The organism is Xanthobacter cornucopiae, assembly GCF_043195065.2.
In the GTDB taxonomy this organism is placed as follows: domain Bacteria; phylum Pseudomonadota; class Alphaproteobacteria; order Rhizobiales; family Xanthobacteraceae; genus Xanthobacter.
The window spans coordinates 2,397,974-2,513,316 of sequence record NZ_CM195531.1; the positions used below are offsets into that span (position 1 = coordinate 2,397,974).

The window sequence follows — 115,343 nt, forward strand, 5'->3', positions numbered from 1 at the left end:
ACCGGCCTCCACTGGGCCTATGGCATCGACGGGCCGGGCCAGGGCCATTTCTATGTCGACCACAAGAGCGGCACCGCGCAGGCCTCCACCTCGGCCTATGAGCATCCCCAGCCCCACGCCTGCTTCATCCAGTCGGTGGCCGACGACCTCGTGAACGAGGGCGGCATCATGGACCTGTGGGTGCGCGAGGCGCGCCTGTTCAAGTACGGCTCCGGCACCGGCACCAATTTCTCGTCGCTGCGGGGCGAGGGCGAGCGGCTGTCCGGCGGCGGCCGGTCCTCCGGCCTCATGAGCTTCCTCAAGATCGGCGACCGCGCGGCGGGCGCCATCAAGTCCGGCGGCACCACCCGGCGCGCCGCCAAGATGGTGGTGGTGGACGCCGACCATCCGGATATCGAAGGCTATGTGGACTGGAAGGTGATCGAGGAGCAGAAGGTGGCGGCGCTCGTCACCGGCTCCAAGCTCAACGCCCGGCACCTCAAGGCCATCCTCAAGGCCTGCGTGAACTGCGAGGGCCAGGGCGATTCGTGCTTCGACCCGGAGAAGAACCCAGCCCTCAAGCGCGAGATCAAGGCCGCCCGCAAGGCCGCCGTCGCCGACGCCGCCATCCGCCGGGTGATCCAATATGCCCGCCAGGGCTATAAGGACATCGACCTGGCCATCTACGACACCGATTGGGACGGCGAGGCCTATATCTCGGTGGCCGGCCAGAACTCCAACAATTCGGTGCGCGTCACCGACGCCTTCCTGCGCGCGGTGGAGGCCGACGCCGACTGGAACCTCATCCGCCGCACCGACGGCAAGGTGGCCAAGACCCTCAAGGCCCGCGATCTGTGGGAGAAAATCGGCGCCGCCGCCTGGCACTGCGCCGACCCCGGCATCCAGTTTCACACCACCATCAACGACTGGCACACCTGCCCGGCCGGTGGCGACATCCGCGCCTCCAACCCGTGCTCGGAATACATGTTCCTGGACGACACGGCCTGCAACCTCGCCTCGCTGAACCTGTTGCAGTTCCGCGATGCCGCCAGGCAGTTCGACGTTGCGAGCTACGAGCACGCGGTGCGGCTGTGGACCATCGTGCTCGAAATCTCGGTGCTGATGGCGCAGTTCCCCTCGCGCCGCATCGCCGAGCTCTCCTATGAGTATCGCACCCTGGGCCTGGGCTACGCCAATATCGGCGGCCTGCTCATGTCGAGCGGCATTCCCTATGATTCGGCCCAGGGCCGGGCCATTTGCGGCGCGCTTTCCGCCATCATGACCGGCGTGTGCTACGCCACCTCCGCCGAGATGGCGCGGGAACTCGGCCCGTTCCCGGCCTATGGCGCCAATGCGGACGCCATGCTGCGGGTGATCCGCAACCACCGCCGCGCCGCCTATGGCGAGGCGGCCGGCTATGAAGGCCTCGCCGTCGCGCCGGTGCCGCTCGATCGCGCCTCCTGCCCGGAGGCGCGGCTGGTGGTGCACGCCGCCGCGGCCTGGGACAGGGCCCTGGAACTGGGCGAGCGCCACGGCTATCGCAACGCCCAGGTGTCCGTCATCGCCCCCACCGGCACCATCGGCCTGGTGATGGATTGCGACACCACCGGCATCGAGCCCGACTTCGCTCTGGTGAAGTTCAAGAAGCTGGCCGGCGGCGGCTATTTCAAGATCATCAACCGCGCCGTGCCAGAGGCGCTGCGCGCGCTCGGCTATGGCGAGGCCGAGATCGCCGAGATCGAGGCCTATGCGGTGGGCCACGGCTCGCTGGCTCAGGCCCCGGCCATCAACCATTCGACCCTGCGCGCCCGGGGCTTCACCGACGCCGCCCTGCAGAAGGCGGAGGCGGCGGTCAAGACCGCCTTCGACATCAAGTTCGCGTTCAACCGCTGGACCTTCGGCGAGGAGTTCCTGAGGGACGCGCTCAAGGTGCCCGCCGCGCAGCTGGCCGACCCCAAGTTCGACCTTCTGGCCTTCCTTGGCTTCTCCAAGGCCGACATCGACGCCGCCAACATCCATGTGTGCGGCGCCATGACCCTGGAGGGCGCGCCGCACCTCAAGGTGCAGCACCTGCCGGTGTTCGACTGCGCCTCCCCCTGCGGGCGGCTCGGCAAGCGCTACCTGTCGGTGGAAAGCCACATCCGCATGATGGCGGCGGCCCAGCCCTTCATCTCGGGCGCCATCTCCAAGACCATCAACATGCCCAACGACGCCAGCGTCGAGGACTGCAAGGCCGCCTATCTCCTGTCGTGGCGGCTGGCGCTGAAGGCCAACGCCCTCTATCGCGACGGCTCCAAGCTGTCGCAGCCGCTGAACGCCCAGCTGGTGGCGGACGACGAGGACGAGGACGACGCCGTGGACGCCGTGCTGGCCCAGCCGGCCGCGACCCGCAGCGCCGTCGTCGCCGAGAAGATCGTCGAGCGGGTGGTGGAACGCATTGTCGAGCACCGCGTGCGCGAACGCGAGAAGATGCCCGACCGCCGCAAGGGCTACACCCAGAAGGCGCTGGTGGGTGGCCACAAGGTCTACCTGCGCACCGGCGAATATGACGACGGGCGGCTCGGCGAGATCTTCATCGACATGCACAAGGAGGGCGCGGCCCTTCGCTCGCTCCTCAACAACTTCGCCATCGCCATCTCGCTCGGCCTGCAATACGGCGTGCCGCTGGACGAATACGTGGACGCCTTCACCTTCACCCGGTTCGAGCCGGCCGGCCCGGTGCAGGGCAACGACACCATCAAGTACGCCACCTCGATGCTGGACTATGTGTTCCGCGAGCTGGCGGTGTCCTATCTCGGCCGCAACGACCTCGGCCATGTGGACCCCCACGACACCGGCTTCGACGCTCTGGGCAAGGGCGCCGACGAGGGCAAGGCGCCCACCAGCCCGGCGGCGCGCATCGTCTCCAAGGGCCTGGTGCGCGGCAAGACCGTGAACCTGATGCCCACCGCCGCCCCGGTGGCCGCCGCCGAGCCCCGCCCGAGCGGCGACAACGTGACGGTGCTGCGCGCCCGCAGCGAGGGCGTCACCGCGCTGAAGACCGAGGTGGCCGAGCTGAAGGTTCCCGAGGCCGAGCCCCAGCCGGAGCCGCCGGCGGTCGATCTTGGCCTGGAAACCACCCTCTCCTGGAGCCCCTCCGCCCGCAAGGCGGAGGCCCGGGCGGAAGCCCGCGCCAGGGGCTATGAGGGCGAGGCCTGCCCGGAGTGCATGAACTTCACCATGGTGCGCAATGGCACCTGCCTGAAGTGCGAGACCTGCGGCGGAACCACCGGCTGCAGCTGAGCCCGCCGCGCATGGTTGTCGTGGCTCCCAAAGGATGAGCCGTTGACGCCGGAGTTCGGCTCATCGGCGGCCGAATACCAAAGGCCCATGAGCGTGACTCATGGGCCTTTGGTCAAGCCCGCGCGGCGCTTGAGCGGACCCACTTGGCACCGGTCGAAGACCGGGGCCGATGGTAGAAGATTGGCGCAGGCGGCCAAGAAGAGGTGTTCAAGAACCGCGAGGGCCTGCCGCAAGCTGCGGCAGGCCCTTTGCGTTGCGGTCGGCTCGTGTGCATTGCTCACCCCGACGCGACGGCGGTGACGCAGGACAGACAACTGGCCGAGACAGACATCCGGCCGACAGGGCACGCTGACGCAGAGCCGCCGCGCGCCCGCCCCGTGTGGCGCCCCCTGCCTGCCCGGCGCGGCGGACCAGAGCCGCAGCCGAGGGAGCGCCCGGCCGATCAGACGCCCGGGGGCGCCCCGGCGGTAACGCTCATTTCAAACACCGATCACGGCTCCCAGACGGGGGGAGTCCCGATGGATGCCCGCAGGGCCTCAGTGAAGACTCTAACCTTTGCGCTCGGCTGCGGCAGGGCGCGCAGGAGGTAGATGCCGGCCGGCGCCTCGTTCCAGGTCTCGCCGGCGAGCGGCAACCGCACCAGCCGCCCGGCCCTGACATCGGGGCCAACCACCCAGCTCGACAGGAACGCCACCCCCAGGCCGGCCTCGGCCGCCGCGCGCAGGGCCTCGAAATCATCCGAACGAAACGTCACCGTGCCGTTCCCGCCATGGCCGGCCGGACAACCGAGCACATCGCGCCAGCCGAGAAGATCGGCGCCATGCAGCTTGTCCAGCAGGCGATGCGATGACAGATCGACCACGCTGTCGGGCGCGCGCACCCTGGCCAGATAGGCCGGGCTCGCCACCAACAACCGCGTCAGGGGCGCAAGCTTCGTCGCGATCAGCGTGCTGTCGACCAGCGTCCCCATGCGGATGACGACGTCGAGACGCTCGATCACCGGGTCGGCCAGACGCTCCGTCAGGTCGAGTTCCACGTGCAGGGCCGAATGCGCGGCCTGCAACGCCGCGACCACCGGCAGCACATAGCGCTTGCCGAAGGTCGGCAGGCAGGCGATCCGCAGCGTGCCCGACATCGAACCGTCGAAGGCGGCGACCTCCGCGTGGGTGTCGGCCAGTTCTTCGAGATGCCGCAGCGCTCTTTCATGCAGCCGCTGACCGGCATCGGTGAGTGTGAGCGCACGCGTCGAGCGCACGAGCAGGGCAACGCCGAGGTCCTCCTCCAGCGCGTCGATCTGGCGCACGATCGCCGAGGGCGTGACCGCGCGTCGACGGGCCGCGCCGGAAAAGCTCCCCGCCCGCACGACGTCCACAAAGGTGCCGAGGAATTCGGCGAAATGGGGTCTCATCTTTGCGATCCAGGCAAAGCCGTTTCCAGGAGGCTCCGGCTTATCGCCGATCGCAGCCCCACGCATAGTCGCGCCATTCACACCGCGGCGACACGGCATCGCCGGACCACGATGGGCCGGGCGGAGCGAGGCAGCCCGAAGGGGCTGCGCGTACCACAGCTGAGTGCCGTTCCTCAACACATCGCCGCTCCGCTGCCGGCAGGGCGATCCCCCGTGTCCGACACACGCGTTTATTCATGAGGCAATGCCATGAAAATCCTGACCGACAAGCTCCTCTCGCAATCCGCTTATACCGCGGAGATCGACGTGCCACTGGAAACGGTCGACATCGCCGACTGGCTGTTCAACCTCCCGGAGGCGGAATATCTGCGCTGCTGCCCGCCCGACCATATCGGCTCCGGCGTGACGACAACGGATGACGGCCGCCGCATGGTCATCAATGTCGAGATGATCGGCACCGGGCTGGTCATCCAGCACTATGTCGCCGAGGAGGCCACCCCCAGCTACTGCCGGATGAAGTCCATTTCCGACGTGTTCACGGCGGTCGGGCGGACCCAGGTCAACGTGATCTGGGAATTGATCGCCGAGGCCATCGAAGGCGGACGCACCCGCTACACCAACCGCGTCACCTCCCACCCCACCGACGTGTTCATGGAGTTCCTCGCCGCCCACGGCCAGACCTTCGCGCAGGCCGCAGCGGCCCGGCAGGAGGCCGGCGGCGACCACAACCGCCGCGAGACTCCCCTCTTTGCCGCCAGCATCGCCCGCCGCGCGGTCGCCAGGGCGGCCTTGAAATGAAGGCGAGCCTGTACGACACCTTCGGCGCGGCGGACGTCCTCCGCCTTGCCAAGGCGCCGATACCGGAACCGCGCGCCGGTGATCTGCTGGTCAAGATGCACGCGGCCGGCGTCAACCGCGCCGATCTGCTGCGGCGACAGGGCTATTACGGCCGTCAAAGCTATGGCGACGGCACCCTGCTCGGGCCGGACGTCGCCGGCGAGATCGTGGCTGTCGGCAACGCGGTCACCGATGTCCGGCCGGGGGAGCGGGTGATGGCCGTCGTCGGCGGCGGTGGCTATGCCGCGTTTGCCCGTGTCGACCGCGGCATGGCGGTGCGCATTCCCGACACCCTCGACGCGATCGGCGCGGCGGCGGGGATGGACGCCTTTGTCACCGCATGGGAAGCCGTCGTGCATCTGGGCGGGGCGGCCAGCGGCGGGGCGGAGCTGGTCCACGTGGCGGCCGGCGGTGTGGACTCCGCCGGCGTCGAGATCGCCCACGCCCTCCGGACACGCGTCTTCGCGACGGCAAGTCTGCGTGGCGCCCCAATGTTCTCGCCCTCGCCGCGCCGGCCGTGTTCGACTATCGCACCGAAGATTTCGCGCAGAGCGTGCGTGAGGCCACCGGCGGGCGCGAAGTCGATGTGATCGTCGACTTCGTCGGCGCGGACTATCTCGCGCGCACCCTGCGCAGCCTCGCTCCCGGCGGGCGCCTCGTCCAGGTCGGCCTATTGGGCGGGCAGGACGAGGCCAGCGTTCCACTTTCGCTCGTGCTGCATGACCACCTGCGCCTCATCGGCACGGTGATGAAATCGCGGGCCGCGCAAGAGAAGCGCGTCATGGTCCGGCGCTTCGCGGAAGGCGCGCTGCCGATGTTCGCCGATGGCCGGCTGAAGCACTGGTCGGCGCGGTGTTCCCGCGCGCGCAAGCGGCCGAGGCGCATCGCCGGATGGAGACCGGCGGCCGATTCGGGAAGATCGTGCTCGATGTGGCCCAGTGAGGCGGCCGTGGCACGGCCCTTCGCCCGCGCCCTGGGCATTTATGCCGGATCACGCCAGCCTTCGCGCCATATCGCGCGCGGAGCTTGGCGCGGCGGCGGGACCCGGCCGCTGCGCCAAAGCCTTCTTGAACGCGGGGCCGGCTTATTCCGGGGACGGGGCCTGAAGCAGGACTCCGGCCTGCGTCATCAATCCACCCGCTGAAACGATCTCGTCCACCTGTGCCTGGATCACGGAGCGAACCGCCGCACTTGTCGATCTGATGCCGAACATCCGGGAAACAGCCTGGACCAGTTGATCGGGAGTGGCACCGAAATTGGTGCGCACGACCTCGAGGATGGCCTCGCGGATCTCGCTGGGCGGGAGCATCTCCGCCCGGCGCAAGGTGGAGGAGCGGGCCAGGCTTCGGTCCCGGACACGAACAGGTGCGCCGGGAACCGAAAGGAAATCAGCGGATCGCTCGATCCGTCGCGTCTCGACGGCAACGGCGACCGCCGCCTCCACGGCCTGCCGAATGCGGGGGCCGCTGCGTTTCAGGCCCCAGGAGTCGCGAACGCGATCGACAACCTCATTGAGATGGACCGGCCCCTCCACCCGCGCGACCTCTTCGACCAGAGCGACGAGAACGCCTGTTGGCGTTTCATGGAGTTCGCCTGTCCGATCCACGGGCGGGTTCAGGACCGCCTCGACATAGAGACGCTCGCTGACGGTCTCTTCTTCGCCGGAAGGGACGAGACCGATCTGCGTCGCGTCCGCGCGCTCGATGGTGACGATTTCCAAGGGCACGGCCCGCGCCGCCCGGCGGCTGGCTCCCGCGTCATGGTCCGCCTTGGCGGTTTCGATCCGATCTATGAGGAGCGCCAGTTGCTCCGCGGGACGCTGGAACCAATCCGTGCTCCAGACACGCTGGATGGCCCAGCCATGACTTTCGAGAACCGATTGGCGCAACCTGTCACGCTCCCGGGCAGAGCGCGCGCCGTGGTAGGAGGCGCCGTCGCACTCGATCCCCAGCAGGTAGCACCCCGGCCGTTCGGCATCGGCGACGGCAAGGTCGATGAAGAAACCCGCAAGCCCGACCTGCCGGTGAACCTGGTAGCCACGGTCTTGCAAGGCTTTGGCGACCTGTTCCTCGAACACGCTGTCATGCTCCCGGCCGGTGCTCTCGGCCATGGTCAGGCGGCCGGTGCGGGCGAAGTGCAGGAACAGGCGGAAGGCGAACACACCCTTGCGGGTCTGGGCGAAATCCGGATCGATGTCCTCGTCGGTCATCGACGAGAAGACCTCGCATCTCTGCTTGGCGCGGGAGATGAGCACGTTGAGGCGCCGCTCTCCACCTGCGGAGCCAAGCGGCCCGAAACGCATGGGCGGTCGGGCACCCGGGGTCGTGGGTCCGTAGCCAACGGAGATGAAGATCACATCGCGCTCGTCGCCCTGAACGTTCTCCAGGTTCTTGACGAAAAAGGGCTCCGCGGGATGCTGCTGAAAGAAGGCTTCCGTTTCGGGCGGCAGGCTGCGCCGCAACAGCTCCAGCTGGTCGAGGATCGCACGGCTCTGCGCCGCGGAGAAGGCAGCAACCCCGAGCGACAACTCGGGATAATGACGTGCATGGTCGATAATCGCACGCGCCACGATCCTGGCCTCGACCTGATTGGTCCGCGTGCCGCCGGCATCGAACAAGCCGTCGGGAATGTGGTGGAAGCGCAGTCCCATGCCCGCCTCCGCGGTGTAGGGGCTGGGAACGATGAACAGCTTGCTTTCATAGAACTGGCGATTGCTGACGGCGATGAGCGATTGATGCCGGCTCCGGTAGTGCCAGCGCAGCATCCGCGTCGGCAGCCCCCTTGCGGTGAACAGGCCGAGAATGCTTTCGATGTCCGTGACGCGACCTTGGCCGTCCTCCTCCTCGTCGTCGGTGTTGCCTGTCATCTTCGCGAAGAAGGCCGTGGGGGGCAGCTGCTTGGGATCGCCGACAACCACGACCTGATTCGCGCGCGCGATGGCGCCAAGCGCATCCACGGGCTGGATCTGGCTCGCTTCGTCCATGACCAGCAGATCGAAGTCGAAGACGCCCGGGGTAAGGAACTGTGCCACCGACAACGGGCTCATCATGAGGACGGGCTTGATCGCCTGCACCGCGGGACCCGCGCGTTCCATGAGCTTGCGGATCGGCATGTGGCCGCGCTTCTTCTGCATCTCCGAGCGCAGCACGCCGAGCGGGCCGACCGCGCCCCCGTCCCGCGAGGGGACACGACCATGGTGGGCCTGCACGACCTCCGCGCTCGCAAGGGCAATCCGTTGCCGGTCGAGATCGGCGAATTCGCGCGCGAGACGCCCATGCAGCGTTCCGTCGAACCGACCGAGATCCGGGTTGAGCCGGACCTGATCCGAATGAACGGCCTCGTAATAGGCCATCGCGAAAGCCGGCATCACCTCGCCGGGTTTCAGCCGGCCATCTTCCAGCCTGTCGACCACATCCCGGCAGCCAAGCCGGCAGCCGCGATCCGCGCGATCACGGTAGGCCACCCATTTGGAGAGCTGCTCGCCGGTCCTTGCCCAGTCGCTCAGGCGCGCGCCCAGACGAGCGATCGGGATGGCACCCATGTCCTGAATGCCAAAGCCCTGCGCAACATCGAAGCGCAGGTCGGACAGAAGGTGTCCAATGTCGCCCGCCAGTTCGGCACGGCTCTTCCCGATCCTGGACGCCTGATCCGCGAGAGCGGGACGCTCCGCGATCCGGCTCGCGAGCAGGCGGATGTCTGCGTTGGCGTCGATCCATTGGGCGGCACGCTGCAGGGCACCCCAATCGCTGTTCTGCCCCTGCCATGCGCGATCGAAGGCGCGCGCGCCCAGCGCATCCGCGTCTTGCAGCGCCCGGGCACAGGCTTGTCCCTCGATCAGCGTGTCGAACGACGCGATGCGCTCGCTCAACGACGCTGGCCTGGTGATCGCGATGGCCGCCGTGACCTGATCGGCGCGATGGAAATGGGAAACCGACGCGAACAAGACGCCCAGCTCCGCTCTTTCAGAGGACAGGGCGTCCCCGAACAGGAGATTCGGGCTTGGCAGCTCGTTCCAGAGCAGCTCGATGAGCGGGATCAGTTCAGCCAGAAGCCTCTCGGTGCGCTGAACACGGGAGGCGATCAGCACCGGATCGGGCTGTCGTGCGGCAACGACACGCGGTTCGGCGCCGAGCCCCGTCAGCGTGCGCATCCAGTCGACAAGGGCCAAAAGCGGGGCCGATGCCGAGCGATCCCCGCGCCATGCGGAGGCGAAAGCACGTCGCCCCAAATCGTCTTCAGTCGCGATCATCCGCGCGGCAGACTGGCCACGCGCCAACGCATCAAGCTGTTTCAGGGTGTCCGCCAGAGGCTGATCGGGGGTCGACAGCAGGGAGCGAACGAGGCGGTTGGCGCGGCGCCATGCGCCGCTGAGGAGCCTGAAGACGCTCTCCCCATGGGCCGCAAGGGTGGTTCGGGCTTCAGACAGATCGGTCGCCCAGGCCGCGTCCAACAGGCTTGCGCCCACATCGACACGGGCTTGCTCCAGCGCGCGGACGGCCCCGGCCAGATCGGCGATGGGGTCGATGGGGTCGTTCCAGGCTTCGGCGGCAAACGCCTCGGCTGGCGCCTGCGGCGCAACCGCGACGCGCTCGCCAACCTTTGCCAGGCGTTGGACGTCCGCCAGCGTGAGCGGGAGAGGACGTCCCATGGCGTCAGCCAGGGCGTCGGCTGCCTCCTTCAGGCGGGGCAGGCCGTCCACGAGACGTGCCAGACGCGCGAAGGCCTCTGACGCAAACGATGCGGGCAGGCGCGCCAGCGTGTTCCTGTCCGCCTGTAGATCCGTCGTCCATGCGACCTCGGTGAATGCGCTGCCAAGGTCCGCCCGCAGCTGCCCATGGCGCTCGCCGCTGGCCAGCAGGGACGCGATCGCCTCGCGTTCCGCGATCCAGGTGGTGGAGGCAAGCGCCTGGGGTGTCAGATCAGGGGCGTCGGCGATCCGCCGCGCCAGATCCAGCGAGGCGGAGACCGCATCGAAGGTCGGCGCCTTTTCCAGTTCCAGCCGCTGCGACAGGGCACCCAGATCCGCATCGAACGCCGCCAACCGGTCACCGAGCGCGGCACACCGCGCCGCCAGCCGCTCCACCTCCATGGGAGAGACCGTGACGAGACCGACGCCATTCCAGACGTGGTCCGACGGTGTGCCGATGACATCGACGCGTTCAACCAGCTCCGACAAGACCGCATGCCGTTCGCGGAACTCGTCGCGTGTCCAGTTCTCGGGATTTTCCAGCGTGATGTCGTTGGGCGCCTCATCAGCGAGCCTGAGACGAACGAGCTGTCCGATGACCTGATAGGGGGTGAGGCCCGCCCTGGGATGCGCTCCGTGCAGCCGCGCGGCATGGGCATTCAGTCGGTCGCGCGCCTCGGTGAGGCGGGCGTAGAGCGATCCGGCATTGGGCACGCGCGGAACGCCGAGCTCCCAGGTTCGGCGGATCTCGTCGAGCAGGGCGCGCTTATTGGCCTTGTTGCTGTGCAACTCCAGGCAGGCGGCGCCGACGCCGGTGGCGTCGAGCCGCCGCTTCACCACCTCCAGGGCCGCCATTTTCTCAGCGACGAAGAGCACGGTCTTGCCATCTGCAACGGCGGAGGCGATCACATTGGCAATGGTCTGGCTCTTGCCGGTCCCGGGCGGGCCCTGGATCACCATGTTGCGGCCACGCCGAACCTCGTGGATGGCGAGGGCCTGGCTGCTGTCGCTGTCGACGATATGAACCATGTCGGCCGGCGAAATGAACGGATCGATGTTGGCGTCCTCGGGGATCATCCCGTCGGCGCCATCGAATCCGTCCGAGAGCAGGCCTTTGATCAGCGGCCGCTCGCTGATCCGTGCATGGACGGGCCAGGTCTGCGGGTCGAGATCGCGATACATCAGGAACTTCGCGAAGGAGAAGAAACCGAGCGCGATCTCATCGTGCTGAACGCTCCAGCCGGTCTTGGCCGCGACCGCCTCCGCGACGCCCTCCATGTAGGAGATGGGGTCGAAAATGTCCGATGCCTCGAAATCCGGCAGGCGAATGCCGTGGACCCGGTCGAGATAGGTCTCCAGCGACAGGTTGGAGGCGAAATCCTCGGGCCGCGCGTACAGCTTGAACTTTTCTCCCGCATTGCCGCGCTGAAGCGAGACCGGCACGAGCAGCAGCGGCGCAAACCGGATGTTTCCGGCGTTTGCAGGGTCAAGCCACTTCAGTGTCCCAAGCGTCAGATACAGGATGTTGACACCCTGCTCCTCCTCCAGGGTGCGGGCATCGAAATAAAGTTCCAGCAGCCGCTTTTGGAGCCCCTTCGGCGTCAGGCGCGTCTGAAGCCGGGTGTCTGCATGTCGGCTGAAAACGCCACGTTCGTCAGCGACATCGTCTTCGGGTTGCGCGAGATCGGTGATCTCGTCGGCCTGCGCACCTGCGCCCTCGTCCTCAGATCGAGCCGACTTTCCAGCGACGAATGTAAAGACTTTGTTCTCACGGACAAGAAGCCGAAAAATCTCGGCGCTTTTCTCGTCGACGATCTCGATGGAGCGTGCGCTCTTTGCGGAACGCGGCATGTTGAGGAGTCGGTTGCGGGCTGAAAGGTCGAGCAGCTCCATTCGTGCCCGATCGAGCTTCTCGGCAATCGGCAACTGGCCCTGAAATACGCCCTCGTCCCCGCCCTCGTCCCCGCCCTCGTCCCCGCCCTCGTCCCCGCCCTCGTCCCCTGGCTCGACCGACGAATCGACTGACATGCACGCCCCCATTGCATGCAGAATTTGTATGAACCTAAAGTGAGGCGATCAAGGGCAATCGCAGTCGGCCCCGGGCCACCACGGCGCCCCTCCTCGCGCCGGACGGCACCCGGCCCGCTGCCTCCAATACTTACCACCCCCGATAAATTAATATTTAGTTCCATAATTTTTTGAACTAAAATACAAAATAAAATATTATATATAAATATAAAACCATTGAACGCAAAACTCATCAGTTTTTTGGAACACCGGGAATCCCGCACGACCGGCTCATTTCGCGACCGAAGACATCGAACGTCCGCAGCGGTAATCACTCACTCACAGAAGAGCGAGAATGGACTGGTCCAAGGTCGGGCTCATCAACCGATCGCCCCTTGGCCGGTGACGAGCACGACGCCAGAGGACGTGATCCGGCCCGGTGCCCCGGCAGCCCGATCGCGCGGGGTGAGCCTCACTCCCTCGGTCCGCCAGCGGCTCCTCGTCCGGCATAAGGCGGATGCCTGTCGAAGGCCAAAGCGCGCATGCTGCCGGCCATCCCCCTTCGCACCGCGCCCAACCGGGCCGCCGTCGGCCTCGCGTGGGGCCGCGCCCCGGACGCGGCCTCCCGCAGGCCCGCCAACCGGTCGAGGGAACCGTCCGAAGGGTCACCGCCGACCGCGAGCCAACGCCGAGCCGAAGACGGCACCCGTTCCAGGCTCCGAAGCGCGGCGGGGCCCGTGTGCACCATCCTGCCGTGCCCGCCGCCGCGCCACCGGCCATGCGCACCAAGGCGGGCGCGACGATCAAGGCCATGATGCGAGGTGCCCTCGTGCCTGCGCTCATCCTTGGCCGCACTGTTGGGCCGCATTGTTGGGCCGCACTGTTGGTCGCCCCCTTGGCCACATGCAACCGGCGTCGCCGCGGCGTCGCCAGCGCGCACTGCCCGTCGCGGCCTCCCGGGCACCGAAACGACACCGGCGCCGGCCCGTCGTATCGGTGCGCGTTTGCCGCGCACCGATACCTGCCCCCCGGGACGCTACACCGCGTCCACCGGGCAATAGAGCGGCCACCATTGCGCGGCGCGCACGGCCTCGACCACGTCTTCCGGCTTCTCCCGCGACAGGCCCTGCGCGATGGCGGTGCGCGCGACCTCGATGGCAACCACGCTGGAGGTGATGCGCAGGTCGGCGTTCGAGGGCAGGAGCGAGGCGCCCGGCGCCGGTTCCGGGGCCTGGCCGGCCACCGCCCGCGCGGCGGCGAAGACCATCTCGTCGGACACCCTGGTGGCGCGCGACACGATGACCCCGAAGCCGAGCCCGGGATAGAGCGCGGCATTGTTGGCCTGGCCGATCCGATGGGTCACGCCGTCCAGCACCACATCGTCGAACGGCGCGCCGGTGGCGACGAAGGCCTTGCCTGCGGTCCAGGTGAGGATCTGGGTCGGCGTGGCCTCGTGCAGCACGGTCGGGTTGGAGAGCGGGAACACGATCGGGTGCTCCACATGCGCCGCCATGGTGCGCACGATGTTCTCGGTGAACTGCTGGGGCGTGGTGGAGGTGCCGATGAGAATGGTGGGCTTCACGGCGGCCACCACCGTCGCGAGATCGATGAGGCCGCCCTTCGCCGCCGCGGCGGCGCGCAAGGCCGACATTTCGGGCCAGCGGGTCTCGGCCGCGGGAATCGGCTCGCAGCCGGTGCGGGCGAGGCCGGCCACCTCCGCCTCCGGGCGCGCATAGGGTCGCTGGAAGTCGAGCAGGCCGTCCGCCATGCCCTGCGTGAGCAGGCCCGGCAGGTCCACCAGCCACACCCGCCGGATGGCCTCCTCCTGCGGCACGTCGTGACGCACCATCAGGTCACGGATCTGGTCGGCGATGCCGACGCCCGCCGTGCCGGCACCGAACACCACCACGCGCTGTTCGCTCCAGGGCGTGCCGGTGCGGGCGACCGCGTTGAGCAGGCCGGCGATGACGATCGAGCCGGTGCCCTGCATGTCGTCGTTGAAGGTGGCGACCTTGTCCCGGTAGCGGCCGAGAATGCGGCGGGCGTTGGTGGAGCCGAAATCCTCCCAGTGCAGCATCGCCTTGGGGAACAGCTTCTTCACCGCGCTCACATAGGCCTCGATGAAGTCGTCATAGGCCGGGCCGCGCACGCGGGCATGGCGATAGCCGACATAGCGGGGGTCGTTGAGCAGCTTCTCATTGTTGGTGCCCACGTCGAGCACCACCGGGATGACGCGGTGCGGATCGACGCCGGCGGCGGCGGTGTAGACGGCAAGCTTGCCGATGGAAATATCGATGCCATTGGAGCCCCAGTCGCCGATGCCGAGAATCTCCTCGGCATCGCTGGCCACCAGCAGGTCGATGTCGTCGGCGCCGGCCCCGAACGCGGCCAGCTTCGCCTCGACGCCGTGCGGATCGTCGATGCTCAGGAAGACGCCGCGGGGGCGGGTCATCACCTCGCTATAGGCCTCGATCGCCTCGCCGACCACGGGGTCGTAGACCACCGGCAGCATTTCCAGCATATGGCGCTGCAGCAGCGCATAGAACAGCGTGACGTTGTTGTCGTGCAGGCGCCACATGTAGATATGCTTCGCCAGGTCGGTCGGGGCGGCATGGTAGGCCCGGTAGGCGACATCGAGCTGGGGCTCGAGCTCGGTGGTCACCAGCGGCGGCAACAGGCCCTCCAGGCCCAGCGCCCGGCGCTCCGCCGGGGAAAAGGCGGTGCCCTTGTTGAGCGCCGGGTCGCGCAGCACATCATAGCCTCGCGCGGGGGTGGCGAGGCGACGGATGCCGCCATCGACAATAACCTTGGCTTGTCTGCTGAACATGGGTTCTCCCTTTGCGAAGTGGCGCGCGGTGAACGTGAAATCCCATTGCTGCGCCGCGCGGGCGCACGGCTTGCGGGCGGCGACGGCACGAGCCATCGCGATCGGATGCGCCTCCCCTGCTGCCGCGCGCCGCCCGGGCGCAGGACGGCGCACGCCGTCCGCTCCGACGTGAGACGCCGCGAAAGACTTGCCATCGCCTCGACGCCGATTTGGCGCACAGAAAACGACATGCCAACCGGAGAAAATCACTTATACCGGAATATCAATCGAACAACACATCGCGGTAAATATCGAATCCCAACCTTGCGAAACAAAAACAGCTACGTCGATATATGAAAGCACCGTCGCAATGTCGATATATTTTCAGATTTTTTATTTATTTCATTTGAACGAGGAATTTATATCTAAACTCAATAAATGAGATCAAGACAGCATGTTGCTGGCGCGTCATCGAAAGCGTGCTATCAATATTCACATCGAAGGGACGGGCAGCACGGACAGGGCATGGCTGGGCAAGACGGACTGATCGACACGGACGAACTCAGGGCATTTGATGCGGTGGCGACGAGCCGCAGTTTCAGCCGGGCGGCAGCGACGCTCGGCTGTTCCCAATCGGCCATCAGCCAGCGCATCGCACGGCTGGAGAAGCGCATCGGGCGGCGGATCATCCGGCGCACGACGCGCCGGGTCGAGCTGACCGCCGATGGCGAGGCCATGCTGATCTACGCCCGCTCCATCCTCGCGCTGACCGAGGATGCGCGCCAGGTGTTGGCCCGGCCTGCCCTGCAGGGCCTGTTGAAGGTTGGCATCGAGGACGAGTTCGCCACCACCCGCCTGCCCCTGGCACTGAGCATCTTCCGCCAGGAATTCCCGAACTTCGGCATGAAATTCGTCACCGGCCGCAACGAGCACCTGCATGATGCCCTGCGCGCCGAGGAAGTGGACCTGATCCTGGGCAAAGGCCACCAGGACGACCGGGGGGACGTGCTCTGGCATGAGCACCTGGCATGGGTCGGCCATCCGGGCACGCAGGTCGCGCCCGGCGCACCGCTGAAGCTCATCACCTACACCGCCCCCAGCATCACGCGGGCCATCGTCGAGACCGCGCTGACCGCGGCCCGCCGCGACTGGACCATTGTGGTGGAGGGCAGCAATCTGCTTGGCCTGCTGGCGGCGGCGGAAGCCGGGCTCGGTGTCATGGCCATCGGCCGCAGCTTCAGGACACCGGGCATCGCCGCGCTGGCCGCCGACGCGGGCCTGCCCTCGCTGGGCACGCTGAGCTATGTGCTGGAGGGCCATTCGGGACCGGCCGGCGCGGCCGGCGACGCCTTCTGCGCGGTGTTGCGCAGCGCCGCGCAGCAAGTTGCCCGGCCCGAGGTGGCCAGCCCGGAGGTGGCCCGCCCCGCGCCGCCGCCCGCGGCCACGGACACCTGAACCGACCCGAATTCGACATGGCCGCGCCCCGCGCAGATGTCATGATGCCCGCGAACCGCAGCCCCCTGATCGAGCCCCCCGATGCGCGGACCGCACGCCGAAACCTCATGCGGCCATCGACCCGCCCCCCGGCACCATATGCCACACGCCGGAGCCCGCGCGCGGTTGTGTGCCGGGACCTGGAAATCAATAGTCTCGGCCCCGTTCGGCAGCATCAGGCGGCCGGGACCGGCACAGACCCACCCACGTTCACTCTGCTCGGAGTTCTGACCATGCCCGCGCTCCCCGACGACACCAAGACCCTGCTCGACCTGCCGATCGGTATTGATGCGACCGGCGTGCGGCGCGAATTCGATTCCATGGGCGACGTCGAGGTTCCCGCCGACCGCTACTGGGGCGCGCAGACCGAACGGTCGCTGCACCATTTCAACATCGGCGACGACCGGATGCCGAAGCCGGTGTACCACGCCTATGGCTACGTCAAGAAGGCCTGCGCCATCGTCAATGCCGCGGCCGGGCGCCTGCCGGACGAGAAGCGCGACGCCATCATCCGCGCCGCGAACGAGGCGATCGCCGGCCGGCTGGACGACCATTTCCCGCTCTACGTCTGGCAGACCGGCTCGGGCACGCAGTCCAACATGAACGTCAACGAGGTGCTGTCGAACCGGGCGATCCAGCTGCTGGGCGGGGTGCTGGGCTCCCAGCACCCGGTCGGCCCCAACGACGACGTCAACATGGGCCAGTCGTCCAACGACACCTTCCCCACCGCCATGCACATCGCCTCGGTGTTCGCCATCGACGACCTGCTGGTGCCGGAAGTTACCCGGCTCGCCGCCACCATCGAGCAGAAGGCGGACGGGTGGATGGACGTGGTCAAGATCGGCCGCACCCATCTGGAAGACGCGGTGCCCCTGACCGTCGGCCAGGAATGGTACGGCTGGGCGGGGCAGATCCGCGCCGCCATCGCCGACATCGAGGCGAGCCGCGCCGGCCTCTACCAGCTTGCGGTCGGCGGCACGGCGGTGGGCACCGGCCTCAACGCGCCGAAGGGCTTCGCGCAGGATGTCGCCACCAAGATCGCCGAGCTGACCGGACGCCCGTTCGTCACCGCGCCGAACAAGTTTGCCGCGCAAGGCTCCCTCGACGCCATGGTTCGCGCCCATGCCGCGCTGCGCGGGCTCGCCGTGGCGCTGATGAAGGTGGCCAACGACATGCGCTGGCTGGCCTCCGGCCCGCGCTGCGGCTTCGCCGAACTGCTGCTGCCCTCGAACGAGCCCGGCTCCTCCATCATGCCGGGCAAGGTCAACCCCACGCAGTGCGAAGCCATGGTCATGATCGCCATCCAGGTCATGGGCAACGACACCGCGGTGTCGGTGGCCGGCAGCCAGGGCAATTTCGAGCTCAACGCCATGCGGCCGGTCATCATCAACAACTTCCTGCATTCGGCGCGCATCCTCGCCGACGGCTGCGCCCGGTTCCGGGAATTCTCCGTCGAGGGAACGCAGCTGAACCGCAAGAAGATCGAGGACTATGTGAACGGCTCCGTGATGCTGGTGACCGCGTTGTCGCCGGTCATCGGCTATCAGAACGCCGCGCACATCGCCGAGAAGGCGATCGCCGACGGCACCACGCTGCGCGAGGCGGCGCTGGCCTCCGGCAAGGTGGACGCGGAGCTGTTCGACAAGACCATCCGGCCGCTCGACATGGTCGGCAGCGGACTGGCGGGCGCGTGAAGCAAGGGGGGGACATACGATGATCAGGTGCGTCAGGATGTGGACCGGAGCCGACGGCAACTCCCTGTTCGAGGAGGGCACCATCGCCCTCGCCGAGGGTGAGCGCGGCGATTTCATCGGCAAGGCCGCGGCGGCGAAGAGCATCTCCTTCCGCGAGACCGCAAGCGGCGGCTCTTTCGCGTGGCACCAGGACCCCGAGCCGCGCTACGTCATCACCCTGTCGGGAACCCTGGAGTTCGAGACCAAGTCCGGCGCCACCTTCACCCTCCGGCCCGGCGACATTCTCATCGCCCAGGACAATTCCGGCTCCGGCCACAAGTGGCGGCTGATCGGCGACGAGCCCTGGCGCCGGGCCTATGTGGTCTATGAGGAGGGGACCGATCTCGGCTTCGTTCCCCTGGTGGCCAACAGCTGAGCCCGTGGAGGTCCGTCGTGTCGCAGCCGTCCGTTGAAAATCCCGATATCGTCCTCATTGGCGCCGGCATCATGGGGGCCACCCTCGGCACCGTGCTGAAGGAGCTGGAGCCCTCGCTTTCCGTCGTCATGTTCGAGCGCCTGGGCGATTGCGGCCAGGAAAGCTCCAACTCCTGGAACAATGCCGGCACCGGCCATGCCGCCAATTGCGAATTGAACTACACCCCCCAGCGCCCGGATGGCTCGATTGACATCTCCGAGGCGCTGACCGTCAACACCGAATTCGACATCTCGCGCCAGCTCTGGACCCATCTGGTGCGCAAGGGCGCGATCCCCGATCCGCGCGCCTTCATCCATCCCTGCCCGCACATGAGCTTCGTGTGGGGCGAGGAAAACGTGGCCTTCCTCAAGGCCCGCTTCAAGGAGATGTCCGCCCACCACTGCTATCACGGCATGGAGTTCAGCGAGGACCCGGCGCAGATCGCCGAATGGGCGCCGCTGATCATGGAGGACCGCGCGCCGGACCAGAAGGTGGCGGCCACGCGCATCATCACCGGAACCGACGTGGACTATGGCGCGCTCACCCATCTGCTGGTGGCGCAGCTCAGCGCCCAGGCGGGGTTCGAGCTGCATGTCAACCGCCAGGTGGTGGGGCTGGAGCGCGAGGGCGACGGGCGTTGGCGCGTGACGGTGGAAAACCACGCCGACAAGTCGCGCCAGAGCGTCTCGGCCAAGTTCGTCTTCATCGGCGCCGGCGGCGATTCCCTCGACCTGCTGCAGATGTCCAAGATCCCCGAAGGCCGGGGCTATGGCGGCTTCCCGGTGAGCGGCATCTGGCTGCGCTGCGACGTCGATGCGGTGAGCCAGCGCCATCACGCCAAGGTCTACGGCAAGGCTGCCAGCGGCTCCCCGCCCATGTCGGTGCCGCACCTCGACACCCGCATCATCGGCGGCAAGAAATCGCTGCTGTTCGGCCCCTATGCCGGCTTCTCGACCAAGTTCCTGAAGCAGGGCTCGCTGCTGGACCTGTTCGAAGCCATCACCCCGTCCAACATCATTCCGCTGCTGGACGTCGCCAAGAACAACGTCGCCCTGACCGAGTACCTGATCGGCCAGGTGCTGCAGAGCTCCTCCCACCAGTTCTCCATTCTGCAACAGTTCTTCCCCACCGCCGCCCGCGCCGACTGGAAGGAGGCGGTCGCCGGCCAGCGGGTGCAGATCATCAAGCCCTATCCCCACGGCGGCGGCTATCTCGAATTCGGGACCGAGCTGGTGCCGGCGGCGGACAAGTCGCTGGTGGCGCTGCTCGGCGCCTCCCCCGGGGCCTCGACCGCGGCCTTCATCGCCCTGGAAGTGCTCCAGACCTGCTTCGCCGATCGACTGACGGACGAGGGATGGCTGCCGGCGCTGAAGCGCATCATTCCCACCTACGGCATCGACCTGAAAGTCGACGCGGAGGCGTGCGCGCGCACCCGCGCGGACACCGCGCCGGTGTTGAAGATCGACAACATCTGACCCAAGCGCGGCGGCCGGCGCAGGGCCCGGCCGCCGCACCGGCCAGGGCCTGGGGAGACGATCAAAAATCCTTCTCGATCAGCGGCACGGTGCCGTTCATCTGGGTGATGACGAGCTGGAGCTTCGACGTCGCCGTGCGGAAAAACATGCCGCTCTGCTGGCACTTCTTGAAAGCATCCGCGGAGCGTTGCTTCAGGGCCTCCCCGGCCGCCTGGCCGATGGGGCTCATTTCGAGCCAGGCCCGATCCACATCGACCCCGACCGAGCGGGCGGAGGCATCCGCCGCCTTCAGCACCCTTTGCGCCTCCGCCAGGCTGACGGTGGGCCGGAAGGCGGGCTCGAACTGCTCCTGAGCGGCCTCGGTGCAGGCGCGGATGGCGAAATACATCGTGTAGAGGAACTTCAGGTGACCCGTGGCCTGCGCCCGCAATTCGCCCGGCGGCGCCTGAACGGTCTCCCGCCCGGCCGCCCGGGCCGTGTCCGCGGCCGCGCCCCCCGCCAGCAGTGCGACGAGCAGGGCGCGACCGAGCCACTGACCCGGCTGGCGCCCCAGGGCGACGGCCGGAACCCGGGTGGAGCGACGGCGCAAAACGATCCTCATGGTCTGATCTCTCCGGAGCTGGACGGGCGGGCGTGAGAAGAGGGGCGGAGCGCCCGCCCCTCCCCTTTTCAGGCCCGCGGCGTCACTGCTGGACGCCCGGGGTCCTCTCCCGGGGCTGGCCCACACCTTGGCCCGCGCCGATGCTGCCAGGGCCCGTCGGCCGCGGGGTCGCACCAGACGGGTCCTCGATCCTGCCGCTTGGATAATTGTCCTTCTGCACATCGGCGAACTCGTGCCGCTCCTGCTCCTCCGCGCTGAGCGTTGGCGCATACGGCTCGGCGGAGGCCATGAACGGCAGGAGGGAGAAGCCGAGAATGAAGATGTAACGCGTCATGATTGAAGCTCGAATGTTGAATGGACTCTGGACTGTTTCAGCTCATCTCAACACGCGGACTTCGTGGCGGGGGGTCCTCCACTTCAGGACCGGCGCCCCAGGCGGTGCGCGCCTCTGGCGGCCACCGCCTGCCCCGCTGGAGCGGCAGGGCCCAGCGGAACAGGCGTGGCGCAGCCAGGTGCGGGCAGCCGTCGCACTCGCAGCGGCTGCGCGCACAGGCGCCATGCCCGGTGCCGCCGTCCTGAGGACCATGGTGCGCGCCATCCACCAGGCTCGCGGCGGCGGCAGGCAGGCTGAAGCCGCCGCCGCCAAGCCCGGCCAGGCACAGGCCGATCGCCAGCAGCAGACGAAGGAGAAGCCTCCTCACGCGGCCGCTCCCCTCGCCTTACAGCACCCGTTGGGCGTCACCGCGCCACACCTTGCGCCGCCGTCGCAGACGGGGTCGCCGCGAGCTGGGTGGACGTCGCCGGCGCATCGGCCGGCAGCGCGGAGCGGCGGCGCGCGGTTGACGCCGTGCCACCCGCCTCCCCCGTCTTCGCCGCCGCGCTGCTGCGCGCGGACCCTTCGTCCGCCGACGCACCGGCGGCGGGATGGGTGACCCCCAGTTGCACATCGCGGAAGGCATGCTTCTGCTTGTCGCGATAGGTGGTCGGCTGCGGATCGAGGGCCAGGGCCGGCGCGGCGGCGCCGAGCGCCAGCAGCGCCACCGCCCCACGGGCCAGGAATGTCATCGCGCTCCTGTTCATCCGTTCCTCCTCAATGAGTCGTGAATTTGGCCTGGCCGGACGTACCGGCAGCCGTCTTGAGCACCAGCGTGACCGCGGTGCCGGCGGCGATGGGCGCGCCCGCCTCGCCGACCAGGGTTTCGCCGGCTGGCTTCAACGCCAGGGTCTGGCGCGCGCCGCCGAGGACCAGCAGCGCCGAGCCGCTGAAGCCGGTGGTGTCCACGCCCTTGCCGGCACCATCCAGCACGTGCACGGTGAGGGTCTTGCCCGACACCTCGATTTCGGCATGGACGCCGGCGATGTCCTCCAGGGCGCCGCCATGGGGGCCCTTCTGCGCGCCGTGGCCATGGCCGCTTTCGGCCGGCGATTGGGCGAGCGCGGGGGTGGCGGCCAGCAGGCATGCCGCGGCAATCAGATGTTTCAACACGGGAAAGTCTCCGTTCTTTTCGGGGCTTAGGGAGCTGGGCTCGCGGTTGCCGCACCCATTGGCGCGGCCGCCTTGGTCTCGCGCCGGAACAGCACGTAGAGCGCCGGCAGCACGAGCAAAGTGAGGATGGTGGATGAGACGATGCCGCCGATGACCACGGTGGCGAGGGGCCTTTGCACTTCCGCGCCCGGCCCGGTGGCGATTGCCATGGGCACGAAGCCGAGGGAGGCCACCAGCGCCGTCATCAGCACCGGCCTAAGGCGGGTCAGGGCGCCTTCGCGCACGGCGGCGACGATCTCCCGCCCGTCCGCCCGCAGCTTCTGGATGAAGGCGATGATGACGAGCCCGTTCAGCACCGCCACGCCCGAGAGCGCGATGAAGCCGATGCCGGCGCTGATGGACAAAGGCAGGTCCCGCAGCAGCAGCGCCGCGATGCCGCCCGTGAGCGCCAGCGGCACGCCGGAGAACACCAGCGCCGCATCCGCCAGCGAGCCGAAGCTCATGAACAGCAGCAGGAAGATGAGCGCGAGCGCGATGGGCACCACGATGGCGAGGCGCTCGGTGGCGGAGACGAGCTGCTCGAACTGCCCGCCCCAGCCGATCCAATAGCCTTCCGGAAGCTTCACCTTCTCCGCCACCTGGCGCTGGGCCTCCGTCACGAACGAACCGAGGTCGCGCTCGCGCACATTGGCGCTCACCACGATGCGGCGCTTGCCGTTCTCCCGGCTGATCTGGTTGGGGCCGGGGGAGATGGAGAGGCTGGCGATGGAGGCGAGCGGCACATAGCGGATCTGGGCATTGGCGCCCGAGGCCCACACCGCGGCGCGCGGCTTGTCCGGGTCCGCTGCCGGCGGGGGCAGGGGCACGGGCAGGGCCCGCAGGGCCTCGATGTCGGTGCGCAGTTCCTCCGGCAGGCGCACCATGATGTCGAAGCGGCGGTCGCCCTCGAACAGCACGCCGGCGGAGCGGCCGCCCACGGCGATCTCGATCAGCTCCTGCACCTCCGCCACGCTCACGCCATAGCGCGCCATGGCCGGGCGATTGAGGGCGACGGTGAGCATGGGCAGGCCGGAGACCTGCTCGCTCTTCACATCGGCCGCGCCGGGAATGGCACGCACCACCGCTTCCACCTGGCCCGCCACCAGCAGCAAGGTGTCGAGATCGTCGCCGAAGATCTTCACGCCCACATCCGAGCGAATGCCCGAGATGAGTTCGTTGAAGCGCAGCTGAATGGGCTGGGACAGCTCATAATTGCTGCCGGCCACGTCCTCGGAGGCCTCCTCGATATCCGCCATCACCTGCGCCTTGCTCTTGCGCGGGTCCGGCCACTCGGCGCGGGGCTTCAGGATGATGTAGCCGTCGGAGATGGAGGGCGGCATGGGGTCGGTGGCCACCTCCGCCGTGCCGGTGCGGGCGAACACCTCCTTCACCTCGGGCACCTGGAGCAGGCGCTTTTCCAACGCCTCCTGCATCTCCACCGATTGGGTGAGGCTGGTGCCGGGCACGCGCAGCGCCTGGATGGCGGCATCCCCCTCGTCGAGGCTGGGGATGAACTCGCCGCCCATGCGCGAGGCCGCAACGCCGGTGGCCAGGATGAGCCCCATCGCCAGGAGCGCCACCACCGCGCGATAGTTGATGGCGGCATCCAGCAGCGGCGTGTAGATGCGCCGCGCCGTGCGCATGATGATGTTCTCGTGTTCGGAGACCTTGCCGGTGACAAGCAGCGCCACCGCCGCCGGAACGAACGTCATGGAGAACACCGCCGCCGCCGCCAGCGCCATCAGCACCGTGACCGCCATGGGCGTGAACATCTTGCCCTCCACCCCGGTCAGGGTGAGCACGGGCAGATACACCACGGCGATGATGAGGGTGCCGAACAGGCTCGGGCGGATGACTTCCTTCGAGCCGGCGAGGATGGTCTGGAACCGTTCCGCGCGCGTCAGCAGCCGGCCGCGCTTGTGCTGCTCCTCCGCCAGCAGGCGCAGGCAGTTTTCCACGATGATGACGGCTCCATCGATGATGATGCCGAAATCGATGGCGCCGAGGCTCATGAGATTGGCGGAAACCTTGTTCTCCACCATGCCCGTGATGGTGAGCATCATGGAGAGAGGGATCACGCAGGCGGTGACGAGCGCGGCCCGGAAATTGCCGAGCAGCACGAACAGCACCACCACCACGAACAGGGCGCCTTCCAGCAGGTTCTTTTCCACCGTGGCGATGGTGGCTTCCACCAGATGGGCGCGGTCATAAACGGCGCGGGCAATCACCCCCTCCGGCAGGGAGCGGGAGATGTCCTCCAGGCGCGCAGCCACCCTCTGGGCCACGGTGCGGCTGTTCTCGCCAATGAGCAGCATGGTGGTGCCCAGCACCACTTCTCCGCCATTGAGCGTCGCCGCGCCGGTGCGCAGCTCGCGGCCCTCGCGCACCTCGCCAATGTCGCCGATGCGGATCGGCGTGCCATCGCGGCTGCCGATGACGATGTCGCGGATTTCGTCCAGGTTCGCCACCTGGCCCGGCGTGCGCACCAGGTATTGCTCGCCATTGCGCTCAATATAGCCGGCGCCCACATTGGCGTTGTTGGCGGCGAGCGCGGTCATCACGTCGCGGAACGAGATGTTGTAGGCCATCAGCCGCGCCGGGTCCGGCAGCACATGGAACTGCCGGGCGAAGCCGCCAATGGTGTTCACCTCCACCACGCCGGGCACGGTGCGCAGCTGCGGCTTGATGATCCAATCCTGGATGGTCCGAAGCTCGGTGGGGGAATAAGGCGTGCCATCCGGCTTCTTCGCGCCGGGCTTGGCCTCCACCGTGTACATGTAGATTTCGCCGAGGCCGGTGGAGATGGGGCCGGGGGCCGTCTCCACCCCTTGGGGAAGCTGGTCCTTGGCCTGTTGGATGCGCTCATTCACCAGCTGGCGGGCGAAATAGATATCGGTGCCATCGGCGAACACCACCGTGACCTGGGACAGGCCATAGCGGGAGAGGGAGCGCGTATATTGCAGCCCCGGCAGGCCGCCCATGGCGGTCTCGATGGGGAAGGTGATGCGCTGCTCCACCTCCAGCGGCGAGAAGCCGGGCGCGGACGTGTTGATCTGCACCTGGACATTGGTGATGTCCGGCACCGCATCGATGGGCAGGCGGGTGAAGTTCCACGCCCCGAACGCGCCCACCAGGAGGCACACCAGAACCACCAGCCAGCGCTGGCGGATGGAGAAGGCGAGAATGGCGTCGATCACCGCACGCCCTCCTCAGTCCCGCTCGGCGCGCCCGCCTCGCGGATGCGGGCGAAGCTCTCCACCGGGGTGATGAACACCACCCCGTCGCCGCGCCGCCCGGTCCAGCCGGCGCGGGCGATGAGGCGCGCGATGGGCCCGGCCTCGCCGGCACGGCAGACGATTTCCAGCCGCAGATGGCGCTGGTAGGCGAGGTCATACTCGCTCGCCTCATAGGCGCCGCCGACGCCACGGCCGCGGCCCTGGCCACGCACTTCGACCAGCGTGAAGCCGGGGAAGTGCGGCAGCTCCTGCAGCGCCCGCACCACCCGCTCCTCGAGCTCGGGATGGATGAGCGCGGTGAGCAGCCGCAGCTCTTCATGCGCGATGGCATCAATGCTCATGGCTGGCGCTCCCCTTGGCGAGCTCGGCCTTCACCACGAACGCATTCTTCGCGGCATAGACGTCGCCCGGCATCAGGCCGAACAGCACTTCGGCCCATTCGGCATCGCGGTCGCCGATCTCCACGTCGCGCGGCTCGAAGGCGTCGCCATTGCGCACGAACACCACCGTGCGCCCGTCGATGGCCTGCAGCGCGCCGGGACGCACGGCGACATCCACCGGCTTTTCGGCCAGGGTGATGGTGCCGCCCGCGAACAGGCCCGGTCGCAGGCGCAGGCCGTCGTTGGGGATCACCACGCGGGCGAGCGCGGTTTGCGTGTCGGCTGCGCCGATGGGCGAGACATACGCCACGGCGCCGGCGATGGGTGCGCCGCCGTCTTCGGGGTCCACCTCCACGGTGTCGCCCACCCGCACCCGCGCGAAATCCCGCCGGTACACGGAGAGGTCCACCCACAGGGTGGAGAGGTCCGCCACCACGAAGGCCGGTTTCTGTTCCGAGGCGTATTCGCCCAGCGCCACCTGGCGGTCCACCACGGTGCCGCCAATGGGGGCCTTCAGGTCGTAGGTGGTGAGGCTCTGGTTGCTCTCGATGACGGCGAGCACGTCGCCCTTGCGCACCGTGTCGCCAATGCGCACGCGGATCTCGCGGATGATGCCGGGAAAGCGCGGCGTCACCTGCACCACGGTTTCCTGGTTGGTCTGGACCAGGCCGTTGAGCCGCAGCTTCTGCCGCAGTTTCTCCGGCCCCGCGGTCTCCAGCCCGATGCCGGCGGTGGAGAGCTTGGCGTCGTTCAATTCCACGCCGCCCTCGCCATGGCTTTCGCCGCCCCCGCCATGGCCCTCTTCAGCCCCCTGCCCCGCTGCGGTGGCCACCGCGCCGGCCCCCGGCGCCGCCGGGCCCTGCAAGGCATAGATGGCACCCGCGCCGGCCACGAGGCCGACCACGAGCATCGCCAGGTCGCGTCGCGCCGTGCGGCTCATTTCGTCTTTCCCTTGCTGAGGTTCACCGGCTGGCCGATCAGGCCCTCGATGGTCGCGAGCGCGGTGTGGAAATTGACCAGGGCGTCGAGCTCCCGCAGCGACGCGTCGGTGAGCGCGGACTGGGCGTCCAGCAGCTCCAGCAGCGTGTAGCGACCCTCCCCATAGCCCCGCTCCACCCCCTCGAAGGCGCTGCGTGCGCCGGGGATGGTGCTGGTGCGCAACAGGCTCACCTCGTCATAGGAGGCCTTCAGCGTGTCATGGGCGCGCCCGAGCTGGGAGATCAGGGCGCCGCGGGCGATGGCCTCCTCCGCCTCCGCCCGGCGCAAGGATTCCTGCGCCTCGTAGATGCCGCCCTCATTGCGGTCGAACACGGGAATCGGCACCGAGAGCGTGACGCGCATGCCGCTGTCGGCGGTCTCGTTATAGTGGCGGTAACCGATGCCCAGGGTCACGTCGGGCACCGCCTTGGCCTGGGCCGCGCGCACTTCCGCGCGCCGCTGCCCCTGCAGGGCCGTGAAGCGGGTGAGCTGGGGGTTGCCCTGCGTCTGCTTGATGAGGCGTGGCAGCGGCGGCGGGCCGCTCACCTTGAAGAAGTTGCCGGTGGCGCGGCTGAACCGGGCCTCGTTCACCCCCATCAGCACGGCGAGATCGCGCCGCGCGGTGCCCAGGGCGGCCCGGGCGCGGTCCAGCTCCACCTTGGCGAAATCGGCGGCGACGCGGGCGCGGGAAATCTCCGCCGGAGAGGAAGCGCCCGCATCCACCCGCGTCTGCAGCAGCGGCGCCAGCCGGGCGATGGCCCCCGCCTGCTGATCGAGAATGGCGACGCGCTGCTGCGCGCCGAGCACCGCGGAGAAGGCGGCGGTGGTTTCCGCCAGCACCTGCAGGCGGATCGCCTCACGCTCCCAGCGCGCGACGGTGACGCCGGCGCCGGCGGCGGCCATGCGCGCCTCGCGCTTGCCGCCGAGCTCCACGAGCTGGCTGATCTGCAGCGTCTGTTCCGCCAGGTCCAGCCCCTGGTAGGAGCCGGAACCCATGGCGTTGTCCACTTCAAGGGACAGGTCCGGGTTCGGAACGGCGGCGGCCTGGGTGGAGCGGCCGGACGCCATGCCGATATCCCGTTCCGCCGCTGTGAGGCGGGGATTGGCGGCAAGCGCACGCGCCAGGGCACTGGTCAAGGACAGGGGACGCGCGGATTCGGCGCGCGTCTGCGACGCCGGCAGCAGCACGAGGGCTGCCACAAGCGCACGCGCGAGGGCACGGGGCGGCATGGTCTGATCCGATGGCTATTGGCAGAACGCCGACGCGGTGCGACGGCGCGCGAACAGGGCTCAGATCAGAGGCAGGGGCGGACGGATTTCGGTGGGAACGGTGCGGCCTGCGGCGATGAGCGGCTCGCCCGCGACACGCACGGCGACCAGATGCTCGAAGCGTGACGCCTCGACCACCGGCAGCACGAACGCCGCGCAGCCATGGCAGCCATGATCGGCGGACGACGTGTCCGCCACCGGCGTGGGCTTGTCACCGCGCTGCGCCGGGTCCATGGCGGATGCCATCACCGAGGCATCGGACACCACCCCGCCGGGATCGGAGAAACCGAGGAGCAGGCTGGAAACAGCCGCTTCCGCTTCGCCGGCATGGCGCGTGTTCAGCACATTGAGGAACGGTCCGGCCACGAGGCTCAGCACGAGCGCCACCACCACGCCCTGGCGCAGCGCCAGGGCCCGGAACGCGGTCATCATGCGGTTCACGACGCGGGACATTTCCTTCAATGGCTCTAAAGTCGCGCGCCTGTCAAGCGCGTGGCGAAGGTGCGCCGCCGGTTGGTCAACGCATTCAGGAGAGGAAGTCCCGCAGGGCGGCGAGCAGGGCGTCCGGGGCCTCCTCCGGCAGGTAATGGCCGCAGGGAAGGCTGCTGCCGCGCACGTCGCGCGCCTTCTCCCGCCACGTCGCCAGGACATCGTAAGTGGCACCCACCACGCCCTTTTCCCCCCACAGCACGAGCACCGGCGCGGCGATCATCGCGTCGGCATCCGCCGCGTCGTGGACGAGGTCGATGCCGGCCGCGGCGCGATAGTCCTCGCACACCGCGTGCAGCGTCTCGTGGGTGTAGCAGCGCCGGTATTCGGCATAGGCGGCGGGGTCGATGGCGCCCGGCGTCCGGTTCTGCTTGTCCATGTGCGCCTGGAGGTAGAAGTCGAGGTTCGCGCCGATCAGGGTCTCCGGCAGCGGCGCCGGCTGGATGAGGAAGAACCACCACATGTAGCGGGTGGCGAATTCTTTCGTGACGTGGGCGTACATCGTGGCGGTGGGCGCGATGTCGAGCAGCGCCGCCTTCGACACCGCCTCGGGATGATCGAGCAGCAGGCGATGCAGCACCCGGGCGCCCCGATCGTGGCCCACCGCGGCGAACCGCGCGAAGCCGAGGGCGCGCATCACCTCCACCTGGTCGCGGGCCATTTCGCGCTTGGAATAAGCCATGTGGTCGGGGCCGCCGTCCGGCTTGCTGCTATCGCCATAGCCCCGCAGGTCGGCGAGCACCACGGTGAAGTCCCGCGCGAGCGCCGGCGCCACTTTGTGCCAGCAGGCCAGGGTCTGCGGATGGCCGTGCAACAGCAGCAGCGGCGGCCCGTCCCCGGCCACCGCGAGGCTGATCTCGGCGCCGGAGGTGCGCACCCGCCGCCGCTGGAAGCCGGGAAGCAGCTTGCCGATGCCCGTGTCGTCCATGGTGGCGCTCGCTCCGGATGAGGCGGCTGGGAAACCCCTGAGAGGTGGCGATCGACGCGGACCGCCAGGGCCCGGCTTCCATCCGCCCCGGCGGAGTTTCACGCCCGCCGCTCCCCCACAAACGCCGTCTCGCGCGGGGGGTCAACCGCGAACGCAAGGCCTGCCCATGGCTTCCCGGCGGCGACAGCCGCGCCCACCCGGCCGCCTCCGCGTTGCCGGGCGCGTGCCGGGCCTGAAGCCCAGCCATGTCCCCCCTCTCAGGCGACTGCGTCCCGCGCCGGCCGGCCTTCGCCCGGCGGGGCGGCGCTCTCATAACGTCCCCTTCCGAACAGCGAGACGCCGCCGTCGTCCGGATGCCGGAACAGGCCGCGCCGCGTCAGGAGGGGCAGCACATGGTCGATGAAGCGCTCCAGCCCGGAGGGAAACACGTCCGGGATGATGTTGAAGCCATCGCAGGCGCCGGCGCGATACCAGTCCTCGATCAGATCGGCCACGTCCTGCGGCGTGCCGAACACGATCTGGTGCCCGAAGGCGCCAAAATGCTGCAGCAGCTGGCGCAGGCTCAGGTCACCCTCGGCGGCGAAGGCGTACACGGACTTGCGAAAGCCCATCGAACCGCCGGACGTCGGCGCGGTGACGTCGAAGCGATCGAAATAGGCCACGGCCCGGGTGTCGAGGTCTTCGGCGCCAATGCTCAGGTCCAGGAGCTTGTTGAGGTGACGCAGCAGGAAATCCGGCGCGCCCAGATGCTGAAACGCCTCGAAATTGCGGCGGGCCTCCTCCCGGGTGGAGCCCAGGCACGCGGTCAATCCCGGCAGATAGCGCGGCGGCGGCCGCCCGCATGCCGCCGCAGCGTCCCGCACCGCCTTGCGGTTGGCGATCGCCGCCTCCTTCTGCATTTCCGCGGCGAACACCGCGTGCGCGAACCGGCCGGCCAGCCCGGCGCCCTCCGCCGAGCCGCCGGCCTGCAGCAGAAACGGCTCGGCCGGCACATCCAGCGGCGGGCCGTCCGCAATGTCGTACCGGAAGAACCGACCTTTGAAGCAAAAGCCCTCACCCCGGCGGCGTGCCGTCCAATAGTCGCGAAACACCTGCACGAACTCAAAGGCCCGGGCATAGCGCACGGCCCGGTCCGGATGCCCGGCGTGGCCGAACAGGCGGGCGGCGATGGGGCTGGTGGTGGTGACCATGTTCACGCCGAAACGGCCCCCCGACACCGCGTCGAGCAACAACGCCTGTTCGGCCAGGTCGACCGGATCGTTGAAGGTGCTGGACATGGTGGCGATCAGGCCGAGGCGGCTGGTGCTGCCGGCCAGCGCCGCCTGGATCGTGCACGGCTCCAGGAAGCGGGTCGGGCGGATCTGCGGCTCCTCGTTCAGCGACGGGCTGTCGGCCAGGAACAGGGCCTGGAAGCCGCCGCGCTCCAGCAGGCCGGCGATCTCCCGCCAGTACGCGGGATCGAGGTTCGCCCGCGCGCCCAGCCGGGACGATCGCCACGCCGCCGGGTTCGCGCCGAAATCCCAGACATTGACGTTGAAAACAGGGTGCGGCACGGGCTCGCTCCGGAAGACTTAGACGGGGTCCAGCGCCGCCACCGAGGGGCGCACGCCGAGCAGGTCCCAGATGGACGCATCCGCCTCCGCCGGCTCATCGTCCGGCCGCGCCAGCTCGGCGTCGCGTTTGAGGGCCCGCACCTGCTCCGCGTGGCGGATGCCCGTCACGAAATAGAGGACGGGCTGGTCCACCAGGGGACCGATGACGGCGTTTGAGGGCGCCTCGATCGGAAACAGCGCCACATCCGCGGCGTCCGCCGCCGGGCTGCGCACCGGCTCCCGCCCCACCCGCAGGTGGCCGCGCAGCTCGGTATCGGTGTCGAACGTCAGGAACGGAATGGCGCCGTGCGGCGCGGAGGGGATGTTGAGCACGCCCTCGACAGCGAAGTTCCCCCGATGCCGGATCGTGCCGATGGCACCCTCCACATGGAACCAGCCGCGCGCGCGGTCGCCGATCAGGCTCTCGTACGGCCAGCTGCGGCTGAGCGCGGTCACCAGGGCGGCGAATTCCCGCCGGATCGATCCCGCCCCGGCGTTCGCGGGCGTGTCCGCCAGCCAGGGATTGTGCGCCCGCAGCGCCGCCTCGTCCGCCGGGCGAAGGCCCCAGCCGGCCCTGTGCCCGCTGAGATGGCTGAGGGACACCAGCGCGCGCGCCACGTTGACCGGGTGCTTGCGGGCGATGTCCACCTCGGCGATCAGGCCAGTGCGAGGCAGCCGGGCGGTCAGCGCCGACGCCCGCAGCAGCGGCTCGCGCGCGACGTCCGAGGCCGGCAGATGCACGGCGGCGAAAGCACGGCTGTCGTCCAGCAGGCGCAGCAGGTCGGCGGCGGCGCGGTCCGGCGTCAGGAGCGCGTCCTGAAGCCCGGGCTCCAGCGAGACGACGTAACGCGGATGGGCCGGAGGGTGGAGGTGAAACGTCATAGCTGTGGCAAGGCCGAGACCAGGTCCTGCGTGTAACGATGCCGGGGCGCGTGGAACACGTCATCGGCGGCGCCCGCCTCGACCACCGCGCCGTCCTTCATCACCAGCACGCGATCGGCGATGTGGTGGATGACGCCCAGGTCGTGGGAGATGAAAATGATGCTCAGGCCATAAAGGGCCTTCAGGTCACCCAGCAGATCGAGAATCTGCGCCTGGATGCTCACATCCAGCGCCGACACCGCCTCGTCCAGGATCAGGATTTCCGGCTCCACCGCCAGCGCCCGGGCGATGGCGACGCGCTGGCGCTGGCCGCCGGACAGGTTGAGCGGCAGCATCTTCAGGTGGCTGCGGTCGAGGCCCACCGTCTCCAGCAGCGCCACCACGTCGGCGGGGCCGATCCGGCGCCCGCCGGCATGCAGCCGCAGGGCGTCGTCGAGGATACGGGCGACGCTCCAGCGCGGGTCGAAGGAGCTGTAGGGGTCCTGATAGACCACCGAGATCTTGCCGCGCACCTGCCGTCGCGTCCGCGCATCGGCGCGCGGCCACTCGACGCCACGGTAGAGCACGGCACCGGCATCGTAGGGGTCCAGCGCCAGCAGCAGCCGCGCCACCGTGCTCTTGCCGGAGCCGGACGCCCCGACGATGCCCAGCACCTCGCCCTTGACGAGGTCGAAGGACACGTCGTTCACAGCCGTGTGCCGCTGCCCGTCCGGCCCGCGAAAGGTCTTGCGCAGGTTGCGCGCCCGCAGGATGACCTCGCCGGCGGTGCCGTCGGACGCGGACGCCGCCGGACGCGGGCGGATCGGCGGCGGCGGCGAGGCGCTCAGACGCCGGCCACGGGTGGCGCCGGTGGGAACCGCCCGCAGGAGCGCCTGGGTGTAGGCATGCCGGGGGTCGCGCAGCACCTGGTCGCGGCTGCCCTCCTCCACCACCACGCCCGACTTCATGACCAGGATGCGGTCGGCCAGCCGGGCCACCACCGACAGGTCATGGCTGATCAGGATCAGGCTGGTGCCGCCGGCGATGAGCTGCTCCAGCACGCCCATCACCTGGGCCTGAACCACCACGTCCAGCGCCGTGGTGGGCTCGTCGGCGATGATGACGGGCGGGCGCACGGCCAACGCCGTCGCGATCAGGGCGCGCTGGCGCAGGCCGCCGGACAACTCGCCCGGATACTGGTCCTTGCGGATCTCCGGGTGGGGCACGCCCACCTCGGCCAGCAGATCGAGAATACGACCCTGGACCTGCGCCCGCGACAGGCGGGTGTGGGTACGCAGCGGCTCGGCGATTTCGTTGCGGATCGGCTGCAGCGGGTCCAGCGACACCAGCGCGTCCTGCAGCACATAGCCCACCTGGGCGCCTCGCAGGGCGCGGAGCGCCTGTCGGCTGGCCGTGAGAAGGTCCTGCGCGCCGAAGCGCAGCACATCGGCATCCACCACCGCGGCATCGCCCGCCAGACCGATCAGCGCGCGGGTCGCCACCGTCTTGCCAGAGCCGGATTCGCCGACGATGGCGACGGTCTCCCCCCGGCGCAGGGTGAGGTTGAAGCCCTTGACCACGGGCTTGTAGCCACGCGGCGTGTGGAAGCCGACAGCGAGATTCTCCGCCTGAAGCAGCACGTCGGGCCCGGTCATCGCCATTGCTCAGGCCCCTTCCGCACGGGTCTGGATGTGGCTGAAGACGGTCGAGAAGCTCAACGCCACCAGCACCACGGCCGTTCCCGGCACCACCAGCAGCCACGGCGCCTCCAGCATCTGCCCCTTGCCGGCGGCCAGCAGCGCGCCCCATTCCGAAGACGGCGGCTTCACCCCCAGCCCGAGAAACGACAGGCTGGATGACCACACGATGGCCTTGCCGACCCCAAGCCCGGTAATGGGCACCAGCGGGCGCACCGCATTGGGGATGATGTGCCGGAACAGGATGGCGGGCCGCGTGTGTCCCAGCGCCAGCGCCGCTTCCACATAGGCGCTGCCGCGCACCAGGAAGGTCTGCCCGCGGATCAGCCGCGCGTATCCCGGCGCCGAGCCGATCCCCACGGCGATGGCGACGTTCAGCGGGCTCTGGCCGAGAATGGTCACGAACAGCAGCGCCACCAGCAAAGTGGGAAAGCCCAGCAGCACCTCGATGAAGCGATCCACCGCATGGCGCGCGAGCGGCGGCGCCAGCGCCCCCAGGAAGCCCAGCGGCAGCGCCAGCACGATGGCCACCAGGATGGCGCACAGACCGATCAGGAAGGATTCCCGCGCCCCGTAGACCACCCGCGCATACAGATCGCGGCCGATCTCGTCCGACCCCAGCCAGTGCTCGGCGCTGAAGGAGACCAGCACGTTGGACAGGTCCGTGTCCAGCGGCGCATGCACCACCAGCGTCTGCGGCGCGATCGACGCCCAGATGGTCAGGCCGATCACCAGCGCCGACAGCCAGACCAGGACCGGCGCGCGGCGCGCCTCGCCCCACGCCACGCCCGCCCAGCCGCGCAGCCGGCTTCCCCCGGCACTCAGCTCCATGAAGGACATCAGGCCTTCCCCTTGTGCTGGAGCCGGATGCGGGGATCGACCACGGTATAGAGCCAGTCCGTCACGAAGGTGAGCAGCACATAGACCATGCTCACCATGAGGATGATGCCGGAGATCAGTTCGAACTCCTTCAGCTCCACCGCCGACACCAGCAGCGCGCCGATGCCGGGGCGGGAAAACACGCTCTCCACGATCACCGCGCCCGAAACCAGCGTGCCGATGGCCCAGCCGGTGAGAGTGATGCCGGGGATCAGGGCGAGACGCAGGGCGTGCACCACGCGCACCCGCAATTCGGCGGTGCCGCGCGCCCGGGACGAGAGCACATGCGGCTGGGCCAGCGCGCGCTCATATTCGGCGCGGATCGCCTGGCCGAGGAAGCCGGCCAGCGGCAGCGCCAGGGTCAGCGCCGGCAGCCACAGCCCCTGCAGCGACGCGCCGCCGAGCACCGGGAACCAGTCCAGATGCACCGCGAACAGCAGCAGCAGCATCAGGCCGAGCCAGTAATAGGGCATGCCGGCCACCAGCGCCTCGGCGGCAGCGCCGATGCGGGAGATCCACGCGCGCCGCCCGGCGGTGGCCAGCGTCCAGGCCAGGGTGATCACCCATGCCAGGACGATGGCCGCCACCGCCAGCTCGGCGGTGGGCGCGATCTGCTCCAGGATCATGTCGGTCACCTTGCGGCGGCTCTGCAGGGCGATGCCGAGGTCGCCGCGCAGCACGCCGCCAAGGTAGCGCGCATACTGCTCCGCGATGGGGCGGTCGAAGCCGAACTCCCGGTTGATCGGGGCCAGCTCCTCCGGCGCGCGCGTGGCGCTGTAGCCTTCGTACACGTTGAGGTAGATGGTGGCCCGGTCGCCGGGCAACACCACCTGGGCGATGAACAGCAGCGTGATCGTCGCCCACAGGGTGAACAGGGCGAGCCCGGTCTTGCCGAGCACGGCGCGGCCGATGGCGAGGAGCCGGGCTCGGCTGCCGGCGCCATCCTGCTCCCGCCGCCAGGCATCGGCGGGCCGAGGCCCGGGAATGCCGGCGGCGGGTGTGTCCGCCTGATCGAGGGTGGTGTCCTGCACGCCGCGCGTCCGGATCAGTTTTTCTTCAGGTCGTAGAAGATCGGCCCGAAGATGTTGTGCGTGAGGCCGGTCAGATACGTCTGTCCCGCCAGGTTATAGGTGGAGGTGTAGAAGCCGAGCGCGAGCGCCTCGTCGCTGATCTGCTGCTGGATGGCCGCCAGCTTGTCGTGGCGGGCCTTCGGATCCTCCTCGCTGTGCGCGGCGAGGATCGCCTCCTGCAGCTTCCAGTCCCGCGAGCGCACGCGATTGTGGGGGTTGGGCGAACTGCCGGTGGTCAGGATCTGGTTGAGGTTCTGCCGGCCGAAGATGGTGCCGGTGGAGCCGTCCCCGGGACGATAGTTGATGGAGAGCACGGTGGGCGCATACCAGGTCCAGTAGCCGAGATAGACATGGTATTCGTCCGGCTTGGTGTAGCGGCCGGCGGCAAGGTCGGTGGGGGTGAGGGCGATCAGGTTGAGTTTGAAACCCACCTTCTTGACCTCCGCCTGCAGGGCCTGCAGGGCGGCATAGCCTTCCGGGCTGACGATGGTCGGGTAGACCGGGAACTCCACCTGAAGCACCTTGCCCTCGGCGTTGACGCGGTAGCCCTCGGCGTTGACGGTGGTGTAGCCCGCCTCTTCCAGCAGCTTCACCGCCTTCTGGGGATCGTAGGGATAGGCATTGTCGAGGTTGATGTATTCAGGCGTCGTCTGCGACAGGGCGCCGTTGCCCTCGTATTGGACCGAGCCGCGGAACAGGGTGTCCACGATCTTCTGGCGGTTGCTGGCATAGGCGAAGGCCTGCCGCACCCTCTTGTCGGTGAACGGGCCGAACTCGGTGTTGAGAGACAAAGACTGGGCGCGGCCGGGGGCGAAGCGCGTGGAGGTGAGGTATTTCTCCTTCGCCTCCTTCCACTTGACCGACGGGGGATCGTAGATCAGGTCCGCCTCGCCCTTCTCCAGGGCCAGCCAGCGCGCATTGGCGTCGGGCACGAACTTCCAGCGGATGGTCTTCAGCTGCGCCGGGCCGGGGCTGCCCGGAACCGGGCCCCATTTGTAGGCCTCGTTGCGCTCCAGCACGATCTCGTCGCCGCGCTTCCACGCCTTCAGCACGAACGGTCCGCTGCCGATGGGGTTCTCGCCGATCTCCTTGATGTCGCGCGCGAGCGACGGCGTGGAGTTCAGCCCGAATCCGCTGCTCGACAGCAGGTGCGCCAGCCAGGGCTGGGGAATGGTGGTGTGGATTTCCACCGTATTGTCGTCGATGACCTTCGCTTCCTTGAAGAAGGAATCCGGCACCGAGGTCGAGATCTTGAGCCAGAATTCGACATTCTTGGCCACGGTTTCCGCGTTCAGCTTCGAGCCGTCCGAGAACACCACGTCATCGCGCAGGTTGAAGGTCCAGACGGTGCCGTCCTGCTTCCAGCTCTTGGCCAGCCAGGGGCGAAGGTTGCCCTCGCCATCCAGGAACACCAGGCTGTCCTGAAGCTGGCGACGCGGATACTCGGCCTGCGTCCACCACTGGTAGAGGGTCTTGGGCTCGATGGAGTGGAGATAGATCAGCGTGTCTTTCTCATCCCGGGCGGCGGCCGCCTGCCCGGGCCCTGGCCCCATCACCGCCAATGCCAGCAGCGCGATCGCGCCGGCCCTCCAACGCCCCAAACGGCCCATGTCTCACCCCCGGAACAGGAATTCCGATCAATCGGCGGCGAAGATAGGTCGCTTGGCGTCTTATTGTCAATATAATGCACCGAATTAGTTTAATTTCATCCGCCCGGGCAGGCCATGCCCCGGCCTCGCCGGCCTCTCCCCGCAATCACGCCGGGGACGGTGAGCGGCGGCGGCGCCTTGGCAGCGGCGGAGGCACTCCGGTAAAGTGGTGTCCGGTGGGTCAGGCGCTACCCGCGAGCCAGCGGGCGCGCGGATAGCCCTGCGCCTCAGGATCGAGGGACAAGGCCGGTGTTTGAACTCCTGTTCTTGCTCGTGGGCGGGCCGACGCTGCGGCGGAAATGGTGGGTGGTGGCGGTCGTCGGCGCGATCTGGCTGGCGATCGGCATCCTGCTCATGGTCGATGCCCTGCTGGAGACGCTGCGGTTTCCAGCGCGTTACTTCGCCATTCCGCTGGCCATCATGGCGGCGGTATCCTTCGGGGCGGCGTTCGCCAGCGCATCCGCGACTCATCGGGCCCTGCGCTTCATCAAGGCGGGAATGTGCGTCGTCATGGTGCTGCTCATTGTCGACGCGCCCTGGCACAGCGACATCCTGGTGGGCCTGCTGGTGGGCAGCGTGCTGATCATCGACGCCACCTGGCGCGCCGGCAGCGCCTATGTGGTGCGCTTTCCCCGCTGGCGGACCTCCATGGCGCTCGCCGGCCTGGAATTCCTGCTCGGCCTGTGGTCCTTCGTGCCCTGGCCCACCCATTGGCGCGGCGAAGTGGGCACGGACGTGGCGCAGCTCATCATCGTCGCCGCGCTCGGCGTCTGCGCCATGGCGCTGCGCATCCGGCGCCTGCCGCACGGCGCCTCGCTCGCCGCCATCCTGGCCCAGACCCGCCCGGATCGCGACGGGACGGCCGCCCAGCCCCTCCCGCCCGGGGCCGTGGACGGTGACTATCGCGACACGCTCACGGTGCATGTCTGGACGCCCACCGGCGGCCTCGCGCCCATCAACCACGGCGTCCAGCGCTATGTGGTGGCGCAGGACCCGAGCGGCGTCGCCTCCACCGGCCATGCGGCGCTGGAAATGCCGCCCGACCTCTACATCAGTCACTACCCGGCGGTGGAGATCGACCGCTCGCCGGAGCAGTTCGCCCGCGTGCTGCGCGCCACATTGGAAAACGACGTGCCCGGCACGTTCAAGCCCAACTATGCGGCCGAGAGCGCGGAATGGTGTCCCTCCACCATGCAGGTGCACCTCACGGGCGTCAACGGCACCACGCTCCGGCGCTTCTGGAACGCCTACCGGCAGGATTCCACCTACAACCTGACCTATCGCAACTGCTCCAGCGCCGTGGCCATGGCCCTGGATGCCGGCCTCGAAGGCCGGTTCGCGCGGGAGGCCGCGTCCCTGTTGTTCCTGCTGCGCCTGCTCAGCCTGCCCGAGCTGTGGATCGCCGGCCTGATGCGGCGGCGCGCCGCCTGGATGGCCTGGACACCCGGAATGGTACTCGATTACTCTCGGGCCCTGTCGGGCATTCTCGCCATCGGAGGCGGACGGCATGCGATCGCGGACGCCCCGCGCGCGCCGGGCCGGCCCACGGCCGACTGAGGCCGGCGCCACCGGGCGGGGGGATCGAAGCCGCCGGCGTCGCTCCCCTGTGTGTCGCTGTCCGCGGGGCCTGCCCCCAGGTGCGATTATTTGCGAGTAATGAAGGCGAACCGCGTCCATCCGCCCCTTCGTGCGGCGGAGCCGGCGCCCAGCGATGGAGAGAGCGGATGTGTATCGCGTGTCAGTGGGCTCCCCATTTCGCGGCGTTCGGCATCCGCCGGGAAGAGGGCGATGCCAGGAGCGGCAGCGGGCCGAGCCGCCGGGCGGTGCTGCGCGCCAGCGCCGGCCTGACGGCCGCCGCCGCGGCCGCCCCGCTGTTCAGCGCCACGGCCGCATTCGGGCTGGAAGCCGAAAAGGATGCCAAGCGCGCCGCCGCCGGCGCTCCGGCCGACTTCATCTTCCGCAACGGGGCCATCTATACCGTCGCCGGCCCGGCGCCCTGGGCGAAGGCGGTGGCCGTCACCGGCAAGACCATCGTCCATGTGGGCGACGAGGCTGGCGCCCTGGCGCTGGCGGGGCCGGCCACGCGCATCGTCGACCTCAAGGGCCGCCTGCTGATGCCGGGGTTCGTCGAGGGCCACACCCATCCCTTCCTCGGCGCGTTCCTGACCTCCGGCCTCGACCTCCAGCTGCCGACCCGCGAGGACGCCCTGGCGGCCATCGCGCGTTATGCGAAGGAGAACCCCACCGGCCCGGTGCGCGGCTTCGGCTGGCGGGTGGACATGTTCCCGCCCGAGGGGCCGAACCGGGCCGAGCTCGACCGCATCGTGCCCGACCGTCCGGCCTTCTTCTTCGCCATCGACGCCCACAGCCTGTGGGCCAACAGCAAGGCGCTGGAGATGGCCGGCGTCGCCCGCGACACGCCGGACCCCATTCCGCGCTTCAGCTATTACGCCCGCGACCAGAAGGGCGACCCCACCGGCTATGTGCTGGAGACGAACGCGGTGCTCTCTCTGGTCAACGCCATCGAGCCCATCTCCACCGCAGCCCTGGGCAAGCTCATGGAAGGCTGGCTGCCCAAGGCCGCCGCCGCCGGCATCACCTCGGTGTTCGACGCGGGCGTGCCGCCCGTGGGCGACGACCAGGGCGCCATGATCGCCCTCTATGCGGATGCGGAGAAACGTGACGTGCTGCCGTTCCGCGTCGTCGCCTCCTATGCCGTGAAATCGCTGCCCATCGACACCGCCGTGGCGGGGCTGATCGACGTCCGCCGGCGGGTGTCGAGCGAGCTGGTGCAGGTCAATGTGGTGAAGATCGTGGGCGACGGCTCCCAGGGCGGCTACACCGCCTGGCTGCTGGAGCCCTATGCCGACAAGCCCGATTCCACCGGCGGCTCCCCCTTCACGGTGGAGGAATGGCACCAGCTCATCGGCCAGGTGGACGCCGCCGGCTTCGACGTGCACGTGCACGCCTGCGGCGAGCGCACCGCGCGGGTGGCCCTTGATGCCATCGAGCAGGCCATCGCGGCCAACCCGCCGCGCGACCGGCGCCACGCCATCGCCCATCTCGTCTATGTGGCGGACAGCGACAACCCGCGCTTCGGCAAGCTCGGCGTCACCGCCCAGTTCTCCGCCAACTGGTCGTCCGCCGATCCCGACACCCTGCAGAACATGCTGGAACGCTATGGGCCCGAACGCGCGAGCCGCATGTATCGCACCCAGACCGTGCTCAAGTCCGGCGGGCGGGTGTCTTTCGGCACCGACTGGCCGGCGGCCGGCTACTTCTCCACCTACCGGCCGCTGGATTCCATCGAGGTTGGCGTGACCCGCCAGCTGGTGGGCCGGCCCGACGCGCCGGTGTTGAAGCCGGAAGACGAGCGCCTGACGGTGGCCCAGGCCATCCATGCCAACACGCTGGGCGCGGCCTACCAGATCCGGATGGACGACAAGGTGGGATCGCTGGAGGTCGGCAAGCTCGCCGACATGATCATTCTCGACCGGAACATCCTCGACGGCGATCCCCACGACATCCACAAGGCGGCGGTGATGATGACCATGATGAACGGCAAGATTCGCCACGAAGCCTGATCCGCCGACCAACGAGCCCTCCCCCGCGCGCCCGGCCGGCGCGCGGGCGTTTCCAGGCCCGCGTTTTCCAGGCCCGCGTTTTCCAGGGCCGCGGCTTGCGGGCCCGCGTTTCCAGCTCCCCCCGTTTCCGGGACCGGATCTTAATCCCTTAGCGCGCCAGACGACCGGCGCCACCGTCGCGGAGGTCACATCCCATGGCTGACACAGAACAGCGCGGCGGCCTCTCCCGCCGCGACCTGCTGGGAACGGGCACGGCGACCCTGCTCGGCGCCAATCTGCTTCCCGGCCGCGCGACCGCCCAAACCGCGACCACACAGGCCGCGACCGCGCCGCCCCTCCAGGCGCCGGCCGCCCCGCCCGCCGGCTACAACATTCTTTTCATCCTGGTCGATCAGGAGCACTTCTTTCCCAAGTGGCCGTTTCCCGTGCCCGCGCGGGAACTGCTGAAGGCCCGGGGCATCACCTTCGCCAACCACCAGTCGGCGTCCTGCGTGTGCTCGCCGGCCCGGTCCGTCATCTACACCGGTGCGCACATCCAGCATTCCGGGGTGTTCGACAACCTCAATTATCTCTGGCAGCCGGACATGTCGACGTCCATCAAGACGATCGGCCACCGGATGCAGGAGCTGGGCTATCACGCCGCCTACCAGGGCAAATGGCACCTCAGCGCCAATCTCGACCAGACCAAGGACGCCATCGAGGCGCCCATGGCGGACTATCGCAAGATCATCGAAAGCTACGGGTTCGACGATTTCTTCGGCCTCGGCGATCTCATCGACAGCGGCCTCGGCGGCTATTCGTTCGACGGCTTCACGGCCGACCGGGCGGCGAGCTGGATGCGGCGCGAGGGCGAGGCGCTGCGGGCGAAAGGCCAGCCATGGTTCCTGGCGGTCAATTTCGTCAATCCTCACGATGTGATGTACATCAATTCCGATCTTCCCGGCCAGGTGGTCCAGGGCAAGGACCCGGCCATTCCCATTTTCCCGACTCCCGACGACCAGCTCTACCAGGCGCGCTGGGACGACCTGCCGCTGCCGGCCAGCCGCAGCCAGAAGCTGGACGCGCCCGGGCGGCCGAAGGCCCACGCGATCTACCAATCGATCCAGGACATGATGGTGGGGCCGTGGCCCGACGAGGACCGCCGCTGGCATGTCCTGCGGAACTACTACTACAATTGCATCCGCGACTGCGACCGGCAGATCCTGCATGTCCTGAAGGCGCTCGAGGCCAACAACATGCATGAGAACACCATCGTGGTGTTCAATGCGGACCACGGCGAGCTCGGCGGCCACCATCAGATGCGCGGCAAGGGCAACTGCGCCTACAAGGAGCAGAACCACGTTCCGCTCATCATCCACCACCCGGCCTATCCGGGCGGCGTGACCTGCCCGGCCATCACGTCGCAGCTCGATCTCGCGCCCACGCTGATCGCCCTCACCGGCGCCCCGGAGTCCGCGCGGGCGAAGGCCGCCAGCGGCCTGAAGGGACGCGACTTCTCGGGGCTGCTCAAGGCCGGCGCGAACGCGAAGGTCGATGCCGTCAGGCCGGCCGCGCTGTTCAACTACAACATGCTGTCCTATCAGGACGTGACATGGGCCGAGCATTTCGCCCATTTCATGTTCTCCGGCAAGGTCACCAACGCCGACAAGATCCAGACCTTCCTGAAGAACGACCCGGACTTCGCCGAGCGCGTCGGCATCCGCAGCATTTTCGACGGGCGCTACCGCTTCTCCCGCTATTTCGGGCAGACCGCCTTCAACACGCCGACGACCCTGGACGCGCTGTTCGCCAGGAACGACGTGGAGCTCTACGACCTTCAGGAGGACCCGGACGAGATGCACAATCTCGCCACGGACCCGAAGACCAACCGCGCCCTCCTGGCGTCCCTCAACGCGCTCACGAACACCCTCGTCGCCGGCGAGGTGGGCATCGACGACGGCGCTTTCCTGCCGATCCGCGACGGGAAGTGGCATTTCCCGCCGAAGAGCGAGCGTTAGGACCGGCCCGGCGAACACGTGACACGGCCCCGCCCGGCACGCGCGGCGGCCATGACGCGGGCCGGAAGCCGCGCGGGGAGGACCTCCACGCGCGGCGGCCCAGCTCACGCAAGCGTACGAAGGTGAGCGGCTCCTGTTCGCGGATGTACGGCTGGCGTATCGCCGCTGGCGGGTGCCCACCGGCCGGCCGGGGCCCGACTGCGCGCCCTCGGTCCGCCATCGCCTGCCCCAGCCCCTTGTCCCGGCTGCATCTTTCACCCGCGCCCCGGCGAGGGCCACGCGGCGGCGCAGGCGAGGGCCGCCCGCCGCTGCTGGGGCGCCCGCCCGGACAGGTCCGGTTGTTGCTTAGGGCGGTGTTCTCACGGGGCCGCCGGAGTCGGACACCTCGAACGCGCCGTGTGCGGACACCGCGATCTCGCCCCGCGCCGGGGAAACCGGGAGACGCGCGCCCCACACGGCGAGCCCGGGTACACGGCCGCAGGCGGCGACGACGTTCCTGACCGGGCCGGGATGCCACGACGCATGGACAGACTGAGCTTCAACCTGCTTGACGACGACACGCTCCGCCTGCTGCGGTCGTCGAAGACGACCATCATGGACATTCTGGACAGCGTGCTCGACGCCTTCTACGCGCATCTGGCGCGCACGCCCGAGACACGGCGCCTGTTCGGCCATGGTGAGGCCATGGCCCGCGCCAAGACGCTACAGCTGAAGCACTGGAGCGTCATCCTCGACGGACGCTTCGACAATGAATACGAAGCCTCCGTCATGCGCATCGGCGAGATGCACCACAAGCTGGGGCTGGAGCCGCGCTGGTACATCGGCGGCTACAGCTTCCTCATTTCCCACGCGGTGACGGCCATCGGCGCGGCGCGCGGCGCCTTCACCGATCGGCGGGCCGGCGATCGCACGATCCGGCTGCAGGCGGCGGTCATCCGCGCCGCCATGCTCGACATGGAGCTGGCCCTCGATGTCTACCTGCAGGCGGGCCGGCGCGACCGGCGCGCCACCCTCGACCGCCTGGCAGTGTCGTTCGAGACCTCGGTGGGCGCGGTGGTGTCGGTGGTCTCCTCGTCCGTGGCGGAACTGCATGCCACCGCCCAGGGCATGACCGCGTTCGCGCAGCAGACCACGCAGCAGGCGCAGGCGGTGGCGGACGCGTCGGGACGCGCCTCCGGCAATGTGGCCACGGCGGCCGCCGCCGCCGAGACGTTGTCCGCGTCGGTGCAGGACATCGGGCACCAGGTGACGCGCTCCGCCGGTGTCGCCGCCGACGCCGTCGCGGATGCCGGAACAGCCAGCCTCAAGGTCCGCACCCTGGCCAAGGCGGTGGACCAGATCGGCGGTATCGTCGGCCTGATCAGCCGCATCGCCGGCAAGACCAACCTGCTGGCGCTCAACGCCACCATCGAGGCCGCCCATGCGGGAGCGGCGGGGCGGGGGTTTTCAGTGGTCGCCGACGAAGTCAAGCAGCTGGCGGCGCAGACCAGCAAGGCCACCGCCGAGATCCGGGCGCAGATCGAGGCGGTTCAGCATGACACCCGGGACGCCCTTATGACCATTGAGGGCATCGTCGGCACCATCGGCGCCATCGGCTCGGTCACCGGCGCCATCGCCGCCACGGTCCAGCAGCAGGAAACGGCGACGGCGGATATCGCGCGCAATGTCGGCGACGCCTCCCAGGGGACGATGCAGGTGGCGCGCGGCATGTCCGAGGTGGCCGGGGCGGTGGTGCAATCCAATGCGGCCGCCGGCCGGCTGCTGGCCTCGGCGACGCGCCTGATGCAGCAGATCGAAACCCTCAAGGGCGACATGACGACGTTCGCCGACCATGTGCGCGCCGGATGACCGCGCCGGGTGAACACGCCGGGGTGAACACGCCGCCGCCCCGCCCGCCACCGCGCCCCCAATCCTGTCCTGCGTCACGCCCGGTCCGCCGGGCGCGCATCGCTCCAGACCAGCAGCCGGGGGGGCACCGGGGCGGCGACCGCAAAACCGAGACAATGCGCCACGCCAAGCGCCGCCGACCCCGCCATATAGTCCCGGCCGCCACGCATCAGGCCGCCGCAGGTTCCCGGCGCAGGGGCCGGCACGGTGCGCGGGTCGCCGGCCAGCCCTTCTCCCGTCGCCTTCAGGACCGCCTCCTTCACACACCAAAGGGCCAAAGCGGCCCGCGCGCGGACTTCCGGCTCCAGAGCGCGCCAGCGGGCGCGGGCGTCCTCTGCCAGAACAGCCGGGGCCAGTTCGTCCCACACGCCGACGGCGCGCGCGCCATCCACATCCACCCCGATCCGCGCCCCGCCCGTCAGCCCCACCGCCACCCAGCCCGCCCCGTGGCTGAGGTTGAAATCGAGCATCGCAGCGCCCGCCACCCGCGGCCGGCCGTTAGCGTCGCGGACCATCTCCAGCGTCGCCGCCGGGCGTCCGGTGAGGTGCCCGATCATCCGCCGCGCCAGGCCCCAGGCAGCGAGCCGCGCGGCGCGGTCCTCGGCATGCAGGTGGCGCATGATGCGCGCGCGCTCGCAGGCCGGCAGCCATCGCCCGGGCGCCAGCACCGCGTTCACCCACGCCGCCGGCGCCGCCACCACCGCCCCGCCATCGGAGGAGACCGAAGCGGCGACGAACGCATCGAGGCGACGTGTGGCGTCGAGCGGGTCGATCACGCCGGGCCCCCGGCGGCGGCGGCGGCCACCGCCTCTGCGTGGCGCTGGATCAGCTCCGCATAGCGTCGTGGAGCGTGGTGGGCGAAAAAGTGACCCCCGGCCCAGCGCTCCACCCGCACCGGCCCGCGCAGCGCCTCGCCCCAGGCGGCAAGGCTCTCCGGCGGGGTCGCGGGATCGTCGACGCCGCCGACCACCACCGCCGGTAGCGGCAAGGCCGGCCCCGGCACCCACCGATAGGTCTCCACCAGCTTGAAATCGGCGCGCAGCACCGGCAGCATCAGCTCAAGAAGATCCGGCTCCGCCAGCACCGCGGCGGGCGTGCCGCCGAGGCGGCGCAGCTCCGCCACCAGTTCCGCGTCGCTGCGCAGATGGCGCGGACGGCCGGCGCCGACCGCCGGCCAATGGGGAGCGGCCCGCCCGGACAGGACAAGGCCGGCCACCGCGACGCCCCGGTCGAGCAGCGCCCGGGCGGTTTCATAGGCGATGAGCGCGCCCATGGAATGCCCCTGGAGCAACACCGGCTCCGCCCCCGACACGGCATGGATGCTGGCCGCCAGTTCCTCGGCGAGGGAACGGAGACTGGCCGCGAACGGCACCCCGAAGCGCCGGCCGCGCCCCGGCAGCTCCAGGTCGATCACCCGCTCCGCCCAGTCGCGCGGCAGCAGGGCGCGCCACGGCAGGGCGCCGGCCGCCCCGCCGGCATGGGGAAGCAGCACCAGGCGCGGCGGCGGCATCGGCCTCACATCCGCGCCGCCTGGCGCAGTACCCGGGCCTCGCCCCTCACCTCCGCCGCCGCGCACGCGGCGATGAGCGCGTCGGCGATCTCCTGGCCACGGCCAGCCAACACCGACAGCAGCGTATCGGACAGTCCGTGGCTGCCCTCGTTGGTGCCCTGGATGAACACCGCCGGATGGAACTCGGGAACGCTCGCCAGCCGGTAGTCGCGCCCCACCGCGCCGATGGTGACATAAGGCTCGATGCCGCTCAGCAGCGCCCGGCCGCCATCGCGCCCATAGCCGGTGGCCAGCACCACCGCGTCATAGGTCTCGCGGCCGGCGACGCCGTCCGGGCCGATGGAGAGGTCCAGCACGATCGCCCCCGCGTCGGCGGCGCCCGCCGCCTCGTCCCGGCTCACCCGGGCCTGGGTCACCGTGGTCAGGCGGCGCACCTGGTGGCGCTCATCGCCGGTCACCCGCTGCTGATACAGAATGGCGTAGATGCGATCGATCAGGTCGGCATCCACCACGGAATAATTGGTGCTCTTGAAGTCGGCGATCAGCGCCCGGCGGCGCGGCTCGCTCTGGCGGAAGATGAAATCAGTGAATTCAGGGTGGAAGATCTCGTTGACGAAGGGCGTGTCGTCGGACGGGCGCAGCGCATGCCCGCGCACGATCATGTCCACCCGCCCATGGGGGAAGCGGCTGGTGAGATCCAGGAAAATCTCTGCCGCGCTCTGCGCCGCGCCCACCACCGCGATGCGTGGTGCCGGATGCCGCTCCAGGCCGAGGCCGTCGATCCGGGCGAGATAAGCGGACGAATGGAACACCCGTGCCGCCTCCCGCAGGGGCGCGAACAGCTCCGGCACGCGCGGGGCGCCGCCGGTGGCGAGCGCCAGGTTGCGCGCCCGCCGCACCCGGGTGCGCCCCTCGGGCCCGCGCGAAACCACCCGCACCGTGTCCACCGCGCCGCCGCTCACCTCCGGCTCCAGCGCCACCACCTCCTCGCCATAGCTGACGCACGACGCGAACCGCTCCGCCGCCCAGCCGAGATAATCGTTGAACTCCACCCGGCTCGGAAAGAACGTCTTCTGGTTGATGAAGTCCATCAGCCGCCCCTTCTCGTGCAGGTACGCCAGGAAGGTGAAGGGGCTGGAGGGGTCGCGCGGCAGCGCCAGGTCCTTGAGGAAGGAGATCTGCATGTCGCTGCCCGGCAGCAGCATGCCGCCGTGCCACACGAAGCGCGGCTGCTTCTCCACGAAATGGGTGGACAGGCCGGTGTCGCCCAGGCCGCGCAAGGCGATGGCGATGGCGAGGTTGGAGGGCCCGAAGCCGACGCCGATGAGATCGTGGACCTCTGCGTCCGTCTCCGACCGCGGGCCGGCGGCGCGCGCGGGGGCATGCGAATGGCGGCTCTCATTGAAGCTCATGGTGCAAGTCCTGCAGGGGCGAGACGAGAATGGGGAACCAATAACCGGGGCGTGGGTCACACCGTGCCGGGCGGGGGCGCGGCCCGCGGCGGAGCGCCGTCGGGCACCCACAGGCGATCGCCAAAAAAGCGCTCGCGCGTCAGCATCACCAGCGCCGCCCGCTTGTGCGGAAAATCGAAGCTCGACACGCGCGCGAAGCCCGAGCGGTCCAGGTTGCGCAGCTGCTGGTGGTGGTCGGCCCGTGGCTCGCCGACGACGCGGGTGGTGCGCGGATCGTCCAGGAAGATGTAGTGCATCAGGCTCGGCAGCCAGGTGGCCACATAGGCCCGGCCGCGAAACCCGTCCTCCCCCACCAGCACATGCCAGCCGCGATCATGGTCGCCAGCCTCGTAGAAGGGCGCGATGCGGTTCTCCTTGGCCCAGTAGACCTCGAAATAGGCGAAGGGCACCCCGTCCACCGCGCCGATCAGGGGCAGGATGTGCGGATCGGTGGCCAGGGCTTCGAGATAGGCGCGGTGGCGCCCGAGATCGCCGGCCTCGTCCCAGATGGCGGCCACGCGCGGGTCATTCATCCAGCGATTGAAGCGCTGCAGGTCGGCGGCGATGTCCACGCCGCGCAGCTCGAACCGCGCGTCCAGCCAGGGAATGTGCCGGGCATAGACCACGCCCTCGGGCTTGCGCGGCCGCACCGGATGGCGCCGCCCCCCGGTCAGCGCGAAGCGCTGGGGAAACGGCGCGCGCGCCTGCGGGAGCCACAGGTCCGGCCGCTGCCACAGCGCCTCGGGAAACACATGGTGCCCGGAGCCGGCGGCGGCGGCGAGACCTTCCGCGACCAGCCAGCCGCCCAGCGCTGCCCCCGCCTCTCCCGCCGCGTTCAGGCCATCGAGCCGCAGCGGCGTCGGCGCCGGGCGGGTCGCCGTCACCGCCTCCAGCGCCCGCAGCAGCAGCCGGCGCCCCATGGCGGGGTCGGCCGCGCGCAGCTCGGCGAGCGCCACCCCCTCCCCCTCGGCGAAGATGGCCAGCCGTGACCCGGCGCCGTCCTCGGCCACGCCGCCGCCGGCGCGCGGGGTGAAGGCCACGTCCCCCGTCCCAGGCCATCCGGAGGGCGCCACCGGGGGCGCCGTCGTCACGGCAGCTCGCATCGCGGACATATCCCTGGCCGGCATGACGTCCACTCCCTCGCGTCCCGATCCCGTGTTCGGTGACTAAGACGAAGTGGCCCGGCGCCGATTTAGCCGTGTGGCCGTGCTTTCCGCCGTCGGCCGAGAAAAGGCCTCCGCCCCCCTAAATTTCCCGGCGCGGCCGTCGTCTCAAGCATCGAGCCCCGGCCTGTCCGGGCCGCCTCGACGACCCGCAAGGAGCAGCACACACCATGGAGCGCCCCGCCTCCGCGCGCCGCCCCGCCGATGCCGACGCGCCATCGGCGCGCGAGCGCGCTCTTCACGCCCTGGTGTTCGCCCAGAACCCGGCGGCTTTCGCCGCCGCCACGGCCACCAGCCTCGTCAGCGGCGCCACGGCGGTGGCGCTGGTCGTTCTCATCAATCTCGCACTGGTGTCGGAGGGTGAAGTCCTCCTGCGGCTCGGCCTCGCCTTCGCCGGCGTCGCGACAGCGATGGTGGTGCTGCAGACCGCCTCCGGCATCCTGTTCGGCCGGCTCGGCCAGGATGTGCTGGCGCGGCTGCGCGCCCGCATCTGCGACACCGTGGAGGCGGCGCCGCTGCGGGCGGTGGAGCAGGTCGGCGCGGCCCGCATCCAGGCCCTGCTCACCGACGACGTCTTCACCATCGCCACGATGGTGGTGCGCCTGCCGGTCCTGCTGACCAACACGGTGGCCATCTCCGGCTGCCTCGGCTATCTCGCCTGGCTCTCCCCGGCCCTGTTCCTCGGCGCCCTGGGCCTGATGGCGGTGGGCGTCGGCGGCTATATGCTGGCAAGCGGCCGCGCGCGGCACCACCTGGAACATGCCGGCGGGCGGCAGGACGCGCTGTTCGCCCACCTTTCGGCCCTGGTGCTGGGCACCAAGGAACTGAAGCTGAATCGCGAGAAGGCAGCCGACTTCCGCGCCCGCCACCTCGGCGCCACCATCGAAAGCGTGCGGCGCGCCCGCACCCACGGCATGACCCTGCTGGCCCTGGGCTCGGCCTGGGGCAGCCTCATCATCTTCGGCTTCATCGGGCTGGTGCTGTTCGTGTTCAGCGGCGGCGGCGCGGTGGCGACCGGCTACGCGGTGGTGCTGCTCTATCTGGTGGGGCCGCTCGCCGCCGTGCTGGAGGACCTGCCCCGCCTCGCCCTCGCCCGCGTCGCCGGCCGCCGGCTGGCCGAGACCGAGGCCGCGCTCGCCGCCGGCACCGACGCGCCCGCCCCGCCCCTGCCCTTCGCCAGCCTGGCCCTGGCAGGCGTGACCCACGCCTATTGGGACGAGCGCACATCGGAGATGTTCCGCCTCGGCCCGGTGGACCTCGCCTTCCGGCCCGGCGAGATCGTGTTCCTGGTGGGCGGCAACGGCTCCGGCAAGACCACCCTGGCCAAGCTGGTCACCGGCCTCTACGCGCCGGAAGGCGGCCAGGTGCTGCTGAACGGCAAGCCGGTGGAGGACTCCGCCCGCGGCGCCCAGCGCCGGCTGTTCTCCGCCGTGTTCGGCGACTTCCACCTGTTCGAGAGCCTGGTCGGCCTCGCCGGCGCGCCGGATCTGGACGCCCGCGCCAATCGGCTGGTCTCCCGCCTCGCCCTCGCCCACAAGGTGAGCGTCGCGGACGGGCGTTTCTCGACCCGCGATCTCTCCACCGGCCAGCGCAAGCGCCTCGCTTTGGTGGCGGCTGTGCTGGAGGACCGCCCGTTCCTGGTGTTCGACGAATGGGCGGCGGATCAGGACCCCGCTTTCAAGACAGTGTTCTACCGCGAACTGCTGCCGGAGCTGAAGGCGCTGGGCAAGAGCGTGCTCGTGATCTCCCATGACGACCGCTATTTCGACTGCGGCGACCGCATCGTGCACATGGAAAACGGCCGCATCACCGCCGACCTGCCGGCCGGAGCGGACCGGCGCGGCGTCGCCTGAGACCCGCCGCTTGCGCGCCGCGCGTCCTAAATTTCGCGCCACCGCATTCGTCTTGGTGAAAGACATCCATCTCGCCGGGCGCGCCCACCCCGAAGGCAGGGCGCCGGGCCCTTCGCGCCGCGTGCGCTCACACAGGCTGCCATGGCTTTCGACGATGAGAACGCGGTGTTCCGCGTGGTGCGGAACGCGGAAGACATCCACTCCATCTGGCCGCTCGGCCGGCCGGTTCCCGCCGGCTGGAACGAAATCGGCTTCACCGGCACCAAGGCCGCCTGCCTCGACCATATCGAGCATGTGTGGACCGACATGCTGCCCTTGAGCCTGCGCCGCGCCCTCGCCGCCGGCGACGCGGAAGCGGCCGGAGGAGCTGACCGGTGAACCCGCTCGCGCCGCCCCCCGCCGCCACCTCGCCGGAGGACGTGGCGACCCACCTGCGCGCCCTCGCCGCCAGCCAGGGCGAGCGCATCGCGCTGCGGTTGCTCGACGATCCGCGCGCGGGCGAATGCGCCGTGAGCTACGCCGCCCTGGACCTGCGGGCCCGCGCCTTCGCGGCCCGCCTGGGCGCCATGGCCGCGCCAGGCGCGCGCGTGCTGCTGCTGCTCGACACCGGGCTCGACTACGTGGCCTCCTTCCTCGGTTGCCTGCAGGCGGGGCTCATCGCCGTGCCGGCCTTTCCGCCGGACCCCAGCCGGCCCCAGCATCAGGCCCGGCTCGCCGCCATGGCGCGTGACTGCGGGGCGGCGCTCGTCCTCGTCCACGCCGCCGACCGCGCCGGCGCCGCCCCCCTCGCCGGCGGGCCAGAGCGCGCCCTGGTGGTGGCGGTCGACGACGTGGCCGACGCGGAGGCCGCCGGCTGGCGCGGGCACCGGCCCCACGGCTCCGACATCGCCTTCCTGCAATACACGTCGGGCTCCACCTCCACCCCCAAGGGCGTGATGGTGAGCCACGCCAACCTGATGGCGAACGAGCATGCCATCCGCGCCGGCTTTTCCATCGCCCGCGACGAGACCATCCTGAGCTGGCTGCCGCTCTACCACGACATGGGGCTGATCGGCGGGCTTTTGCAGCCGCTGGTCAACGGCGCCACCTGCGTGCTCATGTCGCCGCGCCATTTCCTCGGGCGGCCGGTGCGCTGGCTGCAGGCCATCTCGCGCTTTCGCGCCGCCGTTTCCGGCGGCCCCGACTTCGCCTATCGCATGTGCGTGGAGCGCATCGACCCAGCCCAGCTCGACGGGGTCGACCTGTCGTGCTGGAACGTGGCGTTCTCCGGCTCGGAACCGGTGCGTGCGGCCACCATGGAGGCCTTCGCCGCGCGCTTCGCGCCGCTGGGCTTCTCCCCCGCCGCCGTGCACCCCTGCTACGGCCTCGCCGAGGCGACGCTGTTCGTCACTGCCCAGCGCCGGGGCGCCGGGCTGGCCGCGCCCGGCTTCGATGCCGCTCGCCTCGCCGCCGGGGAGGCCGTGCCGGCGACCGGAGCGGCGGCGGTGCGGGTGGTCGCCTGCGGCACGCCCGCCGACGGCCACGGCGTGCGCATCCTCGACCCGGCGAGCGGGCGCGAACTGCCCGAGGGCCGCGTGGGCGAGGTGATCGCGTTCGGCCCCAGCATCGCCCAGGGCTATTGGAACAATCCGGCCGCCACCGCGGTCACCTTCCCCCTGCACGAGGGCCGGCGGGTGCTGCGCACCGGCGACCTCGGCTTCCTCGCCGATGGCGCCCTCCACCTGGCCGGACGGGCCAAGGACCTCATCATCGTCCGCGGCCAGAACCTCTATCCCCACGACATCGAGGAGGCGGTGGAGCGGGAGGTGGACCTGGTCCGGCAGGGCCGCATCGCCGCCTTTCCGGTGAGCTTCGACGATGGCGAAGGCATCGGCATCGCCGTGGAAATCTCCCGCCGCACCCGCAAAACGGTGACGGCGCAGGCCATCGCCGCGCTGGTATCGGAGGTGGTGGGCGACGCCGTGCTCGAGCCGGCACGGGTGGTGGTGCTGCTGGAGCCCGGCGCCCTGCCGCGCACCTCCAGCGGCAAGCTCCAGCGCAGCGCGGTGGCGCGCGGCTATCTCGACGGCACCCTCGACGCCTACGCCATCGTGCGCGACGGGGTGCTGGACACGCCCGGCGACGACACGGGCGCGCCGACACCCCCACCCGGACCGGCGGCGGGCGAGAGCACCACGGCGGACGCCCTCGCCGCCGTCTGGGCAGAAGTGCTCGGGCGCGCGGACATCACGCCCGGCAGCCACTTCTTCGCCCTCGGCGGCAATTCAGTGGAAGCCATGCGGGTGCGCGCCGGCCTTGCCGCCCGGCTGGGGCGCGAGGTGCCGGCGGCGCTGCTGTTCCGCCATCCCCGGCTCGGCGCGCTCGCCGCCGCCATCGACGCGCTGCCGGCGGAGGCCACCGTCCGCGCGGCGCCCGCCGTTGCGCACGACGGCCCGGCCCCGCTCACCCCGGCACAGCGGCGCATGTGGTTCCTGGCCGAGGTCGCCCCGGACGAGACCGCCCGCGCCGCCTGTCACGTGGCCGGGAGCCTGCGCTTCGACGCTCCGGTGGACGAGGCGGCCCTGGCCGCCGCGCTCGGCGACCTCGTCGCCCACCACGACGCGCTGCGCACCGCATTCCGGCGCACCGAAACCGGCGACGCGGTGCAGGAGGAGCAGCCTGCCACCCTCCCGCTCGCGGTGGCCGACCTGCGCGACGACGCGGACGGCAGCCGCCACGCCGCCCTGGCGCGCGCCCAGGCGGAAGCCCCCTTCGACCTCGCCCGCGCCCCGCTGGCGCGGGCCCTGCTGGTCCGCCGGCCGGGCGGGCGCGACGAGCTTCTGGTCACCGTCCACCACCTGATCTGCGACGGCTGGTCCCTGGACCTGCTGTGCGCGGACCTCGCCGTCGCCTATGCGGCGCACGCCGCCGGCCGACCGGCCGCCCTGCCGCCCGCCGGCTCCGGCCTCGACCACGCCCGCCGGACGGCCCGGGCCGAAGCCGACACCGCCGACCTCGCCTTCTGGACCGCGCGCCTGGCGGATGCCCCGGCGCTCACCACCCTGCCCGCCGACGCCGCGCGACCGGCCCGGGCGAGCCATCGCGGCGGGCGGCTCGACATCACCCTCGACCCGGAGCTGACGGCAGCGCTGCGCGCGCTGGCCGCCGGTAACGACGCCACCCTGCCCATGGCCCTGCTGGCGCTGCTCGACATCCTGATCCACCGCCTCTCGGACGCCGAGGACCTGAGCGTCGGACTGGCCTTCGCCAACCGTGACGCCGCGGACACCCACCGCACCATGGGCCTGTTCGTGAACACCCTGCCGGTCCGCCTCCAGGTGGAAGGCGCCGCCGCCTTCAGCGAGATCCTGAGCCGCGCGCGGGACGCCGTGGTGGAAGCGCAGGCGCGCCAGCACGTGCCGCTGGAACGCATCGTCGACGCCCTCGGCACGGCACGCAGCCTCAGCCGGCATCCCCTGTTCCAGATCCTCTACACGCACCTGCCGCGCCGCGCCGCGGCGGGCCTCACGGCCTCCACCCGCGACAGCGGCGGGCAACAGTTCGACCTGGCGCTCGAAAGCGCGGAAATGGCGGACGGCGGCCTTGCCCTGGCGTTCGGCTACGCGCTCGACCTGTACACCCCCGACACCGTCCGCCGCCTGGCCGACGCCTTCGTGACCCTCGCCCGCGCCGCCGTCGCCGCGCCGGGCTCCCGGCTCGATGCCCTGCCGCTGGTGGAGGCCCGCGCGTTCGCCGCATGCGCCGCGCCCTGGCCGGACAACGGCACCCTGCCCGACCTGCCGGTGCCGGCGCTGATCGCCCATCAGGCGGCGTTGAACCCACGCGCGCCGGCGGTCATCTGCGGCGCGGCCCGCCAGTCCTTCGCGGAGATCGAGGCGGCGGCGAACCGCCTCGCCCATGTGCTCCTGGCGCGCGGCGTGGGGGCGGAGACGCGGGTGGGCGTCGGCCTGCCACGCGGACCCGGATTCATCGCCGCCCTGCTGGCGGTGTGGAAGGCGGGAGGCGCCTTCGTGCCGTTCGACCCGAACCACCCCGCCGCGCGCGTCGCCCATGTGCTCGACGACGCCGGCGTCCGCCTGGTGCTGGCGCGGGACGGGATCGCGCCGGGCTGGCCGCGCATCGACCCCGAGCGGCTCGACCTGTCCGGCCAGCCGGACACGCCGCCGAACCTGAGGATCGACCCCGCTCAGCTCGCCTATGTGATCTACACCTCCGGCTCCACCGGACGGCCGAAGGGCGTGATGGTGGCGCACGGCGCGCTGTCGATGCACTGCCGCGCCACCGGCGCGCTTTATGAAACCTCGCCCCGCACGCGTGAGCTGCATTTCCTCTCCATGAGCTTCGACGGCGCCCACGAGCGCTGGATGGTGCCGCTCATCCACGGCGGCGCCATCATCCTCACCGACGCCACCCCCTGGGCCACCGCCGACACCCTCGACACCCTGGCCCGGGAACAGGCGACCCATGGCGGCTTCCCCCCGGCCTATCTCGACGCCCTGGCGGACGCCGCCGCCGCACGCGGCGTGGCGCCGGGCGTGGACATCTACTCCTTCGGCGGCGAGGCCATGACCGCGGCGAGCTTCGCCCGCATCGCCGCCGCCCTGAAGCCGCGCCTTCTCATCAACGGCTACGGCCCCACCGAGGCCGTGATCTCGCCGCTCGCCTGGAAGGTGCCCGCCGGCACCCTCCTCGACACCCCGCATGTCCCCATCGGCCGGGCGGTCGGCGCGCGGCGGGCCTATGTGCTCGACGGCGCGCTCAATCCGCTGCCGGTGGGCGTGCCCGGCGAGCTCTACGTGGCCGGCGAGGGGCTGGCGCGCGGATACCAGGGCCAGCCCGGCGCCACCGCCGAACGCTTCCTGCCCGATCCGTTCGGCCCGCCCGGCGGCCGCATGTACCGCACCGGCGACCGCGCCCGCTGGCGCGCCGACGGCACGGTGGAATACCTCGGCCGCACGGACCGGCAGATCAAGCTGCGCGGCTTCCGCATCGAGCCCGGCGAGGTGGAGGCGGCGCTGGCCGCCCAGCCCGGCGTCGCCGCCGCCGCCGTCGCCCTGCGGGAGGTCGGCGCCTCGGCCCAGCTCGTGGGCTACGCGACGGGGACGGGCCTGGATGCCACCGCCCTGCGCGCCGCGCTGGGCCGCAGACTGCCCGACCACATGGTGCCAAGCCGCATCCTGCTGCTCGACGCGCTGCCGCTCACCCCGAACGGCAAGGTGGACTACACCGCCCTGCCGGTGCCCGGGCGCCCGGCGACGCCGGCGCAGGCCCGCCCACCCGGCAGCGAGGCCGAACGGCTGCTCGCCCGCATCTGGGCCGAGGTGCTCCGGCTGCCGGCACTTGCCGACGTCCTTGCCGACGTCGACGCCAATTTCTTCGAGCTCGGCGGCGATTCCATCCTGTCGCTGCAGATCGTCGCCCGCGCCCGTCGCGCCGGGCTGGTGCTCAGCGCCCGCGATCTGTTCGAGCACCAGACCATCGCCCGCCTCGCCGCCGTCGCGCGGCCGGAAGGCGCCGCGCCCGCGCCCGAGGCACCCCGCGGCCCCCTGCCACTGACCCGGCTCCAGCGCCTGTTCCTGGAGAGCGCGCCGCGTCCCGGCCATTTCAACCAGACCCTGCGGCTGCGACCGGCCCGGGCGCTGGACGCCCCCCGCCTCGCCGCCGCGCTGGCCGATGCGGTGGCCCGCCATGCCGCGTTCGACCTGCGCTTCACCCGCGACGACACTGGAGCATGGCGGCAGGAGGCGGGAACGCCGCGCGAACCCCCTCTTCTCGACCAGTCCGAGGCGCGCGATGCGGCCGAGGCGTCGGCCCAGTTCGCGCCGATGGAAGCGACGCTCGACCTCGACCGGGGGCCGCTGCTGCGCGCCCGCCTCACCGCCCTCGCCGATGGCGGGCAGGCGCTGTTGCTCACCGCCCATCATCTGGTCGTCGACGCCGTGTCCTGGCGCATCCTCATCGATGAGATCGAGGGCGCCTATCTCGACCTCGAGCAGGAGCGGACACCCGCGCGCCGGTCCGCTCCCCGCCCCTTCGCCCTGCGGGCGGCGCACCGGCCCGAGCCCGCGCCGCCGCTGCCCGTGGTCCGCCTTGTCGCCGACCACCCGGACGGCGCCAACACCTTCGGCCGGCGCCGGATGACCCGGCTTGCCGTGGACGCGGCCCGGGTGGAGGCGCTGCGGCAGGTGGCGTTCGCCCATCACGCGCGGCTGGACGACCTGCTGCTCACCGCCGTGGTGCGCGCCACCGGACGCCTGCGCGGCCTGCCGCAGGTGACGGTCGGCATCGAGCGGCACGGGCGCGACCTGCCGCCGGACACGGACTTCAGCCAGACCGTGGGCTGGTTCACCGCGCTGGCACCGGTCGCGGTGCCGCTGGAGGACGACCTGCGCCGCGCCCTCCTCGTCACCAAGGACGCCGCCCGCCGCGCGGTGGCGGACGGGGAGGCCCCGCCACCGGCCCTGCTGTTCAACCACCTCGGCCGGGTGGATGCCGGCGGCGGAGCCCTGCTCACCGTTGAGGCCATGGACCTCTCCGCCGACCCCGAGATGCCGCTCGGCGCCGAGCTGACGGTGGACGCGCTGGAACGCGGCGACGGCGCTGAACTGCGCCTGACCACCTCCGCCGCCCGCTGGGACGCGGCGACCATCGACCGCCTCGCCGCCGCCATCGACGCCGATCTTATCCGCCTCGCCGCGCTTGAGAGCGACGGCGCGGCGCCCTGCGACTTTCCCCTCGCCGGGCTCTCACAACCGGCGCTGGACCGGCTGAGCCTGCCCTGGCGCGAGATCGAGGACCTCTATCCGCTCACTCCCACCCAGCAGGGCATCCTGTTCCATGCCCTCGACGATGCCTCCGGCGGCGGCGCTTATGTGAACCAGCTCCGCGTCACCCTGTCCGGGCTGGACGCGGACCGCTTCGCCGCCGCCTTCGCGCGCGCCGTCGGCCGCCATGACGTGCTGCGCACCGGCTTCCTGTGGACCGCCGACCTCGGCGCGCCGCTGCAGGCCGTCCGGCGGCAGGTGCCGTTCGCCGTGCGCGTGACCGCCCCGGTCGACGCCGCCGGGCGCGACGCCCTCGCCTCGGCCGAGCGCGAACGCGGCTTCGCCCTCGATGACGCGCCGTTGATGCGGCTGTGCCTCGCCCCTCTCGCCGATGGCGCCCACCTGCTCATCTGGACCGCCCACCACCTGCTCCTGGACGGCTGGAGCTCGGCCCGCCTGCTGGCGGAGGTGTTTGCGGATTACGCCGGCACCCCGGTGGCGCCGCCGCCCGCGCGCTTCCGCGACCACATCGCCCGCCTCGCCTCCCGCCGCGACGACGGCGCGGACGAGCGCTTCTGGCGCTCCCGCCTCGCTCGGCTGGAGGAGCCCACCCTGATCGCCGCGCCGACGGCCACCGAGACCCGCTTCAACCACCTGACGACCCCGCTGGACGAGGCCCTGTGGACCCGCATCGCCGCCACGGCGAAAGCCGAGCGGGTGACCGTGAGCAGCCTGTTCCAGGCCGCCTGGGCGCTGGTGCTGCGGCACATGACCGGGCGCGCGGATGTCGCCTTCGGCATCACCCTCTCCGGCCGGCCGGAGGACGACGACCGCATGGACGGCGTGCTGGGGCTCTTCATCACCACCGTGCCGGCCCTCCTCTGCGTGCCGGGATCGGGTCGCGCCGGCGACTTCCTCCAGGCCGTCCAGGCCGAGGCGCTCGCCCGCGCCGCCCACGCCGGAACGCCGCTGGTGGACATCCTGAAGTGGGCCGGACGCAGCGGGCAGGCGCTGTTCGACAGCCTCCTGGTGTTCGAGAACTATCCCATGGACGCAGCCCTGAAGGCCCGCGCGGTGGCGGGGCTCTCCATCGGCCCGGTGATCTGCGAGGAAGCCACCAACTTCCCGCTCACCCTGTCCGTCATCACCGACACGGCGCCACACCTGCTGTGGAGCCATGACGCCGCCCGCCTGCCGGCGGCCGAGGTGGAACGGCTCGCCGTTCGCCTGCAGATGGCGCTGGAGCTGCTGGCGGACGGGCGCGACGCCGACCTCACCACCTTCGGCCTCGCCACCGGGCAGGAACGCGCAGCGGCCCGGGCCCACGCCGCCGCGGCCGAGCCGGCGGCGGCGGTGCAACCGGTTCACGCGCGCATCGCCGCCGCCGCCCGCGCGCGGCCGGACGCCATCGCCGTCACCTGCGGCGACGACGCCCTGACCTATGCGGCGCTGGACCGCGCGGCGGAACGCCTGGCCCGCCGGCTGGCGGCGGAAGGCGCCGGACCGGGGCAGATCGTCGGCATCTGCGCCGCGCGCACCCCGGCCCTGGTGGCCGGGCTTATCGCCATCCTGAAGACTGGCGCGGCCTATCTGCCGCTCGATCCCCTCTATCCTCCAGCGCGGCTCGCCCACATGGCACGGGACGCCGGCATCGCCCTGGTGCTCGCCGACGACGAAAACGCCGAGACCGTTCCGCAGACCGGGCTGCGGCGCATCCGCCTCGACCTGTCAGGGCGGGACGGGGAGGATGCGGCGGCGGCGCGCCCCTGGCCGTCGCCGCACCCGGACCAGCCGGCCTATGTCATCTACACCTCCGGCTCCACCGGCACGCCGAAGGGCGTGGTGGTGACCCACGGCAACCTCTCGCGGCTGCTCACCACCACCGCGCGCGGCTTCCACTTCGGGCCGGACGACGTGTGGACCCTGTTCCACGCCTATGGCTTCGACTTCTCGGTGTGGGAGATTTTCGGCGCCCTGGCCCATGGCGGGCGCCTGGTCGTGGTGCCGCAGGCGGTGAGCCGCGCGCCGGAAGATTTCCTAGACTTGGTGATGCGCGAGAAGGTGACGGTCCTGAACCAGACCCCCTCCGCCTTCCGCCCGTTCATGCAGGCGGCCCTGGCGCGGGAGAAGGCGCCCGAACTCGCCCTGCGCGCCGTGATCTTCGGCGGCGAGGCCCTGGACGTGGCCACCCTCGCGCCCTGGTACGCCCGCTTCGGCACCCGGGCCCGGCTGGTGAACATGTACGGCATCACCGAAACCACGGTGCATGTGACCTGGCGCCCGCTCGCCCCCGAGGATACGGCCGGCACCCCTCGCAGCCCCATCGGCACCCCGCTTCCCGACCTGACGCTCCACCTGCTCGACGACCGGCTCGACCCGGTGCCGGACGGCGTTCCCGGCGAGCTGTGCGTGGGCGGGGCCGGCGTCGCCGCCGGCTATCTGGGCCGGCCAGGGCTGACCGCCGCGCGCTTCGTGCCCGACCCCTACGGCCCGCCCGGCAGCCGCCTCTACCTGAGTGGCGACCGGGCGGTGCGGCGGCCCGACGGCGGCCTCGACTATCTCGGCCGCGGCGACGGACAGGTGAAGATCCGCGGCCACCGCATCGAGCTCGGCGAGATCGAAGCCCGGCTGCGGTCCGAGACCGGCGCGCGCGCGGCCGCCGTGGTGGTGCGCGAAGCGGCCGGCGGCGCCCAACTGGTCGCCTATGTGGTGGCGGACGCGCCGCCCGACCCGCGCGCGTTGCGCGACCGTCTCCAGGCGACACTGCCCGACTACATGGTTCCGGCCCATGTGGTGGCGCTGGACGCCCTGCCGCTCACCGCCAACGGCAAGCTGGACCGCGCCACCCTGCCGGAGCCGACCACCGAGGCCGCCGCATCCGCGCCGCCGGAGGGGCCGGACGAAACCGCCCTCGCCGCCATCTGGCGCCAGGTTCTGGAAGTGGAGCACATCGGCCGTGACGACAATTTCTTCGCCCTCGGCGGCCATTCGCTCTCGGCCACCCAGGTGCGGCTGGAGATCCGCGCGCGGCTGGGCATCGACGTGCCGGTGCGCCGGCTGTTCGAATGCCAGACCCTGCGCAGCCTCGCCGAGGTCCTCGGACAGCTGAGGGCGTCCGTCGTCGCCGATCCGGACATCCAGGCGGCGGCGGGATCGGCCCAGGACGATGCGAGAGGGCAAGCGCTCGCACGCATCGACGCGCTCCTGGGCGCGCTGGAGGATTGAGCATGGCACCGTCTCCCGCCGACCTCGCCCTGCGCTTCGCCCGCCTCCCGGCCGACAAGCGCCACCAGTTCCTGGAGGCGCTCGCCGCCGCCGGCATCGACTTCCGCCTGCTGCCCATTCCGGCACTGGAGCGGGCCGACGGCCGCGCGCCGCTCTCCTTCGCCCAGAGCCGCATGTGGGTGGCACAGCAGATGGGGGGCGATCCCGCCCTCGCCACCATCGCCGGGGGCCTCATCCTCCACGGGCCGCTGGATGCGGACGCGCTCGCCGCCGCCTTCGCCGATCTCAGCAATCGCCATGAAGCCTTGCGCACCACCATCGCCGAAGGCGCCGGCGGCACGCCCGAGCAGGTGATCCACGCCGAGCCGCTCGCGGCGCTGACGCGCATCGACCTGAGCGGCGCCGAGGCTGGGAACCGGCGCCTCGCGGCCCTCTCCGATGCCGATGCCCGGCAGCCGTTCGACCTCGCCACCGGGCCGCTGACCCGGGCCACGCTGGCACGGCTCGACGCGGAGCGCCATGCGCTGCTGGTCACCCAGCATCACATCATCTCCGACGCCGCCTCCCTGGCCGTGCTGCTGCGGGAGCTGATGGCGCTCTACGCGGCCCGCCGGGCCGGCACGCCCGCCGCTCTTCCGCCGCTGGCGCTGCACTATGCGGATTATGCGGCGTGGCAGCGCAACTGGCTCTCCGCCGGGGAAATGGCGCGGCAGATCGAGGGCTGGCGCGCCCGCCTCGGCGACGGCGGCGCCCCCCTGGACCTGCCCGCCGACCGCCCGCGCCCCGCCACCCGGAGCCATCGCGGCGCCCGGCACACGGTGCGATTGCCGCCCGACTTGTGTGATCGCCTGCGCGCGGTGACCCGCGCCGCCGCCGCCAGCACCGCCATGGGGCTGACGGCGGTGCTGGCGGCTCTGCTGTTCCGCCTCACCGGCGACGGCAGGCAACGGATCGGCATTCCGGCCTCCAACCGCGACCGCGCGGACACCCAGGATCTGGTCGGCCTGCTGGTGAACACGCTGGCGATCCGCGTGGATGTGGCCGGTGGCCTCAGCTTCCATGAGCTGCTGGCGCGGGTGCGCGCCGCCCTGCTCGACGGCGAGAGCCTGCGCGACACCCCATTCGAGGAGGTGGTGGAGGCGCTCCAGCCCGCGCGCAGCCTGGCCCGCAGCCCGCTGTTCCAGGTGATGCACAGCCACCTGGTGGAGGCGCCTGCGCCCCGCGTCGCCGGCCTGACCCTGACGCCGCTGCCGCGCGAGACCGGAGCCATCGCCTTCGACCTGGTGCTGGAGAGCGTGGAGCAGGCGGACGGCGCCATGACCCTCGCCTTCGGCTACGCCCGCGACCTGTTCAAGGCCGACACGGTCGCCCGCCTGGCGCAGGATGTCCTGACCCTCGCGAACGGGTGCCTCGCCGGCCCTGATCGGCCCCTCGCCGAGATCGCCCTGGTGGATGCGGCGACGCTCGACCGCCTGTCCGCGCCCTGGCCTGGGCCACCCCCGCTCGCCGACCAGCCGATCCCCCACCTCATCGCCGCCGCCGCCCGCCGCGACCCCGATGCGCCGGCGGTGCTGTTCGGCGCCGAGACGATGCGCTTCGGCACGCTCGACGCCGAGGCGAACCGCATCGCCCGGCACCTGCTGCGCCTCGGGGTCGCGGCGGAGGACCGGGTGGCGGTGGGGCTGCGGCGCACGCCACGGGCGCTCGCCGCCTTTCTCGGCGTGCTCAAGTCCGGCGCCGCCTTCGTGCCGTTCGACCCCGACCACCCGGCCGAGCGCATCGCCCATGTGATCGCCGATTGCGGCGCCCGCCTCGCGCTCGTCGAGCCGGATGGCCCCCCGCTGCCCGACGGCGTGGCCGCGCTGCGGCTGGAATGGCTCGACCTCGGCGACCTGCCGGACACGCCGCCGGAAGTGACGATCCATGCCGACCAGCTCGCCTATGTGATCTACACCTCCGGCTCCACCGGCCGGCCCAAGGGCGTGGGCGTGCCCCATGGCGCGCTGGCCGGGCATGTGCGCGCCACCGGGGCGCTCTACGGCACCTGCCGCGAGACCCGGGAACTGCACGTCCTGTCCTTCGCCTTCGACGGCGCCCATGAGCGCTGGATGGTGCCGCTGGCCTTTGGCGGCGCCATCATCCTGCGCGACCAGGGCCTGTGGACCGCGCAGCAGACCCGCGATGCCCTGGCCCGCCATGGCGCCACCCACGCCGGCTTTCCCCCCGCCTATCTCGCCCAGCTCGCCGATTGGGTGGAGGCCGCCGGCGACCCGCCGCCGGTGTCGCTCTATTCGTTCGGCGGCGAGGCCATGCCCCGGGCCGTGTTCGAAACGGTGAAACGGGCGCTGCGGCCACGCACCCTCATCAACGGCTATGGCCCCACCGAGGCCGTGATCTCCCCGCTGGCGTGGCGCGTTGACGCCGCCGCCAGCTTCGAGGGGCCCTATGCCCCCATCGGCCGGGCGGTGGGCGCGCGGCGGGCCTATGTGCTCGATGCCGCGCTCCAGCCGGTGCCACCCGGGGTCGCGGGTGAACTTTATCTGGCGGGAACGGGGCTGGCGCGCGGCTATCTCGGCCGCCCCGGAGCCACCGCCGAGCGGTTCGTGCCCGATCCGTTCGGGCCGGCGGGCGGACGCATGTACCGCACCGGCGACCGGGTGCGCTGGCTCGCCGACGGCACCGTGGACTATCTCGGCCGCGCCGACCACCAGATCAAGCTGCGTGGCTTCCGCATCGAGCCCGGTGAGATCGAGGCGCACCTGCGCCAGGACGAGACGGTGCGCGAAGCGCTGGTGATGCTGCGCACCGATGACGGCGCGCCACGGCTCGTCGCCTATGTCACCGCCACGGCCGGCGCGCAGGCGCAGGACGCCGCATTGCGCGCCGCGCTGCGGACACGCCTGCCCGACTACATGGTGCCCGCCCGCGTCGTGGTGCTCGACGCTTTCCCGCTCACCCCCAACGGCAAGGTGGACCGGGCCGCCCTGCCGCCCCCGCCGGAGGCGGCCGGCCCGGCGGAGGTTCCGCCCCGGGGCGCGACCGAGGAGGCCATCGCCGCCATCTGGCGCGAGGTGCTGGGGCGCGAACGGGTCGCCGCCAACCAGAACTTCTTCGAGCTCGGCGGCCACTCGCTCGCCGCGCTGCGGGTGCTGAGCCTGCTGCAGAGGCGGTTTCCGGATAGGCGCATCGCCCTGCCGCTGCTGTTCAGCCACCAGGACATCGCCAGCCTCGCCGCCGCCATCGATGCCGACGGGGTGGAGGCGCCGCAGGTGGTTCGCCTCAATCCGCATGGCAGCCGGCCGCCGCTCTATTGCTTCCCCGGCCTCATGGTGAACACCCGCGAATATGCCCCGCTGGTGCGCCGGCTGGGGCCGGACCAGCCGGTGACCGGCTTTGTCTGCTATTCCCTCACCGAGGAGCGCAACAGCCTGGTCTCGGTGGAGGAGATCGCCGCCCGCTACGCCGACCACATCCGCGCCGAATGCGCTGGCGGCGGCGCCACCCTGCTCGGCTGGTCCTGGGGCGGGGTGCTGGCGTTCGAGGCGGCACGGCTGCTGAAGGGCGAGGTCGACATCGGCTTCGTCGGCATGCTGGACGTGTGCAATCTCGACGTGAGCTTTGCCGTCGGCCGGCTCGCCGACATCGCCCCCGGCGATCGCGCCCGCCTTGCCGCCCGGGTGGCGGGCTGGCTGGACAAGGCGCCCATGCGCGCGGAATGGGAAACCCTGTTCGCCCGCATGGACGAGCCCCTCACCGCCCAGTTCCTGCGCTATGTGGAGACCATCGGCGCCGACCTGCCGGTGGACGGGCCGGCGCTGGGCAGCCGCGAATACGAGCTGTTCACCTTCATCGACAACACCCTTCTCTACCGCACCTACCGCATGGCGCCGCTCGACGTGCCGGTGCGGGTGTGGCTGGCGGAAAACTCCCTGGCGCGCGGGCTCGATCTCGTGGACTGGCACCGCTACTCGCCACGGGTGGATCAGGTGGAGGTGGTGCCCGGCGTGACCCACCGCGAGATCGTGGAGAGCCGCCGCTTCCACGACAGCTTCGCCCGCAGCCTCGCCGACGCCTGGGCGGGGACGGCGGCGCCCGCGCTTTCCGGCGCGGCCGAATGAAAGAACCGATCATGCCCGATTTCGCCACCTTGCTGGACGCCCACATCGCCGCCCAGTCCGGCTGCTATGTCTCTGGCGTCGACTTTCTACCCGACGGCGGGCGCTTCCTGTGGTCGGAGCGCCTCGGCGAGCCCTCGCTGAACCTGGGCGTGGGCACCGAGGACGTGGCGGCGGTGCGGGCGGCGGCCACCGCGCGCGGCCGCCTGCCGGCGCTGCTCGCGGCCGACGAGGCCGGCGCGCGGCGGCTTTCGGCACAGCCGGGCTTCGCCGCCGCCTTTCCCACCGCCTGGATGGTCGCGCCCGCCGGCGGCGATCCACCCGGCGACATCGGGCTGACTGTGGAGGTGAGTGATAGCCCCCGCCCATCGCCCGGCTTCTGCGCGGTGGCCCGTGGCCTCTACGACGATCCGCAGCTGGCGGCGGCGGCGGAGATTTATGTGTCGGTCCTGGACGGGGCAACCGGCAGCGGCGCAAGCCCGGCCCATCTGGTGCTGCGCGACGGCGAACGACAGCCTGTGGCAGCAGCCTCGCTTTACCGCATCGGCGCGCTGGCGGGCCTCTACAATGTGGGCACCCTCGCCACCCATCGCGGGCGCGGCCTCGGCCAAGCCATCACCCGCGCCGCCCTGGCCCTCGCCGCCGAGGGCGGGGCGCGATCCGTATTCCTCCAGTGCGCCCCGGGGCCGGTGGAACACTTCTATGCCCGGCTCGGCTTCGTCACGACCACCCGGCCGGTTCTCGCCTGCTTCGGCCCCGGAGACGGCGCCTCCGGCGCCTGATGCGGCCCGTCCAGCGCCCGGACCAGCCCGGTGTCTGCCCGAGGGCCCCGGGCTCACCATGGGTCCCTGAGCCAACCTCCCGGGCCATCGGCGTCAGCCATCCCCACCCCGGGACGCGCCTTCGGGCCCGGCGCGCACACCAGCGGGGCGACCACAGCGGGGCGCGGACCTCACCGCGCAACTCCAGGCGACACCATCCCGGCCAAGAATGTCAGCCGCCGGTCCGGCGGCGCGCCTCACAAAGACGCGGCGGCCTTGCCCGGTTGCGCGCCAGCGCGCCCGGCGGCGGCCAGCACATGCGGGCAGTTGCTGCAATAGCCGCGCCCCGGCAGCAGATTGCGCACGCAGCACACCCGCCGCCACCGCCGCTCACCGCCCGGCCCCTCCACATAGCGCACCGGCGCATGGAACGGGTTGCGCCGCCCGTCCGGCCAGCGCGGCGCGGCCACCAGCCGGTCGCCCGCCGCCACCGCCTCCGGCGTGCCGCCGGCACTCTCCAGTTCGCGCACGATGGCTTCAAACAGGTTGCCGGCGTTGGTCCACAACACCTTCGGCGAGAGGCCCGAGCGGGCTGAAAGCGCGGCGAACACCGGCTCCAGGTGGTCGAAGACCAGCGGCTGGAAGCGCGAGAACGGATCACCCCCGACGGCGTCCTCCCCCTCGTGGGGAAGCACGAAATGGTCCGGTAGCCCGTCTTCGTCGAGCACCACCGACAGCGCCTCGGCGGCCACCGGCAGCGCGCGGCCCAGCACCAGCCCCGCCACCACCACCACCGGCATCAGGATGTGCACATAGTGGATGGAAAACAGCGAGGCGAGCGCCCGCCGGTCCTCGCCGCCGAAATGCGCGGCCACGCGCTCCAGCGCCGCATCGAACCGCGCCGGGGCGATCAGCGCCGGCAGCGGGATGGCGCCGGGCTTCTCGCCGGGCAGGACCAGCGTATCCGCATACGGCGCGAGCGCGCCATGGAAGAGGGGAGCGAGGGACTGAAGCATTCACGGTTTCTCACAGCCGCCGGATGCGCCACAGCAGGTAGGGCGCGCCGATGAGGGTGGCCAGCAGGCCGGTGGGAATCTGCCGTGGGTAGATGAGGGTTCGCCCCAGCACGTCCGCCCCCACCATCACCAAAGCGCCGATCACGGCGGCGGCGGCGAGATGCGACAGCGCGCGCGGAAACCCGGCCAGCCGCGCCAGATGCGGCGCCAGCAGGCCGACGAAGGTGAGCGGGCCAACGATGAGGGTGGCGGTAGCGGTCATCAGCGCCGTCAGCACCAGCAGCAGCAGGCGCGAGCGCCGCACATCGACGCCCACCGCGCCGGCGGTGACCGCACCGAGCGGCAACAGATCCAGCCAGCGCGTGAACGGCACCACCGCCGCCCCCAGCACCGCCAGGGCCACTGCCCCCGTCACCGCCTCGGCCGCCCCGACCCGCGCCGTGGAACCGGCGAGCCAGGCCAGCAGCGTCATCGCCCGCGGATCGCCCGAGGCCGTCACCGCCACCACCAGGGCATCAAACAGCGCCCCGAGCGCGATGCCGGCGATGAGGATGCTGTCGGGCGCGAAAGCGGCGCGCCGGGTCAGCCACAGCAGGCCCACCGTGGTCAGGAAAGCCCCGCCCGCCCCCGCCGCGATCTCGGTGGCGCGGTCGGCACCGGGCAGCACCATCACCACCGCGATCAGCGCCAGGGCGGCGCCCGAGGTGAGGCCGAGAACCTCCGGGCTGGCCATCGGATTGCCGGTGACCCGCTGGGTGATGGTGCCGGCCATGGCGAGCAGGCCGCCCGCCGCCAGCGCCGCCACCACCCGCGGCCAACGCCATTCCAGGAAACTGCCGGACAGGTCCAGGCTCCAGCCCGCCGTGTCGTGCGAAAGCGCCAGCGCCGGCAGCACCAGCACGCCAAGCGCCGCCGCCAGGCCCAACAGGGCCAGCGCCGGCCGGCGCGCGCGGGGCTCCAGCGCCGTCGGGGCCATGCGCGGCGGGCGCACATCGCGGCTCAGGCGCGGCAGCAGCCACAGCAGCAGCGGCGAGCCGAACAGCGCCGTCAGCGCGCCGGTGGGCACGAGGTCCCCATAGAGCCCCGCCAGCACCTGCACCAATTGGTCCGCCAGCCACAGCAGGGCGGCGCCGATCAGAGGCGCCCACACCAGCCGCGCGGCGAAGGTGCGGGCGCCCGCCAGGGTGGCGAGCGCCGGCGCCGCGAGGCCGACGAAGCCCACCACGCCCACCGCGCTGACCACCGCCGCCGCCAGCGCCACCGCCACCGCCAGGGCGCCGAGGCGCAGTCCCACCAGCGACACCCCCAGCCCGCGCGCCCCCGCTTCATCGAGATCGAGCAGGGCCAAAGGCCGCGCCATCGCCGCCGCGCCGACGCCGGCCGCCGCCAGCAGCGGCATCAGGCGCGCCACCACGCTCCAGTCCTGCTGGGCCAGGGAGCCCGCGCCCCATATGAACAGGCCGGCGAGATAATTCTGGTTGAACAACACCACCGTGGCGCCAAGCGCGCCAAAATACAGGCTCACCACCATGCCGGCGAGCACCACGGCCAGGGGAGCGAGGCCCTTGTTCCAGGCGAGGGAGAACACCAGCAGCGCGGCGGCGCCGGCCCCGGCGAGGGCCGCCGCCTCCCGCCCCAGGCCGGCGAGGCCGGGCACGGCGAGGGTAGCGGCCACCAGGGCGAGATGGGCGCCGGCCGAAACGCCGAGCGTGGTGGGCGAGGCCAGCGGATTGCGCAGCACCTGCTGCATCAGCACGCCCGACAGGCCGAGCGCCGCGCCGCACAGCCACGACACCAGCAGGCGCGGCACCCAGCTGAAATGCACCACCAGCTCGCCCATGCCCGCCGGCGACAGCAGCGCATGGACGACAGAACCGCCGTCGACGCGGGCTGCCAGGCTCTGCGCGCTCAGCAGCGCCGCCAGCAGCGCCAGCCCGCCCGCCAGCAGCACCGGCCCCCTGGCCGCCAAGGTCCGCCCGCGCCGCGCCGGCGCCGTCCCGATCCGATCAGCCACGCTCGTCTCCCCTGGCCGCCCGCGAGATGGCGGCGTGGTCCGCCAGCACCCGGGCGAACCGCATGGCGGACACCAGCCCGCCGAACGACCACACCGGCGGCAGCAGCCCCACGCGGCCCGCCTCGACCATGGGCAGGCGACGCCACAGCGGGCCGTGCGCAAGGGTCGCCCGCGCCTCCGGCGGCACCGGCTCGAAGATCAGCAGCGCCGCGTCGGCCGGGGCGGCAAGGTGCTCCAGGCCGAAGGTGGCGAAGCCCCAGAAGCTGGCCGGCGCGGTGAAGGCGTTGGCGAGGCCGAGCTTCCCCATGACCGCGTCGAACAGCGAGCCGCGCCCATAGACCCGCACATGCCGCGCATCCACGAAGCTGGCGAGATAGAGCGGGCGCCCGGCGAGCGGCGCCACCACGGGCCGGGCGGCGACGAGCGCCGCCTCGGCCGCGGCGAGCAGCCGGTCGCCGGCCTGCGGCCGCCCGGTGGCCCGCGCCAGTGCCATCGCCACCTGCCGCGCCCGCTCCCAGACGTCGCCGTCCGGCGCGAAGATGGCGAGGCTCAAGGTCGGCGCGATACGGGCCAGGACCGGCTGAAGCGCCTCCAGCTGCGGCGTGATGACGATGAGGTCGGGCCTCAGCCGCGCCACCGCCTCGAGGTTCGGCTCCAGCCGCAACCCCACATCGGCGACCCCGGCCGGCACCGCCGGCTCCCCGACCCAGCGGCGATATTCAGCCGCCTCCGCCATGCCGGCCGGCACCACGCCGAGCCCGAGCAGCGTCTCGACGATGCCCCAGTCGAACGCCACCACGCGGGCGGGCGGTGCCGCCCCCGCCGGCCCGGCGAGCACCAGGGACGCGGCGGCGACCACCGCGCGGCGGCTGACGAGCGCGGGGCTCACGCCATCGCCTTCGCGACCGCGCGGCGTCCGCCGGTCCGGCGGCTTGCCCGGGCCGGCTCCGCCAGCGGGCACGGGGCACGGGTGCGGCCGCAATAGCCGTCGATGCTGTCGCGGCAGGCCTTGGTGGCGTCCCGCACCATGAAATTGACCAGGGTGCGGGACACGCCGAGGTAGGCAGCGATGTCCTTCTGCGGCATCCCGTCCAGGCGATGGCGCAGGAAGGCGAAGCGGGTACGCGGCGGCAAGCCGGCGAGCGCGCGCATCACCACCCCCAGCATCTCGCGCTGCTCCATGCGCTCCAGCGGGCAGGCGCCGGGCATCGGCACGCGCTCGGCCTCCTCGGCGCTGCCGGCACGGCTGCGCTCCCGCTTCAGGCGCCGGGCGCGGTCGATGGCGAGATTACGCACCAGGCGGTGGAGGAACGGAGCCGGATGGTCCGCCTCCAGCACGCCCTCCGCCTCGCACAGCTTCACCGCCGCGTCCTCCACCACCTCCTCGGCCAGATGCTGGGCCTGAAGGATGCGGAAGGCGACCCGCGTGAGGTGGGCCCGGTGGGCCAGCAGCGCCGCCAGCAGAGGCGCGGTGGACGATGCGCCCTCAAGCGCGCCGGAGGGCGCGAGCGCGGTCACAGATGCGTGGATCGGCGCGTTCATGGAACCCCCTTTCCGCCCGTCGGCGGCGGTGCCGCCGGGCGTGGCGTCAGCGAACGAAACTCAAGGGCCAGCCACCGTCCGGGTGGGGCATCACCGCCATGGGAATGCCGTAGATCGCTTCGAGCCCATCGGCCGTCACCACCTCCGCCGGCGGCCCGCATGTCAGCAACCGCCCCCCGCGCAGCGCCACGAGCTCGTCGCAGAACCGGGCGGCGATGTTCACGTCGTGCAGCACCACCGCGACACCGAGGCCGCGCGCGTGGCCGAGCTGGCGGGCCAGCGCCATCACCTCCACCTGATGCGCCACGTCGAGCGCGGCGATGGGCTCGTCGAGCAGCAGATAGCGGGCCTCCTGCGCCACCAGCATGGCGAGCCACACCCGCTGCCGCTCACCGCCGGACAGCGTCTCCACCAGCCGGTCGGCAAGCCCCTCCACGTCGGCGAGCCGCAGCGCGGCGTCCACCGCCTCGCGGTCGCGCGCCGTCTTGCGGCCCAGCGCCCCGTGCCAGGGATAGCGCCCGCAGGCCACCAGCTCCCGCACCATCAGCGCCCCCGCCGACGGCGGCGTCTGCGGCAGATACGCCACCATCCGGGCAAAGGCCCGGCTGCTCCAGCCCGACAGGTCCCGCCCGTCGAGCCGCAGCGCCCCGGCGCTGGGCGCCTGCTGGCGCGCCAGAAGCTTCAGCAGCGTAGACTTGCCCGACCCGTTGTGGCCGACGATGCCCACCACGCGCCCCGGCGCCAGGGTAAGGGAGACCTCGTGCAGCAGGGCCCGCCCCTCGGCGACGAAGCCGACGCGGTCGAGCGTGAAGCCCGCCGCCCCGCTCACCATCGGTAGGTCACCTGCGCCGTCACGGTGCGGGTCTGGCCGTAGGCGCAGCCGACATAGGTGTTGCCGATGCTGGAGCAGGTGCCGACATATTCGTTGTCCAGCAGGTTCTTGGCAGTGAGCGAGAACAGCCAGCTGTCCTTGGCGTAGCGCACCGCCGCATCGAACAGGGTGTAGCTCGGCACATAGATGGTGTTGGCGCGATCGCCCCAGGTGGCGCCCACATAACGCACGCCGCCGCCCAGCCCGAAGCCCTTCAGCACGCCGTCCTGGAAGGTGTAGTCCAGCCACGCCGAGGCCAGATGCTCGGGCACCCGCTCCGGCACGTTGCCGACGATGCTCGCCACGCCCGCCGGGGGAATGTCCTCCGTCACCTCGGCGTGCAGGTAGGTATAGGCGGCCAGGACCTTGAAGCCGTTCTCGAAATCCATCGCGCCCTCGACCTCGAAGCCGCGCACCTGAATTTCGCCGGTCTGGTAATAGGCCATCTGCATCGGGTCGGTGGTGTCGAAGCTGACCGCATTCTGCTTGGTGATCTGGTAGATTGAACTTTGAATGTAGCTTTTGCCGTTGTTGGGCTGGTACTTCAGGCCCAGCTCATATTGCTCGCCGGTCTCCGGCTTCAGCGGCTGCATGTCGTAGCTGATGGGCAGCGGGCCGTAGGGCGTATTCACCGTGACGCTCGACTGGGTGAAGCCCGGAATCACGTTGAACGAACTCGCGTAGCTCAGATACGGAGTGAGCCCGTTGTCGAACAAATAGGACAGGCCGACGCGACCGGAGAAGGCGCTGTTGTCGGCCTCGCTCTTAAAGGAGCTCGGCACGTTGACACCGTAATAATACTTCAGCAGCGGCGCGAGCTGGGCCAGCACCGGGCTCTGGGTGGTGCTTTCCGTTGACACCCAGTCGTAACGGCCGCCGAAGGTGAGCACCCACTTGTCATAGAGCTTGAGCATGTCCTGGGCGTAGATGCCCGTCTGGCTCAAGTCCTGGCTGGTATTCAGCGTGTTTATGAGCGGATCTATGGTGAGGCTGTAGATGGGGAAATAGGGATTGATGGGCGAGACTGGCATGGTGCCGGTGATGAGGCTCTGCAGCGTCCCGCCGTTCTGGGTGCCGTCCTGCTGGGTGTTGGAATAATCGAGACCGAACACCAGCTTGTTCTCGGCGAAACCGAGATCGCTATCGTATTGGGCCTGGGTGTCGATGGTGAAGACACCCAGGGTCTGGTCGTTCTGCTGGGCGGTGCGCAGCAGGATGGACGGATCGCCGCCATAGGCCGCGGTGGGATAGACGGTGAGATAATCCACGTCCACGGACGCGTAGCGCAGGTTCTGGCGCAGGGTCCAGCCGTTGTCGGCGCGGTGCTCGAAGAAGTAGCCGGCCGTATACTGGTCCGCGTCGTAATGCGACTGCCCCGGCACGCCGAGGAAGCGCGACGGCGGGATCGAGCCGCGGAGGCTGGGATAGAGCGTGCCCTCGGCCGGCAGCAGCTGATAGGTGTCGCCGGTGCGGTCCTGCTGGTAGGTGGCGAACACGGTGAAGGTGGTGTCGGTGTTCGGCGTCCAGGTCAGGGTCGGGGCAAGATAGATCCGGTTGTTGTCGACATAATCCACCTGGGTGCCGCCCTCGCGCACCAGGCCGGTGAGGCGGTAGGTGATGTTGGTGCCGTCAAGGCCGGCGCCATTGATGTCGAAGCCGAGCTGGGCGGTGTCGAACGAGCCGTAGGAGCCCCAGATCTCGCCGAACTGGGCGCCCACCACCGGCAGCTTGGACACCAGATTGACCAGGCCGCCCGGGTTGTTGAGGCCGTACAGGGTGGACGTGGGGCCGCGCAGGACATCCACGCGCTGGAGGCCATAGGGCTCCTGGCGAAAGCCCGCGAAGCCGGCCGTCGGCAGCCGCATGCCGTCACGATAGACGCCGAGCAGGTTCTCGTCGAAACCGCGGATCACGAACTGCTCGAAACGCGCGTCCTGCCCATAGGGCGCGGCGGACACGCCGGCCGAATAGTCGATGGCCTCGCTCAGCGTCTGCACGCCGCGATCCTGCATCTGCTGGCGGGTGACCACCGAGACCGACTGCGGCACCTCGCGCAAGGGCACATCCATCTTCATGCCGGTGGAGGTGTCCACCGCCACGAACGGACCGGTCAGATAGTCGGTCTCCACGTTCAGCGTATCGAGCTGGATGGCGCCGTCCGCCGACACCGCGCCGCCGCCGCCGGCGGACGGGCGGGCGATGGTGACCGTATTGGCATTGCTGAACCGATAGCTCAGCCCGGTGCCAGCCAGCAGGCGCGAGAGCGCCTGCTCCGGCGTGAGGGTGCCGGACACGCCGGGCGAGCGCACCCCGCGGGCGAGGTCGGCCGCGTAGAGCACCTGGAGATTGGCGCGGTCGCCGAAGGCGGACAGCGCCGCGCCGAGCGGCGCGGCCGGAATGGAGAAGGAGATGGCCGCGGGCTGTGCCATCGCGGCCGAAACGGACAAGCCCGAGGCCAGGGCCGTGCCGGCCAGCAGCCCAAGGCCGAAACGGATGACCTTGCCGCTCACACGCGACGGCCGACGCCAACGATAGTCCTGCATGACACCCCGTACCACCCGCTAGGCTTCAGGCGATCCGGCCCCGGAGGCCCGGGCGGCATCGCCGTCGATACGGGGAAGACGGATGGAAGGCGCCGCCACCTCACCTCGGCGGTGCAAAATTTTCAGCCGCCGGCGTGCGCTGTATCAGGCCGGGTGGAGCAGCAGCGGGATCGTGGCCGCTGTCCTTCCCACGCCATCCCGCCGACACGGCAGACGGAACGGGTTGCCCGGCGCGGCCATCGCCAGATCCGCCTCAACACCTGGCAGCAACGGGCATCGGGTCCGATGCCCCAAATGACGCCGGACAAATATATGGAAAGTACAAAGACCGTGACCAGGGACAAAGATACCTCCCCGCGCCCGCATCATGCTGGAGAAGACGGGCACCGCCCGCCCACGCGGTGGAGCACAAAGGCCGCAACCGAAGCCAATCGGGAGGGAGCCGGCCACGAAGACGCTTTCCGTTCAGAAGACCAGCATGTTATCCCTGGCCTGTGACGGTGGTTGGCGTCCATGCCGTGGACATGAAGCTCCGCGAGTGTAATGGGAGCAGATGGGACCGGCGGTGATGTGCTGTTCGGCTGTGACCAAGGGGGCGAGGGAATCGTCCGGCGTACCCGGCACCGGCACGCGTGCCGCGCGACAGAAATCGAGAGTTCTCGCCGTCACGGCGATGGCGCGGGCGACGGGAGAATCCATGGGCGTGACGGTTATGGTGTTTCGGCATGACTGACGTCCATTATGCCTTCTTCGGCGAACTGCTCGACACCCTGGACATGGCGCTGTGCCTGTTCGACGCAGATGATCGCTGCCTGGCGTGGAACAAGATGTTCCTGGCCTTCTTTCCCGAGCACGCCGGGCATGTCCATCGCGGCGAGCCCTATGAGGACAACCTCCGGCGCTTCTACCTGGGTCGCCTGGACCCGGCCGAGCACGAGAACATCGACCGCTACATCCGCGACGGCGTGGAGCGCCATCGCGCGCAATCGAGCCCGTTCGTCTTCACCCATCGCGGCCGGCGGCTGCGCGTCAGCGCCCTGCCGACGCCGGAGGGCCATCGCATCCGCATCTGGCAGGAACTGTCCGTGGAGCGCGAATGCCTTCGCGCCAGCGCCGAGCAGGGCAGCTTCGCGATCGACCTGCTCGATCACATTCCGGACGGGGCAATGGTGGTGGATCAGAACGACCTCATCATCGCCGCCAACGATGAGTTTCGCCGGCTCTATGGCATCGCGCCGGGGGAAACCGTGATCGGCACCACCTTCGCCGAGGTGGTGCGACGCATCTGGATCGCCGCCGGCCTGCCGGACGAGCGGCCCGAAGCCGGCCTGCTGGACAACATGCGCTTCGCCGGATCGCCGTTCGAGATCGAGCTTCCCCACGGGCACTGGCGGCGCATCATGGCCCACCGCACCGTGGAAGGCATCGGCTACTTCACCCATTCCGACATCACCATCCTGAAGCGCCAGCAGGCGGACCTGCTCGCCGCCGAACGGCGAGCCCGCGAGGAGAAGCACCGCTACCGGCTGCTGGCGGAGAATTCGAGCGACATCATCGCCGCCGTCGCCGCCGATCGCCGCATCTGCTTCATTTCCCCGGCGGTCGAACGCATTCTCGGCGTGGCCGGCGACGCGCTGATGGGGCGGAGCCTGATCGACCTTGTCCACGAAGACGAGCGCCCCCTGTTCGAGGCCGCCCTGTCGATGCGGTCGGCCGGCGCGGCACGCCATCCGGCTTTCGTGTGCCGGGTGCGCGGTCGCGACGAGAGCTGGGTCTGGATGGAGGCCTCCATCGGCGCGGTGCAGGGCACCAGCCTGCACGATGCCGACATCGCCTTCGTCTGCTCCCTGCGCGATGCGCGCGAGCGGGTGAACGCCGAGCAGGCGCTGAAGCGCGCCCACGAGGAGCTGTCGCTGATCGCCGCCACCGACGCCCTGACCGGCCTTGCCAACCGCAGGCGGTTCGAGGCCGCGTTCGACCAGGAATGGCAGCGCGCCTGCGTCATGCACACCGGCCTGAGCGTCGCGATGATCGACATCGACCATTTCAAGGCGGTGAACGACACCTTCGGCCATCTGGCCGGCGACGAGTGCCTGCGGCGCGTCGCCCGCATCATCGAGCTGTGCCTGGGGCGCCCCGGCGACCTGGTGGCCCGCTACGGGGGCGAGGAATTCGTTCTGCTGCTGCCGGGCACGTCGCTGGCCGGCGTGCGCCGGCTGTGCCAGGAGATCCATGCCCGGCTGCGCCTGGAGCCGTGGCCGTCGGCGGCGGCCGGCCTCGAGAAGGTCACGGTCAGCATCGGCGCCTGCTTCGCGCCGCCGACCCGCCGGATCAGCATGGCGCAGATGATGGGACTGGCCGACGAGGCCCTCTATTACGCCAAGAACGCCGGTCGCGACCGCACCGAGGTGCGGCAGGCATCTTAAGGCCGCCGCCGGGGTCACGCGTCCGTCATTGCCCCATGGCAATCTCCCGCGCCTGCGCGCACACTGGGTGGCCGTCATGCGGCCGCCTGCGATCCTTTCGAGCCTCGGGAGCCCAGCCATGAATCGCAGGGAGTTGATTGTGGGGACCGCCGCGGTCGCCGGCGTGGCGCTGGCCCCGCGCCGGGCGCGCGCCGAGACCGCTGCGGTGCGCATCGTGTTCTGGAACGCCATGGCCGGTGCCCTCGGCGACGAACTGAAGCGCGTCTGCGACGCCTTCAACGCCGCGCAGGCCGCCGCCGTGGTCGAGCCGGTGTTCAAGGGCACCTATCCCGAGACCATGACCGCCGCCATCGCCGCCTTCCGCGCCGGCCAGGCGCCCCATCTGGTGCAGATGTACGAGGTGGGCACCGGCTCCATGCTGGCCGCCGGGCCGGCCGTGAAGCAGGTGTGGCAATTGGCCGAGGAAACCGGGGTGCGGCTGGACCCCGCCGCCTACATGCCGGCGGTGCGCAGCTACTACAGCCTGCCGGACGGCCGCATGGCCTCCATGCCGTTCAATTCGTCCACGCCCATCATGTGGTATAATAAGGAGATTTTCGAGCGCGCCGGCCTTGACCCGGAGCGCCCGCCGGAAACCTGGGAGCAGGTCGTGACCGCCGCCGAGGCCATCCGCGCCAAGGGCGCGGCCAAGGTGGCGGTGACCACGGCCTGGCCCAGCTGGGTGCATCTGGAATGCTTCGGCGCCATCCATGACGTGCCCTTCGCCACCCGGGCCAACGGCTTCGAGGGGCTGGACGCGGACCTGGTGTTCAACGGGCCGGCCATGCGCGGCAGCATCGCCCGCCTCCTGGACATGGCGAAGGCCGGCACCTTCACCTATGGCGGCCGGGGCGCCGCCGGCGACAGCCTGTTTCCCGCCGGCGACACCGGCATCTCCTTCAACTCCTCCGGGCTGCGGGCGGCGGTGGTGCGCGATGCGCGCTTCCGCTTCGGCGCCGCGCTGCTGCCCTACGACCCGGCGGTGCGCGCCACGCCCAACAATTCCATCATCGGCGGCGCCAGCCTGTGGACCATGACGGCGCCCGACCGCACCCCGGCCGAGTACAAGGCGGTGGCTGCCTTCCTGGCCTTCCTGGCCCGGCCCGAGACCGACGCCGCCTGGCACCAGCGCACCGGCTACGTGCCGGTCACCCTGGCCGGCGCCGGCCTGTCCCTGGCGCAGGGCTATTACGCCCGCAACCCCGGCGCGGACATCCCCATCCGCCAGCTCAACCGCGGCGAGGTCACGGCCAATTCCAAGGGCCTGCGCCTGGGGCGCCTCACCGAAATCCGCGCCATCATCGAGGAGGAGTTCGAGACCGCGCTCCAGGGCAAGCAGGACGCGGGTGCGGCGCTCGATGCCGCCGTGGCGCGCGGCAACCGGGTGCTGCGGGAGTTCCAGAAGTCGGTCCGCCGCTAGGCCGGACGCGCGCGGCATGGAGCGGCGAACCATCTTCGAGGGCTGGACGGTGCCGGCGCTGCTGCTGGTGCCGCAGATGACGCTGACCGTGGTGTTCTTCCTGTGGCCCACCCTCGTCGCCGTGCGCGCCAGCCTCATGCGCTCGGACCCCTTCGGCCTGAGCGAGACCTTCACCGGCCTCGACAATTTCATCGCCCTCGCCACCGATCCGCTCTATCTCGCGGCGGTGGGCCGCACGCTCGTGTTCTGCTCGGCGGTGACGGGGCTGTCGCTGGGGCTGGCGGTGCTGCTGGCGGTGTTCGCCGATGCGGACATCCGCGGGCGCGGGCTCTACCGCGCCGCCCTCATCTGGCCCTATGCGGTGGCCCCGGCGGCGGCGGGCGTGGTCTGGGCGCTGCTGCTGCATCCCCAGGTCGGCGGCCTCGCGCGGCTGCTGCAGGGCCTCGGCATCGCCTGGAACCACCGGCTGGACGACACCCAGGCCATGATCGCCGTGGTCGTCGCCTCCTCCTGGCGCCAGGTGAGCTACAATTTCGTGTTCGTCCTGGCCGCCCTGCAATCCATCCCGCGCACCCTGCTGGACGCGGCCCGGCTCGACGGAGCCCGAGGCCTACTGCGCTTCCGCACCATCCTCCTGCCGCTGCTGGCGCCCACCCTCGGTTTCCTGGTGGCGGTCAATCTCGTCTATTCCGCCTTCGAGACCTTTGGCACCATCGAGGCGCTCACCCAGGGCGGGCCGGGGCGCGCCACCCAGACGCTGATGGTGAAGGTCTATCGCGACGGGGTGGTGAACATGGACCTCGGCGCCTCGGCCGCCCAGTCGGTGGTGCTGATGGCGCTGGTCATGGGGCTGACGGCGCTGCAGTTCCGCTTCCTGCGCCGCCGGAAGACGCCATGACCGGCGTCGCCAGGGGCATCGCCCGCGGCAACCGGCTGGCCCACGGGGTGCTCATCCTCGGCGCCGGCCTGTTCCTGCTGCCCATCTGGCTTGTGTTCGTAGGCTCGACGCTGGAGCCCGGCGCCCTCAACCGCGGCGAGATCGGCCTCGCGCCCCGCCTGGAGGGCCTTTCCATCTACGCGCGGATGCTGGACCCCCACTCCGGCGGGGCGCCGGTGTGGCGCATGCTGGGCCTGTCCTTCGCCATGGCCCTCGCCATCGCCGGCGGCAAGATCGCGGTGTCCCTGCTCTCGGCCTATGCGGTGGCCTTCTTCCGCTTTCCCGGCCGCATGCTCTGCTTCTGGCTGCTGTTCCTCACCCTCATGCTGCCGGTGGAGGTGCGCATCATCCCCACCTTCGCCGTGGTGGCGGACCTGCGCCTGGTGAACAGCTTCGCCGGCCTGGTGGTGCCCCTGACCGCCTCGGCCACCGCCACCCTGCTGTTCCGCCAGACCTTCCTGCTGGTGCCGGACGAGCTGGTGGACGCCGCGCGCATGGATGGCGCCGGCCCGTGGCGGTTCCTGAAGGATGTGCTGCTGCCCCTGTCGGGCACCAACATGGCGGCGCTGTTCGTCATCCTGTTCGTCTACGGCTGGAACCAGTATCTGTGGCCGCTGGTGGTGGCCACCGACCCGCGGCTCGACACCATCACCGTGGGCATCGTGAAGATGATCGGCCCGGAATCCCACACCGCCTGGAACGAGGTGATGGCCACCGCGATCCTCGCCATGGCGCCGCCCACCCTGGTGGTGCTGGCCATGCTGCGCTGGTTCGTGAAAGGCCTGACGGAAAGCGAGCGCTGATGACGGCCCTGACCCTGGAGGCGGTGCGCAAGAGCTACGGGCGCACACCGGTGCTGCACGGCATCGACCTGGAGATGGCGGCGGGCGAGATGGTGGTGGTGGTGGGTGCCTCGGGCTGCGGCAAGTCCACCCTGCTGCGCCTCGTCGCCGGGCTGGAGATGCCGGATTCCGGCCGCATCGTGCTGGACGGTCGCGACATCACCGGCCATGACCCGGCCGCGCGCGACATCGCCATGGTGTTCCAGCACTACGCGCTCTACCCGCACATGAGCGTGTTCGACAACATGGCCTATGCGCTGAAGGTGCGCCGCCTGCCCCGGGCCGAGATCGCCGCCCGGGTCGGGGAGGCGGCGCAGATGCTGCATCTCACCGACCTGCTCGACCGCCGCCCCCGGGAGCTGTCCGGCGGCCAGCGCCAGCGCGTCGCCATCGGCCGGGCGGTGGTGCGCAAGCCGCGCCTGTTCCTGTTCGACGAGCCGCTGTCGAGCCTCGACGCGCGGCTGCGCACCTCCATGCGCGCGGAGATCAAGCGCCTGCAGCGCAGCCTGGGCGTCACCAGCCTCTATGTCACCCATGACCAGCACGAGGCCATGACCCTCGGCGATCGCCTGCTGGTCCTGAACGCCGGGCGCACGGCGCAACTGGGACGTCCCATGGATGTCTATGCCCGTCCCGCCGACATCTGCGTGGCGGAGCTGATCGGCGCCCTGCCCATGAACCTGCTGCCGGCCCGCCTGCGCGGCGATGGCGCGGCGCTGCTCACCAGCACCGGAGACCTGGGCCTGGAGTTGGCGGTGCCCCTTCCCCGGGCGCCCGGTCGGGACGCAGACGCGGTGGTCATCGGCATCCGGCCGGAGGACGTGGAGATCGCCCCCGGCGCCCCGCCGGGAGCGGCGCTTCCGTTCGAGCTGGACGCGGCGCAGCCGCTGGGCGCGGAGGTGCTGCTGATCGGCCGGCTCGACGGCGGCATCCCGTTCTCGCTGCGCGCGCCCGCCGGCGCCTATGCCGCCGGCGCCCGAATGCACCTGACATGCCCGACGGCGCGCCTGCATGTGTTCGCGGCCGCGACCGGACAGCGGATCGGCGCCTGACACCATCGGCCCGGTCTTTGACCGGAGCCAAGCGGGTCCCTCAAGTGGGTCCCTCAAGTGGGTCCGCTCAAGCGCCGCGCGGGCTTGACCAAAGGCCCGGCCTTCGAGCGATGCAATGTGGCCTCGCAACGCCACGCCCGCGCCCGGGCCGTCCCGCGCGGCGAAGATCCGCCGGCTGAACCGCCCCGGCGGCGGAATTCCGCCGGGGCGGCATCGCGCCGTCGCTCGGGCGCACCACGAAACTGCTTCACGATCAAAGGCTTCACATAAGCCTTGAGCACAGGGCATGGCTGGCATGCGCTCTGCAATGGCTGGGCATCGTCACCCGAACCGGCCCCAGAGCCGGACCCTACCGGAGAAAGCGCCATGCCCGCGTCCCCTCAGCGATCCCCCCGCCATTGCGCCCTGCGCCCCCTGCGTCTCGCCCTGGTCCTCGCCGCCGCGGCGGCGGGCCTCGGCGCGCTGCCCGCCGCCGCCCAGGAACTGGTGCGCGTGGGCAATCTGAAGCTCGCCCACTTCGCCGGGGTCTCCTACATCAAGGAGATCGCCGATGGCTGCGGCATCAAGGTGGACCTCAAGATCTTCGCCAAGGGCCCGGACGTGCTGCAAGCCATCCTCGCCGGCGAGCTGGACGTGGGCGCCACCGCCTCCGAGGCGGCCATCTCCGGACGCGGCAACGGCGCGCCCATCTACATCGTCGGCGGCTTCGCCAGCGGTGGCGCGCGGCTGCTGGCGACGCCGGAGGCCGGCATCAAGACCGTGGCCGACCTCAAGGGCCGCAAGGTGGGGGTCACGCGCGGCTCCATCCAGGAGGTGCTGCTGGCGGCCGAGCTGGGCAAGGCCGGGCTCAGCGCCAAGGACGTGAGCATCATCTATCTCGGCTATCCCGACCTCAACCAGGCGCTGATGCAGAAGCAGGTGGACGCCATCATGCAGACCGAGCCGCAGTCGGCCCAGGCCATCGGCCGCGGCTTCGGCCTGGAGGTGATCAAGCCCTACGACACCCCGGTGGGCTCGCCCATCCGCACCCTGGTGATGACTGAGAAGTTCTACAAGGATCGACCCGAGGCGGCTAAGAAGTTCATGGCCTGCTTCGTGAAGGCGCAGAAGACCTTCATGGACAACCCCAAGGTGGCCGAGACGTTCGTGACCCAGGACGTGTTCAAGGGCCAGCTCAGCGGCGAGGAATTCCGCGAGGCGCTCGCCAATTCGCCCTACACCCTCGACATGAGCCCCGACCACATCCAGAAGACCACCGACGTGATGGCCAAATACGGCATCGGCAAGATGTCGGTGCCCGCGAAGGCCGAGGACTGGGTGAAGCTCGACCTTCTGGAGGCCGCCCAGGCGTCGGCCGCAGCGTCGACGCCCGCGTCCGCCTCCGGCACCAATTGAGGGGCGCGCGATGTCATCCGCGAACGTGAAATCATCCCGGCTGAAGGCCCTGGCCGAGGGCCTGGCGGTCCCGGTGGGCGTGGTGGCTGTGTGGCAGGTCGCCTGCTCGCTGGGTCTCGTCAATCCGATGGTGCTGCCCTCGCCGGCGGCGGTGGCGGCGCGCTGGTGGGCCTATCTGGCCCCCCTGGAGGCGTTCGATCCCGCCCACGGCTCCTATCTCGCGTGGCTGGTCTCCGGCGAATTGATCCATGACGCCATCGGCTCGCTGCAGCGGGTGGTCCTGGGCTTCGCCGTGGGGGCCGGGCTCGCCCTGCCGCTCGGCCTGTTCATGGGGTCGAGCGACACCGTCTATCGCCACATCAACCCCCTGATGCAGGTGCTGCGGCCGATCCCGCCCATCGCCTATATCCCGCTCTCCATCCTGTGGTTCGGCCTCGGCGACGCGCCGGCGGTGTTCCTCATCGCCATCGGCGCCTTCTTCCCGGTGCTCATGAACACCATCGCCGGCGTGCGCCACGTGGACGGCATCTACATCCGTGCCGCCCGCAGCCTCGGGGCGAGCCGCCTCACCATCTTCCGGCGGGTGATCCTGCCGGCGGCGACGCCCTATATCCTGTCCGGCGCCCGCATCGGCATCGGCACCGCCTTCATCGTGGTGATCGTGGCGGAGATGATCGCCGTCAACAACGGCCTCGGCTTCCGCATCCTGGAGGCGCGCGAATACTTCTGGTCCGACAAGATCATCGCCGGAATGCTGACGATCGGCCTCATCGGCCTTGCCATCGACATGGCGGTGAGCCGCCTCAACACCCACCTGCTGCGCTGGCACCGCGGCCTTGAATCCTGACGGGGACCGCCATGCAGACCGCCACCGTGACCGCGCTCGACCGCGTCCCCACCGCCCGCGCCGCCGCCCCCGTCTCGCCGCATATCGTGGTGAGCGGGGTGGACAAGCGCTTCGCCGTGCCCGGGGGCGAGGTGGTCGCCCTCAAGGGGATCGACGTCACCATCAACCAGGGCGAGTTCGTGTGCCTGCTCGGGCCCTCGGGCTGCGGCAAGTCCACGCTGCTGAACGCCATCGCCGGCTTCTCGGCGCCGTCCGCCGGCACCATCCGCGTGGAGGGGCGCCCGGTGTCGGCGCCGGGGCCGGACCGGGGCATGGTGTTCCAGGAATACGCGCTGTTCCCCTGGATGACGGTGGCCGAAAACATTGCCTTCGGCCTTGAGATCAAGGGCCTGCGCCGTGCCGAGATCGAGGCCAAGGTCGCCGGCCTACTGACCATGCTGAAGCTGACCGAGTTCCGCGAGCGCTTCCCCAAGGACCTGTCCGGCGGCATGCGCCAGCGCGTGGCCATCGCCCGGGTGCTGGCGCTCGACAGCCCGGTGATGCTGATGGACGAGCCGTTCGGCGCCCTCGATGCCCTCACCCGGCGCTCGCTGCAGGACGAGCTGCTGCGCATCTGGGCCGCCACCGGAAAGACCATCGTGTTCGTGACCCACTCCATCGAGGAAAGCATCTACCTGGCCGACCGCATCATCGTGCTCACCTACCGGCCCGGCACCGTCAAGCGCGACCTGAGGGTGGAGCTGCCGCGTCCGCGCGACAGCGCCGCCGCCGCCTTCAACGAGCTGAAGCGCGACCTGTCCGCCCTCGTCACCGCCGAGCAGCACCGCTTCGAGGAGGTGGAGGTCAAAGGCTTGACCACCGACTGAGCCGGAGCCAGCATCACCGGCGCCCGCACCATCGGGCGCCGGCCCGGCCGGGCGCCATCGCGCGCTTGGCCCGAAAAGCCGGCGAAGAACGACGACCAACAGGAACGACCACCAGCAAGAACGACAAGGCCTGCCGCACCGGCCGTTGGAACAGGGAGCCATGCGCCTCACCCCCGCCGCCGCGGCGCGCGCCGCGCTTTTCGCCGCCCTGGCCCTGGCGGCGCTGTTCGCCGTGCAGGCGGTCGGCGCCCTCGCCGAGGCCCGCGTGGCCGAGCGGCTCGCCAGCCAGGCGCGCACCCGCGCCGAGATCTACGCCCAGAGCCTGGAGGGCGCCATCGAGCGGTTCGGCTACCTGCCGGCCGCCGCCGCCCTCGATCTCAACATCAAGGCCGCCCTTTCCCAGCCGGAGGAGGCGGAGCTGATCGCCATCGCCAACAGCTATCTTTCCACCTTGAATCGCGCCGCCGGGGCCTCCGTTCTCTACCTGCTCGACGCCTCGGGGCTGACCATCGCCGCCTCCAACTGGGATACCCGGGACACCTACGTGGGAGTGGACTTCAGCTATCGCCCCTATTTCACCGAGGCCCTGGCCGGCCATACCGGCCGCTTCTACGCCATCGGCACGCTCACCGGCGTTCCCGGCTATTTCATCGCCGCCCCGGTGGTGGTGGCGGGGCAGGTGCGCGGGGTGGTGGCGGCCAAGGTGAACCTCGATCCCCTGGAAAAGGTGTGGCAGGCGGCCGCCGACACCGTGCTGGTGAGCGACGCCAATGGCATCGTGTTCCTCTCCTCCGACCCCCGGCTGAAGTTCCGCGCCACCCGCCCGCTGGAGGCCGCGACCCGGGCCGAGCTGGCGAAAACCCGCCAGTATGAGCGCCCGGCCTTTCCGCTCATCGACCTCGGCACCGAGGTGGTAGCGGGCGGGGTGCCGCTCTCGGAGGGCTCGGACATGGCGCCCCAGGGGCTGGTGATCGCCGAGGACAAACCCCTGCCCGCCTACGACTGGCACCTGCTGCTGTTCGCCGATGCCGCCCCGGTGGCGCTGGCCGGCCGCAGCGCGCGGCTCGGCATGGTGCTGGCGCTCGGGGTGCTGGGGCTGGTCGGCCTCTATTGGCGCCAGCACCTGCGCCGGATGGGCGAGAACCGCGCCGCCCGCACCGCCCTGGAGGCGGCGCATCGCGAGCTGGAAGCGAAAGTGGAGGCGCGCACCGCCGACCTCAGCGCCGCCAACCTCAAGCTCGCCGGGGAAATCGAGGAGCGCCGCCGCGCCGAGGACGACCTGCGCGCCACCCAGGCGGAGCTGGTGCAGGCCGCCAAGATGGCGACCCTGGGCCAGATGGCCGCCGGCATCACCCACGAGCTGAACCAGCCGCTCGCCGCCATGCGCGGGCTCGCCGACAACACGGCGAAGCTGCTGCACCAGGGGCGGGAGGAGGCCGCGCACGCCAACCTTGCCCGCATCGCCGCTTTGGTGGACCGGCTTGGCAAGATCACCGGCCAGTTGCGCGGCTTCGCCCGCCGCTCCACGCCGGAGAAGGTGCCTGTGGACGTGCCCGGGGTGGTGGCCGAAAGCCTCGCCATCCTCGCCCCGCGGGTGCGCGCCGCCGGCGCCGCCATCGCGACCGACCTCGACCCGGCCGCCCGCAGCGCCGCCTTCGAGCCGATCCGCCTCTCCCAGGTGCTGGTGAACCTGGTGGGCAACGCCCTCGACGCGGTGCGGGGCCGGGCCGGCGGCCGGGTGCGCATCGCCACCCGGCGCGAGGGACCGCGCATCATGCTGTGCGTGGAGGACAACGGGCCCGGGCTGCGGCCGGATGACCTGCCCCGCATCTTCGATCCGTTCTTCACCACCAAGCCGGCGGGAGAGGGCCTGGGCCTCGGCCTGCCGATCTCGCTCGCCATCGCCCGCGCCTTCGGCGCCACCCTCGCCGCGCGCCCGCGCCCAGGCGGGGGCCTCGTCTTCGAGCTGGCGCTGGAGGCCGTGGACACGGGGGCGGCGCCCGACACCGAAAGGATGCGCCATGTCGGCTGAGCGGACCCGCGCCGAAGCCGATCCCGGCCCCGCGCCCGACCTCGCCTCCCATCCGGCGGCGCGGCCGAGGGTGGTGCTGGTGGACGACGAGGAGGTGGTGCGCCTCACCATCGCCCAGACCCTCGACCTCGCCGGCATGGACGTGGAGGCCTTCGCCACCGCCGAGGCCGCGCTCGGCGCCATCGGCCGCGACTTCCCCGGCGTGGTGGTGAGCGACGTGCGCCTGCCGGGGCGCGACGGCCTCGCCCTTCTGGCGGATGTCCGCCGCCGCGACCCGGAGCTGCCGGTGGTGCTCGTCACCGGCCACGGCGACATCGCCATGGCGGTGGCGGCCATGCGCGAGGGGGCCTGCGACTTCATCGAGAAGCCGTTCGTGTCCGACGCCTTCGTGGAGGTGGTGCGGCGTGCCCTGGAGCGGCGCGCCCTGGTGATGGAGAACCGGCGGCTGCGCACCGCGCTCGCCGGTGACGACGCCATCGCGCGCTGTCTCGTCGGCCAGTCGCCGGCGCTGCGACGGCTGCGCGACGACGTGGCGCGGCTGGCCTCCACCTGCGCCGACGTGCTGATCCTGGGCGAGACCGGGGCCGGCAAGGAGCAGCTCGCCCGCGCCCTGCACGAGGGCGGGTCGCGGCGTGACAAGCCGTTCGTCGCGGTCAATTGCGGCGCCATCCCCGAGAGCATGTTCGAAAGCGAGATGTTCGGCCACGAGGCCGGCGCCTTCACCGGCGCCGGCAAGCGCCGCGTCGGCAAGATCGAGCACGCTTCCGGCGGCACCTTGTTCCTCGACGAGGTGGAAAGCATGCCGCTGGCCATGCAGGTCAAGCTGCTGCGGGTGCTGCAGGACCGCCGGGTCGAGCGGCTCGGCTCCAATGTCGCCATCGCCGTGGACCTGCGGGTGGTGGCCGCCACCAAGGAAGACCTCGGTGCGCTCGCCGAGGCCGGGCGCTTCCGCAAGGACCTGTTCTTCCGCCTCGACGTGGTGACGCTGGCGCTGCCGCCGCTGCGCGAGCGGCGAGAGGACATTCCACTGCTGTTCGAGCTGTTCCTGGTGCAGGCGGCGGTGAAGTATCAGCGTCCGGTCACCGAGGTGCCGCCGGCGCTGCGCCGGTCCCTGATGCTCGCCGACTGGCCGGGCAACGTGCGCGAGCTGAAGAATGCCGCCGAGCGCTACATGCTCGGCTTCCTCGCCCCCGACTTCTCCACCGGCGCCGCCCCGGGGCTCAACGCCCTGCTGGAGCGGGTGGAACGGCTGGTGATCGAGGACGCGCTCAAGGCCTCCGGCCAGCGCATCTCGGCGGCGGCGCTGGCCCTGGACATTCCGCGCAAGACCCTGTCCGACCGCATGAAACGGCTCGGCCTCTCGGCCGCCGACTGAAGCCCCGCTGCCTTAGGCCCGCCCCGCCGGGTGGGCTTGAGGCGGCAACTCCCCCGCCCCGGAAAGGCTCCCATGACATCGATCGCGCCCGCCACCGGCTGGTCCGCCCTCATCCTCGCCAACGCCCCCAACGGCGCCACCCGCACCAAGGCCGATCATCCAGCGCTGCCGCTCACCGCGCCGGAGCTGGCGTACGCGGCAGCGCAGGCGCTGGAGGCCGGCGCCGCGCTCATCCATGTGCATGTGCGCGATCGCGACGGCCGCCACCTGCTGGATGCCGACGCCTATCGCGACGCCACCGCCGCCATCCGCGCGGCGGTGGGCCAGCGCCTGGTGCTGCAGATCACCTCGGAGGCGGCGGGCCGCTACCAGGCGCCCGAGCAGATGGCGGTGGTGCGGGCGGCGCGGCCCGAGGCGGTGTCCCTGGGGCTGAGGGAAATCGTCCCCAATGCCGCCGCCGAAGCCGAGGCCGCGCCTTTCTTTGCCTGGCTCCGGCGCGAACGGGTGCTGGTGCAGATCATCCTCTACAGCGCTGGCGACGTGGCCCGTTATCTCGACCTGAAGGCCCGGGGCGTGCTGGGCGAGGGACAGGATTTCCCGCTGTTCGTGCTCGGGCGCTACAGCGACGGGCAGGTGTCCGAGCCACGCGACTTGCTGGCGTTCCTGGCGGCTGCCGGGGCGCAGGTGCCGCTGTGGTCCATGTGCGCGTTCGGCCGCAGGGAAAACGCCTGCGCGCTGGTGGCGGCGGGCCTCGGCGGCCATGTGCGGGTGGGCTTCGAGAACAACCTGTTCGCCCCCGACGGCACCCTGGCCGCCGACAACGCCGCCCAGCTCCGCCGCGCCGCCGCCGGTGCCCAAACCCTCGGCCGCCCCCTGGCCGACGCCGACACGGCCCGCGCCCTCATGCGCTGAACGGCCACCCATGCCCGGCGCAGGGGCCGCCCCTCGCCTGGAAACAGGCGACGACCGGGGCAAGCGCGGCGCCGCAATCGAGGTCCGGAGAAACCGTGTGGCCGTTGAATGTTCCGCCAGGGGGCCGAACGCGATGATCCGCCGGATGGGAGGAGCGTGGCGCGGCGGCGCCAGCACCGGGCTGCCCGCCGCGCGACCAAGCGAGCGGCTAGGTGTTTAGTCCCCGCTCCACGTGTTCCGCGCCACATTGCTGGGCGTCCATGTACGGCTTGGTTGCTACCCTGGATTGAACCTGCCTTCAACCCCCGAGAGGCGAGATCGGGCAATCCCCCCAGATGCGTCATCTCCAGCGCCGATCCATCAGGTCGCCATGTATCCCGGCCAGGCTCGGACAAGCGACAGGACCGACGGTCGCCACCGGGCGATACGGATGGCCAGCTTGAAAGGGCCCGGCAGATGGGTAGGCTATCATCTGGTTCGGCTCACGATGACCGGACCGACGCGTCAGCATGGGGCCCGCAAGAGGCGCCAGCGGCGGGCGAGTGGGCGTGAAGCGCTGGATCGGCCGATCCCGCCTCCTTAGCTTTCATTCGCGGAACGAGGGGATGGGAGCACCTCGCATGTGGGACTTTCTGGCGCGCAGGGCGCCTTCCGCCGATATGACTTCGTCCTTGCCGCGCGGTGATGGCGCCCCGACGGCGCCGCTGCCCGCGCCCGACGCCCCCCCCAGCCCGGCAGCGGCACCGGTTCCCGCCCCGGCCGGCGGGGACGAGGCCGAGTTGATCCGGCTGCTGGAAGCCGACATCCGCCGCGCCGAGGCCCGGCTGGCGCAGGCGGGCGATGCCATGCGCGCCGCCGCCGCCGCCGGCGTCGGCGACGTGGAGCGCATTCGCCGCGACAGCGACGAAATGACCGCCGACACCGCCTCGGCCAAGGAGAACGCGGCCGGTCTCGCCCGCGCCATCGGCGCGTTCGCGGAGGCCGCCGCCGAGATCGGCCGCCAGGCCCAGGTCTCCGGCCACCTCGCCAGCGAGGCCGAGACCGACAGCCGGGACGTGATCGCCGCCACCCAGGAGTTGCACGGCGCCATCACCCAGATCCAGGCGATCGTGGCGCTCATCGCCGACATCGCCCGCCAGACCAACCTGCTGGCGTTGAACGCCTCCATCGAGGCCGCCCGGGCCGGGGCCGCCGGCGCCGGCTTCGCGGTGGTGGCGAGCGAGGTGAAATCCCTCGCCACCCAGACCCAGAAGGCGACGCAGGACATCTCGCTCAAGATCGGCCGCCTGGACGCAGCGGCCAAGGCCAGCGACCAGGCCATCAGCCGGGTCGCCAGCACCATCGCCGAGATCAGCCCGGTGGCCGCGCGCGTGGCCGACGCCGTGGCCGGCCAGGTGGCCACCATGGACGAGATCCGCCGCAGCGCCGAGGAGGTGGAGAGCTTCGCGGAGACCGTGGCGAGCCGCGCCCTCTCCATCCGGACCGCCACCGGCGCCGCCGCCGAGACCGGCGCCGAGATCGAGCGCAGCACCGCTCTGGTGGCCGGCGGCGTGCGGGAAATGTCCCGCCACCTGCTCAGCGTGCTGCGCCAGACCGCCATGGGCGACCGCCGCCGCTACGAGCGCTGGCCGGTGGAGCTTCGCGGCCAGGTCATCATCAACGGCGTCCGGCAGGCCGCCACCACCCTGGACCTGTCGCAGGGCGGGGTGCTGCTGGCGGCACTCGCGCCGCCGCCGCCGCCGGGCGCGCGGGTCCAGATCGAGCTTGCCGGCATCGGCGCCCTGGCCGGCCGGGTGGCGGCGGTGAGCGAGCTTGGATGCCACATCGCATTCGACGACCGCGAAAGCGCGGCGGTGAAGGCGCGCATCGCGGCGGTGGCAGCCGAGGCGGCGGCGGGCATCACCCGCGCCACCACCGGCGCGCAGAAGATCCGGCTGGCCTTCGAGGCCGCCCTGAAGGACCGGCGCATCGACGCCGCGCAATTGTTCGACACCGACTACCGGCCGCTGCCGGGCACCGACCCCCAGCAGTTCGAGACCGCCTCGCTCGCCTTCCTCGAGCGCCTTCTGCCGCCGGTGCAGGAAGCCTTGCTGAGCGAGGACCGGAGCCTGGCATTCTGCGCCGCGGTGGACATCAACGGCTACCTGCCGGTGCACAATGCGCAATATTCCAAGCCCCAGCGTCCCGGCGAGCCCATCTGGAACAATACCAACAGCCGCAACCGGCGCATTTTCGACGACCGCGCCGGCCTGCTGGCGGCGCGCAACACCAAGCCTTACCTGGTGCAGGTCTACGCCCGACAGCTCGGCGAGGCGGTGGTGATGATGCGCGAGGTGGATGCCCCCATCATCGTCAACGGGCGCCACTGGGGCGCGTTCCGCACCTCATACAAATTGTGATCCGCGCGGGCGGGCGGCACCCGCCGTCCGCCCTAAAGATGGCGCACGAATGCCTGGGACTCGACCGGCACCAGGGCGACGGGCGGGCACGTGGGCGTCCCGAGATAGAGGAAGCCGACGATGCGGTCGGCGGCCTCCAGCCCCAGGGCGCGGGCGAGATGGGGATCGAACATGGGCCAGCCCGAGCGCCACAGCCCCGAGAAGCCCTGCGCCACTGCCGCCATCTGCATGGCCATCACCGCGCATCCGGCCGTGAGCTGCTGCTCGAACACGCTCACGATGCGGCTTTCCCGCGCCTTGGCGATCACCACGATCACCAGCGGCGCGCGCAGCGGCATTTCCGGCGCGCGGATGACATCCGCCTCCGGCCGCCCGGAGGCAACCGCCGCCGCCCGCATCAGCCGGCCGAGGCGCGCCCGCCCCTCGCCCTCGGCGATCAGGAACTCATAGGGCCGCAGCCCCTGGAAGTCGGGCACCCGCAGCGCCGCGTTCAAGATCGCCTCCAGCGCCGCTCCGGCCGGAGCGGGCGCCGCCAGGGCGGCGGTGGAGCGACGGTTGAGAAGCAGCGTCAAGGCATCCATGACAGGGGCTCTTCGGCGTTCAGGCTCAGGGCCAGGGAGGAGAGGGCGGCCGGCAGCGCGGCAATGCGCCCACCACCGCGCAGATGCTGGCGCAGGGCCACCAGCACCGCGTCGACGCGTTCCAGCTGCACCCGGCTCGCGGCCTCGCCGGCGGAAGTCTCGATCACCTGCGCCACCGAGCCATTGGCCACGACGATGCGGCGGTGCCCGAGCAGCGCCAGGATGGGATCATGGGTGGAGACCAGGACGATCTTGTCCCGCGTCACCAGCAGGTCGAGTGCCCGCGCGCGGTCGATGCCGGCATTCTCGATCTCGTCGATCAGCACCACCGGCGAGGCCGACAGCAGCGCCGTATCGGCGATCATCAGCGCCCGCGTCTGCCCGCCCGAAAGCTGGGTCAGCGAGACCTCGGCGGCGAACCGCTCCCCGGCCAGATCGTTGGCGCAGGCGATCACGTCGCGCACCACCTGGTCGCGCTCGGCCACCCTGCGGCAGTCCGCATGCAGGGCGACGAACGCGGCAACCGGCAGGTCCACCACGAAATTCATGTTCTGGGAGAGCTGCGCCACCAGCTTGCCCACGGTGGCCCAGCGCCGCGCGGCATCGGGCGGGGCGCCATCCACCAGGATGCGCCGCCCGGAGGGGGTATCGCCCTGGGCGAGGCATTCGATGTCGGCCAGCAGGCGGCTCTTGCCGGAGCCGGTGGGGCCCACCACGCACACCACGTCGCCGGGTCGCAAGGTCAGGTCCAGCGCCTCCGGCTGCCCGGCCTTGTCGCGCCCGCCCAGCAGGGTGAGGCTGTGCAGGGCGGCGCTCATGCCCCCTCCCCGGCAAACGTCATCTTGCGCACATTGCCACGCTGGTGATCCTCGCCGATGGCGGTCTCCCCCACGCAATAGGGGCACACCGCCGATGGCATGGGATAGCGCAGGTGCTGGCCCTCCAGGCTGGCGAAGGCGGTGGCCCCGGCCATGTGGAAGGCCAGCTCCCCGGCGCCCTGGCCGGTAATGCCGTTGAACGACACGATGGCGGCGCGCGGGTTGGCCTGGCGCACATTGAAGGCGAACACCTCCCGCTCGGCCTGGGAGACAATGTCGCCCTTGGTAACCACCACCACGTCCGCCAGCTTCAGCATGGGGCCGATCTTGCGCGGGGTGTGGATGCCGGAGAGCGTATCCACCACGCACACCGCGAGCGCGCCCTTCACATGGGGGGCGCAGCGATTGCACAGGCCGGCGCTCTCGGCCACCAGCGTGTCGTGGCCGCGCCCGCGCGCCCAGCCCAGGCAGTCGTCGATGTTGGAAACGAAGAAATGATCGGGGCAGACATTCCCCGCCAGCCCCACCGCCACGTCGAGACCGGCGCGGGCATAGGCCTCGTCGTCGCGGGTGGAGAGCGAATCGAACTTGACGACGCCGATGCGCATGCCGGCGGCGGCCAAATGCGCGGCGGTCTTCACCACCACCGCCGTCTTGCCCACCGAGGGCGGGCCGGCCACCGTGATCACGCGCATCGCCGCTCCTCCCCGCTCCGCTGCGCCCGGCCCTCCTGGAACAGCGCGACCACCTGCTTGAGATCGCGCGCCGCCGCCGGGTGGCGGGCGTAGTCCCAGCCCGGCCAGACGAGCCGGGCGCCCTCCGGCAGGCCCGGCCGGCGGCCGGGCGCCAGGGCCGGGTATCGGTTGCGATCGAGGAAATCGGCCGTCGCCGTGCCGTGGAGATGATCCAGCAGCGGCGCCACGCGCCCGCGCTGCGCGGCCTGCACAGTGCTCCACAGCGGATAGGCGAGCGCCCCTTCGCGCGGCCACACCACCGCGGTGCGGGCCCGGCGGGGGCAGATGTCCGCCAGCGACCAGGGCACCACATAGACCGCCGCCACCGAGGCCCCGGTTCCGGCGATGCGCGGCATCTGCGCCGAGTGGGTGAGCGCCGGCACGTTGGCGAGCAGGCGCACCAGCCGATCCGGCCCGATGAGGCGGAGCATGGCAAGAAGGAAGAACGTGTTGAGGGCCGCGTGATGGCGCGCCCCAGGGCGGCGCCATCCGCCGAAGCTCACCTCGCCGCGCCACTCCGGCTCGGCGAGATCGGTCCAGGAGCGGGGCAGCGGCCGGGTGCCGAGGCGCACGCGGTCCACCAGCATCACGAACGGCGCCACCGCATAGACCCCGATCCAGCCGCGCGGATCCACCAGCCCCGCCGCCTCGAACACCGGCGCCACCCCCTCGGGCTGGGCCGAAGCGAAGGCGCCGCCCGCCACATGGGCCGCATGGAAGCGGCGGTTGAAGGCGTTGCCCTGGCGCGCCGACACCAGCATGCGGGGAAACGCTTCCAGCGCGCGGATGCGGCGCAGGTGGTCGAACGGGCTGGCGCCGCCCTGGCCCACGGGCACCTGGCAGGAGAAGGCCTCGCCGGTGGACGCCCGATGGGCCGCCAGATGCCGCGTCAGGTCATCCGCGAACCGCATCCGCAGCGGCACCGGCACATCGCACAGCAGGTCGAGCGCGGCGGGAGCGGGCGCCGCGCCAGACTGCGCCGGGCGCGGCGGCGACGGATGGCGCGGATCCGGCTTCCGCTCGCGTTTCGTCTCCGGAGGGCTCACATGAGACATCATCTGCGGCATGGCCTGGCGCATGGCCGCGCGCATCATCTCGCCGGTCCGCTGGCCCGCCGGGTGGCCCAGCTGCAGGCCGGTCCCGCGCCACGCCGCCTCGCGCGGCATCTCTCTCGTCATCTGGCACATCGCAGGGCCTCCGCCGTCTGCCGCCACGCCCCGGGACGCTGACGCGCCAGGGAAAACTCCACCACATGGCCAAGCACATCCGCCTGGGACAGGCCCCACCGCCCGGCGGCAAGGCAGATGGCGCCGGAGCGCCCGATGTGGCAGCAGATGTTGAATTCCAGGAACGTCCGCCGCCCGGTGGCGGGGTCGAAGCGATAGTCGAGGCGCAGATAGTCCATGGGGCCCGCCGCCGCCCACAGCGCCTGGACATCGGCGGCGAACGCCGGCTCCGCCGCGCCGGCGTCGAACAGGGCGTAGCCCAGCGGATCGTCGCGCTTCAATTCCTCCGTGACGATGGCGCCGGCCCGGTCCGAGCGCGGATGGACAATGCCGAGCACCAGCGGCGACGATCCGCCCAGCACCGGAACGGTCACGTCGATGCCGGCGACATACGGCTCGACCAGCACCGCCATGCCCCGCGCCATCAATGCCGCAGCCACCGGCGCGGCGCCCGCCCAGTCGTCCTGGATGGAGGCCTCCGACACCCCCTCGGAGGCGGCGCCGAAACGGTTCTTGACGAAATACGGCCCCGGGAATGCCGGCGGAACCGCCAGCGCCGCCGGCGTATCATAGATGGCCCCTGGAGCCACCGGCAGGCCGATGGCTCCGGCGACGGTCTTGCTCAGCCACTTGTCCTCGGCCAGGGCGCGGATGTTGGGCGGGGCGCCCACCTGGGGCAGATGCATGAACGCGCACAGCGCCGGCACGAAGACTTCCGGATTGGCCATGTCCATGCGGTTCATCAGCGAAAAGACGAGGTCGGTGTCGGCGGCGGCCTGGAGCGGGGCATCGGCGCGGGCGGCGGTGCGCACCGCATAGCCGAGCCCGCGCAGGGTCTGGAACACGCGGTGGTAATAGGCCGGGTAGCCGCCATCGCCGGGAAAGGCGCGGCAGGCGTAGTCGGGCGCCTCCGGCGCGTGCGGCGCCAGGAACAGGATGCGCGCGGGCGCACCGGCGCCACGCCGGAGCAACGCTTCGGGAAGATGGAGTTCGGCCATGCTGCCTCGCTTCGGGTGCGGCCCGCCCCGCCATGGAACGGCGGAGCACGATGACACTCAGCAAGGGCCGCGCCAATCGACCTGCGCCGGCCGGAGCGGCCCTTGCCGGGCGAAAGTGTTCGCCAATGTACGAAGCGGGTGTGACGGCGTTCCCCGCGGTGCACTCCCACGGCGGCGCGGCGCCATGCCCGCGCCGCAAGCGCTGCAAAGGCGCCGCTTTCGCCTCTGGCCCGCGGCTTGCTGAGGGGATCGGGACGGCCCGTGGCTCCGGCCGGCGGATGGAGGTTGCATGAACGGGTCGAAGATGCCGACATCGTCGCCGGAGGGGGCTGGACCGTCGCCGGCGTGTGGCTGGATCCGTCCGGGCGTGGTGGTGCACGACCCGTTCGCGTGCGTGGATGCGCTGCTCGCCTCCTTCGCCTTCGCCCTCGGCGCGCGCGGGTTCCGCGTGCTGGGCTATGTGCAGGTGCCCCGCCCCGACGGCCGCGGGCCGCCGCTCTATCTCGACCTCGCCACCGGTACCGCGCTGCCGCAGGAGCCGGGCGCGGCGGAAGCGTTCCTGCGCCGGGCCATGAGCGGTGCGGCCGACCTGCTGGTCATCGGCCGCTTCTCGGCCTGCACCGAGGCCACCGACCATGTCGGCGCGCCCATCGGCGCCGGCACGGGACGCGGCTTGCCGATGCTGACCGCCATCGCCGGGCAGGCCATCCACCAATGGCACAGCTATGTGCGCCACGACGGCTCCATGCTCGCCCCGGACCCGCGCGCCCTGTGGACCTGGTGGGGGCCGGACCGGCTCTATCGCGACCTCGCCCTCGGCGTGGACGATGCGGAGGCGCGGCGCATCACCATCGGCCCGCGCTGGATTCTGGTGGAGGGCCCCCACGGCGCCGGCCTCGCGGCGCTGCCCCGCCACCCGCGCGACCTGCTCGCCCGCCTGCCGGAGCTGCGGCGGCGGAGCCTGCGCGAGCTGGCCGCGCTCACCGCCTCCTGGGACCCCATGGAGACGGCGGTGGGGGTGGCGGCCCTCAATGCCCATTACAATCGCTACGACCTGGAAGGGCGACCCGGCAACGGCGCACACCGCTTCCGGCAGGTGGAAGGACAGGTGGTGGTCATCGGCGCCTTCCCCGGGGTGGATGGCATCCTGCCCCGGTGCGCGGTGGTGGAGGCCGACCCGCGGCCCGGCGCCTACCCCATCGCCGCCATGGATGCGCTGCTACCGGGCTGCGGCGGCGCCATCGTCAATTCCTCGGCGCTCATCAACCGCAGCCTGCCGCGCATCCTGCGGCTCGCCGGCAGCCGGCCGATCGCGCTGGTGGGGCTGTCCACGCCCATGACGCCGCGCCTCCACGACTACGGCGTCGAAACCCTGGGCGGCCTGCTGGTGCACGACCCGCAGGGACTGGCGCAGGCGGTGGCCGCCGGAGCGCTGCCCCGCGACTTCACCCGCTTCGGCCGCTACGCCCATGTGAGCGGGAGCGCAAGCGCAAAGCGTTCCGGCGGACGCGACACCGACACGCGCACCGAAAGACAGATGAGAGTTTGATTATTTTAAGTATATATAATATTATTATTGCATATTCAGATTTATTTTATAGTAAAATACACATCTCCCGCCCGCCAGACTTGGCAGGTTCGATGCGTGCATGCGCGCATCCGAGACGGCTTGAGCCGCACGTCCATTCAGCAACGTTGCCCGGGATGTCGCCATCCACGGGCCTGCCGGAGGCTGCCTTGCCCATGCCGCGACACGTTCGCCATGCCCTTCCTCTCCTGCCGCGCCGGCCCGGGTGAGCCCATGCGCCCGGACATCTGTCTCACCCGCTGCGTGGTCCAGCTGCGGCTCGAGGGCCACGACTTCGACGCCATCGCCCTCGCCCTCGCGGAATCCGCCGTGGATGCGCTGGTGGCCGCCGGCTTCCGCGGCGGCGCCCTCGACAACGGCATCGCCGAGGTGGTGGACGCCATGTGGGGCCATGCCGCCGGCCTGCGTCATCCGCCGCAGCCCCGTGCCCCGCTCACCCTCGTCACCGGAGGCAAGCCATGAACGCCCTGCCCACCGGCGCCGCCGCATGGCGCCCGGCCCTCACCCTGGAAGGATTGACCGTCATGCGCGGCGGGCGGCCGGTGCTGGACGGCATTTCCACCACCTTCGCGGAAGGCACCATCACCGCCGTGGTGGGCCCCTCCGGGGTCGGCAAGACCACGCTGATGAACGTGCTGAACGGCCTGGTGCCGCCCCGCTCGGGGCGGGTGGCGGTGGCCGGGCTCGGCGGCCTCGGCGAGCCGGGCGTGCTGCGGGAGATGCGCCGGCGCACCGCCATGGTGTTCCAGGACCATGCCCTCATCGGCCGGCTGCCGGCCATCGACAATGTGCTGCTGGGCCTGGCCGACACCCGCCATCCGCTGTCGCTGCTGCCCTGGCCGCGCGCGGCGCGGGTGCGGGCGGCGCTGGCGCTGGCCGACGTGGGGCTGATCGACCGCGCCAGCGCCCGCACCGACACCCTGTCGGGCGGCGAGCGCCAGCGGGTGGGCATCGCCCGGGCCCTGGTGCGCGCGCCGCGCCTCATTCTCGGGGACGAGCCCTTCGCCTCGGTGGATCCGGCCCTGGCGCGGCGCCTGGGCGGCGATCTGCGCCGGCTGGTGACGCGCGATGGGCTCACCGCGGTGCTGGTGCTGCACCAATTGCACCTCGCCCGCGTGCTGGCAGACCGCATCGTCGGCCTGTCGGCCGGGCGGGTCGCATTCGACGGTCCGGCCGGTGCGTTCGATGCCGCCGCCGAGGCCTGCGTCTTTCCTGCCCCCGCGTCCACCGGCGACCGCGCCCCGTCGCCCCCGATCGACCCCAGAGGTGAAGCATGACCTTCTCGTTCCGCGCCCTTGCCGCCACCGCCCTCGCGGCCGCCGCCCTGTTCACCGCCAGCCCGCCGCAGGCGGCGGAGAAGCCGCAAAAGCTGGTGGTGGGGCTGCTGCCCGGCGAGTCCGCCCCCACCGTCATGCGGCTCAACGAGCCACTGCGCGCCTATCTCGAGAAGAAGCTCGGCGTGCCGGTGGAGATGGTGGTGGGCGCCAATTATGCCGCCACCGGCGAGGCGCTGCGCTTCGGCCGCATCGACATCGCCTATCTCGGCCCGGTCACCTACCTGCTGCGGGCCCGCGCCTCGCGGCTGGAGCCGTTCGCCCGCCCCTCCCATGCCGTGGTGGGGCCCACCTTCCAGGCGGTCATCATCGTGCCCAAGGACAGCCCGGCCCAGACGCTCAAGGACCTGAAGGGCGGCGAGATCGCCTTCGGCGACCCGGCCTCCACCTCGGGCACCTGGGTGCCGCGCTGGCAATTGCTCGACGCCGGCCTCGTCGCCGGGCGCGACTACACGCTCCGGGTGCTCGGCGCCCATGACGCGGTGGCCCTGGCGGTGGCCGGCGGCAAGGTGGCGGCCGGCGGCCTGTCCAAGCCCATCTACGACCGCCTGGTGAAGGAGGGCAAGATCACGCCGGACCAGGTGCGCGTGCTGGCCGCCTCCCCGCCCATCCCCGAATACATGTGGACCTTCCGCGAGGGGCTCGACCCGCAGTTCAAGGAAGAGATCCGCCAGGCCTTCATCTCCGTGGACGATCCCGAGGCGCTCAAGGTGTTTCGGGCCGAGGCCTTCATTCCGGCGGTCGATTCCGACGTGGACCGGGTGCGCATCTGGATCGACGCCATCAAGCACACCACCCCCGACGCCATCCCGCCCGTGCAATGAGCGCGCTCCTCGACCGGAACGTCGCGGCCATCCTCCAGGATGGCCGCAGGCGCGCCCACCGCGCCCTCCTCGGCGGCGCGGTGGGGCTGGCGGGGATCCTCGCCGCCTTCCTCTATGCCGGCGCCTTCGATGGGCGCCGCTATGCGGATGCGCTGCCCACCATCTGGCGGCTGGCCGGCGATGCCATGCCGCCGGACTTCAGCCGCTGGCAGGCCTGGGGCCGGCCGCTGCTGGAAACCCTTTCCATGAGCGTGGCCGGAACCGTCGCCGGCGCCCTGGTGGCCTTGCCGCTGGCGGCACTGGCCGCCCGCAACCTGCTGCCCAGCCCCGCCATCGGTGCGCCGGCGCGGCTGTTCCTGGCGGTGCTGCGCTCCATTCCCGGCCTCATCTGGGGCGTCATCTTCGTGGCGGCGGTGGGGTTCGGCCCGCTGCCGGGCATCCTGGCGCTGGCCACGCACTCCACCGGCATGCTCGGCAAATTCTTCGCCGAAACCATCGAGCATGTGGAGACGGGCCCCGGCGACGCCCTGCGCGCCCACGGCGTGTCGCGGCTCGGGGTGCTGCGCTTCTCCATCCTGCCGCAGGTGCTGCCCCGGCTGGTGGATGTCACGGTCTATCGCTGGGAACACAACCTGCGCGCCGCCACCACCCTCGGCGCGGTGGGCGCGGGCGGGCTGGGGCTGGAGATCGTCACCGCCTTCCACCTGTTCGAGTACCGGGAAGCGGCGGCGCTGATCCTGGTGCTGCTGGGGCTGGTGACGCTCATCAACATCGTCGGCGGCACCGTGCGGCGGCGGTTCCTCGGCACCGCCACGCGATAGCGACCGCCCGCGCGGCCGCCGCCCGGCAGAGGCCGCAAAGCCCCGCCCGCGGGCGCGCGCGGGCGGGGCTGGCTTTGACGCGCACGGCGTGTCGGCGGCCTCAATATTCCTGCTGCTCCTCCAGGACCGCCCCGGTGCGGCGGCTCAGGGCGCGGCGCATCCACAGTGGCGGCACGCCGGTCATCATCCGCTGCACCTGGGAAATCACATCGTCGATATCGCGCACCCGCTCGCTCTTGACGGGAAACACCTTGAGATCGTGCACCCGCACCGCGGCCACGTCGGACAGGCCGAGAGTGAACAGCACCGCGCAGCCGTCGAGGGCCGCCACCCGCTCCACCAGGGGGTCGCGGCCGGTGCCGTCGTCATCGCCCATGTCGTCCATGATGCAGCGCCCGCCGTTGGCGGCCTTACCGCCGCCGGAGGCCTTGCCCTTGGCCCGCTTCTGGAAGTGCACCACATCGACGAACTCCGCGTTCTTCGGCGTCACGTCGTAGAACACCACCTGCTTGGCGGCGGCGAAATTGGCGTCGACCTGCACCAGGCTGTCGGTGGTGAGCGCGATCCGCAGGGTGGGGGGGTGCGTCTGTGCGTCCATGGGGCTCTCCTTCGGCGTCTTCAGGTCATGGGCTGGCCCACCACCATCACCTCGCGGGCGAAGCGCGGGCGGAACGCGGCAGGCAGGGAAAGCGCATCGGGCGTGCGGGCGCGCCAGCGCGACAGCTCCGACACGGCGATGCGCCCCTCTCGGGTCGCCTCCACCGGAACGATGTGGAGCATCTGGCCGTGCACCAGGAAGAAATCGATGGGATAGCGCGCCGGGTCGGCATGGGCCGGCGGAATCTCGAACACCAGGGTGTCGCCGGCGACCTCGTATTTGGGATTGTCGCAGTCAAAGCGGAAATGCCGGTTGAAGGGCTTCGGCCGGCGGAACTGGTAAAGAATGCGGTCCTCGTCCGCGAAGCGCTTGGTTTCGGCCACCACATCGAAGAAGAATTCCGCCAGCACCACTTCCACATAAGCCTCCGGATAGGGGCTCTCGGCGGCGGCGAGCCAATAGGCGGTCATGGCCTCCAGGAGATCGAGCCCGGCCACCGTGATCTCCAGCGACAGCGCCACCCGGTCGATGGCGCCGTTGAAGCGCACGATGGAGTCGCGCATCTCCACATGGCCATGGTGGTGGAAGGCGACGGTGTGGGTGATGCGCAGGATGCGATAGAGCTCGGCGGCGATCTTGTCGGTGCGGCTCGCCTTGGGCAGGTCGAGATAGCGTTGCCAGGACGTGCGCCCCGGTGCGCCGGGGTGGCGGCCAGACACGACTGCATCCATCAGCAGCGCCGACCGGCACACCGCCGCGACCGCCGCCAGCGGCAGGTCACTGGGGCTCTCCTCCGCCCGGAAGGTCAGCGCCTTCCGCTTGGTGTAAAGCTCGATCTGCCGGTGCTCGGGCAGCGCGAGCCGGCGCGGCCAGCCGAAGGCGGCATCCGCCGCCAGGCGCTCCATGAAGCTCATTGCGGGGTCCTCTCAGGGCGCGAAGGCGCGGCCGGATCGCCGCTGACGGGCCGCGCCGGCACACTGCCGACCACACGGCCCCGGGGGAGACGGGGGGGCGGCACGCTGCCGCCCCCCTTGAAGAGCCGGCGCCGGGGGCGGCTCACCACGTGTTGAGGATCCACTCGCGGTCATGGGTATATTCCATGTGCGCGAACATGGCGTTGGCGATGGCCTCGCCGAGCAGCATGGCGCCCATGTAGCCCATGGTGGGCTGCCGGTAGAGGCCGGCCCGATCGAAGGTGGGGAAGCCCACCCGGGCCATGGGGATCTTGTGGTCGATGGCCACATAGCGCCCCTTGGAATGACCGAGGATCAGGTCCAGCTTGTAGTCGGGGTCCTTCAGCCGCTTCTCGAGCTCCCAGAGGTCGGCATTGCACACCACCTCCATGTCCCAGTTCACCTTGTCCTTCATGGCCAGGATGCGCGGGTCGCGCTTGTACTTGGTGTTGTCGTCGCCAAGCAGCAGAAGCACCGGCTTCAGCTCCACCTCCAGGCAGAATTCCGAAAGGCCGATAACCAGATCGGGGTGCCCGAAAATCGCCACGCGCTTGTCGGCGAAGAACATGTGCGCCAGGTCCTGAAGCGCGTCGAGGGCGATGCCGCGCTCCTTCACCAGGCTTTCGGGAATGGGCTTTCCGGTGATCTCGCTGATCTTGCGTAGCATCGCGTCGGTATTGGCGATGCCGTAGGGGGTGGAGACCAGGTGCGCCGGCACCTCGAACTCGCTCTTGAGGAAGTCGGCCGTGGTCGCCCCCTCATAGCGCGCCAGGGCCAGCGAGGCGGAAGCGCCGGTGGAGGCGCGAATGTCTTCCACCGTGGTACGGCCATGGGTGTGGATGGACTTGTCGGGAAGCATCGGCGAATCGAAATCTTCCGTGTCCATGTAGATGGAGGCATCCACCCCGATCTCGGCCGCATAGCGCTTCAGGAGCATCACGTCGCCGGGATTGACCCAGCCCGGGAAGATGTTGAGCTTGCCGGTGGGCTCCGCCTTCTTCTTGGCGATGCTCTTGAAGGTGGAGAGCACGCACTCGGAATATCCACCCACCTGGCTCGACTTGAAGCTTGGCGTATGCACCGGAACCACGAACACTTCGCGGTCCGGGAACTCCTCCTTGATCATGCGATTGCAGAGGTTGATGGAGCCTTCCACATCGTCGCCGATGACCTCGGTGGAGCAGGTGGTGATGATCTGGATGATGCGCACGTTGGGATAGCGCCGCACCAGCGCCATGACACCGTCCTGCATCCGGGCATGGCCGCCGAACACCGCCGATTCCTCATGCAGCGAGGTGGAGGCGATGTCGAAGTTTTCCTTGAAGTGCTGGGCGAACAGAAGCCGCACGAACATGGTGCAGCCCTGGCCGCCATGCACGAGCGGAATGCAGTCCTTCATGCCGATCCCGGCATATTGAGCACCGGCCGGCTGGCAATCATACATCGGATTGATGATGCCAGCCCGGTCGCGGGAGGTGATTTCGCAACCCATGGCGGAGTCCTTGTCTGGAATGAGGGTCTGGAACGCGGAAGCGGGCGCCGCGGGGGCGCGGCGGACGGGCGGCCCCTCCCGTCCGCGACGCGTCGTGTCGCGGACGGTTGAAGCCCGCGCGGAGCGGGGCGGACAGTTCGCGCCGGGCCCGCGCCCCGGCACGGTTCAGTAGAGCGAGTGATTGAGCTCGTGGTTCAGGGACTTGGTGATGGTGTGATCCACCAGCAGGTCCTTGAGGCCGCGCATCAATTCGTCTGCCTCCTCGGGCGCGACATCGGCGATCCAGGGAAACCGGGTCTTGAAGTCGCCCACCATGAGAAGCGCATCGGCATAGAAAATCTTGTGCATCGGAGTGTCGCGCTTGGGCTCCCGGCCGGAAAGCAGATCGCTCGCGGTCGCGATGATACCGTCTATGTTTTCCTGCCGATCCCACGCCCGCGACGAGAACTGCCAAAGGCAACGCTCCTGGACATAGCCGAACAACTGGTCGATCTTCTCGGCGCTCATTCCGCGGCCTCCTTGAAGGCGGCCGGAGCCGGGCTGCGAATATCGGTGGCGGCGAGCGACAACAGCGGATTGTGCACGGCATTATAGGTGTCGCGCGCGAGGTTCACGAAGCCCTCGAAGCCCATGTAGGGGCCGTTGTGGTAACCGTGGCCGTTGACATAGGGAATGTGCAGCTTCTTGACCAGCTCGCCCACGCGCGGGCCGGTGAAGATGACGTCTGGCTTCACCCGCTCGATGATCTCGAAGAATTCGAGCTCGTTGCCGTCATCGATGTAGTAGGTGCCCGACTGGCCGCGGGCGATCACCTTCTCGAAGTCTTCCTGGTGGCCGAACTTGGACGACATGGCCACCACCTGGATACCAAGATCGTCTTCCACCGATTTGGTCCAGTGCCACAGGCGCGGGCCGCCGGTCCAGATCGCCATCTTCTTGCCCTGCAGGCGCTCCTTGTACCAGTCGAGCTTGCCTTTCCACTTGGCGTATTCGTCGGCGATCAGCGCCTCGCCGCGATCCTCGATGCCGAAGAAGGCGCAGATCTTGCGGATGCCCTCGGCCATGTAGCTGAAGCCCCACGAGTCGATGTCGAGGCGCGGGATGCCGTAGCGCTTCTTCAGCTCGTTGGCGATGTAGCCCGAGGAGCGGGCGCAGTTCACCACGTTGAGCTGGGCGCGGTGCATGCCCCGCAGCGCATCATAGGTGCCGTTGCCGGTGAAATGGGCGATAACCTGGATGCCGAGCCTGTCCCAATAGGTTTGGAGCAGCTGGGTGTCACCCTGGATATTGAAATCTCCGATGAAGTTCATCGTGTAGTCGGAGGTGATCTCCGGCTCGAGCTGGCCCACCTTCTCGTTGATCCAGCCGATGTTGAGCACATGATGCCCCTTCGACTGGGAGACGCCGGCGAAGCCGGGGCATTCGCAGGTGAAGATATCCACATCCGGCCGCTCGGACATCACCTTCTTGGCCACAGCCTTGATGTCGTCGCCGATCAGCGCCGTCGGGCAGGTGGTGTAGACGAACATGCGCTTGACTTCCGGCATTTCGTCGAAAGCTTCGTTGATGGACTTCTCCAGCCGCTTCTCGCCGCCGAAGACGATGTGGCTTTCCTTCATGTCCGTCGACCACACATACTTCATGTTGAAGTGGCCGTTGTCTGTGGGGTAGCGCTTGGTGTGCCAGGTGTCGTAGGCGCAGCCGATGGGGCCATGGATCATCTGGATGGTGTCCTTGAGGACGCCGCCGATGACCAGCTTGGCGCCGCAGAAGGCGCAGCCGCGCTCCGACAGGGTGCCGGGAATGGTGGAGGCATTGGAAACGGGCAGGTAATCCCGCGAGTCCTCGCCATCCACCTTCAAGTAAATGTGCTGCTGGCGCTCGGGAATATCCTTGTCGCACTCAAGCAAGACCATAGGCATGGGGTGAGCTCCTCACTCATGTGAGCATGGCCGGAAATTTCGGCTGTGAAGATCGTCTCGACAGGGCCGATGACGCGTCCGGCACCCGCGCGGAGGTCCGGGAAACCGTCCGAACCGCGTCGGTGGGGACATCGCAGGAAGCGTGCCAGAGACTGCGCCGCACCAAATCCCTGCCTTCGCGGTGGTTTGCGGCCGCTGCAGCGGCGTTCGCGGCCGCACTGCGCACCAATTGGTACGAACTTCAAGAAAAGCGTACGCGCCAGTGCGGCCACTCTCCCGAAAGCCCCCGCCGTTCCTCATCCCGACGTCTGGCACGAGTGTTGCGAATACTGTCGGCGCGAAGGCCGTTTCCGGTGATCGCCGCCGACCCGCCGGTGCGCGAGGGGAAAAGCCGAGCATCCGTTTTCGATTGCGCGTGCCGTGCAGGCGCCGGCGGCTGGACCGCCCCGCGCCGCACCGTCTCGCGAGCCAGGAGCGCGCCATGTACGAGCCGACGCACGAGCCTGTCCCCGGCCCAGCGCAGGAGCAGGCGACGGCCGGAACCACGGGTCCGCAGGAGGGCCCCGAACCGGCCGGGCCGGTGCTGCGCATCGCCGTCGCCACCCGCGACGGCACCCGGATCGACCAGCATTTCGGCCAGACCGACCTGTTCCACATCTATGACGTCAGCACCTCAGGCCCCCGCCTCGCCGGACGCCGCGTGATCGCCGAGCACGAGATCGCGGGGGAGGACCGGCGCGACACCATCTACCGCCTCATTGGCGACTGCCGCGTGCTGCTGGTGGCCAAGATCGGCGTCACGCCGCAGGAGGTGCTGGCCGGCAAGGGGGTGGAGGCCACCGATCTGCATGCCGGCAAGGGCGTCGAGGAGGCCCTTGCCGCCGTGTTCGCGGCGAAGACGGCGGCGCTGGACACCGGCCCCCTCGATGCCACCGACTTCCGCCTGCTCCATGCCATGCTGCGGGTGGAGGACCTGGACCGCTCCATCGCCTTCTACACCGGCGCCCTCGGCATGCGCCTGATCGAGCGGCGCGAGCACAAGAAGAACCAGTTCTCGCAAGCCTATCTCGGCTATGGCGGCTTCTCCCAGATGACGCTGGAGCTGGTGCAGAACTGGCAGCGCGAGACGCCTTATGTGGCGGGCGACGCCTTCGGCCATATCGCCATCGCCGTCAGCTCCATCACCCGCCTGTGCGACCGGCTCTCGGCGCGTGGCGTGCCCATGCCGCGCCCGCCACGCCCACAGCGGCACGGCGAGGCCATCGTCGCCTTCGTGGTGGACCCGGACGGCCACCGCATCGAGCTCGTGCAGGCGCCCGAAAACGCCTGACCGTTTCACCCCCCCCTTAAGCCAGAAGGATTGAACAGATGTCGTCGCTGCGCCAGATCGCGTTTTACGGAAAGGGAGGCATCGGCAAGTCCACCACCTCCCAGAACACCCTCGCCGCCCTGGTGGACAAGGGCCAGAAAATCCTCATCGTCGGCTGCGATCCGAAGGCCGACTCCACCCGCCTGATCCTCCACGCCAAGGCCCAGGACACCGTGCTGTCGCTGGCCGCCAACGCCGGTTCCGTCGAGGACCTGGAGCTGGAGGACGTGATGAAGATTGGCTACGGCGGCATCAAGTGCGTGGAGTCCGGCGGCCCGGAGCCGGGCGTGGGCTGCGCGGGGCGCGGCGTCATCACCTCCATCAATTTCCTGGAGGAGAACGGCGCCTATGACGACGTGGACTATGTCTCCTACGACGTGCTGGGCGACGTGGTGTGCGGCGGCTTCGCCATGCCAATCCGCGAGAACAAGGCGCAGGAAATCTACATCGTCATGTCGGGCGAGATGATGGCGCTCTACGCCGCCAACAATATCGCCAAGGGCATTCTGAAATATGCCAATTCCGGCGGCGTGCGCCTGGGCGGCCTGGTCTGCAATTCGCGACAGACCGACCGCGAATGGGACCTGGCCGATGCGCTGGCCCGCCGGCTCAACTCGCAGCTCATCCATTTCGTGCCGCGCGATAACATCGTGCAGCATGCCGAGTTGCGCCGCATGACCGTGGTGGAATACGCGCCCGACAGCAAGCAGGCGGGCGAATACCGCCAGCTGGCGGAAAAAGTGCATGCCAACAAGGGCAACGGCACCATTCCCACCCCCATCACCATGGAGGAGCTGGAAGACCTGCTGCTCGACTTCGGCATCCTGAAGAGCGAGGAGCAGCAGCTCGCCGAGCTCGCCGCCAAGGCCGCCGTCGGCTGATGCCCGCCGCGACGGGGCCCGCCTGCCCCGTCGCCCGCCCCCACCCACGACACGGGAGCAGGACGCCATGTCGGTTGAATCCGCGGTCGCCTATATTCGCCGGATGCGCGAGGACGATGTCTTCCGCAAGACCATGAACGACCTCAGCGAGGATGACGACAAAAGCTGGGCGGAACTCCGCGCCGCCGGCTTCGACTTCACCATGCTGGAGTTCAAGGCCGCCCAGGACGCGATCTACAAGGAACACGGCATCACGCCGCTGTAATGCCGCGCGGCCGGCCCTGGCTGGCGCGCGTGTCGCACCCCTCGCAAGGCGCCATGGCCGGTGAGCCCCGCTCACCGGCCATCTGCGTCAGCTGCGATAGCGCAGCACCGCTTCGCGCTTGGCGGTGAAATGGCCGGCGATGGCGTCGGCCAGCGCCGCGTCGAGAGGAATGCCATAGGCGGCGGCGGCCTTGGCGATCTGCTCCGGCGGCACCCCCTGGAGCGAGGCGCAGCCGGCATTGGCCAGGGCCATCACCCGCTTCTTCAGCCCCTCGTCGCCGGTGGCGGCGAGCCAGCCATCGCGCAGCAGGCCCGGGGCATAGTCGCCGGCGATCTCAAAGCTCGAGCCGCAGCCGCGGATGGCGGCGGCCATGGCGATATCCGCCAGGAGCAGGTGGAAACGCTGGCTTTCGGTCAACTCGCTCATGGTTGGTCTGCGCTCCGTTGCTGGGGTGGCGCCGCGTGTCCGGGCCCCCCCGTTCAGTCCTTGTCGCCGCGCGCGGCGCCGCGCCGGTAGGTCTTGTAGGTGATGCCGTGCTTTTCCATCCGCAGGCCCAGGATGCGGCGGGTCAGGCCGAGATCCTTGGCAGCTTCGGTGGTGTTTCCGTCGTGGCTCTTCAGGGCTTCCACGATCATCTCATATTCCACCGCCTGGATCTTGGCTTCCAGCCCACACCCGAAGCTGGTGCCGGTCTCGGCGGAGGTCTGCAGCGAGGGCGGCAGGTTGTAGCCATGGATGACGCCGTCGTCGGACAGGATCACCGAGCGCTCGATGACGTTCTCCAGCTCGCGCACGTTGCCGGGCCAGTGATAGGCCATCAGCATGTTGAGGGCGGGGGTGGAGATGCGCTTCACCTCCTTGCCGCTGTCCTGGGCGCATTGGGCGATGAAATGGTCCGCCAGCAGGATGACGTCGCTGGTGCGGTCGCGCAGGGGCGGGATGGTGATGGGGAAGACGTTCAGGCGATAGTACAGGTCCTCGCGGAAGGTTCCTTTTTCCACCATCTCCTGAAGATTGCGGTTGGTGGCGGCGATGATGCGCAGATCGACGCGGATGGACTTGGCGCCGCCCACCCGCTCGAAGGTCTTCTGCTGCAGCACCCGCAGCAGCTTCGCCTGCATGGGCAAGGAGAGCTCGCCCACCTCGTCGAGGAAGATGGTGCCGCCGTCGGCCAGCTCGAACCGGCCCTTGCGGGTGCCGAGGGCGCCGGTGAACGCCCCTTTCTCATGGCCGAACAATTCGCTTTCGATGATGCTTTCCGGCAGCGCCGCGCAGTTGAACACCACGAACGGGCCATCGGCGGAGGCGCCGTTGTAGTGGATGGCGTTGGCCACCAGTTCCTTGCCCACGCCGCTCTCCCCCAGCACCAGCACCGTGGCCTTGGTGGCGGCCACCTTGTGGATCAGCTCATAGACTTCCTGCATCGGCTTGGAAGTGCCGATGATGTTGGACGGCTTGAAGCGGCGCTTGAGCGCGCTCTTGAGGCGGCGATTCTCATTCTCAAGCCGCACTTTCTCCACGTTTTCCAGCAGATACAGTTCCACCGCCGGCGCGATCATGGAGGCAACCGTGGCGATCAGCTCCACATCCTGCTTCAGCAGCTTCTGGTCGAGATAGACCCGCTCGGCGCTGATGGTGCCGAGCACGCGGCGCGAATGCACGATGGGCACGCAGAAGAAGGCGGCCCGGCTGGCGCTGCCGTCGCCATGGGACCTGGTGCGGTCGAGGAAGCGCGGGTCGGCGGCCAGGTGCGGCACCACGATGGGCTTGCCGGTCTCCACCACCTCGCCCGTCAGCCCCTCCCCCGGCAGGTACACGCCGCGGGCCTTCTCTTCCTCGGTCAGGCCGAAGCTTTCGTGGATGAAGATGGTCTGCGAGCCCTGGTCATAGAGGGTGACGGTGCCGCGATGCACCTTCAAGCGTTTCCGCATCACCTTGAGGATGATGGCGAGGGACTTGGTCAGGTCCTCGTTCTCGGCGATGACCTGGCTGATCTGATAAAGAATTGGCAGCACGTTGATCCGGCATTCGCCGGTGAAACAGTGCGTGAAGTCTTCGAGAGCGTCGTCGACGTCCACGGTGACGATTTCCTCGGCAGGAATTGCAGGACCCTCCGGCGGCGGCGCGCGCCCACCGAATGGCGTGGCAATTTCGGGACCATCCCGTTTCTGGCAGACGCCGACATTCTCACACACGCTATATTCGAAAGGGAATATCCAATTTCCCTGCATCGGCAAATTTCTCCGCGCCGGCCGGATCGAACCGAAACGTACGAACGGGCGCCCCAGCGCCGGGGAATGTACGAACCGCAGCCCGTCGCTTTGCCTCTGAACGCCAGGACTGGGCCCAGTTGCGGCCATTTCATCGCCCCGGGCTGCCAGCCCGCTGCTGTGGCCCACGGCTTGCTACTCCAAGGGTCATATTCCCGATGACATATCGGGATGCGCCTTACGGAGTGTCCCATGACGCCCGACGAGATCGCCGCCCTCCTGAACGAGCCGGCCTGTGCCCACAACACGAAATCCAAGTCCGGCTGCGCCAAGCCGAAGCCCGGCGCCACCCAGGGCGGCTGCTGCTTCGACGGCGCGCGCAACGCGCTGCTGCCCATTTCCGACGTCGCCCACATCGTGCACGGCCCCATCGGCTGCGCCGGCTCCTCCTGGGACACCCGCGGCACGCGCTCCGGCGGGCCGGACACCTACCGCATCGGCATGACCACCGACCTCAACGACCTGGACGTCATCACCGGCCGGGGCGAGAAACGCCTGTTCAAGGCCATCGGCCAGGCGGTGGAGGAGCATGCCCCGGCGGCGGTGTTCGTCTACAACACCTGCGTGCCGGCGCTGCAGGGCGACGACATCGAGGCGGTGTCCACGGCCGCCGCCGCGCGCTTCGGCGTGCCGGTGGTGCCGGTGGACTGCGCCGGCTTCTACGGCAACAAGAACCTCGGCAACCGCATCGCCGGCGATGCCGCCTATCGCCATGTCATCGGCACCCGCGAGCCCGACCCGGTGCCGGCTGGCGCCGAGATCGCGGGCATTCGCCGCCATGACATCAACCTGATCGGCGAATGGAACGTGGGCGGCGAATTCTGGAACGTGGCGCCGCTGTTCGACGAACTGGGCCTGCGCATCCTGTGCAGCTTCTCCGGCGACAGCCGCTTCCACGAGGTGCAGACCATGCACCGCGCCGAAGCGAGCATGGTGGTGTGCTCGAAAGCCATGCTGCACGTGGCCCGCAAGCTGGAGGACGACCACCGCGTGCCGTGGTTCGAGGGCAGCTTCTACGGCGTTGCCGACACTTCCCAGGCGTTCCGCGACTTCGCCCGCCTGCTGGGCGACGACGACCTGTCCGCCCGGGTCGAGGCGCTGGTGGCCCGCGAGGAGGCGAAGGTGGAGGCGGCATTGGCGCCCCTGCGCGAGCGGCTCGCCGGCAAGCGGGTGCTCATCTTCACCGGCGGCTACAAGTCGTGGTCGGTGGTGTCGGCCATGCAGGACCTGGGCATGGTGGTGGTGGCCACCGGCACCGAAAAGTCCACCGAGGAGGACAAGGCCCGCATCCGCGCCCTGATGGGGCCGGACGCGCGCATGATCTCCGACAACGACCAGACCGCGCTCATCGCCACCTATCACGCATGCGACGCCGACATTCTGATCGCCGGCGACCGCTACATCTACCCCACCTTGAAGTCGCGCATTCCCTTCCTCGACATCGACCATGTCCGGCGCATCGGCTACGCCGGCTATGACGGCCTCGTGGAGCTGGCGCGCAACCTCGACCATGCGGTGCATTCGCCGGTGTGGGCGGCGGTGCGGCGGGCGCCGCCATGGCGGGCGAACCCCGCCCGCCCGCTGCGCTCGGCGGCGGCCTGAGGCGGCGGCCATGGCGGAAATCGTCCTGCCCACCAAACCGCTGGCGGTGAACCCGCTGAAGGCGAGCCAACCCATCGGCGCCTCGCTCGCCGTCCTGGGCCTCGCCGAGGCCATGCCCCTGGAACATGGGGCGCGCGGCTGCACCAGCTTCAACAAGCTGTTCTTCATGCGCCATTTCAACGAGCCGATCGCGCTGCAGACCACGGCCATGGACCAGACCACCACCGTGCTCGGCGCCGACGACGCGGTGGTGGAGGCCCTCGCCACCATCTGCGACACCAACCGGCCGAAGATCATCGGCCTCGTCACCACCGGCCTATCGGAAATGCAGGGCGCGGACGTGCCCCGCACCATCGCCGCCTTCCGCCAGCGGCGGCCGGACCTTGCCCAGGTGGCGGTGGTGCCGGTGAGCGCTTCCGATACCCTGGGCTGCCTGGAGAGCGGCTTCGCCGCCGCCGTCGCCGCGCTGGTGGAAGCCCTGGTGCCGCGCGGCGCCCTCGCCGGACGGCGGCCCCGCCAGGTGAACGTGCTGGCCTCCGCCATGCTCACGCCGGGCGATCTCGACGAGCTGCGCTGCTGGATCGAGGCATTCGGCCTGAGCCCCGTCATCCTGCCGGACCTGTCCGGCTCCCTCGACGGCCACCTCATCGAGGCCGGCTATTCCACCCTGACCTACGGCGGCACCGACATCGCCGACATCGCCACCATGAGGGAATCCGTGGCGACGCTGGTGGTCGGCCCCTCCCTCGCCAAGGCAGCGGACGCGCTGACGGCACGCACCGGGGTGCCCGACCGGCGCTTCGCCGGCCTCATCGGCCTGGAGGCCGCCGACGCCCTCACCCAGGCCCTGTCCGAGATCGCCGGGCGCGACGTGCCCGCCAGCCTGGAACGGCAGCGGGCCCGGCTCACCGATGCCATGGTGGATTGCCAGTTCCAGTTCGGCGGCGCGCGCGTCGCCATCGCCGCCGACGCCGACCTGCTGGCGGCCCAGGTGGGCTTCTTCCATGCCATGGGCGCGGACGTGGTGGCGGCCATCGCCTCCACCCGCGCCGCCCATCTCGCCAGCCTGCCGGTGGAAACCGTGGTGGTGGGCGATCTCGCCGATCTCGAATGGCTGGCCCGCGAGCGAAACGCCGATCTGATCGTCACCAATTCCCACGGCGCCGAGATCGCCGCGCGCACCGGCGCGAGCCTGCTGCGCGCCGGCTTTCCCATCTACGATTCCTATGGGGCCCATGCCGATTCCGGTATCGGCTACGCCGGCACCCGCCGCTTGCTGTTCAAGGCCGCGGACCTGCTCGCCGCCCATTATCAGGAGCTTGCGCCGTATCGCTCGCGCTACCGGGCGGCGCCACCGGCGCCCGCCACCGGGAGGGCGGCGGGATGCTGAGGATCGCCTTCGCCTCCAACGACGGCACCACGGTCAACCTGCATTTCGGCGGCGCCGAAAGCCTGGTGCTGTACGATGTCGCCCCCGGACGGGCCGACCTGCTGCGCGTCGGCGCGTTCCTGAAGGCGGACCAGGTGGGCGAAAGCGGGCGCTCCGGCCTGGCCGGCACCGTTCAGGACAAGGTGTTGGCCAAGCTCGACTTCCTGGACGGCTGCCACGCCGTCTACGCGGCCTCCATCGGCACCTCCTCCATCCGCCGGCTGATGGGAATCGGCATCCAGCCGATCATCGTCGATACCGGCCATGACATCGTGGACCTGCTCAACGAGGTCAGCCTCGCCTTGGTCCACGGGGGCCTCGCCTGGGTGGACAAGGCCAAGGCCAAGGCGCCGCCGCCCGGCTCCTCCCCGTCGCCCTCCCCGGCGCCCTCCCTCTGCCCTTCCCCCGCCGTTGGCGCCCGCCAGAGCCACCGCCTCCTGTCCTCCCTCGAAGAGCTGGATTGAACGCCATGACCGACACCGCCACCCTCGCTCGCGCGGACCATGCGTCGTCCGCCATGCCCGCCGCTGCCGACGCCTTCTCCGGCCGTCCGGGCCTGACCGAAGCGGAGCGCTTTGCCATCATCGTCGCCACCATCGAGGAGATCCGCCCGGTCATCCGCGCCGATGGGGGCGACCTGGAGTTGCTGGCGGTGCACGGCCAGCGGGTCGAGGTGCGCCTGACCGGCACCTGCATGTCCTGCGCCCTGGCGGGACAGACGCTGGGCGGCATCCGCCGGCGGCTGATGGCGGTGCTCGACATTCCGGTGATGGTGGTGCCCCGCCTCGTCTGACGCGGCCGCCCGATCTCCGGCCCCCTGCGCCCCCTCTGGCGCGTCCGACGGCGCCACCCCGGCGGACGCGCCGTCGAAGGACCCGCCCAGCGGAGAATGCCCATGAACGTGATGTCGCCCCCCTCCCTCGCCCTGCCCGTTTCCCCCGGCGATGCCGACGTGGCGCTATCGGGCCTGAGCGAGATCGCCGAGATTCTCGCCGAACCGCAGCCGCCGGCGCGGGCCATCGGCGATGCGCTCGCCTGCCTCTCGCGCTTCTGCGGACTCGGCCATGGGCTGGTTGCCGTCGTGGATGACACCGGCGCGCTGCGGCCCCTGGCGGCGGCCGGGGGCGACCCGGTCGGCACGGCCGAGCGCGCGGGCGGCGCCTTCCTGCACGATATCGTCGCCACCGCCCTGCCCACGGTAGCGCGGACGCCGGGCTGCGCGGACGCGCAGAAGGAGGTGCGCATCGGCGTGCCTTTGAAGGTCGCTCGGCGGGTCATCGGCACCTTGAGCGTCGAGCGCCGGCGCCACCCGGGCCAGTCGGGGAGCTGCGACGAGGATCTGCGCGCGCTCACCGTGGTCGCGGGCCTCATGGTGGCGGCGCTGCAGGCGGACGGCCAGCCCGACGGCGCGCCGACGGACACCCGGCCGCCGGCGGTGGCCCCCCCGGCGGCGGGGCGCGTGCGGCCGCGCGACCTGGGCATCGTCGGCGCCAGCGCCGCCCTGGGCGCCGCCCTCGACAAGGTGGCGCGCGTCGCCGCCACCCGCCTGGCGGTGCTGCTGCGCGGGGAGAGCGGCACCGGCAAGGAATTGTTCGCCCAGGCGGTGCACCGCCTGTCGCCGCGCGGCGAGGGTCCCTTCGTCAAGGTCAATTGCGCCGCTTTGCCCGAGAGCATGCTGGAATCGGAGCTGTTCGGCCATGAGAAGGGCGCCTTCACCGGCGCGCTCGCCACCCGCAAGGGCCGCTTCGAGCTGGCCGACGGGGGCACCCTGTTCCTCGACGAGATCGGCGACATTTCCCCGAGCTTCCAGGCCAAGCTGCTGCGCGTGCTGCAGGAAGGCGAGTTCGAGCGGGTCGGGGGCGCGCGGACCATGAAGGTGGACGTGCGCATCGTCGCCGCCACCAACCGGGACCTTGAGGCGGCGGTGGCGATGGGCCATTTCCGCGCCGACCTCTATTACCGGCTGGGCGTGGTGCCAGTGCGCCTGCCCGCCCTGCGGGACCGGCCGGGCGATATACCGGTCCTGGCCCGCCATGTGCTCCAGCGCTTCAACGCCGAGAACCATTTGCGCCTGAAGCTCGGCGCCGACGCGCTGGAGCTGCTGCGCGCGTGCAGCTTTCCCGGCAATGTGCGCGAACTGGAAAACTGCATCCGCCGCACCGCCATCCTGGCGCCGGGGCCGCAGATCGCGGCCGGGGATTTCGCCTGCCGCGGCGAGGGGTGCTCCGCCGGCTTGCTGGCGCGCACCCTGCGCCCCGGCCCGCGCAGCGGCCAAGGGGGCGGCCAAGGGGGCGGCCAAGGAAGTGGCCAAGGAAGTGGCCAAGGGGGAGATCGAGCGGGCGGCGACCGGGAGCGGAGAGACGGGCGCGACGTTCAGGCGTCGCAAGCCTCCGCCCCCCGGCCGTCGCGCCTGCAGGCGCCCGCCGCGCCCGCGCCATCGGCCGGCCCGCCGAGCGCGGGCCGTGGCGACGCACGGCGGGCGGCGCTCGGTGGCGGCGCCGGGCGGCGCGCCGCGACGCGGGTCCACGCGCCGCGCCTTCCCGATGCGGCGATGTTGATCGATGCGATGGAGATGGCCGGCTGGGTGCAAGCCAAGGCCGCGCGGCTGCTCAATCTGACGCCCCGGCAAGTGGCCTATGCGATCAATCGGCACGGCATCGACGTGAAGAAATTCTGAGCCCGGCGGTCGGCGGCAAGACCCTTCCCGGACCTGCGGCACCGCCGGCCGGGCGTCGCGAAGACCGGATGCGGGTGAGAGCCCGCGCCGCCACCGCCGAATCGCACTGCCCATGACGGTCCGCCACCCGCAACCCGCTCGCGGCCCCGGGTTCCGACGCCCCTCCAGGGGCCGGCACGGTGATCGCTCGCCACAGGGCCCCGGCCTCGGCGCTGCAGCATAGCGCAGGGGACGCGTCCTTCGGTGCCCGGACGGCGTGGGCCACGGCCGCCTTTCACCCGTCCCCTCGGCGTCGCGGCCGGCAAGCCGGACACATCCGCGCCCCGCGCCAGGGCGGCAACATGGGATGGACGCCCCGCGGCGCGACCGCCGGCACCGCCACGCCCACGACACGAAGGGCCGATGAGTTGCCCCATCGGCCCTTCGCCATGCGTATCACGTCCCGGAGCTGATCCGATCCGCACGCCCACCGGCGCCGAAGAAGCCAGTTCCGGTCGCGGCAAAGCCGCGCGGTCAGTAGGACAGGGCCGCGACCTTTTCCACGTGAATACGGTTGGCCACGCGGCTGATGCGCAGGGTCGCGCCCTCGGCGCCCACGGCGCCCGGCACGGAGATGACCTGCTGCTGGCCCGGCTGCAGCGTGGCGGACACGCGCACCACCGCGGGAGCCGCGCCCTGGTCGCCGGCGGCGGCATCCACCGTAGTGATCACCTCGTAGCCCTGGGCGCCCTGCACCCAATAGGTCACGGCCGCGGCCTTGCCGCCCAGGTCGGTCACGATGGCTTGCTTCTCGCCGACGCCCGCGTCGCTGGCGAACGACGTGGCGGCCACGGTCACGGCAGCGGT

At 70.5% G+C, this 115,343-nt stretch carries 85 protein-coding genes (2 of these 85 running past the window's edge); 42 read left to right on the forward strand and 43 right to left on the reverse strand.

Annotated features, from left to right (window positions below; translation table 11 throughout):
* A protein-coding gene (locus V5F53_RS10635; protein WP_393996407.1) for a vitamin B12-dependent ribonucleotide reductase crosses the window boundary here: on the forward strand, window positions 1–3,261 show its 3' portion. 474 nt of this gene lie to the left of the window's left edge; the window shows 3,261 of its 3,735 coding nt (coding positions 475–3,735); the start codon falls outside the window, past its left edge; its stop codon occupies window positions 3,259–3,261.
* A gap of 490 nt (window positions 3,262–3,751) precedes the next feature.
* Here the strand turns inward: V5F53_RS10635 and V5F53_RS10640 are convergent, their stop codons facing one another.
* Window positions 3,752–4,669 (reverse strand): LysR family transcriptional regulator, encoded by a 918-nt coding sequence (locus V5F53_RS10640; protein WP_393996408.1) that lies wholly within the window; start codon window positions 4,667–4,669, stop codon window positions 3,752–3,754.
* A gap of 249 nt (window positions 4,670–4,918) precedes the next feature.
* Here V5F53_RS10640 and V5F53_RS10645 point away from each other — a divergent pair, with 249 nt between their 5' ends.
* Genes V5F53_RS10645 through V5F53_RS10655 form a run of 3 tightly spaced genes read left to right on the forward strand, consistent with a single transcriptional unit; the run spans window position 4,919 to window position 6,650 of the window.
* Window positions 4,919–5,467, forward strand: coding sequence for a hypothetical protein (locus V5F53_RS10645; protein ID WP_393996409.1), 549 nt, complete (start codon window positions 4,919–4,921; stop codon window positions 5,465–5,467).
* Window positions 5,464–6,096 (forward strand): alcohol dehydrogenase catalytic domain-containing protein, encoded by a 633-nt coding sequence (locus V5F53_RS10650; protein ID WP_393996410.1) that lies wholly within the window; start codon window positions 5,464–5,466, stop codon window positions 6,094–6,096. Before V5F53_RS10645 ends, V5F53_RS10650 begins: the two co-directional genes overlap by 4 nt.
* The gene (locus tag V5F53_RS10655) at window positions 6,024–6,650 is read left to right on the forward strand and encodes a zinc-binding dehydrogenase (RefSeq protein ID WP_445329442.1); all 627 of its coding nucleotides are present in this window, start codon (window positions 6,024–6,026) and stop codon (window positions 6,648–6,650) included. Before V5F53_RS10650 ends, V5F53_RS10655 begins: the two co-directional genes overlap by 73 nt.
* On the opposite strand, the gene V5F53_RS10660 is transcribed toward V5F53_RS10655, so the two are convergent.
* Both V5F53_RS10660 and V5F53_RS10665 read right to left on the reverse strand, forming a co-directional pair.
* On the reverse strand, window positions 6,591–12,221 hold the full coding sequence (locus V5F53_RS10660; protein ID WP_393996411.1) for a DUF3320 domain-containing protein: 5,631 nt from the start codon (window positions 12,219–12,221) through the stop codon (window positions 6,591–6,593). The genes V5F53_RS10655 and V5F53_RS10660 overlap by 60 nt on opposite strands.
* A 1,015-nt stretch (window positions 12,222–13,236) precedes the next feature.
* Window positions 13,237–15,027: an NAD-dependent malic enzyme gene (locus V5F53_RS10665; RefSeq protein ID WP_393996412.1), complete on the reverse strand. Its 1,791-nt coding sequence runs from the start codon at window positions 15,025–15,027 to the stop codon at window positions 13,237–13,239.
* A 504-nt stretch (window positions 15,028–15,531) separates the two neighbouring features.
* Between V5F53_RS10665 and V5F53_RS10670 the strand changes: the two genes are divergently transcribed.
* The 4 genes from V5F53_RS10670 to mqo all read left to right on the forward strand — a co-directional run bounded on the left by V5F53_RS10670 (window position 15,532) and on the right by mqo (window position 20,123).
* Window positions 15,532–16,461 (forward strand): LysR family transcriptional regulator, encoded by a 930-nt coding sequence (locus tag V5F53_RS10670; RefSeq protein ID WP_393996413.1) that lies wholly within the window; start codon window positions 15,532–15,534, stop codon window positions 16,459–16,461.
* Window positions 16,462–16,733: 272 nt separating this feature from the next.
* Window positions 16,734–18,194, forward strand: a complete 1,461-nt coding sequence (gene fumC, locus V5F53_RS10675; RefSeq protein ID WP_393996414.1) for a class II fumarate hydratase — start codon at window positions 16,734–16,736, stop codon at window positions 18,192–18,194.
* A gap of 37 nt (window positions 18,195–18,231) precedes the next feature.
* Complete coding sequence (locus tag V5F53_RS10680; RefSeq protein WP_393996415.1) at window positions 18,232–18,609, forward strand: cupin domain-containing protein; 378 nt, start codon at window positions 18,232–18,234, stop codon at window positions 18,607–18,609.
* A gap of 17 nt (window positions 18,610–18,626) precedes the next feature.
* Entirely contained in the window at window positions 18,627–20,123 is a 1,497-nt protein-coding gene (mqo, locus tag V5F53_RS10685) for a malate dehydrogenase (quinone) (RefSeq protein WP_393996416.1), read from the forward strand.
* 61 nt (window positions 20,124–20,184) lie between these two features.
* Here the strand turns inward: mqo and V5F53_RS10690 are convergent, their stop codons facing one another.
* The 17 genes from V5F53_RS10690 to V5F53_RS10770 all read right to left on the reverse strand — a co-directional run bounded on the left by V5F53_RS10690 (window position 20,185) and on the right by V5F53_RS10770 (window position 37,181).
* Window positions 20,185–20,724: a hypothetical protein gene (locus V5F53_RS10690; RefSeq protein ID WP_393996417.1), complete on the reverse strand. Its 540-nt coding sequence runs from the start codon at window positions 20,722–20,724 to the stop codon at window positions 20,185–20,187.
* 82 nt (window positions 20,725–20,806) lie between these two features.
* Complete coding sequence (locus V5F53_RS10695; protein ID WP_393996418.1) at window positions 20,807–21,058, reverse strand: hypothetical protein; 252 nt, start codon at window positions 21,056–21,058, stop codon at window positions 20,807–20,809.
* A 37-nt stretch (window positions 21,059–21,095) separates the two neighbouring features.
* Entirely contained in the window at window positions 21,096–21,425 is a 330-nt protein-coding gene (locus V5F53_RS10700; RefSeq protein WP_393996419.1) for a hypothetical protein, read from the reverse strand.
* A gap of 37 nt (window positions 21,426–21,462) precedes the next feature.
* Window positions 21,463–21,804, reverse strand: coding sequence for a hypothetical protein (locus V5F53_RS10705; protein ID WP_393996420.1), 342 nt, complete (start codon window positions 21,802–21,804; stop codon window positions 21,463–21,465).
* Between the two features lie 10 nt (window positions 21,805–21,814).
* Window positions 21,815–22,210 carry a hypothetical protein gene (locus V5F53_RS10710; RefSeq protein ID WP_393996421.1) on the reverse strand — a complete coding sequence of 132 codons (396 nt, stop codon included), beginning with the start codon at window positions 22,208–22,210 and terminating at the stop codon, window positions 21,815–21,817.
* Window positions 22,211–22,236: 26 nt separating this feature from the next.
* Window positions 22,237–25,446 (reverse strand): efflux RND transporter permease subunit, encoded by a 3,210-nt coding sequence (locus V5F53_RS10715; protein WP_393996422.1) that lies wholly within the window; start codon window positions 25,444–25,446, stop codon window positions 22,237–22,239.
* Entirely contained in the window at window positions 25,443–25,826 is a 384-nt protein-coding gene (locus V5F53_RS10720) for a P-II family nitrogen regulator (protein WP_393996423.1), read from the reverse strand. Before V5F53_RS10720 ends, V5F53_RS10715 begins: the two co-directional genes overlap by 4 nt.
* Entirely contained in the window at window positions 25,816–26,805 is a 990-nt protein-coding gene (gene ihpB / locus V5F53_RS10725; RefSeq protein WP_393996424.1) for a divalent metal ion exporter adaptor subunit IhpB, read from the reverse strand. The genes V5F53_RS10720 and ihpB overlap by 11 nt, the downstream gene beginning before the upstream one ends.
* Entirely contained in the window at window positions 26,802–28,073 is a 1,272-nt protein-coding gene (locus tag V5F53_RS10730) for a TolC family protein (protein WP_393996425.1), read from the reverse strand. The genes ihpB and V5F53_RS10730 overlap by 4 nt, the downstream gene beginning before the upstream one ends.
* Before the next feature lie 60 nt (window positions 28,074–28,133).
* Window positions 28,134–28,565: a hypothetical protein gene (locus V5F53_RS10735; RefSeq protein ID WP_393996426.1), complete on the reverse strand. Its 432-nt coding sequence runs from the start codon at window positions 28,563–28,565 to the stop codon at window positions 28,134–28,136.
* Between the two features lie 73 nt (window positions 28,566–28,638).
* Window positions 28,639–29,529 (reverse strand): alpha/beta fold hydrolase, encoded by an 891-nt coding sequence (locus V5F53_RS10740; RefSeq protein WP_393996427.1) that lies wholly within the window; start codon window positions 29,527–29,529, stop codon window positions 28,639–28,641.
* A 257-nt stretch (window positions 29,530–29,786) separates the two neighbouring features.
* The gene (locus V5F53_RS10745) at window positions 29,787–31,082 is read right to left on the reverse strand and encodes an LLM class flavin-dependent oxidoreductase (RefSeq protein ID WP_393996428.1); all 1,296 of its coding nucleotides are present in this window, start codon (window positions 31,080–31,082) and stop codon (window positions 29,787–29,789) included.
* A gap of 18 nt (window positions 31,083–31,100) precedes the next feature.
* Complete coding sequence (locus V5F53_RS10750) at window positions 31,101–32,003, reverse strand: LLM class oxidoreductase (RefSeq protein WP_393996429.1); 903 nt, start codon at window positions 32,001–32,003, stop codon at window positions 31,101–31,103.
* Window positions 32,000–33,637 (reverse strand): dipeptide ABC transporter ATP-binding protein, encoded by a 1,638-nt coding sequence (locus tag V5F53_RS10755; RefSeq protein ID WP_393996430.1) that lies wholly within the window; start codon window positions 33,635–33,637, stop codon window positions 32,000–32,002. Before V5F53_RS10755 ends, V5F53_RS10750 begins: the two co-directional genes overlap by 4 nt.
* 9 nt (window positions 33,638–33,646) lie before the next feature.
* Window positions 33,647–34,519, reverse strand: coding sequence for an ABC transporter permease (locus tag V5F53_RS10760; RefSeq protein ID WP_393996431.1), 873 nt, complete (start codon window positions 34,517–34,519; stop codon window positions 33,647–33,649).
* Window positions 34,519–35,589 (reverse strand): ABC transporter permease, encoded by a 1,071-nt coding sequence (locus V5F53_RS10765; protein WP_393996432.1) that lies wholly within the window; start codon window positions 35,587–35,589, stop codon window positions 34,519–34,521. The genes V5F53_RS10760 and V5F53_RS10765 overlap by 1 nt, the downstream gene beginning before the upstream one ends.
* Window positions 35,590–35,603: 14 nt before the next feature.
* Complete coding sequence (locus V5F53_RS10770) at window positions 35,604–37,181, reverse strand: ABC transporter substrate-binding protein (protein WP_393996433.1); 1,578 nt, start codon at window positions 37,179–37,181, stop codon at window positions 35,604–35,606.
* Between the two features lie 345 nt (window positions 37,182–37,526).
* Here V5F53_RS10770 and V5F53_RS10775 point away from each other — a divergent pair, with 345 nt between their 5' ends.
* The 4 genes from V5F53_RS10775 to V5F53_RS10790 all read left to right on the forward strand — a co-directional run bounded on the left by V5F53_RS10775 (window position 37,527) and on the right by V5F53_RS10790 (window position 44,706).
* The gene (locus V5F53_RS10775; protein ID WP_393996434.1) at window positions 37,527–38,834 is read left to right on the forward strand and encodes an HdeD family acid-resistance protein; all 1,308 of its coding nucleotides are present in this window, start codon (window positions 37,527–37,529) and stop codon (window positions 38,832–38,834) included.
* A gap of 167 nt (window positions 38,835–39,001) precedes the next feature.
* Complete coding sequence (locus tag V5F53_RS10780; RefSeq protein ID WP_393996435.1) at window positions 39,002–40,861, forward strand: amidohydrolase; 1,860 nt, start codon at window positions 39,002–39,004, stop codon at window positions 40,859–40,861.
* Between the two features lie 194 nt (window positions 40,862–41,055).
* Window positions 41,056–42,858, forward strand: a complete 1,803-nt coding sequence (locus V5F53_RS10785; protein WP_393996436.1) for a sulfatase family protein — start codon at window positions 41,056–41,058, stop codon at window positions 42,856–42,858.
* A gap of 522 nt (window positions 42,859–43,380) precedes the next feature.
* Window positions 43,381–44,706 carry a protoglobin domain-containing protein gene (locus tag V5F53_RS10790; protein WP_393996437.1) on the forward strand — a complete coding sequence of 442 codons (1,326 nt, stop codon included), beginning with the start codon at window positions 43,381–43,383 and terminating at the stop codon, window positions 44,704–44,706.
* Between the two features lie 74 nt (window positions 44,707–44,780).
* Here V5F53_RS10790 and V5F53_RS10795 read toward each other — a convergent pair whose 3' ends face one another.
* Genes V5F53_RS10795 through V5F53_RS10810 form a run of 4 tightly spaced genes read right to left on the reverse strand, consistent with a single transcriptional unit; the run spans window position 44,781 to window position 48,746 of the window.
* Window positions 44,781–45,521, reverse strand: a complete 741-nt coding sequence (locus tag V5F53_RS10795) for a 4'-phosphopantetheinyl transferase family protein (protein WP_393996438.1) — start codon at window positions 45,519–45,521, stop codon at window positions 44,781–44,783.
* Window positions 45,518–46,255: a thioesterase II family protein gene (locus V5F53_RS10800; RefSeq protein WP_393996439.1), complete on the reverse strand. Its 738-nt coding sequence runs from the start codon at window positions 46,253–46,255 to the stop codon at window positions 45,518–45,520. Before V5F53_RS10800 ends, V5F53_RS10795 begins: the two co-directional genes overlap by 4 nt.
* A 5-nt stretch (window positions 46,256–46,260) precedes the next feature.
* Entirely contained in the window at window positions 46,261–47,667 is a 1,407-nt protein-coding gene (locus V5F53_RS10805; RefSeq protein WP_393996440.1) for a lysine N(6)-hydroxylase/L-ornithine N(5)-oxygenase family protein, read from the reverse strand.
* Window positions 47,668–47,723: 56 nt separating this feature from the next.
* Complete coding sequence (locus V5F53_RS10810; RefSeq protein WP_393996441.1) at window positions 47,724–48,746, reverse strand: GNAT family N-acetyltransferase; 1,023 nt, start codon at window positions 48,744–48,746, stop codon at window positions 47,724–47,726.
* A gap of 293 nt (window positions 48,747–49,039) precedes the next feature.
* Between V5F53_RS10810 and V5F53_RS10815 the strand changes: the two genes are divergently transcribed.
* The 5 genes from V5F53_RS10815 (at window position 49,040) to V5F53_RS10835 (ending at window position 65,608) form a co-directional block, all read left to right on the forward strand.
* Window positions 49,040–50,722 (forward strand): cyclic peptide export ABC transporter, encoded by a 1,683-nt coding sequence (locus V5F53_RS10815; protein ID WP_393996442.1) that lies wholly within the window; start codon window positions 49,040–49,042, stop codon window positions 50,720–50,722.
* Between the two features lie 141 nt (window positions 50,723–50,863).
* On the forward strand, window positions 50,864–51,100 hold the full coding sequence (locus V5F53_RS10820) for an MbtH family protein (RefSeq protein WP_393996443.1): 237 nt from the start codon (window positions 50,864–50,866) through the stop codon (window positions 51,098–51,100).
* Window positions 51,097–60,711, forward strand: coding sequence for a non-ribosomal peptide synthetase (locus V5F53_RS10825; protein ID WP_393996444.1), 9,615 nt, complete (start codon window positions 51,097–51,099; stop codon window positions 60,709–60,711). Before V5F53_RS10820 ends, V5F53_RS10825 begins: the two co-directional genes overlap by 4 nt.
* A gap of 2 nt (window positions 60,712–60,713) precedes the next feature.
* Window positions 60,714–64,829, forward strand: coding sequence for a non-ribosomal peptide synthetase (locus V5F53_RS10830; RefSeq protein WP_393996445.1), 4,116 nt, complete (start codon window positions 60,714–60,716; stop codon window positions 64,827–64,829).
* 11 nt (window positions 64,830–64,840) lie between these two features.
* Window positions 64,841–65,608 carry a GNAT family N-acetyltransferase gene (locus tag V5F53_RS10835; RefSeq protein ID WP_393996446.1) on the forward strand — a complete coding sequence of 256 codons (768 nt, stop codon included), beginning with the start codon at window positions 64,841–64,843 and terminating at the stop codon, window positions 65,606–65,608.
* A 236-nt stretch (window positions 65,609–65,844) separates the two neighbouring features.
* Here the strand turns inward: V5F53_RS10835 and fhuF are convergent, their stop codons facing one another.
* From fhuF to V5F53_RS10865, 6 genes are read right to left on the reverse strand one after another with little or no spacing between them, the layout of a single operon-like run.
* Window positions 65,845–66,603: a siderophore-iron reductase FhuF gene (gene fhuF, locus V5F53_RS10840; protein WP_393996447.1), complete on the reverse strand. Its 759-nt coding sequence runs from the start codon at window positions 66,601–66,603 to the stop codon at window positions 65,845–65,847.
* Window positions 66,604–66,613: 10 nt separating this feature from the next.
* Window positions 66,614–68,617, reverse strand: a complete 2,004-nt coding sequence (gene fhuB, locus V5F53_RS10845) for a Fe(3+)-hydroxamate ABC transporter permease FhuB (protein ID WP_393996448.1) — start codon at window positions 68,615–68,617, stop codon at window positions 66,614–66,616.
* Window positions 68,610–69,506: an ABC transporter substrate-binding protein gene (locus V5F53_RS10850; RefSeq protein WP_393996449.1), complete on the reverse strand. Its 897-nt coding sequence runs from the start codon at window positions 69,504–69,506 to the stop codon at window positions 68,610–68,612. The genes fhuB and V5F53_RS10850 overlap by 8 nt, the downstream gene beginning before the upstream one ends.
* Window positions 69,503–70,159 (reverse strand): sigma-70 family RNA polymerase sigma factor, encoded by a 657-nt coding sequence (locus V5F53_RS10855; RefSeq protein WP_393996450.1) that lies wholly within the window; start codon window positions 70,157–70,159, stop codon window positions 69,503–69,505. The genes V5F53_RS10850 and V5F53_RS10855 overlap by 4 nt, the downstream gene beginning before the upstream one ends.
* A 46-nt stretch (window positions 70,160–70,205) precedes the next feature.
* On the reverse strand, window positions 70,206–70,991 hold the full coding sequence (locus V5F53_RS10860; RefSeq protein WP_393996451.1) for an ATP-binding cassette domain-containing protein: 786 nt from the start codon (window positions 70,989–70,991) through the stop codon (window positions 70,206–70,208).
* A complete protein-coding gene (locus tag V5F53_RS10865; RefSeq protein WP_393996452.1) occupies window positions 70,985–73,573 on the reverse strand; it encodes a TonB-dependent siderophore receptor in 2,589 nt (862 codons plus the stop codon). The genes V5F53_RS10860 and V5F53_RS10865 overlap by 7 nt, the downstream gene beginning before the upstream one ends.
* 725 nt (window positions 73,574–74,298) lie before the next feature.
* Here V5F53_RS10865 and V5F53_RS10870 point away from each other — a divergent pair.
* From V5F53_RS10870 to V5F53_RS10925, 12 genes are all read left to right on the forward strand, one after another.
* The gene (locus V5F53_RS10870; RefSeq protein WP_393996453.1) at window positions 74,299–75,999 is read left to right on the forward strand and encodes a diguanylate cyclase; all 1,701 of its coding nucleotides are present in this window, start codon (window positions 74,299–74,301) and stop codon (window positions 75,997–75,999) included.
* Between the two features lie 139 nt (window positions 76,000–76,138).
* Complete coding sequence (ugpB, locus tag V5F53_RS10875) at window positions 76,139–77,458, forward strand: sn-glycerol-3-phosphate ABC transporter substrate-binding protein UgpB (protein ID WP_393996454.1); 1,320 nt, start codon at window positions 76,139–76,141, stop codon at window positions 77,456–77,458.
* 16 nt (window positions 77,459–77,474) lie between these two features.
* The gene (locus V5F53_RS10880; protein ID WP_393996455.1) at window positions 77,475–78,356 is read left to right on the forward strand and encodes an ABC transporter permease subunit; all 882 of its coding nucleotides are present in this window, start codon (window positions 77,475–77,477) and stop codon (window positions 78,354–78,356) included.
* Window positions 78,353–79,198: a sn-glycerol-3-phosphate ABC transporter permease UgpE gene (gene ugpE, locus V5F53_RS10885; protein WP_393996456.1), complete on the forward strand. Its 846-nt coding sequence runs from the start codon at window positions 78,353–78,355 to the stop codon at window positions 79,196–79,198. Before V5F53_RS10880 ends, ugpE begins: the two co-directional genes overlap by 4 nt.
* The gene (locus tag V5F53_RS10890) at window positions 79,198–80,289 is read left to right on the forward strand and encodes an ABC transporter ATP-binding protein (RefSeq protein WP_393996457.1); all 1,092 of its coding nucleotides are present in this window, start codon (window positions 79,198–79,200) and stop codon (window positions 80,287–80,289) included. The genes ugpE and V5F53_RS10890 overlap by 1 nt, the downstream gene beginning before the upstream one ends.
* 366 nt (window positions 80,290–80,655) lie before the next feature.
* The gene (locus V5F53_RS10895; protein ID WP_393996458.1) at window positions 80,656–81,684 is read left to right on the forward strand and encodes an ABC transporter substrate-binding protein; all 1,029 of its coding nucleotides are present in this window, start codon (window positions 80,656–80,658) and stop codon (window positions 81,682–81,684) included.
* Between the two features lie 25 nt (window positions 81,685–81,709).
* Window positions 81,710–82,531: an ABC transporter permease gene (locus V5F53_RS10900; RefSeq protein ID WP_393996546.1), complete on the forward strand. Its 822-nt coding sequence runs from the start codon at window positions 81,710–81,712 to the stop codon at window positions 82,529–82,531.
* Between the two features lie 11 nt (window positions 82,532–82,542).
* A complete protein-coding gene (locus V5F53_RS10905) occupies window positions 82,543–83,397 on the forward strand; it encodes an ABC transporter ATP-binding protein (RefSeq protein WP_393996459.1) in 855 nt (284 codons plus the stop codon).
* A 160-nt stretch (window positions 83,398–83,557) separates the two neighbouring features.
* The gene (locus V5F53_RS10910; RefSeq protein WP_393996460.1) at window positions 83,558–85,429 is read left to right on the forward strand and encodes a sensor histidine kinase; all 1,872 of its coding nucleotides are present in this window, start codon (window positions 83,558–83,560) and stop codon (window positions 85,427–85,429) included.
* On the forward strand, window positions 85,419–86,804 hold the full coding sequence (locus V5F53_RS10915) for a sigma-54-dependent transcriptional regulator (RefSeq protein WP_393996461.1): 1,386 nt from the start codon (window positions 85,419–85,421) through the stop codon (window positions 86,802–86,804). The genes V5F53_RS10910 and V5F53_RS10915 overlap by 11 nt, the downstream gene beginning before the upstream one ends.
* Before the next feature lie 72 nt (window positions 86,805–86,876).
* Complete coding sequence (locus tag V5F53_RS10920; RefSeq protein WP_393996462.1) at window positions 86,877–87,716, forward strand: beta-keto acid cleavage family enzyme; 840 nt, start codon at window positions 86,877–86,879, stop codon at window positions 87,714–87,716.
* A gap of 659 nt (window positions 87,717–88,375) precedes the next feature.
* On the forward strand, window positions 88,376–90,115 hold the full coding sequence (locus V5F53_RS10925) for a methyl-accepting chemotaxis protein (RefSeq protein WP_509212245.1): 1,740 nt from the start codon (window positions 88,376–88,378) through the stop codon (window positions 90,113–90,115).
* A gap of 32 nt (window positions 90,116–90,147) precedes the next feature.
* Here V5F53_RS10925 and V5F53_RS10930 read toward each other — a convergent pair whose 3' ends face one another.
* The 5 genes from V5F53_RS10930 to V5F53_RS10950 are packed head-to-tail and all read right to left on the reverse strand — an operon-like array spanning window position 90,148 to window position 94,472.
* Window positions 90,148–90,696: an NAD(P)H nitroreductase gene (locus tag V5F53_RS10930; RefSeq protein ID WP_393996464.1), complete on the reverse strand. Its 549-nt coding sequence runs from the start codon at window positions 90,694–90,696 to the stop codon at window positions 90,148–90,150.
* The gene (locus V5F53_RS10935) at window positions 90,684–91,514 is read right to left on the reverse strand and encodes an ATP-binding cassette domain-containing protein (RefSeq protein WP_393996465.1); all 831 of its coding nucleotides are present in this window, start codon (window positions 91,512–91,514) and stop codon (window positions 90,684–90,686) included. Before V5F53_RS10935 ends, V5F53_RS10930 begins: the two co-directional genes overlap by 13 nt.
* Complete coding sequence (locus V5F53_RS10940; protein WP_393996466.1) at window positions 91,511–92,209, reverse strand: GTP-binding protein; 699 nt, start codon at window positions 92,207–92,209, stop codon at window positions 91,511–91,513. The genes V5F53_RS10935 and V5F53_RS10940 overlap by 4 nt, the downstream gene beginning before the upstream one ends.
* Window positions 92,200–93,426 (reverse strand): ABC transporter substrate-binding protein, encoded by a 1,227-nt coding sequence (locus V5F53_RS10945; protein ID WP_393996467.1) that lies wholly within the window; start codon window positions 93,424–93,426, stop codon window positions 92,200–92,202. The genes V5F53_RS10940 and V5F53_RS10945 overlap by 10 nt, the downstream gene beginning before the upstream one ends.
* Window positions 93,423–94,472, reverse strand: coding sequence for a D-alanine--D-alanine ligase family protein (locus tag V5F53_RS10950; RefSeq protein ID WP_393996468.1), 1,050 nt, complete (start codon window positions 94,470–94,472; stop codon window positions 93,423–93,425). The genes V5F53_RS10945 and V5F53_RS10950 overlap by 4 nt, the downstream gene beginning before the upstream one ends.
* Before the next feature lie 289 nt (window positions 94,473–94,761).
* On the opposite strand from V5F53_RS10950, the gene V5F53_RS10955 reads away from it, so the two are divergent.
* From V5F53_RS10955 to phnE, 5 genes are all read left to right on the forward strand, one after another.
* Window positions 94,762–96,021: a Rossmann-like domain-containing protein gene (locus V5F53_RS10955; protein WP_393996469.1), complete on the forward strand. Its 1,260-nt coding sequence runs from the start codon at window positions 94,762–94,764 to the stop codon at window positions 96,019–96,021.
* A gap of 252 nt (window positions 96,022–96,273) precedes the next feature.
* Window positions 96,274–96,522, forward strand: coding sequence for a hypothetical protein (locus V5F53_RS10960; RefSeq protein ID WP_393996470.1), 249 nt, complete (start codon window positions 96,274–96,276; stop codon window positions 96,520–96,522).
* Window positions 96,519–97,337, forward strand: coding sequence for an ATP-binding cassette domain-containing protein (locus tag V5F53_RS10965; RefSeq protein ID WP_393996471.1), 819 nt, complete (start codon window positions 96,519–96,521; stop codon window positions 97,335–97,337). The genes V5F53_RS10960 and V5F53_RS10965 overlap by 4 nt, the downstream gene beginning before the upstream one ends.
* The gene (gene phnD / locus V5F53_RS10970; RefSeq protein ID WP_393996472.1) at window positions 97,334–98,218 is read left to right on the forward strand and encodes a phosphate/phosphite/phosphonate ABC transporter substrate-binding protein; all 885 of its coding nucleotides are present in this window, start codon (window positions 97,334–97,336) and stop codon (window positions 98,216–98,218) included. Before V5F53_RS10965 ends, phnD begins: the two co-directional genes overlap by 4 nt.
* Window positions 98,215–99,039, forward strand: a complete 825-nt coding sequence (gene phnE, locus V5F53_RS10975; protein WP_393996473.1) for a phosphonate ABC transporter, permease protein PhnE — start codon at window positions 98,215–98,217, stop codon at window positions 99,037–99,039. Before phnD ends, phnE begins: the two co-directional genes overlap by 4 nt.
* Before the next feature lie 100 nt (window positions 99,040–99,139).
* Here the strand turns inward: phnE and V5F53_RS10980 are convergent, their stop codons facing one another.
* The 5 genes from V5F53_RS10980 to vnfD form a co-directional block, all read right to left on the reverse strand.
* Complete coding sequence (locus V5F53_RS10980; protein WP_393996474.1) at window positions 99,140–99,637, reverse strand: NifB/NifX family molybdenum-iron cluster-binding protein; 498 nt, start codon at window positions 99,635–99,637, stop codon at window positions 99,140–99,142.
* A gap of 20 nt (window positions 99,638–99,657) precedes the next feature.
* A complete protein-coding gene (locus V5F53_RS10985) occupies window positions 99,658–100,551 on the reverse strand; it encodes a hypothetical protein (protein WP_393996475.1) in 894 nt (297 codons plus the stop codon).
* A gap of 142 nt (window positions 100,552–100,693) precedes the next feature.
* Window positions 100,694–102,082, reverse strand: coding sequence for a V-containing nitrogenase subunit beta (gene vnfK / locus V5F53_RS10990; RefSeq protein ID WP_393996476.1), 1,389 nt, complete (start codon window positions 102,080–102,082; stop codon window positions 100,694–100,696).
* A gap of 165 nt (window positions 102,083–102,247) precedes the next feature.
* Window positions 102,248–102,589, reverse strand: a complete 342-nt coding sequence (gene vnfG / locus V5F53_RS10995) for a V-containing nitrogenase subunit delta (protein ID WP_393996477.1) — start codon at window positions 102,587–102,589, stop codon at window positions 102,248–102,250.
* Window positions 102,586–104,004 carry a nitrogenase vanadium-iron protein, alpha chain gene (gene vnfD, locus V5F53_RS11000; RefSeq protein WP_393996478.1) on the reverse strand — a complete coding sequence of 473 codons (1,419 nt, stop codon included), beginning with the start codon at window positions 104,002–104,004 and terminating at the stop codon, window positions 102,586–102,588. The genes vnfG and vnfD overlap by 4 nt, the downstream gene beginning before the upstream one ends.
* Window positions 104,005–104,485: 481 nt before the next feature.
* Between vnfD and V5F53_RS11005 the strand changes: the two genes are divergently transcribed.
* From V5F53_RS11005 to V5F53_RS11015, 3 genes are all read left to right on the forward strand, one after another.
* Complete coding sequence (locus V5F53_RS11005) at window positions 104,486–105,334, forward strand: VOC family protein (RefSeq protein WP_393996479.1); 849 nt, start codon at window positions 104,486–104,488, stop codon at window positions 105,332–105,334.
* Window positions 105,335–105,372: 38 nt separating this feature from the next.
* Entirely contained in the window at window positions 105,373–106,254 is an 882-nt protein-coding gene (gene nifH / locus V5F53_RS11010; protein ID WP_393996480.1) for a nitrogenase iron protein, read from the forward strand.
* 67 nt (window positions 106,255–106,321) lie between these two features.
* Window positions 106,322–106,519, forward strand: coding sequence for a Nif11-like leader peptide family natural product precursor (locus V5F53_RS11015; protein ID WP_393996481.1), 198 nt, complete (start codon window positions 106,322–106,324; stop codon window positions 106,517–106,519).
* Window positions 106,520–106,606: 87 nt separating this feature from the next.
* On the opposite strand, the gene V5F53_RS11020 is transcribed toward V5F53_RS11015, so the two are convergent.
* Both V5F53_RS11020 and V5F53_RS11025 read right to left on the reverse strand, forming a co-directional pair.
* Window positions 106,607–106,945 carry a hypothetical protein gene (locus V5F53_RS11020; protein WP_393996482.1) on the reverse strand — a complete coding sequence of 113 codons (339 nt, stop codon included), beginning with the start codon at window positions 106,943–106,945 and terminating at the stop codon, window positions 106,607–106,609.
* A 53-nt stretch (window positions 106,946–106,998) separates the two neighbouring features.
* Complete coding sequence (locus V5F53_RS11025) at window positions 106,999–108,597, reverse strand: sigma-54-dependent Fis family transcriptional regulator (RefSeq protein ID WP_393996483.1); 1,599 nt, start codon at window positions 108,595–108,597, stop codon at window positions 106,999–107,001.
* Window positions 108,598–108,981: 384 nt separating this feature from the next.
* Here V5F53_RS11025 and nifE point away from each other — a divergent pair, with 384 nt between their 5' ends.
* The 5 genes from nifE to nifA all read left to right on the forward strand — a co-directional run bounded on the left by nifE (window position 108,982) and on the right by nifA (window position 114,497).
* Window positions 108,982–110,391: a nitrogenase iron-molybdenum cofactor biosynthesis protein NifE gene (gene nifE / locus V5F53_RS11030; RefSeq protein WP_393996484.1), complete on the forward strand. Its 1,410-nt coding sequence runs from the start codon at window positions 108,982–108,984 to the stop codon at window positions 110,389–110,391.
* A gap of 10 nt (window positions 110,392–110,401) precedes the next feature.
* Window positions 110,402–111,781 carry a nitrogenase iron-molybdenum cofactor biosynthesis protein NifN gene (nifN, locus tag V5F53_RS11035; protein ID WP_393996485.1) on the forward strand — a complete coding sequence of 460 codons (1,380 nt, stop codon included), beginning with the start codon at window positions 110,402–110,404 and terminating at the stop codon, window positions 111,779–111,781.
* Window positions 111,775–112,284, forward strand: coding sequence for a NifB/NifX family molybdenum-iron cluster-binding protein (locus V5F53_RS11040; RefSeq protein ID WP_393996486.1), 510 nt, complete (start codon window positions 111,775–111,777; stop codon window positions 112,282–112,284). The genes nifN and V5F53_RS11040 overlap by 7 nt, the downstream gene beginning before the upstream one ends.
* Window positions 112,285–112,289: 5 nt before the next feature.
* Window positions 112,290–112,613: a NifU family protein gene (locus tag V5F53_RS11045; protein WP_393996487.1), complete on the forward strand. Its 324-nt coding sequence runs from the start codon at window positions 112,290–112,292 to the stop codon at window positions 112,611–112,613.
* Window positions 112,614–112,715: 102 nt separating this feature from the next.
* Complete coding sequence (gene nifA / locus V5F53_RS11050; protein WP_393996488.1) at window positions 112,716–114,497, forward strand: nif-specific transcriptional activator NifA; 1,782 nt, start codon at window positions 112,716–112,718, stop codon at window positions 114,495–114,497.
* Window positions 114,498–115,010: 513 nt separating this feature from the next.
* Here the strand turns inward: nifA and V5F53_RS11055 are convergent.
* Window positions 115,011–115,343 carry the 3' portion of a hypothetical protein gene (locus V5F53_RS11055; protein WP_393996489.1) on the reverse strand. Its footprint extends 45 nt past the window's final position, so 333 of the gene's 378 nt are visible here — the last part of the coding sequence; its start codon lies off the right edge, out of view; it ends in the stop codon at window positions 115,011–115,013.

Coding starts and splice junctions, on each gene's coding strand:
- V5F53_RS10640 (WP_393996408.1), bottom strand. CDS start 4,669: ATGAGACCCCATTTCGCCGAATTCCTCGGCACCTTTGTGGACGTCGTG.
- V5F53_RS10645 (WP_393996409.1), top strand. CDS start 4,919: ATGAAAATCCTGACCGACAAGCTCCTCTCGCAATCCGCTTATACCGCG.
- V5F53_RS10650 (WP_393996410.1), top strand. CDS start 5,464: ATGAAGGCGAGCCTGTACGACACCTTCGGCGCGGCGGACGTCCTCCGC.
- V5F53_RS10660 (WP_393996411.1), bottom strand. CDS start 12,221: ATGTCAGTCGATTCGTCGGTCGAGCCAGGGGACGAGGGCGGGGACGAG.
- V5F53_RS10665 (WP_393996412.1), bottom strand. CDS start 15,027: ATGTTCAGCAGACAAGCCAAGGTTATTGTCGATGGCGGCATCCGTCGC.
- V5F53_RS10670 (WP_393996413.1), top strand. CDS start 15,532: ATGGCTGGGCAAGACGGACTGATCGACACGGACGAACTCAGGGCATTT.
- fumC (WP_393996414.1), top strand. CDS start 16,734: ATGCCCGCGCTCCCCGACGACACCAAGACCCTGCTCGACCTGCCGATC.
- V5F53_RS10680 (WP_393996415.1), top strand. CDS start 18,232: ATGTGGACCGGAGCCGACGGCAACTCCCTGTTCGAGGAGGGCACCATC.
- V5F53_RS10690 (WP_393996417.1), bottom strand. CDS start 20,724: ATGAGGATCGTTTTGCGCCGTCGCTCCACCCGGGTTCCGGCCGTCGCC.
- V5F53_RS10695 (WP_393996418.1), bottom strand. CDS start 21,058: ATGACGCGTTACATCTTCATTCTCGGCTTCTCCCTCCTGCCGTTCATG.
- V5F53_RS10705 (WP_393996420.1), bottom strand. CDS start 21,804: ATGAACAGGAGCGCGATGACATTCCTGGCCCGTGGGGCGGTGGCGCTG.
- V5F53_RS10720 (WP_393996423.1), bottom strand. CDS start 25,826: ATGAGCATTGATGCCATCGCGCATGAAGAGCTGCGGCTGCTCACCGCG.
- ihpB (WP_393996424.1), bottom strand. CDS start 26,805: ATGAGCCGCACGGCGCGACGCGACCTGGCGATGCTCGTGGTCGGCCTC.
- V5F53_RS10730 (WP_393996425.1), bottom strand. CDS start 28,073: ATGCCGCCCCGTGCCCTCGCGCGTGCGCTTGTGGCAGCCCTCGTGCTG.
- V5F53_RS10735 (WP_393996426.1), bottom strand. CDS start 28,565: ATGTCCCGCGTCGTGAACCGCATGATGACCGCGTTCCGGGCCCTGGCG.
- V5F53_RS10740 (WP_393996427.1), bottom strand. CDS start 29,529: ATGGACGACACGGGCATCGGCAAGCTGCTTCCCGGCTTCCAGCGGCGG.
- V5F53_RS10750 (WP_393996429.1), bottom strand. CDS start 32,003: ATGACGTTTCACCTCCACCCTCCGGCCCATCCGCGTTACGTCGTCTCG.
- V5F53_RS10755 (WP_393996430.1), bottom strand. CDS start 33,637: ATGACCGGGCCCGACGTGCTGCTTCAGGCGGAGAATCTCGCTGTCGGC.
- V5F53_RS10760 (WP_393996431.1), bottom strand. CDS start 34,519: ATGTCCTTCATGGAGCTGAGTGCCGGGGGAAGCCGGCTGCGCGGCTGG.
- V5F53_RS10770 (WP_393996433.1), bottom strand. CDS start 37,181: ATGGGGCCAGGGCCCGGGCAGGCGGCCGCCGCCCGGGATGAGAAAGAC.
- V5F53_RS10780 (WP_393996435.1), top strand. CDS start 39,002: ATGTGTATCGCGTGTCAGTGGGCTCCCCATTTCGCGGCGTTCGGCATC.
- V5F53_RS10785 (WP_393996436.1), top strand. CDS start 41,056: ATGGCTGACACAGAACAGCGCGGCGGCCTCTCCCGCCGCGACCTGCTG.
- V5F53_RS10790 (WP_393996437.1), top strand. CDS start 43,381: ATGGACAGACTGAGCTTCAACCTGCTTGACGACGACACGCTCCGCCTG.
- V5F53_RS10800 (WP_393996439.1), bottom strand. CDS start 46,255: ATGCCGCCGCCGCGCCTGGTGCTGCTTCCCCATGCCGGCGGGGCGGCC.
- V5F53_RS10805 (WP_393996440.1), bottom strand. CDS start 47,667: ATGAGCTTCAATGAGAGCCGCCATTCGCATGCCCCCGCGCGCGCCGCC.
- V5F53_RS10815 (WP_393996442.1), top strand. CDS start 49,040: ATGGAGCGCCCCGCCTCCGCGCGCCGCCCCGCCGATGCCGACGCGCCA.
- V5F53_RS10820 (WP_393996443.1), top strand. CDS start 50,864: ATGGCTTTCGACGATGAGAACGCGGTGTTCCGCGTGGTGCGGAACGCG.
- V5F53_RS10830 (WP_393996445.1), top strand. CDS start 60,714: ATGGCACCGTCTCCCGCCGACCTCGCCCTGCGCTTCGCCCGCCTCCCG.
- V5F53_RS10835 (WP_393996446.1), top strand. CDS start 64,841: ATGCCCGATTTCGCCACCTTGCTGGACGCCCACATCGCCGCCCAGTCC.
- fhuF (WP_393996447.1), bottom strand. CDS start 66,603: ATGCTTCAGTCCCTCGCTCCCCTCTTCCATGGCGCGCTCGCGCCGTAT.
- V5F53_RS10855 (WP_393996450.1), bottom strand. CDS start 70,159: ATGAACGCGCCGATCCACGCATCTGTGACCGCGCTCGCGCCCTCCGGC.
- V5F53_RS10860 (WP_393996451.1), bottom strand. CDS start 70,991: ATGGTGAGCGGGGCGGCGGGCTTCACGCTCGACCGCGTCGGCTTCGTC.
- V5F53_RS10865 (WP_393996452.1), bottom strand. CDS start 73,573: ATGCAGGACTATCGTTGGCGTCGGCCGTCGCGTGTGAGCGGCAAGGTC.
- V5F53_RS10870 (WP_393996453.1), top strand. CDS start 74,299: ATGACTGACGTCCATTATGCCTTCTTCGGCGAACTGCTCGACACCCTG.
- V5F53_RS10880 (WP_393996455.1), top strand. CDS start 77,475: ATGGAGCGGCGAACCATCTTCGAGGGCTGGACGGTGCCGGCGCTGCTG.
- ugpE (WP_393996456.1), top strand. CDS start 78,353: ATGACCGGCGTCGCCAGGGGCATCGCCCGCGGCAACCGGCTGGCCCAC.
- V5F53_RS10890 (WP_393996457.1), top strand. CDS start 79,198: ATGACGGCCCTGACCCTGGAGGCGGTGCGCAAGAGCTACGGGCGCACA.
- V5F53_RS10895 (WP_393996458.1), top strand. CDS start 80,656: ATGCCCGCGTCCCCTCAGCGATCCCCCCGCCATTGCGCCCTGCGCCCC.
- V5F53_RS10905 (WP_393996459.1), top strand. CDS start 82,543: ATGCAGACCGCCACCGTGACCGCGCTCGACCGCGTCCCCACCGCCCGC.
- V5F53_RS10910 (WP_393996460.1), top strand. CDS start 83,558: ATGCGCCTCACCCCCGCCGCCGCGGCGCGCGCCGCGCTTTTCGCCGCC.
- V5F53_RS10915 (WP_393996461.1), top strand. CDS start 85,419: ATGTCGGCTGAGCGGACCCGCGCCGAAGCCGATCCCGGCCCCGCGCCC.
- V5F53_RS10920 (WP_393996462.1), top strand. CDS start 86,877: ATGACATCGATCGCGCCCGCCACCGGCTGGTCCGCCCTCATCCTCGCC.
- V5F53_RS10925 (WP_509212245.1), top strand. CDS start 88,376: ATGACTTCGTCCTTGCCGCGCGGTGATGGCGCCCCGACGGCGCCGCTG.
- V5F53_RS10930 (WP_393996464.1), bottom strand. CDS start 90,696: ATGGATGCCTTGACGCTGCTTCTCAACCGTCGCTCCACCGCCGCCCTG.
- V5F53_RS10935 (WP_393996465.1), bottom strand. CDS start 91,514: ATGAGCGCCGCCCTGCACAGCCTCACCCTGCTGGGCGGGCGCGACAAG.
- V5F53_RS10940 (WP_393996466.1), bottom strand. CDS start 92,209: ATGCGCGTGATCACGGTGGCCGGCCCGCCCTCGGTGGGCAAGACGGCG.
- V5F53_RS10945 (WP_393996467.1), bottom strand. CDS start 93,426: ATGACGAGAGAGATGCCGCGCGAGGCGGCGTGGCGCGGGACCGGCCTG.
- V5F53_RS10950 (WP_393996468.1), bottom strand. CDS start 94,472: ATGGCCGAACTCCATCTTCCCGAAGCGTTGCTCCGGCGTGGCGCCGGT.
- V5F53_RS10955 (WP_393996469.1), top strand. CDS start 94,762: ATGAACGGGTCGAAGATGCCGACATCGTCGCCGGAGGGGGCTGGACCG.
- V5F53_RS10960 (WP_393996470.1), top strand. CDS start 96,274: ATGCGCCCGGACATCTGTCTCACCCGCTGCGTGGTCCAGCTGCGGCTC.
- V5F53_RS10965 (WP_393996471.1), top strand. CDS start 96,519: ATGAACGCCCTGCCCACCGGCGCCGCCGCATGGCGCCCGGCCCTCACC.
- phnD (WP_393996472.1), top strand. CDS start 97,334: ATGACCTTCTCGTTCCGCGCCCTTGCCGCCACCGCCCTCGCGGCCGCC.
- phnE (WP_393996473.1), top strand. CDS start 98,215: ATGAGCGCGCTCCTCGACCGGAACGTCGCGGCCATCCTCCAGGATGGC.
- V5F53_RS10980 (WP_393996474.1), bottom strand. CDS start 99,637: ATGGACGCACAGACGCACCCCCCCACCCTGCGGATCGCGCTCACCACC.
- V5F53_RS10985 (WP_393996475.1), bottom strand. CDS start 100,551: ATGAGCTTCATGGAGCGCCTGGCGGCGGATGCCGCCTTCGGCTGGCCG.
- vnfK (WP_393996476.1), bottom strand. CDS start 102,082: ATGGGTTGCGAAATCACCTCCCGCGACCGGGCTGGCATCATCAATCCG.
- vnfG (WP_393996477.1), bottom strand. CDS start 102,589: ATGAGCGCCGAGAAGATCGACCAGTTGTTCGGCTATGTCCAGGAGCGT.
- vnfD (WP_393996478.1), bottom strand. CDS start 104,004: ATGCCTATGGTCTTGCTTGAGTGCGACAAGGATATTCCCGAGCGCCAG.
- V5F53_RS11005 (WP_393996479.1), top strand. CDS start 104,486: ATGTACGAGCCGACGCACGAGCCTGTCCCCGGCCCAGCGCAGGAGCAG.
- nifH (WP_393996480.1), top strand. CDS start 105,373: ATGTCGTCGCTGCGCCAGATCGCGTTTTACGGAAAGGGAGGCATCGGC.
- V5F53_RS11015 (WP_393996481.1), top strand. CDS start 106,322: ATGTCGGTTGAATCCGCGGTCGCCTATATTCGCCGGATGCGCGAGGAC.
- V5F53_RS11020 (WP_393996482.1), bottom strand. CDS start 106,945: ATGAGCGAGTTGACCGAAAGCCAGCGTTTCCACCTGCTCCTGGCGGAT.
- nifE (WP_393996484.1), top strand. CDS start 108,982: ATGACGCCCGACGAGATCGCCGCCCTCCTGAACGAGCCGGCCTGTGCC.
- nifN (WP_393996485.1), top strand. CDS start 110,402: ATGGCGGAAATCGTCCTGCCCACCAAACCGCTGGCGGTGAACCCGCTG.
- V5F53_RS11040 (WP_393996486.1), top strand. CDS start 111,775: ATGCTGAGGATCGCCTTCGCCTCCAACGACGGCACCACGGTCAACCTG.
- V5F53_RS11045 (WP_393996487.1), top strand. CDS start 112,290: ATGACCGACACCGCCACCCTCGCTCGCGCGGACCATGCGTCGTCCGCC.
- nifA (WP_393996488.1), top strand. CDS start 112,716: ATGAACGTGATGTCGCCCCCCTCCCTCGCCCTGCCCGTTTCCCCCGGC.